Source organism: Sphingobacterium lactis (genome assembly GCF_051951495.1).
Taxonomy (GTDB): Bacteria; Bacteroidota; Bacteroidia; order Sphingobacteriales; family Sphingobacteriaceae; genus Sphingobacterium; species Sphingobacterium lactis_A.
The window spans coordinates 57,672-173,014 of sequence record NZ_JBNHAS010000005.1 but is presented as its reverse complement, the minus strand read 5'-3'; the positions used below and the strand labels follow the sequence as shown (position 1 = coordinate 173,014).

Sequence of the window (115,343 nt, the reverse complement as noted above, 5' to 3'; positions counted from 1 at the left end):
CTATTAAGAACGTACATAAGAACAATCCTGTCAAGCTCATGATTAGTTTCTTCCCTAGTGAAGATGTTAATACTGGCTTTGATTTACTCATTATTACTATGAATTTAATTTAGTTTCGCAAATCTATCTATTTGACGACACATAACACGATTATATGTTCAAAATTGCCCTAATTTAGAATGGTTCTAATTTCAATGTAAAAAATAAGGCCTGATTTTAATAAATCAGGCCAAATACTTTGTCTTTTAAATTTCTTTTATAAGAAGGCATAACCAATACCTATGGACCACATGCTAACTTTCTGTGATTTGTCGCTATTTTGGCTGATATTACTCAATCCGTGCTCATAACGTAAGTCAACAGTGAAGTTTCTGATGTCAGCTCCAATACCACCGATAATACCGGTAGATGATTTCTTATAATTGTCGATATCTGTAGCAGATTTAAAATCTACTTTTCCATCTTGAGCAAAAGAGAATACTGGTCCTGCTTGGATACGAACGCCCAAAGGACCTAATCCAATTTTTGTACCTAATAAAATAGGTAAGTCCATGCTCTTTAAAACTGCTTCTCCATTCTCGCCATCTTCATCTTTAAAGCCAGCTTTTTTCTGAGAATAATATAATTCCGGTTGTACGTGGAAGCCAGCAGCTCCTACACGACCCCAAACACCAATCTGGTAACCAGTCTTCGTGTCTGAGTTCAACCATTTGCCATCTGATTTAAGGCTGGAAAAATTCAAAGCACCTTTGATACCTAATTTTAAGCTCGGTAACAATTGAGCGTGACTGAACTGCACACAAAATAGTATAGCAGCAAATCCAAGTATAATTTTTTTCATCTTAAAAATTTATATATTTACTATTTCCAATTACTAAAGTAATAAGATTTTATCAAATAAGCGTAAATGAGCATGTATAATTTTAAGATTCAAGCCTCAGACTGGGAGATATTAAAAATCAAATTGAAACGTAAGTACAACACCTTATCGGATGCAGATTTGCAATATCAAGAAGGTCAAGAAGAGGAATTATTAACCCGATTAGCAAAGCGCCTTCACCGTAATGTAGATTATGTGATTTTTACATTATCCAAAGAGTTAGTTGACTTAGATTCCAATCGTTTATAATGGATTCAAATTTAATTTCTTGGTCAGATTTTGAACAGGTAGATTTACGAGTGGGAACTATTTTGGAAGTAGAAGATTTCCCAAAAGCAAGAAAACCTGCCTACCAATTGACCGTCGATTTTGGAGCTGAAATTGGAATTCTAAAATCCTCCGCCCAAATCACAGTTCATTATTCCAAAGAAGTCCTTGTCGGTAGACAAGTTGTCGCAGTAGTGAACTTCCCAAAGAAACAAATAGCCAATTTCATGTCGGAATGTTTGGTAACTGGATTTGAAGATGAAAACGGAGATATTATTTTAACATCAGTTGAAAGAAAAGTTCCTAACGGCTCAAAATTAAAATAATGAAGATTTATAATTTCGAAGACGATCCTTTATCTGCCGTACCTAACATTGATGAGCAATATATGCAGGAAGCCCTAAAGCTGGCTAAGCGGGCATTAGCTGAAGATGAGATTCCAATCGGGGCAATAGTTGTAGCCAATGGGAAAATCATAGGTAAGGGCTACAACCTTACTGAGAAATTAAATGATGTAACTGCCCATGCAGAGATGCAGGCTTTTACCGCTGCTGCCAATTTCCTTGGTGGCAAATACCTCAAAGACTGCACGCTATATGTGACTATTGAGCCATGTGTCATGTGTGCTGGTGCTAGTTACTGGACACAGATTTCTAAAATCGTATATGGTGCTAAAGAACCTAAGCGTGGCTATTCAACAATTCACGATAAAATACTTCACCCAAAGACTACCGTCGTTTCTGGCGTTTTGGAAGAACAATGCAAAGAATTGATGACTTCATTTTTCAAAAATAAGAGGTGATATTACCTTAATATGGCAGTTCTTCCAAACTTTAGCCCTCTAAATTTGTTATATTCGTACAATCATTAAAAACAACATAAAATAAAATATTATGGCATTTCAATTAGAAGCGTTACCCTACGCAAACAACGCATTAGAACCACATATTGATGCATTGACCATGGAAATCCACCATGACCGTCACCACCAAGCGTATGTAGATAACTTGAACAAAGCGATCGCAGGTACAGAAGCAGAGAATGCTTCCCTAGAAGATATATTGAAAAACGTAAGCAAATACAGTGCTGCTGTTCGTAATAACGGTGGTGGTCACTTCAACCACAAATTATTCTGGACTATCTTAGGTCCGAATGCAGGTGGTGAACCTACTGGTGAATTAGCACAAGCAATCAATGATACTTTCGGTTCATTTGATGAATTGAAAAAGAAACTTCAAGAAGCAGGAGCTACTCGCTTCGGTTCTGGATGGTCTTGGTTAATCGTAGGTGAAGATGGTAAATTAGCAGTTACTTCAACTCCAAATCAAGATAACCCATTAATGGACGTTGCTGAAGTTAAAGGAACTCCAATCTTAGGTATTGACGTTTGGGAACATGCTTATTACTTAAAATTCCAAAACAAACGCCCAGCATACTTAGAAGAAATCTTCAATGTCATCAATTGGGATGCAGTAGCTGAACGTTATGCACAAGCTAAAAATGCTTAGTTTATTCTAAGTTTTTATAAAAAGAAAGCGGGTTAAGAAATTAACCCGCTTTTTTATTGTTATGAATCCTCGTTTTTCCATAAACAACAGTACAAAATCTTTTTTTTAATTCATACTATCTAACAGCGAAGCGGTCTCAGATCTCATCTCAACCTTTCCTAAACCCTTGTATCTGCTCACCGTTTTCTTTGATTAGATCGACTTGAAGTTGTTTTCCTTGAGCTTTAACCTCAATGTATGTGCGGTTACCTGCTTTGGGACCTCCACCGATGAGAACATAATAGTTGTGCTCATTGTCGGGAGCATGGAAGGAATATTTATGGGTATGGCCAGAGATGACAGCATCGACTTTATTGTTCTGTAGAACTTCATGAAAGCATAATTTATTATGCTGGGTTCCATGCCAATCATCCGAATGATGGAAAGGAATATGTGTCACGACAATGGTATGTTTTGCAGCTTTGCGTTCTTTGGATTTCAATACCTTTTCTAACCAGGCTTTTTGTTCCAATCGATAGTGATCATAGTCTACAGTTCCACCATATACTTCATGCTCATCAGGTTTATCTTCACCACTATCCAACACAATCCAATAGATTGGACCCATTTTGAAGGAATGGTAGAATTTATTCTCTGGGTAATCAAAGTATTGTTTAAAATCTCGTGCAAATTTACCTCTTGTCTCATGGTTTCCTCTAACCATCACAAATGGCGATACACTAGCGAAGCTGGCTGTAACAGGTTGAAGAAGCTTTTCTGTCAAATCCTTTGCCGTAGTAACATAATGGAAAGAATCCCCATTTAAAAAGACCAGGTCTTTCTTCGCCAATTTACTTTGGTTGTAAAGTAAGCCATAGCTTTCTTTAGTTTCGTGAATATCATTTAAGATCAAACAGCTAATCTGATCTTGATTAGATTGCGGTAATTGAGCTGTAAAATCTGCCGATTGAATCTGCTTACCATATTCTATTTTATATGGGTCAAATTTGGTCACTTCTTTAGCCACTACTCGGTACTTTAACTCAGAACCATTTCTGCGAACTTTAAATTTAAAATGTTCTACATTGGCATTGCGCATACCATCTTCAACTTGATAAATGGTCTCCAATACTTTTCCATTAGCATCTAAGCGTTCCACCCATGCAAAACATGGCTTCGTAAATATACTACAGATGGTTACATGGTCAGTTAGTAAATTCTGTAGGTAGGGGGCAGCTGCAAAGGCGAATACCTCCGACTGTTCTGTCGACTCATTTCCTTCAATTTTGTGTTGATCTGTTGTTTTGGCTTGAGCGGGAATACTAGCTCCAAGACCTAATAGACCCATTCCTTTTAGGAAGTTCCTTCTGTTAAAGCTCATGATGATGTGGTTCTTTTAAACGATTGATTTAGGTTAAAATTACTGTTTTTCTTCTGCGTATTAAATAGTTAGCTATAAAAAATATTAGGCAAAAAAAATGGGCAACTGTAATCAGCTGCCCATTGTATGTAAATGTCAAGTTAAACTATTCTTCTTCTTTATTGATCGATTGATCTAAATCTTGACCAGTAACTTCTGCACGGATTTTAGTTTCCAATTCATCCATTAAATCTGGATTATCCAATAACAAGGTTTTAACAGCATCACGGCCTTGACCTAATTTAGTATCACCGTAGCTGAACCAAGAACCTGATTTCTTAATGATGTTATATTCTACTCCTAAGTCAATGATTTCACCAACCTTAGAGATACCTTCACCAAACATAATGTCAAATTCAGCGATACGGAATGGAGGAGCTACTTTGTTTTTTACGATCTTAACTTTCACGCGGTTACCTGCTACCTCATCAGCATCTTTAATCTGCGAAGTTCTACGAATATCCAAACGAACAGAAGCATAGAATTTCAAGGCATTACCACCGGTTGTTGTTTCCGGATTTCCGAACATCACACCAATTTTCTCACGTAATTGGTTGATGAAGATACAACAACAGTTGGTTTTAGCAATTGTACCTGTCAACTTACGTAATGCTTGTGACATCAAACGTGCTTGTAAACCCATTTTAGATTCACCCATCTCACCTTCGATCTCTCCTTTAGGAACTAAAGCGGCTACAGAGTCAATCACAATAACGTCAATCGCTCCAGAACGAATTAAATTATCGGCAATCTCTAATGCCTGCTCTCCATGATCCGGTTGGGAGATCAATAAGTTTTCAATATCAACACCTAATTTCTGTGCGTAATATTTATCAAAGGCGTGCTCTGCATCAATGATAGCTGCAATACCGCCTTTTTTCTGTGCCTCCGCAACAATATGAGTAGCCAAAGTTGTCTTACCGGAAGACTCTGGACCATAGATTTCAATGATACGTCCTTTTGGAACTCCACCAATACCTAAAGCAATATCCAACCCTAATGAACCTGTAGAAATAGACTCAATTGGTTCTACCGCTGAATCTCCAAGCTTCATGATTGTTCCTTTACCGTAGGATTTCTCTAATTTATCTAAAGTAAGCTGTAATGCCTTTAATTTGTCGTTATTGCTCATATTTTTAGTATATTATTATCAAAAGTAAGGTATAGTTTAGTAAGTTGCAAATTTTATGCTAAAAAAATTAGTTTATTTATATAAACAATTTCTCTCATTCTCTTTTTTAGCCTCTGTGGCTGGTAAAACAGCTTTTACCTTATATTTTTGTTCAAAATATTTACAGAAATAAGTTATCGGACAGATCTCACATTTGGGTTTTCTAGCAACACAGATATACCTGCCATGCAAGATTAGCCAGTGATGAGCCATAGCGATGGTATCTTTCGGCAAGTTTTTTACCAATTGTTTTTCTGCAGCTAATGGGGTAGTCGCTCGACTTGTTAATCCTAGGCGATTACTCACACGGAATACATGGGTATCTACAGCCATAGCCGGATTATGATACACTACGGAGGAGATTACATTGGCGGTCTTTCTGCCCACTCCAGGAAGCTTGACTAGGTCTTCTACCTTTTCCGGAACTACCGAGTTGAATTCTTCGACAAGCTTTTTGCCCATTCCGACCAAATGCTTAGCCTTATTGTTTGGATAGCTCACCGAACGAATATAAGTGAACACCTCATCAGATGTACTTGCCGCTAGACTCTCTGGGTCAGGGAAGCGTTCGAATAAAGCAGGGGTAACTTGATTAATGCGCTTATCAGTGCATTGTGCCGATAAAATGACAGCCACCAATAATTCATAGGGATTCCCATAATTTAATTCCGTCTCTGCATCCGGATTATGGGTAGAAAAGTAGTCTACAAATGCCTTGTATCGATCTTTCTTAAGCATATACAAATATAAGGAATTTGCCTATGGGGCGAAGCATGCATCACCCCATTAAAAGGAAATATTCGTTAAACCGAAAAGAAGGTCGTCAATTCTTCCAGAGTTTCTGTCGATGTCATCAGATCTTTTACCACTTCGCCTTTTTGTAAGGCAATAATGCGATCTGATATTTCTACGGTATGAGAAAGATCATGACTGGAGATCAAGATGGTCATTTCACCTTTTTCCATTAATTGACGAATAAGGTTCTTCAAGCGGAATTGTGAACTTGGATCTAAATTCGCAAATGGTTCATCTAATATGATCAATTCAGGATTACCTATCAGTGCTCCAACTATGCCTACTTTCTTCTGGTTACCTTTGGAAAGATCACGGATATATTTGTTCTTTGCCAAGACTTCACCATTGAAGAACTCCGTAAACTGACCTACAAATTGATCCACATCCACTTTGTTTACTCCGGCTAATTCCCCAATAAAATAAAAGTATTCCTCTGGTGTTAAATAGCTAATAAGGAAACTCTCATCTACAAATGATCCTGTAAAATCCTTCCATTTTTCACTCTCATTTACCTTCACACCATTGATGCTAATGTCGCCTGTATTTGCCTGGATTAAATTCAACATCAAACTAAATAAGGTGGTTTTTCCGGCCCCATTGTTACCCACTAACCCTACGCTTTCCCCAGCTTTAATTTCTAAGTCGGCAATACGTAATACCTGAACACCATTATATTCTTTTGTCAGATTTTTTATGCTTATCATGTCTTCTTGTTTTCTAATTGTTAGCCTTTTTGTTTAAATCCCTCGAGCATGACGTAGTGCTTCTCGTTGTATAGTTCCGCCAAACCTTTAATGATAACCTGATGTAATAATAAACCGATTACACCTATTCCAATCAATACCAAATTGGCTGTGCCTTGGTCGAAGATAAATTTCATCGCATACCATATAATCATTGGTAAACCAATTAAGGGAATTCCCACCAACCATTGCGCTATGCCCATTCCTTGGTAGTTCATCATATTTCCTTCTGAAAGATCGATACGCTTGCGGTTGTATGCACCAAATAATAAAATTATAGGAACATTTACGCCCATATTGTAAATGGCACATGCCACATTCACATATAATTTATCCCATCCAAAATAAACATAAAACGTACTTAGGATGGTGAGCACTACGACAGAGAGATACATAAGCAGTGCTTTGGATTGCAGATACCTGACCATACTAATTGGACGGGTTTTAAAAAATGCAAAATAGGAACTATCCCAAGCAGGGATATATTGACCAAAATTGATAATAAAAATTCCTGTAATAAAGATTCCCACTAATACCAACATGCCTGTTCCATTGTATTTTGGCGTGAAATAGAAAAATAGGCCATATGCTAAAAAAGCTAGACATAGTAGAACCGCATTTTTTGTTCTTTTATTTCGCCATATAAGCTTTAAGTCCAATTGTAAGAAGGGAGATAAATCTCCGAAACGACTAGTCCAACTTAAATCCGTTGTTTGCACTTTAGACTCTTTGGTTTCCAAGTAGGCATCTAGATAAAGATTGTCTTTGATACTCTTAAATGTAAGGAGGTAGCTAAAGACCGCGAGCCCAATAGGTATAATAGCCAATACAGGATAAACTAGGATATAGTCGAAGAATTGACCAAAGAGATTGGAAATGGAAAAGACCTTAAAGTATTCCAATGCTACTAAAGCAATACAGACAACAATGAACGGTATGATGGCCTTCAGATTAGAGGAGTATCGCTTCTGTATCCAAATGTTAAGGTAATTGATAGAATAAATCATCGCAATAACAGCAATTAACCAAGCAATTAAGGATGTTGCACTATAATCTGTTTTGCTTAAACACACAATGATGAAAGGAATGGCAGCTGCTGGCGTGAGTACATTGAAAAAAGAATAGCTCGACTTTGCCATTAGGAAATGGACAATGCTGGTTCTGGATATTCTCTTTGTCAATAGTGGTTTAATCTCAGTTACCGGAAGATTCTGCATCAAAAACCGAAGAATAAATTCACCTAAAAACCAAAACAATAGAAAATCATTAACAAGCAATAATGGTTCTCCTTGCGGATTTAATTCCTCCATCAAAAAATAGAGTCCAAAGCCAAGTCCTATAAAACTTAATAAAAAATAGACGGCCATAAAACCCATCAAAATTTTAACTCCCAAGCTTTTGCCAAAACTTGCTGATCGGAAAAATGATTTCCATTCTAAGGATAATAAGCGTCGAAACATAGGTTTTATTAAATTAGATAATAGATTAAAGACAACAGATAATAGACAAAAGATGTAAGGCCACAGATTTTAGACATAGACTTTTGATCATAGATTTTGGGTCTTTGTCAAGTTGTTGGACTTTTTGGTTTTCAATGTTTAAAATACAATTATTTTTTGAACTGCTCTATCATTTTGTTTTGAAAGATGAATTACAAGAAATAATGTCTTTTTTAGGTTAGTTTATGGAAGGAGGATTTTGTTACAATAAAAAATAAAAAAGCCAAGAGAAAATTCCCTTGGCTTTCGTTTTATCTTAAATTATCGCTAATTAATCTTCTAATAAGAATGGATAACGGTAGTTCGTATCTGGATTGAAAGTTTCCTTGATAGTTCTTGGAGAAACCCAACGTAATAAGTTGATCATAGAACCAGCCTTATCGTTTGTACCTGAACCTCTAGCACCACCAAATGGTTGTTGACCTACAACAGCACCTGTACACTTGTCGTTGATGTAGAAGTTACCAGCTGCATTACGTAAGTAATGAGTAGCCTCATCAATAGCATAACGGTCCTGTGCAATGATAGAACCTGTCAATGCGTAGATTGAAGTAGTATCTACTAATTTTAAGGTTTCTTCCCATTTATTGTCATCATAAACATAAACAGTCAATACAGGGCCGAATAACTCTTCGCTTAAGGTTTCGTAATCACCTTTTTTAGCTTCGATAACCGTAGGGTTGATGTAGTAACCTTTTGATTTATCGTATTCACCACCGATCACTACCTCAGCATCTTTAGATTCTTTAGCACGATCAATGTATTTCGTGATTTTGTCGAATGCTTTCTCGTCGATAACTGCATTAATGAAGTTAGAGAAATCTTCTGTACCACCAATTTGGAAAGTCTTGATATCTCTTTCCATCATTCCTTTTAAATCTTTCCATAAAGATTTAGGAACGTATGCGCGAGATGCTGCAGAACATTTTTGTCCTTGGTATTCGAAAGCTCCACGAACTAAAGCTGTATTTAATACCTCTAAGTCTGCAGATGGGTGAGCTAAGATAAAATCTTTACCACCTGTTTCACCTACGATACGAGGGTAAGTTTTATAAACATGGATGTTTTCACCAATTGTTTTCCAGATATCTTGGAATACACCTGTAGATCCTGTAAAGTGGATACCTGCGAAGTCAGGGTGTTTGAAGATTACATCACCAGCGTCAGGACCCGATACATAAACCAAGTTGATAACACCAGCTGGAACACCTGCTTCTCTGAAGATTTCCATCAATACATTTGCTGAGTAAATCTGCGCATTGGAAGGTTTCCAAACCACCACGTTACCCATCATTGCAGCTGATGTAGGTAAGTTACCTGCAATCGCTGTAAAGTTGAATGGCGTTAATGCAAAAACAAAACCCTCTAAAGGACGTTGTTCAACACGGTTCCATACATTCTTAGGGCTGATAGGAGGTTGTTGTTGGTAAATCTCCGTCATGTATTTTACGTTGAAACGTAAGAAGTCAGCGATCTCACATGCCGAGTCAATTTCTGCTTGATAAGCATTTTTCGATTGACCTAACATGGTTGCTGCATTCAATTTATAACGGTATTTGCTAGAAATCAATTCAGCTGCTTTCAAGAAAATAGCTGCACGTTGTTCCCATGGAAGGTTTTCCCAAGCATCTTTAGCCGCTAATGCAGCATTGATAGCTTGTGTAACATGCTCTTTTGTTCCTTGATTGTAATAACCTAAAACATGTTGGTGATCGTGCGGAGGTGCAATTTTTACTTTTTTACCAGTAGTAACCTCTTCCGATCCGATGTACATCGGAATATCGATTTCAGTAGCACGAGCCGCAGCAATTGCTTCTTTCAATAAACTTCTTTCTTTGCTTCCTGGAGCGTATGAATATACTGGCTCGTTAGTAGGCGTTGGTACATTAAAGAATCCTTTTAACATAATTCAATATCGTTTTATTTATTTTTTTACGTTTATTAATTCCCAAAAGCTCATTGGTTAAGCTGTAAACCAAATAACCTTCAAGCTATTGGGTAAAAAATTACTTCTTCGAAGTTACGCAATATTCAGCTTTTTATTGAAACATATAAAGCCATATTATTAACATATTTTGTTGTGATGCTAATCATAATTTGTGAAGAATAGACAGTTTTGGTAGATAGCCCTTCGGGCAGTAGTTAGTATATAGTAGTTAGTAGTTAGACCTAGGAAGGAAAAACAAAAACAATGTTTAGAACTCAGAGCGAAGCGAAGAGTCTCATCTCCCTACCCAAAAAATCGAGTCATCGTGAGGCTAGCCGAACGAACTTCAAACTTTATAGAATTTTTTATCGAAGCATTGGCGGGCGATGCATGCATCGCCCCTACAAACAATCGTGAAAATATTGTTTTTTATTACCCAAAACTGTAGGGTCGAAGCATGCTTCGACCGCTTAAATAAAATCACCCCTACGATCTCATATCTAATATCGAAGCGGTCTAACTACCTTTTTTAAATCGGGCAGACATTCCGCTGCGTTTAGTACTGACCCTACGTATGTGTGCTACTAATCGCTTAATAGTAAGCTGTATAGATAGCACGTTAGGTAGGGGCGGTACTGAGTGAGTTCGAAGGAAGGGGATCTGTCCCCGACGAGAACGAACGGAATGTCCGCCCGTTTTTTGTTTTGATAGACACCAGAATTCAGACAACAGAAAACAGATTTGAGGATATACTAGATGGCGGACGATGCATGCATCGTCCCTACAAACAATCGTAAAAATATTGTTTTTTATTACCCATAACTGTAGGGTCGAAGCATGGTTCGACCGCCCTATAACTAGATCTATCTCAATCTATTTACTTATTCTGATGTGTATAGTTTAAAGTTCGTTCATCTTCGATTCACGATGACGCGATTTTGTGGGGAGAGTGAAAAGACTCTTCGCGTTGCTCTGAGTTGTAAGGAATATAAACTATCCACCTTTCTATCTCACATCTCATATCTAACAGCGAAGCGGTCTCAAATCTCACATCTAAAAGCGAAGCGGTCTCATCAATAACTAACAAAGCCATCCCGCTGTCTGGATGGCTTTGTCCTATAAAGTACGAAGACTCTTGGAGTAGTTGAGTATGTTTGCTATTGTTCTTTCTTCTGGATCTTTCGATAATTGCGAAATGCAACCTCTAATTTTATCTTCGAATGAAACCTCAACTTCATTATTTTGTATAATTCCTGAGAATTGGTCTTCGTAGTTTAATTCATTTGTTTTAGTAGAATTTTCAACCATAAGCATCTGTGTTTTTATTTATCTAAACGCAAGATACTTAGCAATATTGTGAAAGATTTAACATTTTTTTACTTTTTTTTCGAAACCATCTTATTAGCTTCTACAATTGCTTGGTATGCATTCACAATTCCACCGCTTACAGAGATCTCATCTAAGTAAACGCGTTTACTTCCTGATTCTCCTTTAACTTTTACTTTTTGGTCTACTTTCGTTACGCTTTTCATGATGACTTGTTTCACCTGCTCAGCGGTAAGCGTAGGGTAGTAAGCGCGGATTAATCCTGCTAAACCTGCAACCACTGGTGCTGCCATACTCGTTCCTTGTTGGTCTTTGTATTTGTTTTCAGGCATAGTCGAGTAAATCTTAACACCTGGCGCAAATACATCCACACTACGGTAGCCATAATTAGAGAATTCAGCCAATAAGTCAGAATCTAAGTTCCATCCAGTAGCACCAACGGTGATCCAGTTTTTCGCTTCTCCAATTACAGCATCTACACTATCTGTAAAATACTTCATTGGGAAATTCTTAACCACATCATTATCGCTTGCGTCATTACCAGCAGCATGAACTAACAAGACATCTTTAGATTCCGCATATTTAACGGCATCATCTACTGCTTTTTTATTGTAGGCATATCCCTTACCAAAGCTCATGTTGATAACCTTTGCGCCATTGTCAACCGCATAACGGATTCCATTAGCGACGTCTTTATCTCGCTCGTCACCATTAGGAACTAAGCGTACTGCCATGATCTGTACTTTATCAGAAACACCATTGATACCAAGTTTATTGTCGCGTTTTGCACCAATAATACCTGCAACGTGTGTTCCGTGGCCTGCATCTGGACCTTTTACATCAGGATTGCCATAATTGCGGTCATTGACATTTTCATAATCGTCGCCAACTAATGGTCTAGGATTGAAATCTTTGTTCAAGTGAAAATCTACCTGATCGCTGAAATATTTTGCTCCTTCTTTCAAATCTTCATAAACGGATTCGAAACCATTTTTTTCGATCTCACTTTTAGCATTGCGAAGAATATTTTTTTGAACTGATGTCAAATCTTTTGCATTGTCCAAATCAGCCTGTTTAATGTCCTTAGGCTCTTTACCGATCTTCTTAATTAATGCATCCATTTCCATTTTGATACGGCTATAGGTCATTTTACCAGAAGCAGCCTCATCCATTTTCTTGGTGTAGTCGGTAATCATCTTTTGGTAAGCCACAAACTCACGACGCTCCTTTTCTGATAGTGGGGTAGAAGGTAATACCGAAAGGTACTTCGGCTCATAAATGCGGATCAATCGTGTAACTTCTAAGTTATCCTGATCTACATTTTCACCTTTGGCATTCCCGATGAAGTTCCAACCATGAATGTCATCGATATAACCGTTTCCATCATCATCCTTTCCATTTCCAGGAATTTCTTTTGGATTGGTCCACAAGACATCTTTTAAGTCTTCGTGTTTTACATCCACTCCTCCATCTAGAACTGCTACAATTACTGGTTTAGCCTTACGGCCATTCAACAATTCATAAGCACGCTCAGTACTAATGCCCATTACACCATCTTTTTTGTAGTCTAAATTGAACCAATTAGCTGGTGGGGTATCCTTTTGTTGTGCTAAACCTAAACTCGGAATAAGGCCAAAAGCCAAGTAACACAACAATTTATTTGTTTTAAACATATAGATTAGAATTATAATTTTCCAAAAATAAGATTTTACAACGTACGAATCTGTTAATTAATCTAAAATACCAGATAATAAATATTATTTTTAACGCATTATTCAACCATTATTAATTTAAATATATGAGACATAAAATTGTTTTTGGTTTAATATCAGCCTTAGTGCTGTCTTCTTGCTCCCAACAAAATAACGTGAAAAAAGACTCTATAAACTGGCCTGATGCCACTCCGCCAATTGCGGAATTAAAAGCTTATCAGCGAATTATCCATGGTGATACTGTTCAAGATCCCTATTATTGGATGAATGACTACTTTAAAAAAGGACCTGATTCTAGCAAAGTTGTTACATATTTAGAGGCCGAAAACCAATATACATCGGCCATGATGAAAGACACTGAAAAGTTTCAAGATGAATTGTTTAAAGAAATGAAAGCAAGAATCAAAGAAACTGATGAGAGTGTGCCTTATCTGATGAATGGTTATTATTATTACCAACGTACAGAGGAGGGGAAACAATACTATAAAGTCTGCCGCAAAAAAGGTAGTCTAAATGCTCCGGAGGAAATCTTGCTAGATGTGGATAAGATGGCCGAAGGATTTCCTTATTATGCCGTAGGAGGTGTAGCAGTGAGTCCAGACAATAAAATGATAGCTTATGGTGTGGATACCGTATCCCGTCGTGAATATGTAATTCATTTCAAGAACTTAGAAACCGGAGAAATCCTGAAAGATAGGATTACTAGAACAACAGGATCTGCTACCTGGGCAGCGGATAACAAAACTGTTTTCTATACTGCCAAGAATCCTGTAACCTTGCTAACGGAAAAAATCAAACGTCATACATTAGGTACAAATAGTGAATCTGATGCGGTTGTTTATGAAGAAAAAGACAATACTAATTATATTGGAGTCTGGAAATCTAAAAACCAACAATATATTTTTATCCAATCTGGGGGAACATTAAGTTCTGAAACCCTATACCTGAAAGCTGATGATCCAAATGGAACATTTAAAGTTTTTCAAGCTCGTATGAAGGATGTTCTATATAATGTAACTCCATTAGCTGATCGTTTCTTGATTGTTACCAATGACCAAGCGCAGAACTTTAAGGTCATGGAAACCCCTTTGGATAAAACAGGTAAAGAGAACTGGAAAGAATACATCCCACACCGTAAGGATGTTCTAATCGAAGGTTTAGACGAATTTGAGAACTACTTAGTTATTTCAGAACGCAAGAATGGGCTAACTAACCTTGCTGTCCGTAATTTAAAAGACAACAGCCAGCATTATTTGGACTTCGGTGAGGCGGCATATACCGTTTATTCCAGTGCCAATCCAGAATACCATACTGATGTCGTTCGCTATGGTTATACCTCCATGGTTACACCATCCTCGACCTACGATTATAACATGAAGTCCAAAGAGAAAACCTTGTTGAAACAACAGGAAGTTTTGGGAGGCTATAAGCAAGAGGAATATGTGACCGAGCGAGTGATGGCTAAAGTGCGTGATGGGGTGGAAGTACCAATCTCTATCGTCTATAAAAAGGGAACGAAAAAAGATGGACAAGCACCATTGCTGCTCTATGCTTATGGTTCTTATGGGAGCTCTATGGACCCAACTTTCAGTTCAACCCGATTATCCTTATTGGATAGAGGATTTATCTATGCAATAGCACATATACGTGGTGGTGAAGAGATGGGTAGACAATGGTATGAAGATGGTAAAATGATGAAGAAGATCAATACGTTTACTGACTTTATCGACTGTGGTAAGTTCCTGATCGATCAAAAATATACATCTTCCAAGCATTTATATGCACAAGGAGGAAGTGCCGGAGGTCTACTTATGGGGGCAGTCATCAACATGGCTCCAGAACTATGGAACGGTGTAATTGCACAAGTTCCTTTTGTAGATGTTGTCAACACCATGTTAGACGAAAGCATTCCATTGACCACCAATGAATATGACGAATGGGGGAATCCAAATAACAAAGATGCCTACGACTACATGAAGTCATACTCCCCATATGAAAATATTGACGCGAAAGCCTATCCAAATCTATTGGTTACCACTGGACTCCACGATTCACAAGTACAGTACTTTGAACCAGCAAAATGGGTAGCTAAATTGAGAACCAAACAACAAGGTAAAAATGTCATCCTCCTAAAAACAGACATGGACTATGGACATGGCGGTGCATCCGGCAGATTTGACTACCTCAAAGATGTAGCGCTTAATTATGCTTTCTTGTTTAAGCTGGAAGGAATTTTTGAATAGTATTTAGTAGTAAGTATTTAGTATTTAGACCTTTAAAGATTGATATGATGTCTTTAAGGGTCTTTTTTTGATAAGAGATTAAGATGAAAGAACTCATTGGAAAAAATGTCAGAAAGATTGGTAAACAGTCGTCGAAAATTGTATCGAATCTATTTTTAATGACTTAACTTTTAATGAATTATTCCGCCAATAGGTCTAACTACTAACTACTATCGACTAACTACTGCCCGCAGGGCTCAGACTCTTCGCTTCGCTCTGAGTTGTAAATAGCGAATTTGTTATTCCGCCAATAGGTCCTATATCTGGTGTCTTTTGTCTGTTGTCTCCCATCTATTTCACCTGTTTCCTTCGACACTTCTTCGGATCTCCTTCGGAACTTGTTCGGAACTCCTTCGGATCTCGTTCGGTTAGAAGCGAACGAGATCCGAAGGAGTTCCGACTAAAATCCTAACAAATTCCTTAAGAGTATCGAAGCAAAATATAGCTTCACTTTACCTTGTATAGATCCTGTATGTAGCATTGCAATAGCTTAGTCTAATTTTCGGATTCCTTTTCTTATTTTCGCAATATGATCTTACAAGCCAACAATATATTTAAGTCCTACGGGAAATTGGAAATTCTTAAAGGTGTCAGTGTGACGGTTAAGAAAGGCGAGATTGTTTCCATCGTTGGGGCATCGGGTGCTGGAAAAAGTACGCTATTGCACATCATTGGAACATTGGATAAACCAGACCGTGGTACGATATTGATCGAAGGTCAGGATGTGTTTTCCCTCAATGAAAAGCAATTGAGTGAATTCAGAAATAAACATATTGGCTTTGTGTTTCAGTTTCACCACTTGTTGCCGGAATTTACAGCTTTGGAGAATGTCTGTATCCCTGGATATATTGCAGGGCAAGATCGTCAAGCAGTAGAAGCACGTGGGATGGAGTTATTGGATATCTTAGGTGTAAAACACCGCGCAGGACATAAGCCCTCGGCAATGTCGGGAGGAGAGCAGCAACGTGTTTCCGTAGCTCGTGCCTTGATCAACAATCCAACCCTGGTATTGGCAGATGAACCTTCGGGTAATTTAGATTCAGAGAATGCTACGGCATTGCATCAGCTGTTTTTTGACCTTAGGGACAAGATGCAACAAACTTTTATTATTGTAACCCACAACGAGGATTTGGCTCGTATATCCGACCGCACTATTCATATGCGTGACGGATTGATTTATTAATATGCAGAAGATTTTAATTACTTACGGTACACGTCCGCTAGCACAACGTGTAGCCAATTTGTTAAAGAATAAGTTTGAGGTGCTCTTCGCAAGTTCAGAAGAAGTGCCTTCATTTTTGAGAAATACTTATCCGCAGATTCCTTTAGGAGGCAACCCAACCTTTGCTCATGAAATCTTAAAATATTGTTTGGATAATCAAATCGATTATATCCTACCATTAGGTTATTCGGAGCTGGAGAGTCTGGCGGAATCTAAACTTCTTTTTGAAGAATACGATATTCAGCCATTAGTACCAAATTTGGCCGACCTTCCATTATATTTTGTGATTGAGAATCCAGGTTCTGAAGTGCCTATTCAGGTTTATTCCAAAGGGCAATCCTTAACAGACGAGCAAAGCCTTTCTTTACCGGCTACTGGCTTGTTGTTATTATCAGATAATCAAGAAGAATTGGCCATTATAACGGTATAAGCAGATGAAGTGGAATGAGCTGCCTTTGGACAAAAAACTTTACCTTTTCGAATTAGATGATGTCCTCTATCCAAAGCAAGATTTTTTGTTACAGATTTACTATTTATTTGGACAATTTGTAGAATTTAATGAGGGTGAAAGTTTGGCAAGCAGTCTTACTGAATTCATGAAAAATATTTTATTAGAAAAAGGAGAAGATGCCGTTTTTGAAGAAGTAAGAAAGCACTTTTCATTCAAGGAAGATTATGCCGAAAACTTTGAACGGTTGCAAGTAAATGGGCATCTCCCGTTAAAATTACTATTGTATAATGAAATAAAATTGCTTTTCGCCAGCTTGATTGAGCAAGGAAAAACCATTGCTGTATTAACCGCGGGAAATCCTGCTTTGCAATTAAATAAGCTGAAACATATTGACTGGCAAGGACTAGATAAGGGAATCCGAGTGTACTTTTCTGATGAACTCTTGTTTAGAAATATTGATCCTATTCCTTATATTGCTTATGAAAATGGAGTTATTCCAAAGGACATTTTATATCTAAAAGAAAAAATAACCAAATTATGATTAAGAAGAGTATATTATTCGGTGCACTGATTGCCATGTTTTTTGCAAGCAGCTGTGAAAAGGATCCTACAAATGGAGGAGATGGAGATGGTAAAGACCCCGATAAAGAAACTTTATTTAGAGATTCAGCCTATTATTATTCGCTAGCTTTATCCTTATGGGAAGATAAATTGCCTGCCCCTGTAATTAAGGGTGATCAAATTGATTTACAGGCTTATACCGGTAAATTTAAAGATGCGGAGGCCGTATTGAATGATTTGAGAAAGTATGCTACATTAGATCGATTCAGTTTTGTAGATCGCACAGGTGATGTAAGCTCAGAGATTCAACAAGGTGTTTATAAAGAAACAGGAGCTATCCCAATCTTCTTATTGGAAACTGCTGGTGCCACAAAGGCTCAAATGTATATTCGTTTAGTACAAAAAGGATCTCCTGCAGCAGATGCTGGTTTAACTCGGGGAATGAAAGTTGTCAGTGTGAATGGTGATAAGAATGTGTTGTTAGACCCAAATGGTTCAAATGACCAAAAAGCAATTGAATTATATCAGAAATTCTTTACGGGAGATAAGTTGGTGTTGGAGGTTGTTAGCCCAGATGGAAAAGCAAGTACCATTACCGTAACTGGTACATCTTATAAAATGGATCCGATTTTAACCAACAAAGTGCTGGAATTGAATGGCAAGAAGGTTGGTTATTTTGCTTATACATCCTTTATTAACGTATATACCGGTGGCAAGCCTAATGAGCACTATAATAAAATGAAAGCTGCTTTTGATGGGTTTGCTGGAGTAGATGAGTTGGTTGTCGACTTACGCTACAACGGTGGTGGATCTACTTTATCTGCAGAAGAGTTATCTAATTTCTTGGTTCCAACTGCTTATGCAAAAAGCTCAATGTACAAGTATAAGATTAATAAACACTTAATTGATGAAGGTTTAAATAATGAGGGTATGCCGTTTGGTCCGGTTAATTTTGACAAGACAAATACCTTAAATTTAAAACGTGTTTATTTCTTAGTAACCAAATCTACAGCTTCTGCAAGTGAGTTGGTTATTAATAACTTAAAACCATATATGGATGTTCAAATTATCAGTACTGGTAATGCTGGTACATACGGTAAGCCTGTAGGATTTTTTGAGTCTAAAGTTTTAAAAGGATACGCTTCATATTATATTACTTCTTTCCAGTTGTTGAACTCAAAAGGAGATGGTGATTATTTCACAGGGTTAATAGGTTCGAAAAAAGATGCTTATGAAGGGTTTACCAAGCAATTAGGTGATCCATCAGAAGGTATGCTGTCGGAAGCTTTATACCACATTGCGAATGGTAGCTATCGTTCATCTTCTGCTAGCGCAAGCTTACGTAAAACTAGTCGTGCTGGTAAAGCGGAAATGGAGCCAAGTAATAAACAGCCAGTGAATCCTCAGGGAATTGGTATGTATAAATTTGCTGATGAAATAAAATCACTTCCAACAGCATTTTAAGTTAATCCATTCAGTATGTGCTGAGTCTATTACTTTGAATTTGCTTTCTTGGAAGCAATATAAAAAATAACATGAATTAAAGATTGAGCACATGCTGAATAGATTTATTATCGCTGTCATACTTTTTACATTTTTAGCCTGTAAGAAGGATCCCCAAAATGTACCTTCGCCACCAAAACCTGGACCTGAGCCAAGTGCCAGGACCAAAGAGCAGAAGGTAAGGGACAGTATCTATTACTATTATAAATTATACTCCTATTGGGAATCTTCAATCCCAACCTACAATCCCATTTCGGATATCTCAGATAAGTATACCAAGAACAATAGTTTGTTGACTTTTTTGATGAATCAGACTCCGGTGAAAAACGACTATGTATTTCATGGCCCCAATAGTCCCTTGGAGGATTATACAGGCCCTTTGGATCGTTTTTCCTGGATCGAGAATTTGAGCTCTAATTTTGGTGCAAGCAGCCGGGCGGATACCTACGATGGATTTGGTCTATTCGTGGTTTTTGAAAGCAATGCACCGACGGCACCATTATACATCGGAATGGTGGAAGGAGGTTCACCTGCAGCAGTGGCCGGATTTAAACGTGGTGACAAGGTTATTAAAATGAATGAGTTGTCCAATGTTACCTATGCAAACTACAATGCCGTTAATAATGAACTGAATAAGTCCATGCTTACGATGAAAGTGCTTCGTAATGGAGTAGAAATCGAAAAAACGATAGAAAATAAAACTTACGATATTTTTCCAGTAGTGAAAGATTCTGTATACACGGTGGATAACAATAAGGTCGGTTATTTTGCATTTTCTTCATTTGAGGAAATGACAGATGATTCGGGTAATTATACTGCCATGTACAATGCCATGGAAAAGGCTTTTAACAGTTTTGGATCAGCAGGAATTAAGAAAATTGTAGTCGACTTGCGTTATAATACGGGTGGCTATGTGAGTACGGCTATTTACTTAGCTAACAAGATTGTCAATAGTTCTGGAGCTGGCAAGCTGATGTTTCGCTATGACGTCAATAAAAATATGAAAAGTGAAACGAACCCTGGTGGCGACTTCGCTGATGTACTATTTAATAAAAGAAATAATACCGAAATAACAGATGTTTATTTCTTAGTGTCAGACTACACGGCCTCAGCATCAGAAATCGTAATCTCGGTATTAAAGCCTTATGCAAAGGTTTACATCATTGGAGAGCATGGAAGTACATATGGTAAGCCGGTAGGGTTTTTCCGTCAGGATATTATGAATACTGCTGGATTGTGGGCTGCCTCGTTTAAAATTGTTAATAAGGACGGTTATACAGACTATTGGGATGGTATTCCAGCAGATAAGGCTGGGGTATTGGATAATGTGCGTTTTGATTTTGGTGATACCCGAGAGACGATGTTAGCAACGGCATTGGCTCACATCAAGACAGGTTCATACACTTTAACAGGAGCCAGTGCGAAGGCAAGTACCCGTGTTGGAGCATCTCCAAGTAGCCAATCGGTGATGGTTAACAAAATACCGATGAGGAACATGATAAAGGATTAAAAAATCGTTATTTAATTATTAACTTTACTGCATGGCAGGAAATAAACCAACAACGATTAAAGAAATTGCGCGGAAGTTGAAAATATCGCCTTCCACGGTATCACGCGCTTTGAACGATCACCCCAGCATTGGCTTGGTGACTACCATGCGTGTAAAGAAAATGGCTGAAGAGATGGCTTATGAGCCTAATCAGACTGCTATATTTTTTAAACAGCGTAAAACTTTTACCATTGGGGTAATACTTCCCAAATTATCTGAGCCTTTTTTCTCGGAAGCGATCAGTGCCATTGAAACGGTTGCTGAAGATAAAAAATATACGGTACTCCTTGGACAATCCCTAGACAATGAAAACCGTGAAGCTCAAATCATTCAGACTTTTAAAAAACACCGTGTCGATGGAATATTGATTTCCATGGGTAAAAACACCGGTGACACCGACTTTGAAGATATTCTTTCCAAAACAGAAATTCCAGTTGTTTTCTTTGACTGTGTTCCTGATTTAGACAACGTGCATAAGGTGTATTCCGATCTTTCTTCAGGAATGGTGGAGGCTATCGATGCATTTGTGGATCGTGGGCACCGTAAGATTGCTTTAATCAATGGGCCTGAGGCTTTGTTGGCATCTAAGGAACGTTCGGAAGCTTTCTTGAAAGCTTTAGCAAAGCAAGGTATTTCTGCTGAAGAGAGTTACATTGTTCATACAGACTTGACGGAGCACGGAAATGAAGAAGCGATGGAGAAGTTATGCTCCTTAGCCGATAGACCATCTGCAGTCGTCTCTTTTAATGACTTTGTAACCTTAGATTTAATTCGCTATGCGAAGCAGCGTGGTATTATCCTTAATCAGGATATGTTCTTCATTAGCTATGCGAATTATCCGCTTTGGAAATACATGGATAATCCACCTATGGGGAGTATTGAGCAGTATCCGGATGTGCAGGCACAGAAGGCTGCGGAGATACTTTTTGACTGTATCGATAAGAAAGAACATGTTGCTACGCCGCAACATGTTGTATTCCCATCAAAATTAGTATTGAAATAATCCTAATTAATTTATTTGAATACTGTAAGTGATATCTATGCCACCATTGGCTAGCATATCGTGTACAGAACAGTATTTCTTGACAGCTAATTCAGCTGCTTTTTGTGCTTTGGCTTCATCAATATCACCTTTTAATTTAAAAGCGATGTGGATCTTGGTGAAAATATTGGGGATTTCCTCACGACGATCGCCTTGAACTTCCACTTGTATATCTTGTAGGTCTTGACGTTGTTTTTGCAAGATGGTTGTCAAATCGAAGACACTGCAAGAACCTAATGCCATAAGAACCAATTCCATAGGACGAACACCCTTACCTTCACCACCGATAGAGTCTGGACCATCGATATTCACCTTTACGGATGATAATTCACTAGAGGCTTCAAAATGAACGCCTTGATTTAAACGTTTTAATTCTACTTTCATGATCTAGCTATTTTAGATGCCTACAAATTTACGAAAAAATACGGCGCTCTTGGTGTCAAAAGTCACATAAGAGGGCTTTGAATGTACGTGTAAAATCATTTTTTGAGTGGGGGAGTAGGGGAAAAGAAAATATGGGTTTAGCAAAGAAATTAATCCAAATAATAACTTGTCCCTTCGGAATAAATACGCTATTTTTACATCAAATTTTTTTATCAATGAACATTCACGAATATCAAGGAAAAGAAATACTTAAGAGTTTCGGAGTAAGCGTACAAGAAGGTATTGTTGCCGAGACCCCAGAGCAGGCTGTAGAGGCTGCTAAGCGAATGAAGGAAGAATTCAACTCGGATTGGGTTGTGGTAAAAGCACAGATCCATGCGGGTGGCCGTGGTAAAGGTGGTGGTGTGAAGTTGGCAAAAAACCATGATGAAGTATTGCAACGTGCAAACGACATCATCGGTATGCAACTTGTAACTCCGCAGACTGGTCCAGAAGGTAAAAAAGTTAATAAGGTTTTAATCGCTCAGGATGTTTACTACCCTGGAGAAAGTGAAACTAAAGAATTCTACATGTCTGTATTGTTAGACCGTGCAAAAGGTCGTAACATCATTATGTACTCTACAGAAGGTGGTATGGACATCGAAGAGGTAGCTGAAAAAACTCCTCATTTAATCTTCAAAGAAGAGATCGATCCTAAAGTAGGTTTACAAGGATTCCAAGCTCGTAAAATCGCATTCAACTTAGGTCTTACAGGTGCTGCGCACAAAGACATGGTTAAGTTCGTAGCGGCATTATACAAAGCTTACGATTCTATCGATGCTTCTATGTTCGAAATTAACCCTGTATTAAAAACTTCTGATGACAAGATCTTAGCAGTAGATGCGAAAGTAAACTTGGATGAGAATGCTTTATACCGTCATAAAGATATCGCTGCTATGCGTGATATCGCTGAGGAGGATCCTACAGAAGTTGAGGCTGGTGAGTCAAACTTAAACTACGTTAAATTAGATGGTAACGTGGGCTGTATGGTGAATGGTGCTGGTTTAGCGATGGCAACAATGGACATCATTAAATTAGCTGGTGGTGAACCTGCAAACTTCTTAGACGTAGGTGGTACTGCTAATGCTGAAACTGTAAAAGCTGGCTTCAACATTATCCTTAAAGACCCTAATGTAAAAGCTATCTTAATCAACATCTTCGGTGGTATCGTTCGTTGTGACCGAGTTGCTCAAGGTGTAATCGATGCTTACAACGAAATCGGTGATATTCCAGTGCCAATTATCGTTCGTCTTCAAGGTACGAATGCTAAAGAAGCTAAAGAATTGATCGATGAGTCAGGATTAAAAGTTTACTCAGCAATCTTATTGAAAGAAGCTGCTGAATTAGTAACTAAAGTATTGAACGAAGGTAAATAATCTCCTTCTTCATTAGATATAAGAGGCCTCCAGTATTGGGGGCCTTTTTGTTTTGACATAATTTTAACATCAAATGGGCTATTTCCTTTACGCAGCTTCCTATTCCTCAGTACTAAACTGTACCTTTGTGCAAACAAAATGAATTACATCATGACAACATCTACTTCGGATATTTCACGTAAGAAATCAGCGGAATTATTTGAAAAGGCAAAGGCTTATTTTCCTGGTGGAGTAAATTCTCCAGTGCGTGCCTTTAAATCTGTATATGGAACGCCATTATTTATTGAGCGTGGCGATAAAGCTCATTTATGGGATGCGGATGGCAATGAGTTTATTGACTATTGTTGTTCTTGGGGACCTTTAATCTTAGGTCATAATAATGAAGAAATTCGCGAGGCTGTACAAGCTCAACTGGGTAAAGGTTTAAGCTTTGGTGCACCTACTGCATTGGAGAATCAATTGGCAGAATTGATCTTAAATAATAACAAGAAAATTGAGAAAATTCGTTTCGTAAGTTCTGGTACGGAGGCTGTCATGTCTGCTATTCGTTTAGCTAGAGGATATACCAAGCGTGATAAGATCGTTAAATTTGAAGGCTGTTACCATGGTCACTCGGATTCCTTACTGGTAAAAGCTGGATCGGGTTTAGTAACCTTTGGTGAAACTTCTTCTGCTGGAGTTCCTCAGGCTTTTGCTGATGAGACCATCGTTATTGCTTTGAACGACAAGAAAGCTTTAGAGCAAGTATTTGCTGATTTCCCAGGTCAGATTGCTGCGGTTATCATTGAAGGTGTGCCAGCGAATAATGGCTTGTTAATTCAAGATAAAGACTACATTCATTTCCTACGTGATATTACAAAAAACAATGGTTCCTTATTGATTTTTGATGAGGTGATCACAGGATTCCGTTTGGGATTTGAAGGTGCTTCAAAATACTACGATATACAACCGGATATCCTTACTTATGGTAAGATTATCGGTGGCGGGATGCCAGTTGGAGCTTATGGAGCATCTCATGAAATCATGGGAAGTATTTCACCAGATGGAGCTGTTTACCAAGCTGGGACATTGTCTGGAAATCCAGTTGCGATGGCTGCAGGTATTGCTGCATTATCCATTTTGGCTAGACCTGGTTTCTATGAAGGATTGGAGAAAACAACTCAGGCATTCGTAGAAGAACTACGTGCTTATATTGCAGAGAAAAACTATGAATTGAATATTAGTACGATTGGTTCCATTTTCTGGTTTGCCTTCTCTAGTAATGCTAATATTCAGCGAGCGGATGAAATTGATCCTACATCCATGGAGAAATATAAGGTGATGCACCGCGAATTATTAAATCGTGGGATTTACTTTGGCCCGTCAGGATATGAGGTTGGATTTATCTCTGCAGCACATACCGAGGAGGATTTAAAAACTACTTTGACGGCTATAAAAGCAGCATTAGATCTTGTGTTTCAATAAGAGGTAAAACCAAATTGAAGTTTATTTGTTCTACTAAAAACAATTTTGACAAAAAACTTTAACATGAAAACAATTAAATCGGCATTAGCAGTAGCAGCTGCTACACTAGTTTTGGCATCGTGTAATACACCGACCAAGAATAAAGATGGTGAAGTAAAGGACTCTACGGCACTTTCTGATTCGGTTGGAGCCATTGCTGTAAACCCATTGCCGCACGCTAAAGAGTTCCCTGGAGCGACATTAAAGATCGCATCCCTAACTTCGGAAAAGTTAGGAACAGACTCAGCAAAGATTACGGTAAAATACGATGTTTCGAACTTTAAGTTAACAGAGCAAACAGAGCATACTCACCACATGGCAAATTCACATGATGGTCAGCATATCCACTTTATTTTGGATAATACACCTTATGTTGCTTTGTACAAACCTGAGCATACATTTACCGTGCCTTTGAATTCAGAGCATTACTTAATGTCCTTTTTATCGCGCTCATTCCATGAGTCGATCAAGACAGCAGATGCTTCCAAATTGATTAAGTTCAAAGTAGAAGCTGATGGTAAGATTGCTGAACTTCCAAAGCCAACAGAACCTTCTATCTTCTATAGCCGTCCTAAAGGCGATTATAAAGGCGATGAAACAAATGTACTGTTGCTGGATTTCTTTGTGGCAAACACGACCTTAGGGGCTGATGCGAACAAAATAAAAGCAACCATCAATGGTCAAGAGTTTACTTTAGATCAATGGGTTCCTTATGAAATCTTAAACCTTCCAAAAGGCGAAGCAACTGTGAAGTTGGTGTTGGTGGATAAAGATGGAAATGCAGTAACTGGAGATAATGTATCTGTAGAAAGAACAATTAATCTGATGGCGCAATAAGCGGATAGGATTAACTTCAAATAAAAGCCCGATGAATGTCAAAATTCATCGGGCTTTCTTTATGCTGATTATTGTTCAATTAAAACCCTACAGACTTCAAGTTTAAGCCAGCACGTTCATCCAATCCGAATAATAGATTCATGTTTTGTACGGCCTGTCCCGAAGCTCCTTTTAACAAGTTATCCGTAGCATTCAAGATCAACAGTTTATTACCGTGCTTCTCGATGTGGATAATACTCTTATTGGTGTTCACGACCTGTTTAAGATCAATATTTGCTTTGGAAACATGCGTAAAAGGATGTTCTGCATAATAGGTATTATACAAATCGTAAGCTTCCTCTTCCGATAAAACTGAATCTACATAAATAGCAGAGAATATTCCCCTTGGGAAGTCACCTCGCTGCGGTATAAAGTTGATTTTATCCGCTGCACGTTGCATTAAAGAACCGGCTTCAGTATCCGCTAGGAAGCCCGGTTGTAGCTGATTCAAAGACTCGGAAATCTCCTGAAGATGTTGGTGATCGAAAGATTTGTAGGCCGATAAATTATTGTTTCTCCAGGAGAAATGAGTTGTTAATGTTGGTTTTTGACCAGCGCCCGTTGACCCAGTCGTTGCATTGACGTGGATTTGATCTGGCAATAATCTTTTGCTTGCCAATGGTAGTAAAGCCAATTGAATGTTCGTTGCGAAACAACCCGGGTTGGCGATGTATTGCGCAGATTTGATTTCCTCTTTGTTCAATTCCGGTAAACCATATACGAAATCCTTTCCTTGGTATGCTGTATTGGATTTCAATCGGAAGTCTTGAGAAAGATCGATAATCTTAACCTTAGGATCAACTGGATTTGCCTCTAAGAATTTGCGGGCATCACCATGTCCAACACAAAGGAATAAAACATCAATATCGCTGTGAAAATCCGAACTGAAAGTCATTTCGGTATCCCCAAATAAATCGTTGTGAACATCCGATAGTTTATTGCCTGCATTAGATGCTGAATTCGCAAATACGATTTCTACATTCGGATGGTAAATTAAGACCCGTAGCAGCTCCCCTCCGGTGTATCCGGCGGAACCTACGATGCCTACCTTAATCTTTTGCATAGTCATTTATTTACTAAAATGGGCACAATATCCCTATTGCGCCCATCTTATTATGTTAATCGTTTATATAATAAAAACTCCGTATCGGGTTCTTGCAATTGGAACCCTAATTTCTGATACAGGGATTGGGCAGTGGAATTATCAACCTGTGTTTCCAATTGCACAAATACAGCGCCTTCTGATTTTGCAAAGCTCATTGCTGCTTCGATTAATTGTTCCCCATAACCACTCTTCCTGTATTCAGGTTGAACATATAGATCGTTTAAGATCCAATTCTTTACCGCTCTCGCTGAAGAATACTTTGGATAGAGTTGGGTGAAACCCACAGCTTTATCGTCGTCAAAAGCCATAAAAACAATGGATTCTTTATTCTGTAACCGATCTAGAATAAATGCTTTGGAGCGAATTAAATCTGATTCTTGTTTATAAAAAACCCGATAAGCATCAAATAATGTCCCCAAATCATCCAACTGTTCCAATGTGGCTCTGCAGATCATCTTAGCCTTTGCTGTTTACTTTGTGCCAGATAATCGTTTGGTTACCGAAGATTTTAGAGAAGCCTTTTACATCATCACCCGTATAACCTTCGTTCATTTCACCATAGCTACCAAATTTATTAGACATTAAATCGTGGTCTGATTCAATACCTAAGATAATGAAGCGGTGTGGGTGTAATTCAACGAACACACGTCCTGTCACTGTTTCTTGGGCGCTTTGTAAGAAAGCTTCCATATCGCGCATCACTGGATCGTGCATTTGACCTTCGTGCATATAGTTTCCGTAGAAAGCTGATAATTGGTCTTTCCACGATAATTGCCATTTAGTCAAAGTATGTTTTTCTAAGGCATGGTGAGCTTTGATAATGATAAGAGGACCCGCTGCTTCAAATCCTACACGACCTTTAATACCAATGATGGTATCTCCAACATGGATGTCACGTCCAATGCCATAAGGCTGAGCCAAGGCTTGCAGCTCTTGAATCACACGTACAGCACCGATGCGGTTACCGTTAAAAGCTACTGGTTCACCTTTTTCGAAGTCAATTGTCACTTGTTGTGGCTCTGTTGAAGTGATAGGGGTAGGCCATGCCGACTCCGGTAGGTATTGGTTGGACGTTAAGGTTTCAGCACCTCCTACAGAAGTTCCCCAAAGTCCTTTATTGATAGAATATTTTGCTTTTTCTGCAGAATATTCAACACCATGACTGTTTAAATAATCAATTTCAGCCTCACGAGATAATTTCAAATCGCGGATAGGCGTGATGATCTCAATACCAGGAATAAGTGTCTGGAAGATCATATCAAAACGTACCTGGTCATTACCTGCTCCTGTAGAACCGTGTGCCACACATTCAGCACCGATTTTCTTGCAGTAATTCGCAATTGCAGTTGCTTGGCAAACGCGCTCTGCCGATACAGATAGTGGATAGGTAGCATTCTTAAGCACATTACCGAAGATTAAATACTTGATGGTATCCTTGTAATAATCTTCTGTCTCATCGATTGTAGTATGCGACTTTACGCCAAGTTCATAAGCTCGTTTTTCAACAGCTACTAATTCTTCTTCGGAGAACCCGCCTGTATTGACAATTACGGAATGAACTTCTAAACCTAAGTCACGTGATAGATAGATACAACAAAATGAGGTATCTAAACCACCGCTAAATGCTAAAACTACTTTTTTCATCTTATAACGATTAATATGCTGATAATTACAAAAATAACAATTTAAAATCCTTTTACCGGTTTAATGCCCACCGGTAATATGGTCGCTACGAACTTCTTGGTAGACTTCCATAGCTTCGCCTCGATACGTTTCAAAAGAGACTGTTTTTTTGAGATCCTATCCAAACGTTCTTTTGCTTCTGCTCGACGTTGAATCTTCTCTTTCAATTCTTTTTCCTTTTCCTCAGGATCCCACAGCATCGCTGTACACATGCAATTCTTGCGTTCCTTGGACATTAAGATGTCGTAGTTGACACATGACTGGCATCCTTTCCAGAATTCCTCATCTTGCGTTAATTCCGAATAGGTTACAGGCTCATATCCTAAATCTGAATTGATTTTCATCACGGCTAAACCAGTGGTAAGACCAAATATTTTTGATTTTGGATACTTCTCTCTTGATAATTCAAATACACGCTTCTTAATGGCCTTTGCTAAGCCCACCTTACGGAAAGTAGGGTTGACGATCAATCCGGAATTGGCAACATAGTCCCCGTGGCCCCAAGTTTCTATGTAACAGAAACCAGCCCAAGTACCATCCTTGTGTAAAGCGATAACCGCTTTACCCTCCTCCATTTTGCGTGCCACATACTCTGGCTTACGACGTGCAATGCCTGTTCCTCGAGCCTTTGCGGACTCGAACATCTCACTACAAATCACATCAGCATAGTCAACATGAGAAGCTGTTGCGGGAATAATCAAAAAATCTGAAAGTGTCATTAATATTGTCGACCTAAAAATTGAAATACCGAAGTATTTGGATTACCTAATTAACTTAAAAAATCATCCATCGAGCTTGATGGAAAACCAACATGGAAATTTGCCTGCCTCGTAAATCAAGCTCGAGGCAGAATAGGTCGTCGGAATCGAAGTACAGGACAATTAAACGAACGAATACTGTAATAAGCCTTCCTGACAAGCTTCTGTGAAGCTTGTTCGAATGAACTCAAAAACAACTTGTTACAAATCATCTATTATCTCGTTTTATATCCTGTGAACAGACAGCGCAAAAGTAAACAATTATTTTTTTCTTTTATGCAATATCATTGTAGTTTTTTTATACAAAAATCTTTATCTATTCAACTTATTTGCAATCCTTTCAATTAGACCCCCACTTTATTGAAACGTTTAAAATCTTTCATTGTTTTGTAAGTTTTTAGTTCAATTAGCCACTTCTGCTTCTTTACCATAATAAATCCTTAGTTTTGCCTAAATTTTAAATACATCATGGTAGGTCCAAGCATTATTTTTTATATACTTTTTGTTATTCCTTACGTTTATTTCATGTATTGGTTAGTGAAACAAGACAAGAAAAAACACATGTGGGGAATTGTTGTAGTTACGGTTATTGCTCTTGCTGGGGTACTTGTCTCCCAAACCGCTAGTAAATTAGCTATGGAAAACTACAAACAACATCAGATTGATGCCCGCGAACAAGAACAAGAAATGCATTTAGATAGTTTGAAAAACAAACAATAAGTCTAATAATTTTAACATAAAAAAGGCGTTGTGATCTTCTTCACAACGCCTTTTCTTTTTTATTGATTCCGATTATTCACCAGGGAATTTTACGCCCGGATAGTTACTGATATCTACAGTAGGAATCGTTGATTTATATTGTTTGTTGATGGCTTCAATGAATAGGTTTGCTACAATAGCATTACCCATTGGCGTCAAGTGAACACCATCCAATGAAAAGGCATTACCTGTAATGTAGGCTGAACTGATAGCAACCCCATTGTAGATATATCCACCTTTTACTTTGTTCAAGAAAGCATGTACATCAGCAACTGCTAGGTCTTTTGACTTTGCAATTGTTTTGATGATTTCATTGATTTGATTCACACGTTCAACCACCTGAGCAGCTTCATCCTTATCCAATACATATTTGTCTTCAATTGGATTTCCTGGGTGAATACCGTAAGGTCTTCCCAAATTATCAGGAACACCTAATTTTTCAGTAGGGAATGTCAATACGAAACGGTCATCAGCGGTAGCAACTCGAGGAGTTGTTTTGGTCGCTATTACCACGTTCTTAACTTGTCCATTGGTCTTTGCTTCCACACCTGCATTGATACGTGCAGTAGTTACGGTATTCAAGAAAGGGATTGTTGTCACGTCGGGGATAGTCGCAACTACACCTTTTTGGCCAGCTTTAGTCAAAGCATCAATAAAAGTAGAATATGCAAATTGGAAAGTAGTTGTGTTAATCAACGTGTTTGTTGGGCCTGTAGTTACAGCTCCATTTGTTGCATAACCAAGCACATCGTTATTTCCTAACCAAAAGGAGAAGAAACTATGTTCGTGAGCAGCAGCATACTCAATGTATTTAGTCTTTCCTACCGCTGCATCTGGCAATAAACGCTCGAAGTATGGGTTACCTGCTGTACCGCTCATTTCAGCTACTAAAGATAGGTCCAAACGCATGCCTGGAACACCTAAGTTTTGAATAGGGTCTAAATACTTGGTGAACAATGGTTGTGGTGTTGTCGTACGAACTGCCTGAGCTGGTACTTGTTCAGTAACTGGGTTTCCATCTACCAAACCTTTTAATTTGATGTAACCTGTTCCGTTTGCTTGTTCAGCACTGAAGAATGGAGAAGTAAATTCGCCTCCGCCTACAGCTTTCATTTGCTCGGCAATTAGGTTCGGGAATGCTACTTTTTGTCCTTCTAAATAGAGGCCGTTGTTGGCATATCCAGAGGTTAAGGAGTTTCCTACAGCGATAAACTTAGAAAAGTCAGCAGATCCTTTGCTTGGCTCGAATTCATCTAAACTAGGCGCACATGAACTGGCCAATCCTAAAATTGCCAGCCCGATATATAAGTTAAATTTCTTTTTCATGATGTTCATAATTTTAATAGGTCTTACCAAGCGTAGCTAATAGAAATTCCAGGAGCATGAATGTTGGTCTCGTATGCACCTCTCAATTGCGTTTCAGCATTGGTTGTTGTTCTCTTTAAGATTTTTTGGAACACATATGCTGCTGATAATTGCCAGTTAGGGTTGAATTTATAAGTCACACCACCCGCTGCCATTAAACGGTTGTTATCTGGTGTTTCTGGATAAACATAACTTGCTCTTACTGGTGTGTGAACATATCCACCTCCTACACGTAATTCCAATTTATCGGAAGCTTCGTAATTGATACCTGCCTTAGCTGAAAATGCATTTTCATACTTTTTAGCTGATCTAGTGTCTTGTAATGCAGGTGTGTTGTTCTCATAATCAAAAGCTAACTCTTTGTAGATGCTGTAATTGATGAAAGATGCATCAATAGCTGTTTTAACTTTTTCTGATAATGGGAAAGCAATACCTACGTTGAAAGATGATGGTAAAGGTAATTCAGCATCAAATTTACCATTCGGGAAATTCGCTGCTAAAGCCTGAGGAACATCAAAAGTCACATCTCCACCTTCTAATTTTGTAATTACCTTAGAGCGGTAGTTCAAGGAAATGGCAAATTGATCTTCTAGGTTGTAGTGGATACCCACATTATACCCCATACCCGTACCAGTACCTTTTAATTCTGCATGACCTTCTCTACCATCAGAACCATATACAGGAAGGGAGCGACCTAAATCTACAATACCAACATTGTAAACAAAACCACCACCTACACTGAATTTATCATTTAATCGAATACTTAAAGTTGGTTGAATGTAGAAGGAACGCATAGACAGGCTCGTTAAAGAAAAGCGTCCTGGCCATTCTTTTCCCCAGTCCACACCACCACCATAAGGGGTGTAAACACCGATACCTGCTTTCCACCAAGAGTCACGAGGACCAAAGGCTGCAAATACACTGACAGGAGGGGATATTTGAAAGCGCGTATGGTGTACATCCTGGCTTCCCGCTTCTTGGAATGCCGATCGATACATAATCGCAGAAGCTCCAACTGAAATGGCGTTACCTTCCATTTTCGCTAAAGCTCCAGGGTTATAAACAATGGATGTTTCGTCAATGAAAAGGGCCGAACCAGCACCTGCCATTCCAACCGCTTTTTGACTTTGCGTATTCACCTGAGAGCCCTGTGCAAAGGCTAGTACAGGCGATGCCGCTAGTAAACAGAGTAATAATCGTTTCATATAATTATTGATTAGCGTTTCTAATTGTTAAATAGTATGCTAACATAATAAATTTTTGTTAAAAATTTATATGTTTTGTCAAAATTACTAAATCTTCAAGCATTCCATTTTTTATAAAACATATTTTAGGGTATATTGGTTTAGATTTATAGAAACTTAAAAAAATAGTTCATTATGGCTGAAGTATCATTTAAAGGTAATGCGGTGCATACCAGTGGAAATCTCCCAAAAGTTGGTGATGTAGCTCCGGATTTCACATTAACAACCGGTGATTTATCACAGAAATCGCTAAATGATTTTAAAGGAAAACAAGTAATCCTAAATATTTTCCCAAGTATCGATACGGGCGTTTGTGCGACATCGGTAAGACAGTTTAATGAGAAGGCTTCTGGATTAGACAATACCGTTGTATTGTGTATTTCCAAAGATCTTCCTTTTGCTCAAAGTCGCTTCTGTGCTGCAGAAGGATTGGAGAATGTAGTTACTTTGTCCGATTTTAAAGACAATGGTTTTGCAGATGCTTATGGTGTTAAATTTACTGATGGTCCTTTGGAAGGATTGTTGAGCCGTTCGGTTGTTGTAGTAGATGCCGATGGTAAAGTAAAGTATACCGAGCAAGTTGCTGAAACTGTAGAAGAGCCAAATTATGATGCAGCACTTGCTGCTTTATAAGCTCTGAAAACAAAAGAAAAAGCTGCTTTATTTTTTGGATAAAGCAGCTTTTTTTATGTTGTATAATTTGATGGAGCGTCTTGTTATTTACTCGCTTCCAAAGCTTGTAAGATATCTTGAATAATATCTTCTTGGTCTTCGATTCCAATAGACAAACGGATAGTACCAGGACGAATTCCTAATTTTTCGCGTTCTTCTTCTTTTAACTTGGAATGTGTTGTAGTACCTGGGTGAGTAGCAATGGAACGTGAGTCTCCAAGATTAGATGTATACAAAATCATTTTCAGGGCATCTAAGAATTTGAATGCGCGTTCTTTTCCACCTTTGACTTCGATAGTCACAATTCCACCTCCAGCTTTCATTTGTTTCTTTGCCAAGTCATACTGTGGGTGAGAGGGTAGGAATGGATATTTCACATCAGCAATTTCAGCATGCTTTTCCAAAGTCTCAGCTAGAGCTAAAGCATTGGAACAATGTCTATCCATCCGCAATCCTAATGTCTCAATACTTTTTGATAATACCCAAGCATTGAATGGAGACATAGCTGGTCCAGTGTGTCGAATGAAGAACATCAATTTATCCATCAACTCTTTCTTGCCAACTACCACACCACCCAATACACGACCTTGTCCATCCATGTATTTGGTAGCAGAGTGGATCGATAAATCGAATCCATATTTTAATGGCTTTTGCAAGTATGGTGTTGCAAAGCAATTGTCGATGGCGAAGATGATATTTGGATATTTTTGTTTTAGGCTACCTAGCCATTCCAAGTCCACTAGCTCCAATCCAGGATTGGATGGTGATTCTAAATAGATAAATTTCGTATTGGGCTGAATTGCCTGTTCCCATTCCTCAGGATTAATCGCATCCACATAAGTTGTGGTTACTCCCCAACGAGGAAATAATTGAGTGAAGAGTTGATGGGTTGAACCAAAGATGGCACGTGATGATACGATATGATCGCCCTGCTCGATGAAACCAGCAAAGGTTGCAAATACAGCACCCATACCTGAAGCAAAGGCTAGACCTGCTTCTGCACCTTCTAGTAAACAAACCTTATTGATAAATTCCGTCGTATTTGGGTTCGCATAACGAGAGTAGACCATTGCCTCTTCTTCCTCGGCAAACACCGCGCGACCTTGCTCAGCACTGTCAAAAATAAAACTGGAAGTTAAGTATAAAGGAACCGAGTGCTCTCTGGTATTAGAACGTGGAGCTTGTTCTCGGATAATTTTAGATTGTTCGTTGTTCATGATGAACAAATGTATTTACTTTTCCATAAAAATCGGAACAGTAAAGAGAATAATTTTCGAGCAAATCCAAAGTTTTTATTACGCAAACCTTTGCTTAAGTCTCTTGATAGCCAATTGAATAGCGGCTTACTGTTGTCAATCTGCTGTTTAACTACCTATTTAGTAGGCATTAATCTGTTTTTTATCTATAATTAATCGCTTATCAGTAATCTTTGAGAAGCTTATTAAAAAGATAAAACCCAATGCTACCTCTCGGGTAATTATTGGGTTTTATGGGAAGAAAATAATCTCTTAACTTCCTGCTATTGGGCTTCCAAATAGTCCTACCGCAAGTTCAATCCAAAGGATGGCAATAAGTAACAATAGAACCCCAATAAATATCCAAGCTTTTCCTTTGGGCTTTACATGCTTACTTATCAAATCAACCCCTAAGGCTGTTCCGAATAATAAAACTCCCGCCACTAAAAAATCGAATGCACTCCAGTTGACTTCCGATGTAAATTGCATAGCTATTGCTGGAATTAACAATAGGGTACCTGCGATAAAGTAAGCAGGGTTGATGCGTTGGTTTTGTATGGTCATATCTCTTTTCTTTATTAATTGTTAAACGTTTAAAAGTACTTTGAGATACAAAGTAAATAATTATATCTCTTATTTTCCAAAATTATTTTTCATTTATTTTTAATATTAGTTCTGTTTCACTGCGCATTAGAGGTCTAACTGTGCATAAAGCTTAGGCTATTATACCATTTTGACTCTGGTCATTTTCAACGTAATAATTCTGTTGGAAGGGTTTTAAAGCTGTGCAATTTTTCCCTTTAAGCTCAATATTATGTATCTTAATGCCGTTTATTCCATTGTTTATGAGCAGATCAACCCTTTTCTCCTTGTTTCTTTTGAGTCCATTATTGGCTATTTCACAAACTGCACCAGCTCCTTATGGCGCCTTGCCTAGTGAACGACAATTGCGGTGGCATGAAATGGAGATGTATACCTTGATTCATTATACACCGACGACATTTCAGAATAAGGAATGGGGATTTGGCGATGCTGATCCAGCCATATTTAATCCGCAGCATTTTAATGCTAATCAGATTGCTGCTGCAGCTGCTGCCGGTGGATTTAAAGGACTTATCTCTGTGGCTAAACACCATGATGGTTTCTGCCTATGGCCTACAAAAACAACCAAATATTCGATAGCTAGTTCACCTTGGAAAGAAGGGAAGGGCGATATGGTGAAGGAGTTTATGCAAGCCGCTCATGCCAATAGCCTTGAGTTTGGTGTCTATCTTTCTGCTTGGGATCGCAACGATACACGTTATGGCAGTCCGGCATATGCCGAAGCTTATCGTGAGCAACTTACCGAGCTGATGAGCAATTATGGTAATTTATTTACCTCTTGGCACGATGGTGCCAATGGGGGAGATGGCTACTATGGTGGAAAGAATGAGAAACGAACCATTGATAGGACCACCTATTATGAATGGACTGAGAAAACCTGGCCTATAGTACGCAAATTGCAACCTATGGCGATGATCTTTTCCGATGTTGGTCCAGATATGCGCTGGGTAGGAAATGAACATGGCTTTGCTGCTGAAACCTCTTGGGCTACCATCACACCTAAAAGTACTACTGGAAAGACTCCTGTTCCGGGAGAAGTAGATGATTCTAACCTGCCAACAGGAGATAGAAATGGGAAGTTTTGGATTCCTGCTGAATGTGATGTTCCGCAAAGACCAGGCTGGTTTTATCATGCTGACCAAGACAATAAAGTGAAAACCCCTGATCAATTATTCGAAATCTATTTGAAATCAGTGGGTAGAGGTGGAGGAATGAATTTAGGTCTGGCACCTATGCCCGATGGGATCTTACATGAAAACGATGTCCGTTCCTTGAAAGCATTTGGCAACAAAATACAAAAGACATTTGCTAAAAACCTAGCAGAAGGTGCTTCTGCCAAGGCAAGCAATATCCGTCAAAACCATCAGGGATTTGGTATACAAAACTTATTCGATCAAGATCGTTATAGCTATTATGCGTCGGATGACCAAGTGCTTCAGCCATCTTTGGAAATTACACTACCGCAAGAGCAAGAGTTTGACCTGATTCGTTTGCGAGAGAATATTAAATTAGGACAACGATTGGACAGTGTCCTGATTGAAGTTTGGCAGGAATCTAAGTGGAAACCATTAGCCAAAGCAACGAGCATTGGAGCTAATCGACTTATAAAATTAAATCAACCTGTTAAAGCTAAAAAGCTACGTGTAAAATTATTTGCACCTGTCGCACCTACTTTAAGTGATTTTGCTCTATTCCTAGAGGATAAGACTCCTTTTACTTTTGGGACTACAGCAGCCAACAAATTAGACAAGAAAGCTATAACCATCATTCATGCCGATAAACATATCCCTGCAGCTTTAGATAATGATCCACATACCTTTTGGGAAACTACTCTTAGTGCTCCTGGATATGTGGAGATGCGTTTAGATAAAACCTATACACTATCTGGCATGGAATATACCCCAAGACAGGATGGTAAGACTTCCGGTATCCCCACAAAATATTGGGTGGAAGTTAGTATAGATGGTAAGACTTGGCGTCCAGTAGCACAAGGAGAATTTGCCAACATAAAGGCAAATGCCATTACCCAATCCATCAGTTTTGGTTCCCCAAAAGAAGTCCATTACATTCGCTTTAAACCTAGCGAAAATCTAAGTGGAGATAAGCAATTTTCTGTAGCTGAATTCGATTTTTTACTTAAATAAACTTAAACCTAACCCATGAAAAAAATCCTTATCAGCTTATGCCTGATCTACTCTGCTGTGCACGCACAGGAGATGAAGCTTAAGTATGAGCAACCCGCTGAGAAGTGGGAAGAATCCTTGCCCTTAGGCAATGGAACCATCGGACTTATGCCCAATGGAAAAATCCATGACGAGAGTATTGTACTCAATGAAATCTCGCTCTGGTCTGGGGGTCCTCAAGATCCAAATAATTATCAAGCAAAAAATGCCCTGCCAGAAATTCAAGAATTGCTGTTTCAAGGCAAGAACAACCTTGCTGAAGCATTGGTTAACAAAAACTTTGTCTGCGTAGGTGCGGGCTCAGCTTTCGGAAATGGAGCGAAAGCTCCCTATGGATGCTATCAAAATTTTGGATGGATAAATTTCCTGCATTTCGAGCAGCAAGAAGCTACTGAATATAAACGCTGGTTAGATCTCTATGAGGCAAAAGCCGTAACCACTTTTAAAAGTAAAGGTATCCAATACCTTCGTGAATACTGGACTTCTTTTGACAAGAATGTAGGCGTGATTAAATTATCAGCAGATAAAAAGAAATCTATTGGATTTGCACTTCATTTCTATCGGGATGAGAACATCACGGATTATAAGATCAAGGACAATGAAATCGAAATAACTGGTGTTTTACCTGATGGTAAGGGAGGTAATGGCCTTCGCTTTGCAGCAAAGATCAAAGTCGTCCAAAAAGGAGGGAAGATCAGCAATCACGACAATCAAATTATCTTAAAAGATGCAGATGAAGCCTTAGTTCTGATATCTGCCTCGACCAGCTATTATGATCATGATCCTTTGAGCTATGTGCAAAAGGAAATAGCTAAAGTGGAGAAAAGCAGCTTTGCGAAGCTTTACCAAGCACATTTAAAAAAGTATCAGCCATTATTTAATCGGGTGTCTTTAAAGTTGGATGACCTTCAGCCTAAAGATCAGGTGCAAACTACCGATCGTTTAGCAGCATTCTACAAGAACCCTGCACAAGATAATGGCTTGGCAGCACTATATTATCAATTTGGTCGATACTTAAGTATTTCTAGTACGGCTCCAAAATTGAAAAAAGCACTGCCACCAAATCTGCAAGGTTTATGGGCTCATCAAATCCAAACTCCTTGGAATGGGGATTACCATTTGAATATAAATGCGCAAATGAACCACTGGGGAGTCGAGGTGAGCAATCTTTCTGAGTACCATGAGCCCTTCATCAACATGATCAAGAATCTAGCCGTAGAAGGGCGGAAAACAGCTCAAGCTTATTATGGTGCACCTGGATGGGTAGTGTATATGATGACTAATATTTGGGGATACACTGCACCGGGAGAAAATGCCTCTTGGGGAAGCAGTACTGCCTCAGGCTGGTTATGTAATCACCTTTGGGATCACTACCTGTTTACTCAAGACAAGGCTTATTTGAAAGATATTTATCCTGTCTTAAAAGAAGCTGCAGTGTTCTATCGTGCCACTTTAGTGAAGGATCCAAAAACAGGATGGTTAGTAACCTCGCCATCCGTTTCACCCGAAAATGGTTTCAAGATGCCCAATGGAAAACATGCTTCTGTTGTAATGGGGCCAACAATTGATAATCAAATTGTACGAGAACTGTATCTTTCCGTAATCAAAGCAGATAGTATTTTATCCAATAAGGATTCCTTTGCTTCTGATCTTCGTTCAGACTTAAATAAATTACCGCCAGCGGTGGTAGTTAGTAAATCAGGTCGCGTTATGGAATGGTTAGAGGACTATGAGGAAACAGAACCTCGCCATAGACATGTGTCACACCTATACGGATTATATCCTGCGAATTTCATCTCGCCAGTTACCAGTCCAGCTTGGGCTGATGCTGCCAAGAAAACATTAGAGGTTCGGGGTGATGAAGGAACAGGATGGTCCAGAGCTTGGAAAATACTATTCTGGGCAAGACTGCATGATGGAGATCATTCCTTGGAAATCTTACGTCAATTATTGCGGCCTGCCTATACAAAAACAGGAACTACCTATTCAGGAGTTGGTGCAGGGACATACCCTAATCTATTCTGCGCACACCCACCATTCCAAATTGATGGTAATTTTGGTGGTTCAGCAGGTATAGCCGAGATGCTTATTCAAAGCCATGATGGCTTTATTCACCTGCTCCCAGCACTCCCAACCGCTTGGAAAGATGGACAAGTAAAAGGATTGAAAGCCCGCGGAAACTACACCGTTGATATTACTTGGAAGAACGGTCAAGTAATCGATTATAAAATTCGAGGCAAAAAAGGCGATAAAGTGAAAGTCCGTATTCTACAAGAAGAGAAAGAAATAAGAATTTAAGACTTTACTAAAAATAATTTTCAACCCCATTTTAATTACAGAGAAGTAAATTAATATGGGGTTATTTTTGTGTTAAGTCTTCTATATTTAGAAATAAATTTAATTAATAAGATTAAATTTATTTCCATATTTGATAATTAACTATTTTTATTATGAAGCGTTCAATCTTTAGAAATGCCGTTTTCCTCCTTGGCATCGCGATCCTTACCATGTGTATGCAATGTAAAAAATTAATTAAGCCAGAAGATGTAAGCCCCAAAGTCAAACACAGCTTAACCTATGAATTAGAAGGATTTGAAACCAGCATTAAACCGATGTCAGATTTCAAATCCAATAATCCCCAATCTAGACAGTCCAATGCCACTACTTTGTTAACTAGTGGAAATCCAGTATTAAATGACATTATTTATTACTGGAATTACAATAACAGAAGTATAAAAGCTGACATTGCTGTTCATCAAGACAATTATGCTCAATTTAGAAGAGTTGGGGGTGTACTAAGTTATGTGCCGGGGTTCCATACAAATAAAAATCCCCACGATTATGCTCAGCAATTCACTAAACCGGCTATTTTTGAATTAAATTTCAAAACTCCAAAACCTGTTTTAATTAGCGCCATTTCTTTTGATTTTGCCATAGATAAAAATGCGCCTGATTTTTTCACTATTTTTGTCCGGAAATCTATAGGCTCAAGTACCGTGCAAAGGTTTAAGCTCCCGCTAATACCCAATATGAAAAATTTCGACAAGCAAAATGTGTCTTTTGAATTCCCAAATATAATCTTAGATGGTGCTGAAGCTTTTATAACTTTCGATTTTCAACTCGATAAATATGGGATAAAATTAGACCGATATTTTGAACAGAGTACAGCTCGAGCAGATAATGTACGACTCTATGGCCGGGTACTTAAAGAAGAGAAACTCCGTAAAAAGTTCTTGAAATATTATTTCTTTAACACCGAAACTCAACAATTTGAATTGGTTGGGGATTTGGATGAAAATAGCCTACAGAAGTTTTCCGTGTCCTTGACAAAGGGAGAGTATAAGGTGGCTTTAATTTATGCCAATGTGGAAAAGGACCTTATTCTACCTGCTAAGATTAATAATCTCCAAGACCTCCAATTATCCCATGATTTTTCAGATTATAAAGGAGAAATATACGGTTTGGTTGATACGTTTAATCTAGAAAAACCCATGAACCGAAAGGCAAAATTGGAACGTTTATATAACCAGGTTAATTTTGAGTTTACTGATTTGGAGGAATTAAAGGATATTGAAAAAATTCAAATTACCCCAGAGAAAAGTTACCTGTCTTGGCAACCTTTATTTCAACAAGGTTCCTTTATAAATATGGATCTAACCGTAAAACCAATTATTTTTAATCGCAATATGGAGGCGAATAGAAAAATCGCATATAACCATTTCGTAGGGAAACTTAACAAGGAAACCCTGATTCAATATAAAATTGAGGTGTTTAAGAAAAACACTGTTGCACGAACTTTTCATGTCAAGGCAATGGCCAGGAACAACATGCAGATAACCTTCCGTGGACGACTAGACCCTCCAGGTGAAGAAGGCATAAAGTTTGAGACTATCTTGAATGAAAGGTGGGGAGAGTCCCAGCTTATTAATTTTTAGATTAAAAAGTATTTTAGATAAAAAGAAACGCGGTTTCCAATATTGGAGAACCGCGTTTGTTATGTTATAATTGTTTAAAATAACTGTCTAAGTACTGCGCTCTTTTACGCAAATATACTTTCATATTTTTCTTGGTCTCCGCATGATTGTTTGGACCAACTTTCCAGATCTCAAAATCTTTCTTTTGCGATTCACGAATTTTGGCTGCATATTCTTCAATATAGTTCATCAGGTCCTCGAAATGATTAGCCTTATAGTTTTCCCAAGTTTGTTTATACAATTGCCTCACCTCAGGATCCTTTAGGATATGAGTAAAGAAACGATGTCCTAAGCGAGCGTCTGTAGGCTTAAATAATGGCAACGTCTCAAAGTTGAAATATTTTCTTCCCTCTTCTTCCAAACCAAATCCCCAATCAAAATCCCAAAGAGGACCCATGGTGTATTTGCCATCCTTTAATTTATGCATGTAAACACTTTTAGGGTGATTGATCTCATAATTTGCTGTTAAATTGTTCACCAGGATATAGTTCACAAACTGTTGCTTGTCAAATATTTTTCCATAATCGTTATTCGGGAATTTAGCGGAAATGAACATTTGCTCCAAGTTCTCATAACCATTCTTAATGCTGTTAAATTGCTCATCAGAGGTAATATCTGGGAATTTAATCATCACTGGAAGATCCCAACCTGAGGATTTGAACTGAAAGTCCTCATCAAAGTTCGTGTCTAACTCCAAAAGTTGTCCATCAGGACCAACATTGACACGTCCCTCTTTAGCTTCAACCTGTTGGGTCAACATGTAACTTCCTCTATACTTTCCATTGATCGTTACATCTACTGGTATAATAGTATTGGTAAATGGCATGCCTAATTGCTGTCCCATTTTCATCGCGATTGCATTACACATAAAAGTGTAATCTTGATAGTTTGCTAACAATACCCAATCCTTGGCTGCGGTTAATCCCAATACACTGGCAGCTTTGTCCAGCTTTAAACGATAAGGTTTTTTAGGCTTACCCCAAGTACTGTTCCCACGACCTTTGATACGCGTTGTGACCTTTTGCAAGCTTGGGTAGATATCCTGTCCCTTAATTTCTACCTCGCCGGATAAGTACACATCCTTTACAACAACTTCTTCGTCATTCGCTATTTGAATATAGATATGAGGAATGATAGCTTTAACGTTTTCATCAAGTGTTGCTTGTTCTTCTTTTATCGGTTCAACCTCGTCAGGTTCGACTTTATTACAAGAGTTAAAGAGTATGCTTAGTGTCAGCATACCTAGATAAATAGGTAAATGTTTCATGCGTTTTGGTTTGATTATTTCTAATCAGCAAAATTAGAGCTCGAGAAAACAAAAATTGTCTTATTAGTCCTTCCTGAGCATTGAAAATGAAAAATGAGAGTTTAGGAAAATAGAAAAATCCCTTTTTAAGGAGCAGTAAGGCAAAGGGACCGAAATTATTAATAAATAATAAAAAGAATACCCATTTTCCAAAATTCTAAAAGATCTTGTGGATAATCGGAAATTGCTTAGTCTGGAATTTTATGGAAAACCGTAAAAAAAGTACCTCTAAACGACAAATTTCCCAAAAAATGCATATAAATTAACCTCCCGTTTTTATTGACTTAATAGTATAAAGCTATACTTGTTATATGTCAATATTGATTATACTTACCGTAGTCCTACTTTTAATCGGGATATATTATGTTAACATTAGCAGCCTTCGAGAAGAACGTGGTTTTTTCTTAAGGATGATTTTCTCTGCTGCTTTCATTGTATTCTTGAATCAATTTATTTTCTTGTTTTTTATAGGTACAGATCAACAATTCTTAAACAGTGCATTAGCTCTTTCTATAGCCTCTTTGTCCTCCCTGTACCTCAGGAATATTTTGTTTGAACAAAGGACGTCCATTTACTTGCTTCTATTAGCATTTTTCCCTTTTATCCTTTTTTATGTTTACTATTTTCTATTTGTCAGTTTTTCCGAAAAACTGCTTTATGGAGAAGTTTATCATATGCTGGATTTTTTCTATCAGAACTTTCAAAGTATTTTATTGGCAGGAAGTATAGCTTATGATTTCTTCATGCTAAGGATTGCAAGAAAGGATTTACCTGAAATAGTCAAGTCAGTAGATGCCAAACTAGGATTGCTGATGGTGCTTCTCAAAGTCCTTATTTTAGGTTTGGCGATTGCATCAGGACTAACATCTCATTTCGGAATGATGTTTAAATTCCCTTTAGGGATTTTCATCATGTTGAATATCATGATCATCTTTTATTTCCGTTATGGTAAGCGATTAAAGATGCTCTTTATGCAAGTAAAACATGCACAATACATTCGACTTTACCTTGCCGAAAGAGAGGCCTTAGAACAAGAAGAAAAGGAACGTTTCTATTTAGAGAAATTAGAACAGATCATAGAAAAAGATCAAAACTTCCTGCGTACTGATTTTGGTATGAATGACCTGGTTCGAATAACGAAACTGAATAAGAAAGAAATACAACAGATCTTTAAAAGCAATTTTGAATGTAGTTTCAATGATTACCTGAAACGCAGGCGTATTCGTTATTGTCTTGACCATTTAAGGCATTATTTGGAGGAAGGACAATCCATTCATAGCCTAGCTTTAGACTTAGGATTTAAGAACCTCAGTAGTTTTGTTCAAGCCTTTAAGAAGGAAGTAGGTAGGAGCCCATACATACATCTACGTGAAAAACGAGAACAATTTTTAAGTCTAAAGGGTCATTAGTTCAGCTTTAAGATCAACTTGAAACGATAAATATTTCAAACACCTGTTTCACCCCAAATAAAAAAGCACCTGGTTGGTCATTCCAAACAGGTGCTTTTAATATTATAATTAATTGAAGCCTATAATAATTGCTTCAATAGGTTACTCATGCTAACACGTTCTGCAACGATATTTTCAAGATCAGCAATCGCTACACGCTCTTGTTCCATGCTGTCACGGTGACGAATAGTTACGGTATTATCCTCTAAAGTCTGGTGATCCACAGTGATACAGAAAGGTGTACCAATAGCATCTTGACGACGATAGCGTTTACCGATAGAATCCTTTTCATCGTATTGGATGTTGTAATCCAACTTCAATTTCGCCATAATCTCTCTTGCTTTTTCTGGTAAACCATCTTTCTTCGTCAATGGAAGAACAGCAGCTTTCACAGGAGCAATCGCAGGGTGGAATTTCAAGACCACACGTGCATCTTGTTTCTCTTCTGTAGATAAATCTTCTTGAACTAAACAATTTGCAAGTACCGTTAAGAATAAACGATCCAAACCGATAGAGGTCTCTACGACATAAGGGATATAGCTTTGGTTAATCTCCGGATCGAAATACTGTAATTTCTTGCCTGAGAATTCCTGATGTTGTTTTAAGTCAAAATCAGTTCTGGAGTGAATACCTTCTACTTCTTTGAAACCAAAAGGGAAATTGTATTCAATATCCACTGCTGCATTCGCATAATGTGCTAATTTCACGTGGTCATGGTAGCGGTATTTTGCAGCGTCAGAACCTAAGGCTAAATGCCATTTTAAACGGGTTTCTTTCCATTTATTGTACCAATCTATTTCGGTACCCGGGCGAACGAAAAACTGTAATTCCATCTGCTCAAACTCACGCATACGCATGATGAACTGACGCGCAATCACTTCGTTACGGAAGGCTTTACCGATCTGTGCAATACCGAAAGGAATCTTCATGCGTCCTGTCTTCTGCACGTTCAAGAAGTTCACAAAAATACCTTGTGCCGTTTCCGGACGTAGATAAACTTGCTCAGCTCCATCAGCCATTGCACCCATCTGGGTAGCAAACATCAAATTGAACTGACGTACATCAGTCCAGTTTTTAGTTCCTGAAATCGGACACACAATGTTATGCTCCTCAATGATAACTTTTAATCCAGCTAAGTCGTCTGCATTCAAAGCATCATCCAATGCTTTTTGTAATTGTGCAGCCCTATCTGTTTTACCATCTTTTTCATAACGATCGATTTTATCCTCGATCAACTGATCAGCACGATAACGTTTTTTAGAATCCTTATTGTCAATCATCGGATCGTTGAACCCATCCACGTGCCCCGATGCTTTCCAAGTCGTTGGATGCATGAAAATTGCAGCGTCAATGCCCACAATGTTCTCATTCAACTGAACCATGGATTTCCACCAATACGTCTTTAGGTTGTTCTTTAACTCCGAACCCAATTGACCATAATCATACACAGCACTTAGGCCGTCATAGATCTCGCTAGAAGGAAAAACAAAACCATATTCCTTCGCATGCGAAATGATATTCTTGAAAAAATCGTCTGTTTGCTTGCTCATAAGGGGCAAATATAATGTATTCGTATGACTTATTTCGCCATTAAGTCTCTAATTTGTTGGGTAGCGTTTTTGTTGTCTACTTTTTTAATAATATGTTGGATAATGCCCTTTTCATCAATGACAAATGTTGTCCTATGGGTACCCATATACTTCTTTCCGTACATGTTCTTTTCTACCCATACACCGTAGTCATTCACGATCTTCTGATCTTCATCAGCTAATAGGGTAAAGGGCAGTTCAAACTTATTAATGAATTTCTGATGACTCTGTTCACTATCGATACTCACACCGATAACCTCAAACCCATCTTTCAACAAGGCTTGATAATTATCCCTGAAATTGCAGGCTTCCGTAGTACAACCTGGAGTATTGTCCTTTGGGTAAAAATAAAGGATAACTTTCTTGCCTTTAAAGTCAGCTAATTGAACGGTTTCACCATGCTGATTCTTAGCTTTTATTGCTGGGGCTTTTGCGCCTACTTCTAATGTACTCATCTTCTTTTCCTTTCTTTATAGCTCGAACTAAATCGTACTAACGTGTAAAATTCGCTTCATAAACTTTTTCATTGTCCTTCCAATCCTTAACGACCAAACGGAACTTATGATTTCCAGCCGATAAACTAGGATCGAAACGATGCCAGATATGGCGGTTTTTGGAATCGTATTCCATTAATACCCATTTATCATCGATATAGGCATTGAAAGACTGGATTCCCGAGAAATTATCGGAAATAGTAAAATCAATCTTGGATTGACTTCTTACATTTTTTCCAGGACTGAAATTACGTGGGGTAATAATTGGCGCAATGGTATCCACGGCAACATAAAAAGAACCAAAATTCTTGGTGTTCACTGTTACCCAATCCTTCTCAAATTTTCCACCTACAGCTCCATTTTCAACGGAGGCAATCAAAGCCTTGCTTTCTAAATGTATAGGAAGATTAGTAGGCTTAATGCTCAATTTGTAAGTCGAAAATAGGGGAACAAAGGTGCTTCCTACATGATGCGTATGTGAATAGGCTTTTGCAGTGCCTGGACTTTGTTTGTAATTAAAATCCAAATCCGAATATAAGGCACCTTCTGGAATATCTACCTGAATAAAATCTGCTGTAAACTTATTATCCTTGTTGTAAGCAAACAATTCACCTTGCACAGGATTTGCTTTCGGTATGTAGGATGGATTATTCTGAATCTTAAAATTCAACTCACTGCAATTGCCACGTACATCCTTCACCACATATTTTACATCGTGTACTGCATTATCCTTGAGTTCCATAATCCCTGCATTGTCCAAATGCTTGAAAATATTGATAGGATTTCCAGGCTCTTTAAAACTTTTCTGCACTTTGGCTTTGCTACGCTTATATGTTGCAAAGTCCAAGTAACCATGGATAGCGCTTGAAGTGCTGAAATCCAATTCTTCAAACAAGACGATGGATATGGATTTTCCATCCAAGAATAACTCAATAGAATAAACGCCGTTTTGGAATCCTCCGGCACGATGCCTGTCATTGGTGTTGATACCTAGACCAAATTTTCCGTTTACGGAAATTGGGGCTGCAGTAGCTAATGAATAACGTCCAGAACCTAATGCTTTCACGTTTTGTCCTCTTCTTGGTGTATTCTCATTGAATAAATTGTCCTGAAGATCATAAACCATAATGCCATTGATGGTCGGCTTAAAATTATCCGTAAATTTTAAGCCAAACAATTGGGTATTTAATGGACGTTGCGTCTTGGTATCTCGAATTTCAAAGTGCAGGTGCGGACCTGCTGATCCACCAGTATTACCGGCATTCCCAAAAAATTGACCTTTGCTCAGTTTTACTTGACCTTCCTTTAGCTCCATATCGACATCAAAACGTTGCTGCTTATATTGCTCGGCACGAACGATGTTTGTCAAGGCATCGTTGAAACTATCCATATGCAGGTAAACCGTTGTGAAACCATTGGGATGGTTGATATAAACCGAATTACCTCCTCCGCCTATCTGCACGCGAACTCGGGAAACATAGCCTTCTGCAGCAGCATGTAGGGGTAAGCCTATACGTTGTTGCGTACGGTAGTCATCTCCTGCATGAAAGTGGGTGGAACGTAACTCCCCGAATGTACCGGAAGCATCCATTGCAATATTTAATGGATTTCGAAAGTATCCCTGCGGATAATTCCTAGATGTTATAATCTCACTGTTCTGCGCATATAGCGACGAACCTAAAGCTAGTGCAAGTAATAAAATTCCGGCTCTCTTCATCATATTATTTTATCTGACAGGTAAACATGCTCTTTTCCTCCAAAAATCCTTCCAACTTATCGCCAATACTTACTGGTCCAACCCCCGCCGGTGTACCCGTATAAATCAGATCTCCTTTACGAAGCGTGATGTACTGGGATATAAAACTGATTAAGCTGTCATAATCGAAAATCATATCCTTTGTATTACCTCGTTGAACGGTTTCGCCATTCTTAGCCAAGGAGAAATTTAAGTTGGTAGGATCCTCAAATTCACTTTTCGGGATAAGCGGACTGATAACGGCGGAATGGTCAAAAGCTTTCGCCAATTCCCATGGAAGACCCTTTGCCTTTTGGACAGATTGAATATCCCTAGCTGTAAAGTCGATTCCTAAACCGATGGCATCGTAATACTTGTGGGCAAATTTCTTGGAAACATGTTTCCCCTCATTACAAATCCGAAGGACCAATTCCACCTCGTAATGTATGTCTTTTGAAAAATCAGGGAAATAAAAATCTTTATTATCTTTCAGTATGGCTGTATCAGGCTTCATGAAAATTACCGGGCTCTCAGGTACCGGATTGTTAAGCTCCTTCGCATGATCAACATAATTTCTACCAACTGCAATTACTTTCATATAGAATCGTTTAGAATAATCTAATCGGTAAAATCCACAATGGATTCCCGATAAACAAACATACTAAATGTGGACTTTTATGGCAAATCATAACCCTAGGAATTGAGTTTTTGATAGTATTTGACTGGAATTAGATCGCTACGCTATTAGATGTGAGATATGAGACCGCTTCGCTGTAAGATAGAATTCGTGTTAAATTAGAAATGGTGTTTATAAATTTAATTGGCGGTCGATGCATGCATCGACCCTACAAACAATCGTGATTTTAGTATCCCTAACCACCAAAACTGTAGGGTCGAAGCATGCTTCGACCGCTATCCAAAATTCAATAAATTCTATCCCTCCAAAAAGTCTAAAATCTTTCGTCTTTTGTCTGTATTCTCATCGTCTCTCACAGGGGTTGGATTCGAGACTCTTACGGATCTCCTTCGGAACTTGTTCGGAACTCCTTCGGATCTCGTTCGGTTCCGACCGAACGAGATCCGAACAAGATCCCTATCAGATCCTTAGAAATTCCTTAGGGTTCTCGAATTAAACCCAAACTTATATATACCAAAACACGAGGTTGTATACCAGGGTTATTGTTTATTCATGTTAAGTAAATAGTTGAAACTTAACATAAAATCCATGTTAAGTCAGGTTTAATTAACCGTTTGTTAATATTGTTTTGGTTAATTTTGCATCATGAAAAATATTAATGCCGTTTTGTTCGACATGGATGGAACACTGATCGACTCAGAATACTTTTATTTCAGTAACTGGGCGCCAATTTTGTTGTCAGATTATGGTCTGGATATTACGTTTGAAGATTGGATACGAGATTTTGCTGGACATACCTTGCAGGATAATGTGGAGATGTTAAAAGAACGGTATAACCTACAAGTGGATGCGGAGGATTTATGGTTTTCGACTCGTGCAAGTTATGCCCGAGCTAATATGAAAACAATTCGTCTGATGCCTCATGCAAAAGATCTATTGGAGACCGTGAAAGAGCGTGGCATTACCATGGGTTTGGTGACTTCTAGTTACAATACAACAGTTCAAACTGTTCTGGGAGAGCATCAGTTATTGGATTACTTTTCCTTTTTCGTTACACGTGAATTGGTAGAGCAACCGAAGCCAAATCCGGAGCCTTACTTGCTAGCGGTTAACAAGCTCAATATCCCAAAAGAGGAGATTGTAGTGATTGAGGATACCAGTACAGGATGTACGTCGGCGAAGAATGCCGGATTGTATTGTATTGCCGTGACGAAGCAGGAAGTAGAGCGGAAACGTTTATCCCATGCAGATGTTATATTAAACGATTTAGCAGAAGTAAAAAATTCATTGCTTTAAGTTAAAAAGCCTCGAGTTTTTTCATTTTATTTGTACTTTAGGTTTCTAGATTATGAATCTTATGAATAGACGGACAGCGCTAAAACAGTTTGCCCTTTTAGCAGGAGGGATGTGGATAGCATCCTCCTGTGACTTTAGGGCCGAAGCTCCCTCCATACAGCTCAACCAGGTGAAATTAAACAAGTCCGATGAGGACTTGCTTGCTGAACTGGTGGAAGCCTTAATCCCGAAAACCGATAGCCCCGGAGCTAGGGAACTCAATCTTCATCTCTTTGTGATGAAAATGCTGGATGATTGTACCTCCCCTGAGGATCAAGAAGCATTTCTTGCCGGATTGAAACAAGCAGAAAAATATAAAGGAAAATCGGCTGATGAAATCAGTGCTTACCTGAAATCCTTGCCGAAGGATGATGTGTTTTTTAAGATTTTGAAAAGCCGTTGTATACAAGGCTATAAAAATTCGGAATACGTCATGAAGAATAAATTGATTTATGAACTGGTACCTGGACGTTATAACGGGGCATTAAAAATAAAAGCTTAAGCAATGGCAAATATCAATGTAGATTCGGAAAAGAATAGAACTTATGAGGCCATTGTGATTGGTTCAGGTATTTCTGGGGGTTGGGCAGCAAAAGAACTCTGTGAGAAAGGAGTGAAAACATTGTTGTTGGAAAGAGGACGTGATGTTAAGCACATTAAGGATTATCCGACGACCAATTTATACCCTTGGGAATTTGAGCATCGAAACGAGATGCCTTATGCCGTGAAGAAAGAAGCTCCGATTGTGAACCGCTGTTATGCTTTTCATGAAGATGCCGCACACTTTTTTGTGAAGGATAAGGAACACCCTTATGTGCAGGAAAAGCCTTTTGATTGGATTCGTGGTTATCAGGTTGGTGGGAAGTCCTTGCTTTGGGCTAGACAAACCCAACGCTGGTCTGACTTTGATTTTGAAGGTCCTGCCCGAGATGGATTCGCGGTAGATTGGCCGATACGCTACGCTGATTTAAAACCTTGGTACGACCATGTGGAGCGCTTTGCAGGTATTGCGGGCGATAAGGATGGTTTACCGGAATTGCCGGATGGTGAATTCTTGCCAGGCTATCCCCTAAACATTGTTGAGAAGTATTTTAAGGAGCAGGTGGAAGGCAATTTTCCAGGTAGGAAATTGATTTCTGCGCGTTGTGCGCACCTATCTGAACCTAAGCAGATCCATTTAGATCAAGGACGTGTGAAATGTCAGAATCGTACCTTATGCCAACGTGGCTGTCCATTTGGAGGATACTTTAGCTCGAATGCATCAACCATTCCTTGGGCGGCAAAGACGGGTAATCTTACCCTGCGCCCGCATTCAGTCGTTCATTCCATTCTATACGATGAAACGAAAGGAAAGGCGGTCGGTGTTCGCGTGATCGACAATGAAACCAAGGAAGAAATGGACTTTTATGCGAAGGTTATTTTCTTGAATGCTGCTGCCATCAATTCGAATTTGATTTTACTGAATTCCAAGTCGCAACGTTTTCCTAATGGACTGGGAAATGATAGTGGTACCTTGGGTAAATATTTTGCTTTTCATAATTATAGTGCTCGCATCTATGCCGAGTATGAAGGGTTTTTAGATTATACAACAGATGGGCGCAGCCCTGCAGGAGGTGGATATATTCCTCGCTTCCGAAACTTGCATAAGCAAGAGATGGATTTCCTGCGTGGCTATGCTGCAGGTTTTGGAGCATACCGCATGCAAAACGCCAATGAGTCGGGAATGGGAAAGGAACTTAAGGATTCGATCTTAAATCCTATATACGGAAATTGGGCTGTAGGATCCCATATGATGGGGGAGACGATTCCTAAAGAATCAAGTTATTTAACACTAGATTCGACATTGAAGGATCCTTGGGGCATTCCTCAACTTAAGGTTTCGGTGGACTATGATGATAACGATAAGAAAATGGTGAAGGATTATCTAGATGTGATGGAGGAGATGTTTACGAAAGCAGGTTTCCAAAATATACGTCGTGATGATGCCTATCAAGCTCCAGGATTAGATATCCATGAAATGGGCGGTGTGCGTATGGGATTGGATCCAAAAACTTCCATGTTGAACAAATGGCACCAATTGCATGCTTGTCCAAATGTGTTTGTGACCGATGGCGCCTGTATGACGTCTACTTCTACACAGAATCCTTCTTTAACCTATATGGCATTTGCTGCTCGTGCGGTGGATCACGCCATCCAAGAAATTAAAAAAGGCAATTTGTAGGATAGAAAAGTGATTGGATTTTTGGGTTAAATCATGATGAGGAAATCCAAAAAGGAATATATTATACCAACCCTCTGATTTAAGAGAAGAATCGATGGTATATCAAATTAAGAGGGGCTATGCAGAATAGCCCCTTTTTGATTAGAAATTATATTTTACACCGAATGTAATCGATGAACTATCAAAAGTATCGTATGTCTTTAGATCGAATTTTGGTTTGTAGGCTCCGAAAATTCCAAAATTGGTGGTAGGTATTTGGAAACCTAGGCCTAATTGCGGTCTAAAGAGGTAGTAATTATTTACTCCTAAGATAGAATTTTCAGAATGATGTTCCATGCCTACACCAACTCCTGCAAATACAGATAGGTATTCCGATAGGATATTTTTGTTGTAGGTGTAATCTACGCCTAAGGAATAGTTTTCTTGCCAAGAGAATCCTGTATATACTTGTAAACCATGATTTGGTGCTAAAAACCTTTGGTAGGATAGCCCATAAAAAGTGAAATATTCTGCTTCTACATTCATGTCTACATAGAGAGAAATGGCATTTTGTTTGGTTTGAGCATAAGAAGTTAATCCTAGCCCCAAGAAAAATAAAGTAACGTATTTTTTCATATTCGTAATTAGTTCTATTTCTAATAATTGGTAAAGTCTGGAATGCAGCTAAACTACTGATACTGGTCTATAGGTTGGAAAACAAGTAAGTAGCTTTTTTGCTGTTGCGTCTATTTGCAACAATTTGGAATTGTATTTCATTTTTTAGGAAATAATAATTATTAGTGCTTATAATTTAAAGCAAATATATGTTGTTTATTTTTAATAATTGGCTATATTTTTATCTGTTTTGGGAAAATATTATAAACAATACGGCATTTTTTTAATAGCGTCTTTTAAGTTTCAAGGTGCTTTATGATCAGCTTTTTTTTTGTTAATTTCTTTAAACTTTCCTATGTTTTTTTCTTAAAATAATATACAACAGCTTGCTAATCCCTTTTACTTTAAACAGCATTTTAAGGCTCTTTTTTTAGGTTAAATCTTCCTCTAATGAGGTCTGATTTTCTAATTCTTTTGACCGAAATCCATTCTTTAAGGCAATAAATGTCAATTTCCTCACGTTTTAATATTTACTGTAACTAATATGATACACTTCTTGTCTATAAACTAAACCGTTTTAGTAAGAAATCTTATTGCGAATACACCTTTTGAATATATACTAATTAACGTTAATTAACATGCCGAACTATTACAGCAAACAAACAAATCGAGCAGGCTTTGTACGTGGGAGCATATTGTGCTTTGCATTACTAGCCTGCAGTTACGGCGCCGTTCATGCCCAAACACAGCCTCCCCGGGAGCAAGTGCAGCAACAGGAACAGCAAACCGTAACAGGAACTGTTAAGAACAGTTCCACTGGGGAAGCCCTGGCGGGAGTAACCATTAAAGTCAAAGGAAAGGAAGCAGCCGTACAATCGGATGAAGCGGGAAAATTTTCCATCGCAGCTAATAATGGCGATGTCCTTGAAGTCACTTACCTGGGTTACAAAACTCAAAGCATTACCGTTCAATCTAGCCTTGTAAACATCAACTTAGTTTCCAATGAAGAAGAAATTGAAGCTGTGGTGGTGGTGGGCTATGGTACCCAAAAGTTAAAAGAAGTAACCTCTTCCGTTGCGCACGTGGATGCTGAGCAATTTCGTCAAAGTGGTGCCCGGAACCCCTTGGATTTAATTCAAGGTAAAGTTGCCGGATTACAAGTATCCCGAAGTGGTTCTAATCCAAACACAGGCGTGGCGACACAGATTCGTGGTGCAATTTCCGTTACAGGAAGTGCAAGTCCCTTATTTGTTATCGATGGTATCCCTGGTGGTAATCCGGATTTACTGCAGCAGGATGATATTGAGTCCATCGATGTATTGAAAGATGGTTCAGGTGCAGCTATCTATGGTACATCCGCGAATGCAGGGGTAATTTTAATTACCACCAAAAAAGGGAAACCAGGAAAGCCTCAAGTCAATTATTCCAGTTACTTCAGAAAGGATTTTCTGTTCAATAGACCTGATTTTCTGACTGCTGATGAATTCCGTCAAAAGATCGCCGAAGGTGCCATCAAGAGTCCTGATAAAGGATTTTCTACTGATTTCTTCGATGAGTTGGTGAACCACGATAATTTTTCACATAACCATAACCTCTCACTTTCGGGTGGCTCTGAAGGTACCACTTATCGCGGTAGTGTCAATTATAGAAACCTAGAGGGAATAGCTAAGGAAAATGGGCGAAAGGAATATACGGTCAGAATGAACTTAAACCAAAAGGCATTTGATGATCGTTTGAATTTTCAATTGAACATGGCGACCAATACCAATCATGCCAATTTATTGGGCGGTGGAGGATGGGAGAGTGAGGCAACAAAGAATCCGACCTTTTCCAATTATAATGAGGACGGCAGCTATTTTTATGAAGAAACGAGCACCAATGAGTTTGCTCGTTTATTTACAGAAACCTCTTATCGAAAACAACAGACATCCTCTATCGATGGAAAGGTGGATTTCGACATCTATGATGGGTTGAAATTTAGCGCATTTGGTTCCATCCAACGAAACAATTATATCGATGGATCTTACCGACAGCTGAATAGTGAGTCGTCTTTGGAGGATTCGGATTATCCTGGAGGTGGCTATGCCTCAAAGTCCAATTTCTTAAATCAACGTTATGCATTTGAGCCTACATTGACCTATACGAAGCTCATTGCTGAGCGACATAATTTAACAGCTCTAGCAGGTTATAGTTACCGCTATGAGATGGAAGAAGGGCAGAGTGCCGACAACCGAGGATTTATTAACGATAATTTCCATGAAGACAACCTTTCCGAAGGTCAGGCATTACGGGATGGACGCGCCAATTTGGATAGTTGGAAAAACGACAATACCCTAATTGCCTTTTTTGGACGGGTGAACTATACGCTTGATGATAAGTATATGATTCAAGCTATCCTCCGTCATGAGGGGTCTTCAAAATTTGGAGCGAATAATAAATGGGGTAATTTCCCTTCCATCTCTGCTGGTTGGAACATTTCCAATGAGGAGTTTATGCAGGATGTTTCTTGGATTAACTTCTTGAAACTACGTGCTGGTTATGGGGTTACTGGTAATACTGGATTTGCGAACAATGCATCGCGTTTGACCTTAGGTGGAGGAGGGAAATATTTATTTCCTGATGAAGTTTATCGGGAAACTTATGGACCAGACCGAAATCCAAACCCAAACTTGCGTTGGGAAACTAAGAAAGAAACGAATATTGGTTTAGATTTTACCTTGTTCAATAGTAAGCTGACAGGTTCCCTAGATGTATTCCAACGTAAAACAGTGGATTTGTTGGATACTTATATTACTCCTCAGCCACCTTTTATCCGTAATAATATTTACTCCAATGTGGGTACCATGTCTTCAAAAGGTATTGAATTGGCATTAGGTTATCAAGCGATCAATAAGGAGAACTTTAAGTGGAGTATGGACTTTACAGCTTCCACCTTAAGAAACATCATGAATTCTTATTCCAACGATGTGTTCACAGTAAAATATAAAACCTTTGGATCGATCGGTGGTGCTGGAGATTTAGGCGATGCATTTACGACCTATGAAGGACGAGAGGTGGGTGAATTCTTCGGTAAGAAATTCGCTGGTTTTGATGAAGAAGGAAAGTGGTTGTTCTACAATCGTGCTGGAGAGGCTGTTCGTAATGATGTCATCAATAACTCTAGGGATGATATGGAGAACAGCGATATGCAGGTATTGGGACATGCTGTTCCAAGATACTATGTTTCCTGGACCAATGATTTCACATATAAGAATTTCGACCTGAGAATCTTTATGCGCGGGAAATTTGATTACGATATCCTAAATACCACCGCACTTTCTTATGGTAACAAGGTATGGACAGGGAACTTGCTTCGTGATGCCTTTACCAAATACAATGAAATAAACGATACCTACATGTATTCCGATTATTATCTGGAAAGCGGTAGTCATTTCAAAATTGATGAGGTGACTCTGGGTTATCGTTTTGACCTAAAGAACAGTGCTTATTTCAAGAATCTTCGACTTTATGTTACCGGGCAGAATCTAGTGACCATTACAGGATATTCGGGCAATGATCCAGATTTCGTATTGGATACGGGATTGGGAAATGAGATTAATGGACAGCGTTTGGGTATTGATAGTAGAGGACCATACCCGAATACGAGATCCTTTTTATTTGGGGTTAATTTTGGATTTTAAGCGCAGTGAAGATGAAGAATATATTGAAAATAATGTTGGTCAGCTCAGCACTTGCAGCTGGATCATGTACCAACTTGGATGAGAATGCCTATGACATCATCGTAGCTGATGATTTCTATAAAAATAAGAATGAGGTAGTATCGGCGGTTTTACGGCCGTATACACATGCGAATGCTTGGGTCAGCCCATCGGGTCAAGATGGTTGGTGGAGACCTTCGGAATTGTCCGCTGATCAATTGGCTTGGCCAACCAAAGGTCGACATGGTGAAGATGGTGGAAAGTGGAAAAGGTTGCACTACCATACTTGGACAGTAGATGAGGGTGGATTGAATAATGCGTGGGTATTGATGTATTGGGGCGTTGGTCTATGCAATAGTCCAATTGATATCTTAGAGAAGCGTGATGTGGCGAGCATGGGAATTACAGAAACGGAGAAAACGGAGTTTATTGCAGAATTAAAGCTTCTACGTGCTTTTCATTACTTGAAGTTGATGGATTTGTTCGGCAGTATTCCGATTACTACTACGGTTCCAGAGTCGGAGAGTGAGCCACTACCAGAATCCACCGACCAAAAGGAAGTATTTGCTTTTATTGAGAAGGAGATTTTAGAGAATGTGGATAAGGCGCCTAAGTTGAGTCGCAATATGATGGGAAGAATGAGTCAAGCAGGTGGTTATGCCATGTTGGTGGAGCTGTATTTGAATGCGGAGAAATGGTCAGGCCAAGCGCGTTGGGATGATTGTATAGCTGCTGCGGATAAGTTGATCACAGGGTCTACTGGTGGGCAAAATGGAGCATTAGCTCTTGATGTCAACCTTACGGATTCGTATAATCCGACCAATGATAATTCAAAGGAAGTGATTTTATCGGTTGCTTATGATTATCAAACAGCAGACTTTGCTACAGGTTTTCCTGGAGAATTCTATCATTTCGTACAACGTGAGATTTATGGTGGTGGACGAAATGGAAACAATGGTATTGTGATGATTCCTGGTGTTTTCACGACCTATAAGGAGGCTGACCAAAGAAAGAAAGAATGGTTTTGGAGTGGGCCTATGGTGAAGTTTGCAGATGGAACGACACCGGTTTTGGGTTCCGAAGAGTATAAGGATAAGCAATTGACTTTTGTCGATTATATCCGTCGTGAATCGGAAGGTAAAACCAGCTCTACCATGAGTGATGGTGAAGAGAATAGTGGTATTCGATTCAATAAATATAAGCTTGGTAATTCTCTTGCCGGAGTTGTGAATGGTGAAAAGGTAAGTCCGAACGACAATTACAACAATACCGATTGGAATATATACCGCTTAAGCTGGATTTACTTTGCCAAGGCAGAAGCCTTGTTGCGTAAGAATGGTGGTGCAGCGACTGCCGAGGCTGTTGAACTGGTTAATACGGTGAAGAAGCGTGCCTTTACAGCAGCAAATTGGGAAGCAGAGAAATATACTACTGCTAATTTAACCTTGGATGAGTTATTGGCAGAACGTGGCCGAGAGTTTATATTTGAAGGTTTCCGCCGTCGTGATTTGATTCGTTTTGGAAAATTCCATACAGCAAATTGGTGGGATCATAAACCAACAGAAGAATTTCGTTCTTTATTTGCTATTCCACAACAGCAGATCTCTATGAATCCGAACTTAAAACAAAATCCAGGATATCCTGGAAGATAGGTTTATTCTTTGTTATATTACCTTAGTGGGGGATGTCTGATTTGGGCATCCCCTTTTTTACGGCGAAGCAAAAAGAAAAAGCCCGCTAGAAATGTTCACTAGCAGGCTTTTAATTAACAAAGAGTTTTTTATTAAATATCCACTACGGCATCCATATTGAAATCTTCGTTCATTAGATGCACGATTTCAGTTGCCTTTTCATAGTTGGTTGATTTTTTCGAGAAGAAGTCATGTTGCGTAGTTTCTGTATTCAATCCGTTTAATACAATTGGATTGACTTGCTTCACTTCAAAGATCGGTTCAAAGCCTAAGTTCATCAAGGCTTTGTTTCCGTTATAACGCACGTATTCTTTAACCTCAGCCGTTAATCCTACTACGGTGTACAATTCTTCAGTGTATTTGATTTCATTCTCGTACAAGTCATTTAACAGGTTCAAGAAACGTTGCTTCACTTCTTCTTTATTTTTAAGACGAGCAAATACCTCTTGACCAATTAAACCTACGAATACACCGTGAATAGATTCATCGGCGATGATCTTTTTGATGATATCAGCAGATGCAACCATTTGTCCCTGTCCACATAACCATAATGGCAGGAAGAATCCAGAATAGAAAAGGAATGATTCTAACAATACGGAAGCTGCAAGTGCCATGAATAATTCTTCATCAGACACATTTTCCTTATCGATAGCACGGTAATGCGTATCGATTGTTGCGGCCTTATATTGTAAGAATTTGTTTTGTGACACCCATCCGAATACGTCATTAATCTCATTGGTAGTAGATACAGTCGTGAAGATGGTGGAATAAGACTTCGCGTGGATAGCCTCCATCATACACATGTACGACAATACGGCTTTGTTTTGCAAAGAGTCGATATGGTCGATGATCTTAGGCATGCCGGTATGGCTTTGTAGGGTATCCAATAAGGTAAGTCCACCTAAAGCTTTTTTATAGCATTCTTTCATGTCCCAACTAAGGCCTTTCCAGCTGTCAATGTCTTTTGAAGGGATATATTCTGTATCGATCCAGAATTGGCGGATATTTTGTTCCCAGAACATCAGCGCATAATCATTGTCTGGTGTATTCCAGTTTACGGCTGTAAATAATTTACTCATGAGTTTTAAGTGTCTTTTGGTAAAGAGAGCTGAATTGGAAGGTATTCAATCATGCCCCAATTCAGCTCCTTTAATTTTTATATATTTTTTTCTTTAGGTATATCCTGTATTTAGGTTCTTAGGCTTATGCCGAACAGGAGATACATTCTTCAATTGTCGATTTACGCGTACGGGTATAGTACAATGACTTCAATCCTAATTTATGCGCGTAGATATAGTACTTCGCTAGATCACGTGTAGAATCTTTGGAATTGGTGTGAAGAATAGTAGATACCCCTTGGTCAATGTGACGTTGGATAACCGATATCAATTTCAACACTTTCATTTGATCCATGTCGTAAGCCGACTTGAAGTAGAAGTAATTATCGTTTGTCAAGTAAGGCATAGGGTAGTAGGTTGTACTATCTCCATACTCTCTTACTTCGATGATATCCACGATTGGCATCACTGATGCAGTAGCATTCATGATATAAGAAGTGGATTGGTTAGGAGCAATCGCCATACGGTAAGCGTGGTAAATTCCATGTTCTGCTACCTGCGCTTTAAGATTAGCCCAATCTGCACTTGTAGGGATATAAATATCACCGAATAATTCTTTTACTTTATCTGTTTTAGGCGCATACTCACGCTCTAAGTATTTATCGAAATAAGTGCCATCTGCATAAGCTGATTTTTCGAATCCTACGAAAGTACGCTGGCGTTCTTTTGCGATCTCCATAGATGCCTCTAGGGAGTAATAGTTCATCATCATGAAGAAGGTATTGGCGAAATCCAATGCTTCAGTTGATTCATACATGATAAAGCTCTTCGCTAGGTAACCGTGTAAGTTCATAGCACCAAGACCCACCGAGTGTAATTCGCGGTTAGCTTTAGCAATGGAAGGAACCATTTCGATGTCCGTTACGTCAGTAACTACTGTTAATGCACGCATAGCAGTTTTTACAGCTTCTTTGACACGCTTGTTGTCCATCACCGTAGCAATGTTTAAAGATCCCAAGTTACAAGAGATTCCGTAACGGATAGTATCTTCTTTACCGTAGATGTTGATGTCTGATACTTCGGAGATCTGCATGATCTCTGTACATAGGTTCGAGAATTTCACACGACCTAGACCATTTAATGCATGCGCACGGTTGGTGTTCTCCTTGAAGAAGATGTATGGATATCCCGATTCTTTTTGCGTTTGAGCAATTTTCACCAATAGGTGACGGGCATTGATTTTTTTCTTTTTAACGTTCGGGTTGGTGATTAATTCATCATACATCACATCCATATCCATTTCATCCAAGTATTTACCATACTCTTGCATTACGGTATGTGGGTAGATTAAATAGCATGGTTCGTCTTTTTCAGCCAATTCCATGAATTTATCAGGTACGATGATACCAATAGAAAGGGATTTGATACGCACTTTCTCATCCACGTTGATTTTCTTACAGTCTAAGAATTCTTCGATGTCTGAGTGGAAGATGTTTAAATATACAGCACCCGCACCTGGGCGTTGACCCAATTGGTTAGCATAAGAGAAAGTATCTTCCATGATCTTCATGATAGGCAATACCCCACCAGCACGACCATCGACACCTTTGATTGCTTCACCACGAGCACGGATTTTCGAGATGTTGAAAGATACACCACCACCGATAGATGAAAGTTTCATAGCAGAATCAACCGCATAACCAATACCGTTCAGGTTATCACCGATTTCATCTAAGAAACAGGAAACTAATTCTCCAGAGCGTTTTTTACCAGCATTCAAAAACGTAGGAGTAGCAGGTTGGTATTCCTGAGAGATCATGATTTCGGCATATTCGATAGCTTTTTCTACACCTTCTTCACGAGCTAAGAATAGGGATACAGCAACAACGCGGTCCTCATAGCGCTCTAAGAACTTCTCGCCGGAGTCATCACGTAAAGCGTAACTCTGGAAGAATTTAAATGCAGCCATAAACGATTGGAAACGGAATTTTTTAGAGAATACAAAGTTGTATACCTCTTCCATTTGCTCAAAAGTGAACCATTGGTAGAAATCAATGTAATAGTTGTTTTCGATCAAATAATCGATTTTCTCTTTCAATGTGTAGAAGAACACGGTGTTCTTGTTCACATATTCCAAGAAATAGGCGCGCACAGCCTCTTTGTCCTTATGTAGGCTGTACTCGTCATCATGTTTGATCATGATTTCGTTGTTAAGCAATATCCAATTTTTCGCTACCTCGTTTGCTATCATAGTACTGGTTTTTAATGATGTCAATAAATTGATTGATGTCTTCCAAAGTGCCTGAAAGTTCAAATTTCATGGCCGTTGGTATTTCAAATTCTTCCGTGATTTTATCCGCTGCTACCGCGTAGTTTCTTCCCCAATTGCGGTTTCCACTCGAGGTCACTGAATGAATCAGGTGACTTTGCATGGTTAAGAATTGAGCTGTTTTCTCTGGCACTTTACCAAAGTTGGTGGTATAAGTGATGAGATGTCCAGGCTCGGTGATTTCCATGTCTTCTTGAATGCGGATGGCAGTCCATCCGGTAACTTGAGTCACTTTAGTGATAAAGCGGTCAACATTACCTGTTCGAGAATCGTAATATAAATTGATCATGGTCTTCGGTTTTAGTGCAGTTTTACAATGCAATTTGATCTAATTCCTCAGGTTTAAACCCAATGATCCGATTTTTGATTTCATCGTTGTCAACAACGATGACAGTAGGCACGGTACGAACTTTAAACTTAACGGCTAATTCCGGCTCATCAAAAGGATTAATAGTTTCGTAGGCAATACCCTTATTGTCTAGGTAAGCCGATACCTGTGCGCATGGTGCACAGTCATTTTTTTCGAATTTAATGATTCTTGCCATGTTATATTAAGTTGAGAAAGAAGTTGAGCTGTTTTAAGCCTTGGTTCTTTGTTAAATAAAAAAACGATTGAAATGAGTGGGTGTTTCACTCATGTTGAACAAATATCTCACATTTTTCGGTGGAGCAGGTAATGATACTTTTCCACATTGATGTGGATTAGTTGGTTAAAACACGCTTGGTTAGGGTGATTAATTGCTAAGCTATTCGTTTTCAGTAATCTGCCTATGTGGATAACTTTAAATTACGCTTCTGTAGCGCTTTATTGACAAGCAATTTGATCCTCTTTTTATTGTCAAATTAGGCTATAATTTTTGCTAATTTATAACAAATTAGTTATATATAAAGCTATTCATTTTTTCCATGAATAAATTGTTAAATTTGGGATTGCCAAACATAGGCGTTTTGTAAAAACAGCCCAGTTAACAGTAAAAATCCTCCTACTTGAGGATATTCCATACCGAGAGAACAAGCAATTGATTATGAAGTATAAATTTTTAATTCCCTTTTTATTTCTTTGTACGCTTAGGCCAGGCCAAGCTCAAGAAAACCTGACATTTCAAAAACCGCCAGCGGAGATTTTGAAACTTGCCGATTTTCAAAGACCTCCTGTCATCCGTATCAGCCCGGATAAGAAATGGGTTTTGTTTCAATATAGACCTACTTATAAAACCTTATCGGAATTAGGGGTGGAAGAAACCAAACTAGCAGGCTTGCGAATTAATTCCCTAGCAGGTATCTCCAGTACGGAAACCTATTATGATGGGTTAAGCATACAATCCGTTGATGGTAAAGAAACATTTAAGATCAATTTGCCCGTAGAAGCTTTGATCTCCAATATTGAGTTTTCACCAGATTCTAAGAAAATAGCATTTACAAACACCAAAAATTATGGTGTTGAACTGTATGTTTTTGATGTTACAACTAAACAATTGACGAGAGTAATACAAGAGAATTTGAATGCTGTGCTTCATTCACCTTTTACTTGGTATAAAACATCCGATCGTCTATTAGTAAGCTTTAGAGGATCAACCAAGGTTAGAATGGATTCGGAAGATTTACCTAAGGGGCCAATTATTTCAAGTTCTGATGGTCAGATCTCACAGTTACGGACCTATCAGGATTTATTGAAGACTCCTGCTGATGAAGAGCAGTTCCAAGAATTGGTGACTTCCTCCTTAGCTTGGGTAGATTTAAATGGAAAGATTACCAAGTTCAAGGATGAAGATATGTACTTGAATTCTTCCTTTTCTCCGGATGGTCAATATGTGATGATCAGCACCTTGAAAAAGCCATTCTCGTATGTGGTTCCTTTCAATAGTTTCCCGCAAGAGGTGAATGTTTATGACCTTCAAGGAAATCTAGTGAAGAAAGTAAATGAGACTCCACTAATGGAAATTATGCCAAAAGGCTTCTCATCAACTAGACCTGGAAAACGCTCGATGAACTGGCGCTCTGATAAAGCTGCTACACTGACTTTTGTGGAAGCATTAGATGGTGGAGATGCCAATAAACCTGCTGAATACAGAGATGAGTTGTTCGTTTGGGAGGCACCATTCCAAGCAGCACCTAAATCACTTATGAAAATTAAGGATCGCTATGCTGGTGTGAATTGGGGGAATGATGAATATGCATTGGTAAATAGCCAATGGTATGATACCCGTAACAGCAAAACCTATTTGTTAAATCCTACTACTGGTGCAAATAAAGTGATCTATGATCGAAATAACCAGGATATTTATTCTGATCCGGGATCTCCATACCGCGATAAGAATGAATTTGGAACTTACAATATGTATATCAAAAATGGTAAAAGTTATTGGGTAGGATCGGGATTTACTAAGGAAGGTGAGTTTCCATTTATTGAGGAGTACGACTTTAAAACAGGAAAGAAGAAACGTCTATATACGGCAAAGGAATCTGACATGCAAGAGCGTATAAGCTCGATTGTGGATATAGAAAAGGGAGATATTTTAGTTTCTCTTCAGTCAGCTACTCAGTTCCCGAATTACTATACCAAGAACATTAAATCTGGAAAGCAAAAGGCCGTTACGCAGATTGAAAACCCTTTCTCTTCTTTGGATAAAGTCCATAAGGAGGTTTTGAATTATAAACGTAAGGACGGTGTTGAACTATCTGGAACTTTATATTTGCCAGCTGGATACGACAAGACAAAGAAAGAGAAATTACCTTTGTTAATTTGGGCTTATCCACGTGAGTATAAGGATAAATCTACAGCAGGACAGAGTACAGCAAATCCGAAAGAATTTACATTCCCAAGTTATGGTTCATTTATCTATTGGGTAACTCGAGGATACGCGGTTTTGGATAATGCGGCATTCCCAATCGTAGGAGAGGGCACGCAGGAGCCTAATGATACCTTTATTCCACAGCTTGTAGCCAATGCAGAAGCTGCAATTGATGCGGTAGACCAATTGGGTTATATAGATCGTAAGAAAGTTGCAGTAGGAGGACACTCTTATGGTGCATTTATGACGGCTCACTTATTGGCTAATTCCGATTTGTTTGCAGCGGGTATTGCTCGTTCTGGTGCTTATAACAGAACATTAACTCCGTTTGGTTTCCAATCCGAACAACGTAATTTCTGGGATGATCCACAATTGTACATGACAATGTCTCCATTCATGAGTGCGAATCGTGTTAAAACGCCAATCTTATTGATACATGGTGCTGCGGATAACAATCCAGGGACTTTTACCCTACAAACAGAGCGTTATTTCCAAGCATTGAAGAACCTTGGCGGAACAGCTAGGATGGTCATCTTACCTCGTGAATCACACGGTTATGCCGCTAAAGAAAATATTTTCCATGTACTTTGGGAACAAGATCAGTTCTTAGAGAAGTATTTGAAATAAGACCGCTGCGCTGTTAGACATGAGATATGAGACCGCTTCGCTGTTAGATAAGGGTATAGTGGGATATATTGATTGTTTATAATTTGATTTTTAATCTCAGGATAGCGAAGGTCTAATCAGTAAAATCTGAGAAAGCGTTCTTAATCAAATAAAGAAGCGATAGATGTTAACATCTATCGCTTCTTTTATTGGTATTGTCTGTTCTAAATTCTTGTTATTAGATAGAGAAGGGATGTTAGATAGGTTAAAAGTCTAACATCTACCAGCAAAGCGGTCTCAAATCTAATAGCACAGCGGTCTCATCTCTATTTCGCCGCTTTCACCATCATGCTTAAGCCGTAGGTCCCCCAGACGATTTGAATCTTTCCGGATTTATCAGCGGTTATTTTGAGGCGTTCTTGGGAGGTAGTGCGAGTTTCGTTGTCTACGATAAAGCGTAGAGCATCATCTTTTTCTTCATATTTTGTTCCCCACTGTTTCCAGGTTTTATTGAAGATAATGACTGTTTGATTTTCTCCGGGGATGGTATGAAGACCGTATTTTCCAGCCATTAGGTTTTCACCATTGATGGTTACATTTTTATCAAAGGAGATGGTTGTTGTTTCATTAGCACCAGTACGCCATCTTTGGCCTACTTGTGCGACGTCAATACCAATTTGGCGACCTTTTAATGCAGGGCTAGAATATTTGATTTCGATGGTTACCCCATCGGTGGTGGTTACTTTGCTGCTGTCCGGTGGACTTGCCTTTTGGGCTGGTGCTTTTTCTTGTGCGAAGCCTAGTCCGCCAATCAGTAAAAAGCAAATGAGAATCAGTTGTGCTTTCATGTGTTCTTTAATTATGTTTATATTGTTTCGTACTAAAAATAAGAAATAGCCAATAAAAAAATTAATGAAGGCCAGGCATTTCAAGATTCTCCATGGCAGATCTCTCTGATATGAACAATGTTCTTCTTAAAAAGTTAGCTTATTGACGATTATAGTTAAATCCAATGGAAATAATGGTGGATGTACTTAGATGTGCAAGCATTTAATCGTGTAACAAAAGGGAGGTTTTTTATTGAAATGTAACAAAGAATGCCTTGAATTGTTGCAGATAAAAAGCAACGGCCGACCATTTGGTCAGCCATTGCATCTACTTTATTGTGGAGGGTTAGTTGCGTTTTTAAACCAAATATTCAAATAATGTTTGGTCTTTGTTGACTTCAATGAAGTCAAATTTGTAAGCTTTTAAGCGTTCTATTAATGAAATATAATCATTTGGATTGTTTAATTCAATACCTATTAACGCTGGACCTCTTTCTCTTTCTGTTTTTTTGATGTATTCAAAACGCGTGATATCATCTTTTGGACCAAGTACTTCGGTTACTAAAAGACGTAATGCACCTGGTCTTTGAGGAAAGCGTACGATGAAATAATGTTTGAATCCTTCATATAGTAAAGACATCTCCTTAATCTCACTCATTCTGTCAATATCGTTGTTTCCACCGGAAACAATACATACGACTTTCTTTCCCTTAATCTCCTCTTTATGGAATTCCAGAGCGGCAATGGAAAGTGCTCCTGCAGGTTCTGCAACAACAGCATCTTTGTTGTAAAGCTCTAAGATCGTGGTACAGATCTTTCCTTCAGGAATGGATTTTACGCTGTCCAATAACTGCGAACTAATATCATAATTCAATTTGCCCACTTTCTTTACGGCAGCACCATCAACAAATTTATTGATATGAGCCAATTCTATTGGTCCTCCGGCTTCTAGTGCAGCTTGCATAGAAGGTGCACCTTCAGGTTCAACACCAATGCATTTCACATTGGGAGCATGTTTCTTTAGGTAATAGCTCACTCCAGAGGATAATCCTCCTCCACCAATTGGAATGAAAACCACATCAACCTCTGGTAGGTCCTCTAGGATTTCAACAGCGACAGTTCCTTGTCCTTCGATGACCTTCAAGTCGTCAAATGGTGGAATAAAGGTCATGTTGTTCTGTGAGGCATATTCCAATGCGGCACGTTGGCAATCATCAAAAGTATCGCCGGTTAAGACGATTTCAATGTTGCCATTTCCCCACATTTCTGTCTGTGTGATTTTTTGTCTTGGAGTAGGACCAGGCATAAAGATGACACCTTTAATGTTTAATCTTTTGCAAGATAAAGCTACTCCTTGAGCGTGATTCCCAGCACTCGCACAGACAACGCCTCTAGAAAGGTCTTCCTCCGATAGACTGCTAATCTTATTGAATGCTCCACGCAATTTGTAAGAACGCACGACTTGAAGATCTTCTCTTTTAAGATAAATCTCCGCAGCATACTTCTCAGAGAGATGGATGTTATATTGTAAAGGCGTTCTTGTGATAACGTCCTTTATGCGCTCTTTCGCTTGTACAGAGTCTATGGTTAAGGTAGATAGGTCCAAACTCATCTGTTGTTTTTCAAGTATTTTAGAGATTAAAAAGGCTGGATACCCAGCCTTTCAATTTAATTATTTTCAACTAGGGTCAAAAGGTCATCGTCACAGATGTCTTTTTTAGCATCTGCAAGGACTAAAAAGCGTTGGTAGGTGTCAGCCAAGCTGTCCTTATCCAAATGATAACCTAGGCGCTCTAAGTGGTGTTTTAAGGCATGACGGCCAGAGCGTGCTGTTAGGATAATATCTGCTTCTTCCAAGCCTACATCTTCCGGACGAATGATCTCGTAGTTTTCGCGGTGTTTAAGGAAACCGTCTTGGTGGATTCCTGAACTATGTGCAAAAGCATTTCGACCAACAATAGCCTTGTTTGGCTGTACAGGCATGTTCATCATTTCACTTACCTTACGGGAAATGTAGGTGAACATTTTGCTGTCGATATTGGAGCTTACATTTCCAAAGGCTTGGTTATGGACTTTTAAAATCATTGCTACTTCTTCTAAGGAAGTGTTTCCAGCACGTTCGCCAATACCATTGATGGTACATTCTACTTGGCGAGCACCATTCTGAATGGCTGCAATAGAATTTGCTGTTGCTAATCCCAAGTCATTATGACAATGTGCAGAAATAATCGCCTGATCAATATTCTTTACATTTTCTTTCAAGTATTTGATTTTAGCACCGTATTGATCGGGAAGACAGTATCCATTGGTATCAGGAATATTAACTACTGTAGCACCAGCACCAATTACCGCTTCGATCATCTTAGCTAAGAATTGTAGGTCAGCACGGCCAGCATCTTCAGCATAGAACTCTACATCCTCTACATAAGATTTAGCATGTTTTACAGCTGCAACAGCACGTTCTAGAATCTCTTCACGTGTACTGTTGAACTTGTATTGAATGTGCATATCTGAGGAGCCAATTCCAGTGTGGATACGTGGTCTTTTCGCATATTTAAGGGCTTCAGCAGCTACATCAATATCGTTTTTGTTTGCACGGGTTAATGCACAAATCATGACATCGTTTACAGCTTTAGAAAGCTCCACAACCGATTGGAAATCGCCTGGGCTAGATACAGGAAAGCCAGCCTCAATAATATCTACGCCTAGACGTTCTAAGTCCTTAGCAATTTCTACCTTCTCAGAAGTCGTTAATTGACATCCGGGAACTTGTTCACCATCGCGTAGGGTGGTATCGAATATGTATAAATGATTAGGATCGTGTAACATGGCAATCTATTTTATGTTTATACCTTGGTTAATTTACTTTAAGAATTCTAATACTTTGGCACCCATTTCTTCGGTTCCAAGTATTTTATCACTAGCTGTGTCCGCATTGACAATATCGCCTGTTCTCCAGCCCGCTTTCAGGGTTTCTGCGACAGCGTTGGTAACTTCCTTAGCTTCATCCTGTAAGCCAAAGGCTATATCCAACATTAATGCTGCAGAAAGAATTGATGCTAATGGATTTGCTTTGTTTTGTCCTGCAATATCATGAGCAGAACCGTGAATAGGTTCAAAGAAACCTGTGCCATCACCAATGGAAGCAGATGCTAACATGCCCATAGATCCTGCAATTTGAGAAGCCTCATCTGTTAGGATATCACCAAATAGATTAGCGGTTAAAACCACATCAAATTTCTTTGGATTCTTCACTAATTGCATCGCGGCATTGTCGATGAACATGTGTTCTGTTTCTACATCTGGGTATTCTTTAGCAATCTCTTGCACCACTTCACGCCACAGTCTTGAGGTTTCTAACACATTGGCTTTATCTACAGAACATAATTTCTTATTACGGGTTCTAGCAGCATCATATGCTTTACGAGTGATACGCTCTACCTCGTAACGGTGGTAGTTCATTAAATCGGAAGCAAATGTGTTGTCTTCATTGCGGTTTTTCTCACCGAAATAAACATCCCCAGTTAGCTCGCGGAAGAAAAGAATATCTGTTCCTCTTAATACTTCAGGTTTTAGACTGGAAGCATCTAATAGTTCATCAAATAGAAGAATTGGGCGTAAATTAGCATATAAGCCCAGTTTTTTACGTATTTTCAACAAACCTTGTTCCGGGCGTACCTTTGCAGAAGGGTCGTTGTCATATTTAGCATGGCCGATAGCACCAAATAGGATTGCATCGGATGCTTTTGCTTTTTCTAATGTTTCATCAGGAAGAGGGTTTCCAGTTGCCTCAATGGCAGTATGCCCCATAATAGCCTCGTCAAATACAAACTCATGATTGTATTTCTCAGCAATACGGCTTAATACCTGCTTACCCCAGGTGGTCACTTCTTGTCCAATTCCATCTCCAGGAATTATAAGAATGTTCTTCTTCATATATTATAAAACGTTTTCTACTTTATATTCAATGGCTTTTATTTCACCATGCGATAATTCAATTCTGTGGTCAATGCAACTTGGCAATTGACTTTCATAATGACCTACATAAATGAGGGTTTTGCCATGTTGGCAAAGCTCATCCACCACATCATTAAAGTAACCTGCCTGTTGGCTATCTAAGCCCTGGCAAGGTTCATCCAACACCAATAGGGGAGGATTTTTGATAATGCTTCTAGCTAACATAGCCAAGCGTTGTTTTCCCAAAGGAAGGGTATAAAGAAGTTGATCTTTATCCTCTGTTAGATCAAAGAATGCCATAAGCTCTTCAATCTGTTTCTTTTCATGGAATTTTACGTCGATAAACCAACCGATACTATCGTAAAATCCAGATGCTAAAGTATGCCACACCGTCGCTTGTTGGTCAAAGTACCAATGCATCTCTGGGGATACCATACCTATCTTTTCTTTAATGTCCCAAATGCTCTCACCAGAACCTCTTTTACTGCCAAAAAGCGTAATGTCCAATCCATAGGATTGGGGATGATCTCCATTGATCAAACTCAATAGGGTCGACTTACCAGAACCATTTGGCCCTTGCAATAACCATTTCTCGCCCACTTTTACTTCCCAGTCAATTCCTTTTAATACCTCTTTCTCACCATAACGAATACGAACCTGATTCATCTTCACCATAGTATCATAGTCGGTTGCAGGTATGGCTTTAAGGAATTCTGGTAGATTCTTTTTTGCGCGAACAGCATCTTTGCTCAAGTCATCTTGGTTGCTTTCCTGCACTAACTTACCATCTACAATATGTGCGTAGCGGTTAATGCAATTAGGCAAATGCTTATTATTACTGATTAACAATAATTGAACACCATCATTTGCTAATTCGTCCAACCATTGGTTTAATACAAGTCTAGATTGCTTATCTAAGCCAGTATAAGGCTCATCAATGATTAAGAATTGTGGTTTCAACCACAGTCCCTTGACCAATTGTAATTTCTTATGCTCACCACTGGAAAGCTCTATCAATTGCGCGTCCAATACCCCCTCATAACCAAAGTCTACTAACTTCTGATGAATATTACCTAAGTCAAGGTTTTCCTGTTTTGCAAAGTGTTCTAACTCTGCACGGACAGTGAGGGTGTCTTGACCTTGATGGCGATTATAACGTTGTTGGTAATAGAAATTACGATCTCCTTCTAGGTTGGTGAATTGATACCAATTCGAGATGTATGTGGTTTTTGCTGGAAGACTACTGGATGGGTCATATTGAATATGTACCTGTCCAGCAGTTTTCAAATGTCCAGCAATAATTTTTGCCAAAGATGTTTTGCCTGATCCACTTTTTCCTGCCAATAGGTAGTTTTCACCCGGTAGGATAGTCCATGAAAGATCTTGCAAGATGCTTTTTCCAGCAAATGCTAAGTTCAATTGATCGATATGGACTCGAATCGACATATTATTTTAGTTGGCTCTATTTTGTTCAAAAGTTTCAATCTCTGCTTTGTGGCTTAGGATGAAGTCGATATCATCATAACCATTTATTAAGCAAGATTTCTTGTAAGGATTGATCTCAAATTCATAAGAATCTCCAGTCTTAGCAATCGTAACAGTCTGCTTTTCTAGATCTACTAGAATTTCTGCATTGGGATCTTCATAAACCTGTTCAAAGATTTTTTCTAAGAATTCCTCAGGAACTGTAATTGGCAATACCCCATTGTTTAATGCATTTCCTTTAAAGATGTCCGCGAAGAATGAACTGATCACCACATCAAAACCATAATCTTGAATCGCCCAAGCAGCGTGTTCACGTGATGAGCCACAGCCAAAGTTCTTTCCAGCTACCAAGATTCTTCCATGGAATGTTGGGTTATTCATTACGAAGTCAGACTTTGGCTGATTGTCACTGTCAAAGCGCCAATCGCGAAATAAGTTATCACCAAATCCTTCACGCGTCGTTGCCTTCAAGAAACGTGCTGGAATGATTTGATCGGTATCTATGTTCTCTATAGGTAATGGTACTACCGTAGAGCTTATTTTTTCAAATTTTTTCATGCTACTTTTTATTGTTAACAGTAGGAGTTAAAGATTATTGATAATGCTCAACAACTGGAAATGGATCATAAAAATGATGTAGAAGAGTCTTCCAATCTTGATAAGCTAAAGAAGTTCTAAATCCAATAGTATGGTCTTCGATGGTTTTCCAATTGACCAAAAGGATATATTTGTCTTCTGCTTCAATACACTTTTTCAGTTGAAGATCGATAAAACCTTTTTGTGCTTGAATAATAGATTTTGCTTGGTCGAAAGCCTTTTCAAATTCAAGAGATAATCCCGATTTGATATGTAAGATAGCGACTTCTAAAATCATATTGATATCAGCAACAAGAATGGTAATTTATCTTTTATACAAGTTCTCTTACATCCACTATTTTACCAGTTACTGCTGCTGCAGCGGCGGTCAAAGGACTTACCAACATGGTGCGGGCATTTGGTCCTTGTCTACCTTCAAAGTTTCTATTGGAGGTGGATACACAGTATTTACCAGCAGGAATCTTATCTTCGTTCATACCAAGACAAGCTGAACATCCCGGTTCACGCAACATAAAGCCCGCCTCTTCAAATACTTTATCAATACCTTCCGATTTAGCTTGTGCTTCTACTTGTTTAGAACCTGGTACAATCCATACTTCTACATTATCTGCCTTGTGTTTTCCTTTTACAAACTCAGCAACCTGACGAAGGTCTTCAATACGTGAATTGGTACAACTTCCGATGAACACATAATCTACTGGTTTACCAATTACTTGGTCTCCATCATGGAAGCCCATGTAGTCCAAAGCTTTTTGGTAAGATGGTTTTTCGTTCTCCGGTTGTGATGCTGTAGTTGGAATTGCCTCAGTAATTCCAATACCCATACCCGGGTTGGTACCATAGGTAATCATTGGCTGAATGTCAGCTGCATCATATGTCAATACTGCATCAAATTGCGCATCATCATCTGAATACAACGTTTTCCAATAGCTTAATGCCTTATCCCATTCTTCACCTTTAGGTGCAAATTCGCGTCCTTTAACATATTCAAATGTAGTCTCATCAGGAGCAATTAAGCCACCACGAGCACCCATTTCAATACTCATATTACAGATGGTCATACGACCTTCCATACTTAAAGAACGAATAGCAGAACCAGCATACTCTACAAAATAACCCGTACCTCCAGCTGCAGAAATCTTGGAAATGATGTAAAGGATGATATCCTTTGCACCAACGCCTTTACCTAATTCACCATTGACTTCAATCTTCATGGTTTTAGGTTTCTGCAACAATAAACATTGGGTAGCAAATACCTGCTCCACTTGGGAAGTACCAATACCGAAGGCAATGGCTCCAAATGCTCCATGAGTCGAGGTATGGCTATCTCCACATACCATGGTTTTACCAGGTTGGGTAATACCCAATTCAGGACCGATGACATGTACAATCCCTTGGTATGGGTGTCCCAAACCATAGAGCTCAATGCCAAATTCTTTACAGTTTTTTGTTAGCATATCCACTTGATAGCGTGATAGCTCTTCTTTGATTGGTAAATGCTGATTCAATGTTGGGACATTGTGGTCAGCAGTGGCTACGGTTTGTTGTGGGCGGAATACCGGTAATCCACGCTTGCGTAATCCATCAAAGGCTTGTGGGGAAGTCACTTCGTGAATCAAATGGGTGTCGATATATAACATATCTGGAAACCCTTCTTGACTCTTGACGACATGTGCGTCCCAAATTTTTTCTACTAATGTTTTTCCCATTTCTCTCTCTTACGATACTTGGTTTGTTATTTCAAAAGGGTAAAATTACGAGAATCATAATTTTACCCTAGAAATCATCTTCTAATTTACGAAAAATTAAACAGTTTTGATAGCCTTCATAGCAGTCATTGCTTTACGCAACTTTCTACCTACTACCTCAACTTCGTGATTACGTAGTTTTTCATTAATCTGAACCAATTTTACGTTGTCCACCGCAGCATCTTTTCCTTCATTGTAATTTTTTCCTACCACATCAGTATCGATCTTTTTCATGAAATCCGCTAATAATGGCTTACATGCCTGGTCGAATAAGTAACATCCGTACTCAGCTGTATCCGAAATAACACGGTTCATTTCAAATAATTTTTTACGAGCAATTGTATTAGCGATCAATGGTGTTTCGTGTAGTGATTCGTAGTATGCTGATTCTGGTTTAATACCTGCCTCAACCATAGTCTCGAATGCTAATTCAACACCTGCACGAATAAATGCAGACATCAAAACATAGTTGTCGAAATACTCTTGTTCTGAGATTTTAACATCACCTGCTGGTGTTTTCTCAAAAGCAGTTTCACCAGTTTCTGCACGCCATTTCAATAAGTTTGAGTCACCATTTGCCCAGTCTTCCATCATTGTCTTGGAGAAATGTCCTGACATGATATCATCTTGGTGCTTTTGGAACAATGGACGCATGATATCTTTCAATTCTTCAGATAATTCAAAAGCTTTCACTTTAGCTGGATTGCTTAAACGATCCATCATACCGCTTACACCACCATGCTTTAAAGCTTCGGTGATTACTTCTACACCATATTGAACTAATTTTGAAGCATATCCTGCATCAATACCTTTTTCTACCATCTTGTCAAAAGATAAGATAGAACCCGTTTGCAATAAACCACAAAGGATAGTTTGCTCACCCATTAAGTCAGATTTTACCTCTGCTACAAAAGATGATTTCAATACCCCAGCACGGTGACCACCAGTTCCAACACAATAAGCTTTAGCTTCTGGCCATCCTTTACCTTGAGGATCATTCTCCGGGTGAACTGCAATAAGGGTCGGAACACCAAATCCTCTTAAGTATTCAGCACGTACTTCTGAACCTGGACATTTTGGAGCTACCATGATAACTGTAATATCCGGACGGATTTGCATACCTTCCTCTACAATGTTGAAACCATGTGAGTAGGATAGAGTAGCACCTTCTTTCATCAATGGCATAACCGCATTGATTACTGAAGTATGTTGTTTATCAGGTGTCAAGTTGATCACCAAGTCTGCAGTTGGAATTAACTCCTCGTAAGTGCCTACGTTGAAGTTGTTGTCCGTTGCATTTTTCCAAGAATCTCTTTTTTGTTCAATAGCTTCTTTACGTAAAGCGTAAGATACATTCAGCCCGCTGTCTCTTAAGTTCAAACCTTGGTTTAAGCCTTGTGCACCACAACCTACGATTACGATTTTTTTACCTTTTAAAGCATCTACGCCATCAGCAAATTCTGCGGAGTTCATAAATTCTGCTACACCTAATTGGTCTAATTGCTCTCTAAGAGGTAATGTGTTGAAATAATTTGCCATTGTTATACTTTCTTTTTAATATTTTCTTTTCAGAATTGTGTTATTTATTGATTGTTGATTATACGTTTTTGTGCTACTGCATAGCCGAAGTGCATATTGTCATGCCCACTTGTGGTCACCAATACGTCTTCTATGGAATTTAAAGTCGCGAAGTATGTGCCAGTCTCATAAGGGGTAATGATATCAAAAACACCCTCTTTATAGTCTGCTTGGATAGCTTCGATACTTTCTATAGCGATCTTTTTTAACTCGTCAACTTCTTCTTGTTTTACGAAGTAAGCTGGTTTAGTCCCTTTAGCATAAGAGTCCACATATTTCACCCAGTTCACCCCTTCGCGAATCCCAGTACGCGTGTAAATAAGGGTCTGTGTACTGACAACGATATGTCCGAAGTTCCAGATGATGTTGTTGTTGAAACCAACTGGTATCTCATTAAGTTGATCTAAGGTCAATGTATCCAAAAGTTTGATGAATGCCTGACGACTGTCTATAATGAATTTGAAAACTTGATCCATATTAATCCTCCTTTTGTTCAATAGGCTCGTTAAAAGTAATGTGGTTTCCAAAGGGATCAGTTACTTGAACTGCATAGGTCCCATAGAATGTCTTTTCGTAGCCCGGTCTATTGTATTTATAGTTTTTTCTACTAAGTTCTTCGTGATAAGCTTTTAGATCTGTGCAAATAATATAGGTTCTTGCTCCTGGTGTCGCATCTCCATGATGCTCACTTAAATGCAAAGTCATGCCATCTTTGGATACTTGCATATAAATAGGCGAATGATCCTCAAAACGGTGTTCCCAATCGATCTTGAAACCTAGCCAATCAATATAAAACTCGATGGCTTTGGCATAATCAAAAATGCGGAAAATAGGAGTGACTTGTGTTATTTGCATGGAATTCTATTGTTTAAAGCTTACATGGTGAAAACCTTGTCTTGCTGATCGAGGTATTCATTGCCTACCACTTCTTCCGAAGGCTCCTCCTGCTCGAACTGTTTCAGTTTCGAGTGGAAACCTGCGCTATCTTTAATGATAGCGATACGAGCCCCGCGGACAAATTCAATAAGCTGGTATTTGCCTAACTCTTCTGTTAAACGATCAATCTCCTCTCTGTGACCAGCCGTTTCGAATACAATATAGTCATTTCTAATCACGACTACATTCGCACCGTATTGACGCAACAATCGCTCTACATATGCTTTTTCAGCAATGATATCAGCAGGCACTTTATATAGCGCTTGCTCTTGCCAGATCAATTCATCATTGGTGTTGTAATAAGCTTTCAACACTTCAACTTGTTTCTCGATCTGACGACATAATTTACGAACCACTTCCTCAGACTCGGTAATTAAGATCGTGAAGCGGTGAATACCTTCCACCTCTGAAGGTGATGTATTCAAACTCTCGATGTTGATCTTACGTCTGGAGAATATTCCTGAGATGCGTCCAATCATCCCGATGGAGTTTTCAGTATATAGGGTTACGGTATATTCTTGCTTTTCCATTTCTTATTTCAATCTTATTTCTGAAACACTTGTTCCTTGAGCAACCATTGGGAAAACATTGTTTTCCTTGCCTACCATAACTTCTAATAAATAGGATTTGTCATGATCTAACATGGTTTTTAAGGCGTCTCTTAATTCCTCACGTGCAGAGATTTTATTTCCTTCAATGTAGTATCCTTTAGCTACCGCTACGAAGTCAGGACTGGTGATATTGACAAAGGAATAACGCTTGTCGTTGAACAATTGCTGCCATTGTCTCACCATACCTAAGAACTCATTGTTCAGGATTAAAATCTTCACCTTCGCTCCAAACTGCATGATGGTTCCCAACTCTTGGATGGTCATTTGTATACCACCATCTCCGATAATAGCGACTACATCACGATCTGGTGCACCATACCAAGCTCCAATTGCAGCTGGTAATCCAAATCCCATAGTTCCTAATCCACCAGATGTTACGTTGGATTTAGATTGGTTGAACTTCGCGTATCTACAAGTGATCATTTGGTGCTGACCAACATCCGTAACGATGACTGCATCCCCTCCAGTTAGCTCATTTAAGACCTTGATAACCTCACCCATGGTCATGATGTCAGAAGTAGGGTTTAACTCATCGTGGATGACTTCCTTAATCTCTTCTTTTTCCAATTCACGGAATTGTTGCAACCATGCCGAATGATCTTTAACTTCTAAAAGGTCTGTTAATAAAGGAAGAGTCTCTTTACAATCCCCCCAAACAGGAACGGTCGTTTTAACGTTTTTATCGATTTCTGCAGGGTCAATATCCAAATGGATAACTTTCGCCTGTTTCGCATATTTATCCAAACGGCCCGTTACACGGTCATCGAAACGCATACCAATAGCGATCAATACATCACATTCATTGGTCATAACGTTTGGCGCATAATTACCATGCATACCCAACATTCCAACATGTTGTGGGTGGTCTGTTTCCAATGCACTTAAGCCCATTACGGTAGTAGCTGCTGGGAATCCACTCTTTTCAAGGAATGCTCTAAATTCTTCCTCAGCTTTTCCTAGTATGATACCTTGGCCAAATAAAACGAAAGGTTTCTTCGCTTCATTAATCACCTTAGCTGCCTCTTCCACATATTCTTTACGAACTATTGGAGCAGGACGGTAACTGCGGATATGGTTACAAGGTTCATAACCTTCGTAATCGAAGAGTTGAATCTGTGCATTTTTAGTGATATCGATCAATACAGGTCCTGGACGTCCAGTACGTGCAATATAGAATGCTTTAGCCAATACACTTGGAATCTCGGTTGCATCAGTTACCTGATAGTTCCATTTGGTGACAGGAGTAGTGATATTGACGACATCAGTTTCCTGGAAAGCATCAGTTCCCAATAGAGAAGCAAATACCTGACCTGTAATGCAGACAATAGGATTACTGTCAATCATGGCATCTGCTAATCCGGTAACTAGATTAGTAGCACCAGGTCCACTGGTTGCAAATGCTACACCAACACGTCCAGATGTACGCGCATAACCTTGTGCAGCATGAATTCCTCCCTGCTCATGTCGTACCAAAATATGCTTCAATTGATCATTGTAATCATACAATGCATCATAGATCGGCATAATAGCACCGCCTGGATACCCGAATACGGTATCCACTCCCTCGTGGATTAAGGCCTCTAAGACTGCTTTAGAACCACTAATTTGGGTCGTCGCAGCTGTTGTCTTAGCGTCCTTTGTCTCCGTTGTTTCAAGTGTATTCATTTTATAGTATTTAGTATTGAGTATTTAGTATTAAGACCTTTAGTTCGAAAATGAGTAGTAAATATTTAGTGTTTATGATTTTTTAGTTAGACAATATCTATAACTACCCACTATCATTTCCTATAGTAGTTTAGAAGTTTAATAGCACGCCAATAGGTCTAACTACTAAATACTAACTACTATATACTTCCTAAAGATCTGTCACACAACCTTTCGATGCGTTAGCTACGGATTTAGCGTATTTATATAATACTCCTTTGCTAACTTTTAAAGCTGGTTGTTGCCAAGCTGCTCTGCGGGCAGCGATCTCTTCGTCGGAGACTTTCAGATTGATCGTGTTATTTACAGCATCAATTTCAATGATATCATCATCCTGAACTAAGCCGATTAATCCGCCTTCATAGGATTCTGGTGTAATGTGTCCCACTACAAATCCATGAGTACCTCCAGAGAAACGACCATCGGTAATTAAAGCTACTGAGCTACCTAAGCCTGCTCCTATAATTAAGGATGTAGGTTTTAACATTTCCGGCATTCCTGGTGCTCCTTTTGGACCTTCATTCTTGATCACCACCACATCTCCCGATTTAATTCTTCCTGTTTCCAATCCTTTTACCAAATCATGCTCGCCATCAAATACACGGGCAGGACCTGTAAAACGCTCTCCTTCTTTACCAGAAATCTTTGCTACTGAACCTTCTTCAGCTAAATTGCCGTATAAGATCTGCAAGTGACCTGTGGCTTTGATTGGATCATTCAACTTATGGATGATTGGTTGATTATAATCGATGATGGATTTCACAGAAGCTAAATTCTCTGCTACTGTTTTTCCTGTAACCGTTATACAGTCACCATGCAATAAGCCTTCGTCCAATAAGTACTTCATTACTGCTGGGATACCACCGTATTGGTGTAAATCTTGCATCAAGAATTTACCCGATGGTTTGAAGTCTGCAAGTACTGGCGTTTCATCAGACATACGTTGGAAATCATCAGGACTAATATCCACACCAACAGCATGACCCATAGCGATAAAGTGTAAAACTGCATTGGTAGAACCTCCTAGGATTACGATAATACGCATCGCATTTTCAAATGCCTTGCGTGTCATGATATCAGAAGGTTTAATATCGTTTTCTAATAGGATGCGGATGTATTTTCCAACCTCTAAACATTCCTTTTGTTTATCTTCAGAAACAGCAGGATTAGAAGAGGAGTAAGGTAAGCTCATTCCCATTGCTTCGATTGCAGAAGCCATGGTATTTGCTGTATACATACCTCCACAAGCACCAGCTCCCGGACAAGTATGACGGATAACCCCATCATAATCCTCATCGGAAATAGTGCCAGCGATTTTCTTTCCTAAGGCTTCAAAGGCTGATACAATGTTCAGTTCTTCACCTTTATAATGTCCAGGCGCGATTGTACCACCATATACCATGATAGCAGGTCTGTTTAAACGACCCATTGCTATAATAGCACCCGGCATGTTCTTATCACATCCTGGGATGGCAACAACGCCATCATAGTATTGACCACCACAAATTGTTTCTATGCTGTCAGCAATAACATCACGAGAAACTAGAGAATAACGCATACCGTCCGTACCGTTACTCATTCCATCACTCACCCCAATAGTACCGAAGGTTAATCCGACTAGATCCGAGTTCCAAATACCCTTTTTGACCACTGCTGCCAAATCATTCAGGTGCATGTTACAGGTGTTTCCATCATAACCCATGCTAGCGATTCCTACCTGAGCTTTCTCCATATCGGCATCAGTAAGACCAATACCATAAAGCATGGCTTTGGCTGCTGGCTGTGTCTCATCCTGTGTGAAGATGCGACTGTATTTGTTGATTCCCTTTTGGTTATCAGATGATGACTTCATAATTCTCTTGCTCTAATACTAAGTTTTTATATTTTCGTTGGATAGATGATCCGATGCTGTCTTCCCAGTCTTCTCGGAAATGTACATCGTCTATTTGTTTAATTCCGATGATGCCTGCCGCAGTACCGCTTAAAAATGCACTATCAGCTTCATAGATATCCTTTATGGTTAAGCGTTTTTCGATGATATCGAAATTTAAACTTTTACAGATATCGATGACAGTTTCCCTTGTAATTCCTGGGAAGATGTTTCCCAATGGTGGGGTGTAGATTTTAAAGTCTTTCTCAATGAATAAGTTCTCACTAGATGCCTGTGCGACAAACCCTTCTTGATCCACCAATAAGGCTTCATCAAAACCTTTTTGAATAGCATCACTAGATGCCAAAATCGAATTGATGTACTGACCAGAAACTTTTGCGTCAATAGGAAAGGACTTCGGATTAGGGCGTTCAATACGTGAAATATTTACGCGTAATAAATTCTGTCCTAAATAAGGTCCCCATTCCCATGCTGCTATCATCACGTTGGCAGAGCTGGATGCGGTCAAGTGCATATTGGATCCAGAATATACCAAGGGTCTGATATATGCTGCACGAAGGTTATTTACTTCCAAAAGCTCATAAGTCTTTTCGATCAACTCGCGGTTGTCCCAAGAATAGGGAAGACCAATTGCCTTGCAAGAAAGCTTTAATCGATCAAAATGTTCTTCCGCTTTAAAGATGCGTGTACCATTGTGGGTACTATAAGCGCGTAGGCCTTCAAATGCACCATATCCATAATGTAAGGATTGTCCGAATAGATCTGCACCAGCGTTATTTGCTTTCACAAATTCGCCGTTTAAATAGATCATCGTGTCTTGATTGTAATACTGCATAAAACCTACCTTTTGTTTTGATAATTACACCTTAGCAAAATCCCATAAAAACCATTGGAATTTATTACTTCGTTAAGTTAGCTTGAATAAAAATTCTTTACAATAGCCGAACAAAGTATTTTGATAAAGTTTATTATTTCGAATATTCAATTAATGTAAAATTTTATTTTGTTTATAATAGCAAATTGTCAATTTTAGTTTTGTGGTTAGTAGACTAAAATTAAAATTGGTATAGTAGCGTCATTTTCAAGATTTTTCAAAAATCTCGAAAATTCTTCCTGAAATGAGAAAAAGTGTGATAAAAGTGCAAAAAAATAGCCCTTAGAACTTTGAAGTTTTAAGGGCTATTTATCTTTTATTTTAGCTATCTAATTCTCTACGATTCCTTCCGCTAAAATGATGATATTGTTGTCCTTTACTTCGACCACACCACCTTTAATAATAATGACTAGCTCATCATTAATATTCTTAATAATGACTTTGCCATCTTCTAGCGTAGACACAATAGCCGCGTGGTCCTTCAGAATCTGAAAGGAACCCGCCGATCCCGGAACTGTAACTGCTGTTACATCACCTTCGTAAGCTAATTTGTCTGGAGTAATTACTGTTAATTTCATTTTTTATTAGTATTTAGTAGTTAGTATAAAGTATTTAGACCCTAAACCAGGTATTTAGTAGTTAGGTCTAATTACTAACTACTAAATACTATCTACTAATTTACACTGCTTCTGCTAATAGTTTCTTACCTTTTTCGATAGCGTCTTCAATAGTACCTACTAAGTTGAAAGATGCTTCTGGGTATTCATCAACTTCACCGTCGATGATCATGTTGAATCCTTTGATGGTGTCTTGGATGTCTACTAAACAACCTTTCAAACCTGTAAACTGCTCAGCTACGTGGAATGGTTGTGATAAGAAACGTTGTACACGACGTGCGCGGTGTACTGTTAATTTATCTTCTTCAGATAACTCGTCCATACCTAAGATGGCGATGATATCTTGAAGTTCTTTATAACGTTGAAGAATTTCTTTTACGCGTTGTGCTGTGTTGTAGTGCTCATCACCTAAAACTGCTGGAGAAAGGATACGTGAAGTAGAATCCAATGGATCCACCGCAGGGTAGATACCTAACTCAGAGATTTTACGAGACAATACAGTAGTTGCATCTAAGTGGGCGAATGTAGTAGCTGGCGCAGGGTCAGTTAAGTCATCCGCAGGTACATATACTGCTTGTACTGAAGTGATGGAACCGTTTTTAGTGGAAGTAATACGCTCTTGCATTAAACCCATCTCGGTTGCTAATGTAGGTTGGTAACCTACTGCTGAAGGCATACGACCTAATAAAGCCGATACCTCAGAACCTGCTTGAGTGAAACGGAAGATATTATCGATAAAGAATAATACGTCACGTCCTTGTCCTTCGCCATCACCGTCACGGAAGTATTCCGCTACAGTAAGACCAGATAAAGCTACTCGAGCACGAGCACCAGGAGGCTCATTCATCTGTCCGAATACGAAAGTACATTTTGAATCTTTCATCAATTCCAAGTCAACAGTGTCCAAAGGCCATTCGCCTTTTTCCATGCCTTCCATGAAATGTTCACCATATTTAATAATGCCTGATTCCAACATCTCACGCAATAAGTCATTACCCTCACGAGTACGCTCGCCTACTCCGGCAAATACCGAAAGACCACCGTGACCTTTTGCAATGTTGTTAATCAACTCCTGAATTAATACGGTCTTACCTACACCGGCACCACCGAATAATCCAATCTTACCACCTTTTGCATAAGGCTCTAATAAATCGATAACCTTGATACCTGTGAAAAGTACTTCAGATTCTGTCGATAAATCCTCAAACTTAGGAGGTACGTTGTGAATAGCACGACCGTTCTCTTTGTTCAATGCTTGAATACCGTCAATTGGATCTCCAACAACGTTAAATACTCGACCTTTGATCTCTTCGCCAACAGGCATCTTGATAGGTGCTCCGGTGTCTACTACTTGCATACCACGAACTAATCCTTCGGTAGCATCCATCGCAATCGTACGAACACGTTCTTCACCTAAGTGCTGTTGAACCTCTAATACAATACGTTGTCCATTTTCTTTTTCAATGTACAATGCATCGTAAATCTTAGGAAGATTTTCATTGTCGGCAAAGTTGACGTCAACCACTGGGCCGATAATCTGCGCTATTTTACCAATATTGGGCATATTATAGGGACTAAAATTTATTAATCAATTTAAATACAGCTTGTTTTACATCCTGTATTTCGGAATGCAAAAATAAGTTTTATCTCCTTAAAACCAAAAGGGATATGCATAATAAATTATTATTTTTTTTATAAGCCCATTTATACTGCTCTGACAGCCCTATAAACGATGCTTTCTGTAATAATTTTTCCTGCTCTTAATTCTTTAAAGTAACCTTATATAATCCAGATACAGAGCCTCCTGCCGTTACATTAAACAAGGATTTTGCTGTTGTCCCTGTCAATTCATAATAACCGTTTTGACTGCCATCTTTCGTGTTTACTCGCAATAATATTTTTCCATCAATTTCTATCGCACAAAATGCCGCTCCGGGATTTGTAACTGAAGGGACACCAGAAATCTTGGTTTTTACCTTATCCGAAATATTAATGCTGTAAAAATCCCATACATCTTCAAAATTGATATTCCCTGTTGCTCCACCGGTCAAAGCAGTATTGGGAATCACGGTGATGATCTTTCCATCTTTGGCAAATACCGATACAAATTTACCACCTGGCTGAATTTCATCCATATTCAAACTCCAGCTCTTATCGATGTCAGTTTCTGTTGCTTTAATCCTAACAATTTTGGATTTTCCACCAGTAGCCGTACGACCTTGGGTCACGATGTATAGGTCTCCATTGGTATCAAAATCATACATATTGTTATCATTGATGTAAGCGATGGATCCAGTATCTTCAATTTTAATGGTTTTTTCGTGTTTCTTGGTTGCTAAATCAATGACTGCGATATATACATCTGGAAAATAATCATCAAAAAATCCTTTTTGCGCAGCATTTGTCTTGGCATAGGTCACATTGGCATAAAGCTTACCACCTTTAATGGCCAAGAACTTCTGTCCAATGGAACGGAATAAGATCTCTGGCACATCTTTTCCTCGCTCATTGACAACTGCTGTTAAATCCATTTCACCGGTTCTAGCCATTGTCGCAGGATTGAATGTCTGTATTGCCAATGGTTTTGCACCATCCCAATAATAACCTGAATTGGCATTTTCAATTACAAAATTTCCTGTGCCATTACTCTTATTATCGCCGGCGATAAATTTAGTGGAACTAATTTTTCCCTGTGCGTCTACTGTTAATTCCTCAATACCTAATGCGTTGGTCTGTGAACTAAACATTTTAAATAAGCGATTTTCTTGTGGTCTCCATCCGCCGAATCCTAAACCTTGAAAGCTGTTGCTGCCATTATTGACAATGTTTCCACTTGGCAACTGATCAAATGCTGTTGCAAAACCTGGCTTATCTAGCTTGTTTTCACTCATTGTAATTAATACATATTTATCTTTTCCTGTCTCAACAGGAGGAGTAGGTGAGTCTTCTGAGCAACTAACGAATAAACTAACAGCCATTGCTATAAGTAAACCGGCTTTTGTTTTTGTGAACATATTCATATTATAACGTTTTATATTTTATTGATATTAGAATTGATAGCTTAATTTGAGATGAAAGCTTCTTCCAGGTCTTTGTACCCGGTAATAGTCATATAAATCTTGATTCAATAGATTTCTGATTTCTGCTCCCAAATGAAATTTTAAAGGAGCGAATTTATAGAGTGCACCAACATTCAATAATTGTTGATTAGGGATGATTAAGTTGGAGCTGAGATTGGCACTTCCTTGCAGTCCCAAAAAGCCTCCGGGTTCTAAATCTTTAGAAATAGTTTCTAAATAGAACTCACGCATGAAATTATAGTGTAAGAAAAGCTTAAGCTCATCCTGTTGGGAAATCAGGTTGTCGTATTTTGCCTGTGCTGCCAGGTTCGCAAAGAAATAAGGTGTATTCCGCAGTCTCGCCTCGTTTTTCCAACTATCTACAGGTTTGCTAATGCCAAATAAGCGTAAGTCCTGCCAAGTGGCATTTCCACTTATCCTATAGTTCTTGTTAAGCTGGTAGGCTAAATCCACATCAAACCCGAATCCTTTGACCTGATCTTGGTTTTGATATTGCGCATTTGGTGCTTGAATGGGGACCAAAAGTATTAAATCCTTCGTGCGACGGTAAAATCCATTAAACTCAAATTGAAGTTTGTCGAAAAATCGACTTTGATAACCTAAGCTAGCATTAATACTTCGCTCCGGTTTCATTTCAAAATTAGGAACGATAAAGATGTTGTTTCCAAAGAGTTCCTCGCGCTCTGGAAGGCGATAGCTGTATTCTATAGATCCCCGGACTAAAGACCTGGAGTTGATCTGATATTTTAGAGCTTCTGTTACTCCCCAATAATTGCCGTTGACCTCCCTGAAATTATCCGAATTAATATCCGAAGAGAACCAAGTGTTGTTAATTCCAGATGCGAGATATCGATAATGTTTGGCAATGATTTGATTTTGAAGTTTCTCTCCAAAGAAGTAGTTTTCCAATCCCAGGTTGAAAACATGCTTTTGATATTTAGCAGGTAGACTAAGGATATCCTCTCCAGTACCCTGAAGTTTTGGTCCTAATGGATCCTCTCCCGAACGGGAAACATTCGAAAACACATAATTGAATTCCAATTTACTGAATGGATTCAATTGATAGGATAAATTACTTCTGCTTAACCATTGTTTTTCATGGATTTCTGAATTTGATGCTAACCGACTTTCTCCAGGTTCTGTTCTAGGGCTAAAGTTGCCATACCAATCGTAACGACCATGTAAGGTGTCAATACGTTGCGATATGAGGTCATTAAACGAACCGTATTGATCAATTTTTAATTTTCCGTCAAAGAAGGCTTTTTGATAACGAACAGATGGGGCAACAGTACGTTGTTTTCCCAAAACAGCACCATAGGCATCAGTCATTAAGGCAGGATGTTGTTGCTCTTTTTCTAGGTCAAAGCCTAATATGGAAAACTTTAATTCATCAACCCAAGATCGTTCTCGAATACTGAAATAGGCCTCAGCAAATGCGTTTCTATAAGCGTTGTGGTATAAAGACAACCGTCGCTTTTCCAAGTTCATGGTCTCCGGATTTGGAACCTCCAGCAAGGCTTTATAGTTGTTCGCTGAATAATTATAGTTTAAATCTAGACCATAGCCCAAACGCTTATCCTTCGAGAAAAAATGACTGGTGATACCTGCACGATGAGTCTGAAAAGATCCAACCTCATAATAAGCCCTTAATTGATTTTCAGATGATTGATTGCTTACCAAATTGACAGCACCACCTAAGGCATCTGCACCCAAATTCACTGGCAATATCCCCTTATAGATTTGAATATGATCCAATAATTCTAGGGGAATAACACTCATATTATAACCTTCACCTAAATAATCGATGGGAATTCCATCCTTGAAATATTTAATCGCTTTTCCTTGAAATCCATTGATGGACAATTCTGGTTTACTTCCTAAGCTACCATTTTGCCGAACTCGAATACCCGGACTTTGATTCATGATATCCGTTAATGAGCTTGCTTGTGCAGATATCGCACGGGTATCAATAATAACCGAACGAATAGGCTCTTGCTTGGCTTTTTCCAAACGTCCTCTTCCTACAACCTCTATGCCTTCTATTGTTTCAGTTTCCCGGTGAAGTTTTACCTCTAGGTTTAAATTTTCACCCGCATTTTTATTGATGGTATCCCGGAATAAGTGAAAACCGATTGCTTGAACCTCCAAAATATAAGCACCCGGCTTTACTTTTTCGAAATGTGCCAAACCTAGACTATTGCTACTAGATTCATAAGATTCTAAACGAACTGTAGCTGATGAAACAAGGTCCTGAGATGTAGCATCTAAAACTTTAATAGCCACTTGGCCAATTTCTTGTGCTAATGCGGTTGACAAAAATAAGTAGCTAAAAAATAAGAAAATAAAAACTCCACGAACTGTCATTTACGGCCCTTTTCTCTAAATATATTCCTGCAAATATATAGCTATTTATATTTAATCTAAATAATTATTGCAATTTGTTTAGAATCTCTCTAAATTAGCTGCGTCAATTAAGTTGAAATAATTATTGCACTAAGGTTAATATCTTGTATCAAGTTCAAATAAATATTCTAAACAATAGCGATCGCTACATAGGCGAGCCACTTTACTTAGCGGGTACTTTTAATAATTGGGATCCGGAGCATTTGCATGTAGGTCATATTCCGGCTCAAGGGGAATGGATTAGTTATACCTTGTTTGGAATCCCTGAAGGCGAATTGGATTTAAAACTATCCAGAGGCTCCTTTTCCACTTTGCGTGCTAGTAAAGAAGGAAGTTTATTGGATGCGGCTTCATTTGAAGTTACTCAAGATTTGATCATCGACTTGGAGATCGATGCTTGGCGTGATGATTTTCCAGCCTCGACTGCAAGTCCACAAGTTCAGGTTTTGGACAAGCACTTTTATTTTCCAGAATTAGCAGTTTACCGTCGTGTATGGGTTTATTTGCCTAAAGGATACGCCGAATCAGAAGCAGAATATCCGGTGCTGTATATGCATGACGGGCAACATTTGTTTGATGAGGCAACTTCGGTCGGACGTGCAGGACCTGTGGAATGGCGGGTTGATGAAACTATAGATAAAGCAGATCTAGCAAGTATAGTTGTAGCTATTGACCATGCACAAGATTATGATCGCCGGGAACAGGAATACATGATTCATCCCACGGCAGAGATAATTGATCCACGTGGTCAAGCCTACCTGGAAGATATCGTTAATACCTTGAAGCCATATGTAGATAAGCATTATCGGACGAGTAAAGACCCGCAATTAACAGCCATGGTAGGTAGTTCACTTGGAGGATTAATGGCCTCTTACGCTGGCTTACTTTATCCCGAAACATTCGGTACGATTGCTTCCTTTTCTCCATCTATCTGGTTGGATCATGAACCGCTTTATGCCTTGACAGATTTGCAGTACACTACCAGACAAGACGATTATAAAAATCAAGAAATCTATTTCTATATCGGTGAAAAGGAAAACCGAGTAACTTCTCCATTGCAGATGTTTCAAGATTTAAAGGATTACATACAACACATAACAAGCATCTACCCGGGGAAAATTGAATTCCATACCCATCCATCTGGTAAACATAGTGCTCATTATTGGCAATATGCTTTTAAAGAGTTTTATGGGTATTGGCAAGAACGACATTTTTCTAAACAATAATATAATTTATATGAATACAATTGAAACCAACCAACACAAGTTCGTAAATGGCAAAATGCTATTTACGCTAGCTGGATTATTCGTTTTTACTTTCCAAGCTCAAGCTCAAAAGTTAGAAAAATCGGCTCCAGCTGGTACTGGAATATATGAAGCTGTGATCAGTGCTAAGGATGGACATATTTATGTAACTTCTGCCGGTTCTAGAACCAATCCAGGAGGAGCATTGTACAAAATTAATCCAAAGGATTTAGCGATTGTCGATAGCATCTTGTTGAAAGAGAATCCACCATTTGGAATTGGCATCAACAATAAAACACATGTTGCTTACACTAGCAATACCAGAACAAATTCGGTAAGCGCAGTAGACTTACAAACTGGTAAGTTGATTGCTACCATCAGTAATGGTGCTAAAGAATCACATACCAGAGAGGTTTTAGTCGACGAGACAAATAACCTAATCTATGTATCAGATGTGGGTGATCCAAGTAACATTTGGGTAATTGATGGAAAGACCAATAAATTTTCACATCAGATTGATAACCTCGGAAAGACAGCAACCGGCATGACTTTCTTAAAAGGAACAGATAAGATTTATTTGACAGTAATTGGAGAAAATGCCATTTATGTTGTCAATACCAAGACAAAAGCAGTAGAAAAGAAATTCCCTTCTGGAGGCGAAGCGCCGGTAAACATCACGACTGACGGAAAAAACCTGATAGTTGCCAATCAAAAGTCTGGAACAGTTACCGTACTATCAGAGGATGGTGCGTTGTTGAAAAGCATTCCTACAGGTAATGGTGCCATTGGAATTGCTTATGACCCCATCAAAAAACGCATTTATTCTGCAAATAGACAGACTGGAACAACGAGTGTAATCGATGCACAATCCTATGAGGTATTACAAGAATTGCCTACAGGTTCGCTTCCTAACCACGTTAAAATCGATCCTAATACAGGAACGGCATACGTGATCAATAAAGCTAAGGGTGGTAGACCCGTTGAAGGTCAACCGGTAGTAGTCGATAAAAACGGAGATACCATTAGTAAGATTAACTAAATCTGTTTTGAAATTTCCATGAAGACATAGTTCATTGGCAATTTATTAACAAAGATTTATTTTTTAAGTATGAAACAATTCTTGGGTTCTAAAGGATCCAAGAATTGCTTTTAAATAAGAACTCACAATTTGATTCAAATAAACAAGCATTTTTTTCTTTGGTCTATCGCCATTGTTGCTCTGTTGATATTATGCTGGCTGTCCTTGATTACTGGAGTCAAGGATATCCGCATTTCAGAAGTACTTTCCGACGCGGATCAGCTTTTATTTCTTTTAATCAGTAGGATTCCTAGAACATTGGCCTTAGTGCTGGTAGGAGCAGGGATGAGTATTGCAGGTTTTATCCTACAGCAGCTTTCGCAAAACCGGTTCGTATCGCCAACCACCTCTGGTTCTCTTGAAGCCGCAAAAATGGGCGTGCTAGTCGCATTGATATTCTTTCCTACAGCCTCTTTATTTCTAAGGATGCTGTTCTCGATGGTTTTTTGTTTTGGAATTTCCTTACTCTTTATCCTGTTTATTTCAAAAGTTAAACTTAGATCTACCGTTTTTATACCCTTAATAGGTTTGATGTTCGGAAGTATACTGAGTGCTGCAGCCACATTTTTTGCCTATAAGCATGGTATTGTTCAAAACACACAAGAATGGCTGTTAGGTGACTTCTCTGCAGTTCTTGCAGGGCAGTATGAAGCGATATACCTCATCTTGCCTGCAGTAGTACTTATTTATTTTTATGCCGAAAAAATTACCATTGTCGGAATGGGCGAGTCCTTTGCCAAAAACTTAGGACTGTCTTATCAACAAGTACTTTATATAGGTTTATTTACCGTGTCCTTAGTGGTTAGTGCTTCTATGGTAACAGTCGGAGCCATTCCCTTTATTGGACTGATTATTCCCAATTTTATAAGTATTTATTTTGGGGATAATCTAAAAAGAACTCTTCCTATTACTGCCTTTGTAGGTGCAATTTTTCTTTTGATATGTGATATAATAGGAAGACTGCTCGTGTTTCCTTTTGAAATCCCTATTGGGATGATCGTTGGTATTATTGGAGGGATTCTATTCCTAGTACTGATTGTAAGGAGGGATTCATGAAGGCATCATTAAAACTTTCTGCACTTATTCTCTTACTGTTGGGTTTAATTGTTTTATTCATGAGCTACCAAGTCGGTTGGAACAATGAATATGTTTTAAGCAGGCGTGCCATACGCGTAGGGACTATGCTGGTCGTAGGAATTAGTGTGGCCTTTTCCTCCTTGATTTTCCAAACCATCAGTAATAATAGGATTCTAACACCCTCGATCATGGGCTATGAATCTATTTTTATTCTTTTTCAAACCGTCATTGTTTTCCATTATGGCGATAAAGCATTTAAGGTTATTAGTCAGGAGGAAAACTTCTTTTACGCCATTATCCTGATGTTGCTTTTCTCGGTGCTGATGTACATGATCATGTTTGGGAAAAACAAAAAGGGAATGTATCAATTACTATTGTTGGGAATGGTGATGGGAACATTATTCCAGACCATGAGTCAATTTCTACATGTTATGATTGACCCTAATGAGTTCTCCATTATACAGAACTTTATGTTTGTTTCATTCTCAAAAATGAATACCAGTTTATTGGGGATAGCCGCTATAACCCTCATTGGAACTATAGTTTACAGCAGTTTTTATTTTCAGTATTTGGACGTTATTGCCTTAGGTAAGGAGCATGCGATTAATCTAGGTGTGAACTATGACCAAATGATCAAACGGTTTATGCTGATCATTTCCTTGTTGGTGTCTGTTTCTACTGCTTTGGTTGGGCCGATTACCTTTTTGGGTATTCTGGTTAGTAACCTGACTTATGAGCTCTTTAAAACGCGTAAGCACCTTCTTATGCTATGGATTTGTGCCCTCATCTCCTGTAGTTGCTTGCTGCTAGGGCAATTTTTAGTAGAACACGTACTCCAATTTTCCACTACTGTGAGCATCGTGATTAATTTTATTGGTGGAGCTTATTTTATGTATTTATTATGGATAACAAGGAAAAAAATCAGTTAAGTTTTAAGGCAATTTCCAAACATTATGGAAAGAAGGAAGTGCTGAAAGATTTAAGTGGCAGCATTCCCAATCAGCAGATTACTTCCCTTATAGGGCCAAATGGTGCTGGAAAGAGCACGCTCCTTGCCATATTGAGCCGACTGATAAAACAAGATGGGGGACAAGTATCCTTTATTGAAAAAGATCTCCTAAGCTATAAATCTTCTGATTTAGCAAAGAAATTATCCATCCTTAAGCAATCGAATCATTTAGATATTAAACTTACCGTAAAAGATTTGGTATCCTTTGGTCGCTTCCCTTACAGTCAGGGTAAATTAAAGGAAGATGATTGGGAAAAAATCAATGCGGCATTGGCATTCTCCGACTTAGGTGATTTACAAGATGCTTACTTAGATGAATTGAGTGGCGGACAAAGACAAAGAGCATTTATCGCCATGATTATTGCGCAGGATACTGACTACATTTTATTGGATGAGCCTTTGAACAATTTAGACATGAAGCACTCCGTGCAAGTCATGAAGACCTTGCGGCGTTTGGTGGATGAACTTGGAAAGACGGTTATCCTGGTTATCCATGAAATCAATTTTGCCGCCCAATATTCCGATCATATTATCGCCTTGAAAAATGGTGAAATATGTTATAATGATCATGTTGATAAGGTTATTTCGCCTGAGGTGTTGAAAGATATCTTCGATATCGAGTTTGATATCCTCGAAAGAAACAATAGAAAAATCTGCAACTATTTTAATTTATAAAATGATGAATACGAATTCGAAATTATTAATCCGCTATACCGGAATGTTGTTCAGTTTCCTGTTCCTACTGAACGCCTGTCAATCCGGCAATAAATCCAATGAGGCAGCAGGTAGCCAGGATACCATACAGGTAAGTCATAAATTAGGGCAAACAACCCTGCAATTAAATCCCGACCGTGTAGTAGCCATGGACATTGGAGCTTTAGAAACCATGCATGAACTTGGTGTTAAAGCTGTCGGAACTCCACGTAAATTTATTCCTGCTTATCTATCCACGTTAAAGGATAATCCAGACATTGCCGATGTAGGCTCTGTGGTTGAGCCAGATTTTGAAGCAATAGCTGCATTAAATCCAAACTTGATCTTAATCTCCACCAGACAAGAACGGTTCTATGATGAACTCAAGGATATTGCACCAACTGTTTTTGTTGGTACGGATAATAAAAATTACTTCGAATCCTTTGAGAATAATGTGAAACTCATCGGTCGTATTTTTCAGAAAGAAGATCTTGCTTTAGAGAAATTAAAAACCATTGAACAGAAAGTAAAAACGGCACAAGACCGTTATTCTCAAGATCCAAACAAGGGCTTGTTCCTAATTTATAATAATGGGAAATTCTCAGCTTTTGGTAAAGGTTCACGTTTTGGTTTTATCCATGATGTGTTGCAGATAAAACCATTGATGGATCTGGACGATGAATCGGTACATGGACAACGTGTGTCAAATGAGCTAGTAGCCGAGAGAAATCCTGATTACTTATTCATTGTGGACCGTAATGCTGCGGTGGTAGGAAAAAAGGCCAATAAGCAAGATGTGGAGAATCGTTTGATTCAACAAACCAATGCCTTTAAGAATAAAAAAATCTTTTACCTGGACCCCGAAGTTTGGTTCATTTCAGGTGGTGGATTGACCTCTGTAAATCTGATGTTAGACGATATTTTAAAATTAATCCCTTAGTTTCATGGAAAACCCTATAATAGCAAAACATATATTTAAAGTAACGGAGAAGACCTATATCACACCTCATTATATTCGTATAAAGCTGAAATCCGAGGATGATATTGCTTTCGATCAATGTACTCCAGGTGCTAACAATAAAATATTTATTCCACCGGCAGGACAAACTGAGGTGCAATTTGCAAGTTTCGATAGCGAAAAGGGAGAGTGGGTAATGCCGGATGAGTCAGTCAAACCATTAGTGCGTACCTATACACACCGAGCTATTGACCCACAAAGCAAAGAAATCAGCATCGACTTTGTTAATCATGGAGACAATGGACCTGCCTCTGCTTGGGCAAGAAATGCCGAGCTACAGGATCAACTGGGCGTGGCTATGAAAATCCGTCCCACTAAGTTATACACGGAAGCGGACTGGTATTTTTTAATTGCGGATGCGACCGCCATTCCAGTGCTATGCTGTATCCTGGAAAGTTTGCCTTCTGATGCAAAAGGACATATGGTAGTGGAAGTGCCTAGTGAAGCAGATATTCATCCAGAGGTGACACACCCTGGTTTTGAAGTGCATTGGGTCATAAACTCTCTGCCTGAAATGGGAAGCCAACTTGCAGCCATAGCAAAACAAATCCCAATACCTTCAAACAAGTCAAAATTTGCATACATCGCCTGCGAATACAGCTCCGTAAAGGAACTGCGAAGCTATTTTAAAGATGAATTGCAATGGACAAAAGAAGAATTCTATGCCTTTTCCTATTGGAAGGCCGGAATAGCTGAAGATCATTCCGCCAAAGAAAGAAGAGAAGAGAAAAATGCTTAAGGTGTAAAGGTAGTGAGACCGCTGCGCTGGGAGAGAGACAACAGACGTCAGATAAAAGATATAAGCGTATCTCACGAATTCCTTTTCAAGTGCTTTAACTATTATAAAGTATTAAACTATTTCCCTAACCCTTCATTTACGGACTATCTTTTCATTTTTGCAAACTCATAAAAATATTATCGTATATTTAATTCAACTAACTATTTAAAAAAAACCTTCATATTATAAACAAGAAGAATTTTATTTTCTCTGCTGTTGCATTCCTGTATTTATTTTTAGGATGTAGTAGACAACCTTTAATCGAAGACCAAATCGATAATTTTAGTAAGTCAAATAGTAGAAATCTTTCAAAAAACACTCTTGTATATGGTAGTGAATTAATTAAAAAAGTAAAATGAAAAGATTTTTTTTATATACCATAATTTTACTCTTCATGTCATGTGGTAAGAATCATATGGATGAATTTGCGACAGGCAATAGTCAAAAGGGGATTGTAGGTAAATGGAAGCTGGTTCGGTCAGAAAGCGGAAGCGGAAACGGTGACATTTATGTTGAAGATAGAAGAAGTGAAAATTTTATCATAACTTTTGATTCTATAGGCAACACAACTAATCCCAATTTTGAGTGTAAAGGTAAATATAATTTTACTTGGGATGAAGAAGGTAAAAATCACGGTCCCAACATGACCATAAATTTTGATTGTCCTGATTCAGGTACTAATATTGATTTTGGGCCAGCAAAATATTATGCTGGATTTGAGGATAATAATCAGTTATACTTGAGTAATGCCCATTGTGACGAACTGTGTAAGAATATTTATAGAAGATTAAAAGATTAACCCCAATAAATCTTCTTACTGATCGGTAATAAAAAGTCAAAGCTTATTACGATGTGTGAAAAATCGTTTTGGAAAAATTTTGTCCAAAAACAAGACCTGTACATCGTAATAAGCTTTTTCCATACCCTTCCTTTACGGCATGTCTCCTAGGGGTATGGTGATAATAAATCTTAAAATCACGATTGTTTGTAGGGGTTATGCATGCATCGACCGTCATCTAATATATCTTCAAATCCGTAATCTGAATTATGTTGTCTAAAAAAAAACGGACGGACATTCCGTTCGTTTTCATCGGGGATGAATCGCTCTTACTCAAACTCACTCAGTGCCGCCCCTACCTAACGTGCTATCTAGTCAGTTTGCTATTAGGCGAATATTAGCACCCACGCGTAGGGGCAGCACTAAGCGCAGCGGAATGTCTGCCCGATTAAGAAATTGGAGGAGACCGCTTTGCTGTTAGATAGGTGATGTGAGATTTTTAAGCGGTCGAAGCATGCTTCGACCCTACAGTTATTGTGTTTAGGAATTATAAAATCACGATTGTTTGTAGAGTAGATGCATGCATCAACCGCAAATGGATAATATCTCTAAATCTCAAATCTAGTGTTTGTCGTCGGTGACAAATCTTCTATCTCGCCATAGGTCTAGATACTAACTACTCCATGCTAGCTATTATTAAACAGGGGTTTGCTAGGGGTTTCCTAAGGGTTTTCTAGTAGTTGGATTCGAGACACTTTCGGATCTCCTTCGGAACTTGTTCGGATCTCCTTCGGATCTCGTTCGGTTCCGACCGAACGAGATCCGAACAAGATCCATATCAGATCCGAGAAAATTCCCTAAGTGTATCGAACTTAACTAGACCCAATACCTACCTTATCCAGAGTTAAACCCTAAGGGTATAAAATCTTTGTATTTCCTGACCATTTTTTAGGGTAGAGGAGTAGTTATTTGGTTATAAAATTTAGTTCGGGATAACATGATTTTCGTTTATAATACCTATTAGCAAATTAATGAGAATTATAACAAATAAATTACCTGCTGAATATGTTACTTATTACTCATTTAATCCTTATGTTTATAATCTAACTAACACCTATTTTTATGAAATATTGGTTCTTGAGGATTTGCCTAGCATGCATTCCTTTTACAGTCCATGCGCAGTGGGATTACCCAACCTACGATGCGCTGAAAAGCCAAATCGGAAAAATAAGCTCCCATGCGCTGGTTCAACAGCAGTCCATTGGGAAGAGTTTTGGCGGTGAGGATATTCCATTAATAAAAATCCAACAAGGAAAAACGGCTAAGCCCACCTTATTGATTGTTGCCGGCGTAGATGGTAAACATGTTTCCGGTACGATTCAAGCACTTTCAGTTGCACAAAATCTATTAGCTCTTCCGGGGAATGAGTTGGATGAACTTTTGGCAAAAAAAGCTATTTGGATTGTTCCAGTACTAAATGTTGATGCCTATAAACGAAACATCAAAGGATTAGATTGGGCCTCGGGCAATGCTCGTCAGGTAGATAATGATCGTGATGGTCGTGTGGATGAAAATCCGAATAAAGACTTGAATGGGGATGGTATCATCTCACAAATGCGCGTAAAGGTGCCGACTGGTCCCTTCAAGAATCATCCGAGTTTAATGGATTTCATGGTTTTGGCGGATCGCACGAAGTCAGAATCAGGTACTTATGAAATCTTTAAGGAAGGGGTGGATACGGATTTAGATGGTCAGTATGGTGAAGATGGATTAGGAGGCGTGAATTTAGACCGAAACTTTGCTTATGATTATCCGTTTTTTGAGCCCGAGACAGGAGATTATGCAGCATCGGAATCGGAGACCAGAGCCATTATCGATCTTATATTTGACAATCCACAGATAGCATCGGTCTTGCATTTCGGATTACAGAACAACTTATCAGTTCCTGAGCAGTTTGATCAACGTAAGGCGATGGAAAGAATCAGTAAATCTTGGACAAATGAGGATGTCAAAATTTCGGCATTGGTGAGTCAACTTTATAATCAAAGCACCAAAGCCTTAGGCGATGCACCAAAAATGCCTGCTGGAAAGGGCAATTTCTCTAGCACTGTTTATTATCATACCGGTAAATTTAGCTTTGTAAGTCCGGGATGGTGGGTTCCTGCAGCTTCGGATACCAGTAAAAATAATAATAGAGGTACCGCAAATAAAGATAACAAGGATGATGATCGTTTTGTAAATTGGATTAATCAGCAACAGATAAAAGGAGCGGTATTACCTTGGACTAAAGTTAATCACCCTGACTTTCCAGGACAAGAGGTGGAAGTTGGTGGACTAGTGGAGCGTTTCAGACATAACCCTCCTGTACAGCATTTGGATCAACCAGCTAAATTACATACAGACTTTATCGTAAAACTAACCAAAGCCATGGCCGTTTTGGAATTCTCCGAACCTAAGATTACGCACGTAGGGGATAATATCTATCGTGTTGAAATCCGTTTATTCAATACAGGAATGATGCCTACCTATCCGGAGTTTGCGGATAAAATCAAACATGTTTCGAAGATGAAGTCTATTTTAGATTTAGACAAATCGCAGAAATTTTTGAGCGGTAAACGCTTGCAGTTGTACCCTACCTTAAAGGCGGGTGAGTCGAATACCTTTTCTTGGTTGATTCAAGGAAAAGGGAAAGCGCAACTGACTGTTGGATGTCCAACAGCAGGCGAGAAAACCATTTCCATTAACCTATAAGTAGACGCTAATTATGAGATTTTCACATAAGATACTTACCCTAGCTTTAGCTTTTAGTGTAGGGACTGCGATGGCACAGCAGAAAAATGATGATGCCCCAAAAGAAATTGCTGGATTGCGGGCAGTAGGCTCTCCTTCCAATCCGAAAGTTCAAATGAACTGGTCCAGGTACCACGATTTAAAACAAATGGAGCAGTTCTATAAGGACTTGCAAAAGGCTTATCCTAATCTGGTTAAATATGAATCCATCGGAAAAAGCTATGAGGGCAGGGATATATTTGTATTGACAGTTACCGATTTTAAAGAAGGTGATGCAAAGCGAAAACCAGCGATGTGGATTGATGGTAACATACATGCCAATGAGCTGCAAGGGTCTGAGATTTCCATGTACACCGCTTGGTATTTGGCGGAAAACTATCATGCTGTACCATTCATAAAGGAATTGTTGAAGGATAAAGTGTTCTATATTGCGCCGACGATTAATCCTGACTCAAGGGAATATTTCATCTATGAGCCGAATACCATGCACTCTTCCAGAACTGGTCGTCGACCATTTGACAATGATGGAGATGGATTGGTTGCTGAGGATTTGTACGATGATTTAGATAAGGATGGACAGATTGTGATGATGCGTCGCAAGTCGAAAACAGGGCGCTATAAAATTGATCCGGATAATCCGAATCGGATGATTATGGCCAAGGCAGGTGAGGTTGGAGAATACGAGCTATTGGGCTATGAGGGCATTGATAACGATGGGGATGGTTTAGTCAATGAGGATATCACCGGTACTTATGATCCGAATCGTGATTGGGGTTGGAATTGGCAGCCAAATTATGTGCAAGGAGGCGCTTTATACTATCCAGGGACTTTACCAGAGACACAAGCGGTCAAGAAATTCATTTATGATCATCCAAATATTGCAGGTGCGCAATCATACCATAACTATGGCGGTATGATATTAAGAGGCCCTGGAGCTGCAGAAGATGAACGATTCTACTCCCGTAAGGATGTAGGTGTGTATGATGCCATCGGAAATGTAGGTTCAAAGATGCTTCCGGGATATAATTATATCGTGATTAACTCGGGCTTGTATACGGTATTTGGTGGCGAAATTGATTTCTTGGCTCTAACAAGAGGTATTTTTACATTCTCCAATGAATTGATGACGAACTATAAATTGTTCAACAATAAAGGCGAAGAAGGATTAAGGCAGAGTGATGAGTATTATGAGTTTGATAAATTGCTGATGTTCGGGGATGCTTATGTTCCTTGGAAAGAATACGACCATCCGCAGTTTGGAAAGATTGAAATCGGCGGGGCTAAAAAGAACTATACAAGGAATCACCCAGGCTTTTTATTGATGGAAGATGCGCATAGAAATGCTGCATTCACGATCTACCATGCTTACCATATGCCTAAGTTGGAGGTGTTGGATACCGAGGTGAAATCATTAGGGGGAAATTTATATGAGGTAACTGCCAGCATTTGGAATAGCCGAATCATTCCTACGCATTCAGATCATGATGTACGCCATAAGATTGAGCGGCCAAATCATATTCGTTTAGAAGGGGCACAGGTCATCGCTGGTATGCGCGTCATGAACGCCGATTTCAATGAAACTAGGGAGCAACGATTCAAACCCGAACAGATTGAAGTGCCAACCATTGAAGGTACGACAGCAGTAAAAGTAAAATGGATTGTCAAAGGAAACCCTAGCTCCGCAAAAATTATTGTAGATAGTCCTAAAGGTGGTTATTTGGAACATAGTTTAAAATCGAATAACAAGTCTTAACATCTCGCCGTAGAAACGGTTTGATACAATTAGCCGACAACAGCAAGTATATTATTGCAAATAGGTAATAATTGCTTGAATGTTGTCGGTTTTCTTTTTTAGTAATCCAAATTCTTATTTCAATTGCATTTAAACAATGGAAATAGCTTTTTGGCTTTACTTTCCTAGATAGTTAAGTGCTTGATACCGTATCCTTTCTGAGACAAAATATTGCACTGCTTTTTTGTCAGAATTCCTATGTAAATATTGTTTTACGATGAAAAACCGAAATTTGAACAATCTTTAATTATTTATTACAAAATTATCATGTTTTTAGTTTAAATATTACTGTATACACTGTGCCTATTATTAAAATACTTGATAAAGAAAATAATTTCTTATAAAATATTAATATTAATTATGTTTGATTTATATTTGCCAATAATTAGAGAAAAACCAATAATTAAACTTAATTCTAAAAATGTCTAAAAAAGTAAGGACAAAAAAGAAACCTTATGACCAACCCAAGGTCGAGGTTATAGTCATCGAATATGAAAATTCAATTGCCGTAGGGTCAGCCAATGTAACTCCCCCAAAGACAGCTACGAAGTTTACCCATGAATGGGAACAGACGGAAGAAATTACTAGAGATATTACTTGGTAGCTTGCGGTACGAATAAATGAACACATCAAGAATCTCGTTTTTGTGTCTAATATTAGGCATAATAAACATTTTTATCGCTTGTGATAAGGAAAAATTAAAAGGAGGGATTTCTGGGGATGCCATACAGGTGAAGGTTGGTGTAGGGGATATAAATCTGGAATATCCCATAGCAGATTTCAATTCTTCAGGTTCTAATAAGGGGCTTAAAAGTTCAATTAGAGATTATCAAGGATTAAAGACACAACGAATTGTTGTCAAGGATTCAGCAGGTTTTAGCTACGAGGCGGAGATCATTCCAATGGGGATAGAAGAGTCTGGAACAAATGGTTCAACAGTTGGGAAGGATGGTGAATTAGAAGCGGCTGGACCTTTGATTCAGGAAGTACCCAATGGAACTTTTTATCGGGTGGCGGTTTATTCGATGGCCGGTAATTATATTTCGCATAAGGATTTCAAGCGAGGCGACCCAAATAGTCTATTATATGGTGAGGATCGCTACTTTGTTCTGGATGGCAATACGGACTATATATTTATGTGTTATAGTCAGTTGAGTTCAGGTTCTGCACCGGAATTGCCCGATAATCCAACGGCTCCTTTGAGTCAGGTAAAGATTAGTCCATTAGCGAAAGTGTTAGGGCTCAATGGCTATACTGAACCTCCAGGAAACTTGGATATTGGAATTGATGGTGGATCGGACTTTATGTATTGGAAAAGTGTGGTCCGTGTTTACCATAGTATGGATTTAGATATTAAGTTAAAGCATATGTTTGTGGGTGTTGACTTGGCAATAAATGCTCCTGTAGGTGGTGGATTGTATATTTCAACGGTTAATCCACTTACAGCAGTTGATTCCCTAAATCGTATAAGACCTTTTTGTAATCGAATGACAACGAATCTCAGTAATGGTACATTTACAGATGCGTACTGTTTGGGGGTAAACTTAAAAGGAAAAACTTTGTTTTTTGATCCACAAAAGAATGTCACGTCCCTTGTTTTTAGGCCTTGTGTTTTTTATACCGGTTTTGACCAAACACAGGCTGGAATAATTGATTTGCATAATATTACTTTAAGGCGAGTGGATGGCTCGGTTTCTAAGCGTGATTTGGAATTAACAGGGTTTACCCTGAATGCAGGGACACGATATAAGATCAATGTGAATATTTTAGATTAAAATGAATCTGAGGTTTTGTGTTAGTTTATAATAAGAGGACAGCTCTTATGAAGCACAATCCATGAAAATTAAGCAACAATTTTAATGTCGTTTTTTGACTAGAAGTCTAGATAGAATGTATTAGATACGAAAAAAGCTGCCCATGGGCAGCTTTTATATTTAGGAGTTTCTTTTTAATTGTTCGTCGAGTAATTGTCGCTTCAGCTGTTGTTCTCTTTCCATAGCTTTCTTACGCAAGGTTTGTAATTCTTCTTGTAATTCATCTACGGTATTTTTAGATTCTACCGTATCTACTTTGGCTTTACGGAAGGCAACCAAAGTACCAAAAAAGGCAGCCCCTAAAACGAGGATAATAGCCCAAACCATGCTATGGTATGATCCTTTAGAAAAAGGAATGCCTAAAAAAGAGATGCTATCTGTTTTTTCTTGCTCCGCAGCAAGACTTGTTGATAAGGTCTGTACAGAATCTTGAAGGGATTTAATACTTCCTGCTGAGTTATTTGCCGTACCATTCAATTCATTGATTTGCTTTTTGTACTTGCTTAAAGAATCTTTTACGTTTTGACGGATAATATCAAGATTACTTTTTCGGATGATCTTAAAATCGGCATCTTGATTTCTAGATTGCAAATTTAGAACAACAAACTGGCTGTCTAGCGAAGTAGTGCGTAGTTTTTGTTGCAAGGTCTGACCATGTACCGTTGGGCTAAGTAGCACAACCAATAATAGAATTGATAATAATCGCATAAGTTTAAGGTGTTTTTCTTACTTAATAGATCAAGTTTAGCAATTTAATTAGATAATGTAAAAAAAATTATAGAAATAGATAAGATTAAATCGCTAAGGTCGTAAACCTCAATTTATAAGATGTTGCTATTTTTTGTCTTAAAAATGACAAGTAACAAAAAGTCAACATTGATATTCTTATCAATAAATTCCCATTTTGCTATCATCCTTAATAAAAAGAGTTGGTTTTTTCTGCTAGCTCTCAAATTAATTTGACATTCTATTTGAGGAATGGAAAAACCTCAGCAGCTTCTGAAATTTAATTTTTAATCCTTACATTTATATAAATTATAAACTAAGAAATTACAGCGGGTAATTCAGCGTAAATTATAAGTTATTTACGTGTATATTGAAATAATATTTGGTTCGAAGATGCTGTTGCAAGAATAGCAGAATTGAGCATATTATCGGAATTTTCAGCTGCTAATCTTAAAAACTACACAATACATGATAGATAAAACAGTTTCCAATGCGCTGGAGGCCGTCAAAGACATTCAAGATGGAATGATTGTTTCCGTCGGTGGATTTGGTCTTTGTGGTATTCCAGAGAATCTAATTGCTGCCTTGATTGAAAAAGGCGTTATGGATCTGACCTGTATTAGTAATAATGCGGGAGTAGATGATTTTGGATTGGGCTTATTGCTGCAAAAGAAGCAGATCAAGAAGATGATAGCTTCCTATGTCGGAGAGAATGCAGAGTTTGAACGTCAAATGCTAAGTGGCGAATTGGAAGTCGAGTTGATTCCACAGGGAACCTTGGCGACACGTTTAATGGCTGGAGGCTATGGGCTTCCTGTCATCTACACCCCTGCGGGAGTAGGTACCGAAGTGGCAGAAGGAAAGGAAGTTCGACGTTTTACTTTCCATGGCGTAGAGAAGGATTATTTGATGGAATATGCCTTTGAGCCTGACTATGCTTTGGTGAAAGCGTGGAAGGGTGATCGCGAAGGTAATTTGGTGTACCGTGGTACGGCACAGAATTTTAATCATGCTGTAGCGATGTGTGGAAAGATTACCATAGCTGAGGTAGAGGAATTAGTAGAACCGGGAGAGTTGGATCCCAATCATATTCATACCCCTGGGGTATTCGTACAACATATTTTTCAAGGCGAGCGCTATGAGAAGCGTATCGAACAAAGAACCGTAAGACAAAGAGAAAACCATGAATAAAAGCGTATATATCGTAGCTGCCAAGCGAACTCCTATGGGGAGTTTTGGGGCAGGATTAGCCAGCGTTTCAGCCACAGAATTAGGTGCTAAAGCCATCAAAGCTGTTTTAGAGGAGGCAGGCCTTAAAGGAGATCAAGTGGATGAGGTTTATATGGGATCTGTATTGCAAGCGAATTTGGGACAAGCACCTGCTCGTCAAGCAGCAAAATTTGCTGGATTGCCAGACCATATTCCTGCAACAACCATCAACAAGGTTTGTGCAAGTGGAATGAAAGCTATTTCTATTGGCGTTCAACAGATTTTATTGGGTGATGCGCATGTTGTTGTTGCTGGTGGTATGGAAAGTATGAGCCAAGTGCCTTACTACGATACATCAGCTCGATGGGGTGCTAAATTTGGCGATCAAAAACTAATCGATGGTTTGATGAAAGATGGCTTAACAGATGTGTATTCCAATCAGGCAATGGGTAATTGTGGGGAGTCATGTGCTGAAAAATATGCTATCTCCAGAGCCGATCAAGATGAATATGCTGTTCAATCCTATACAAGAAGCAAAATAGCCTGGGAATCGGGCAAGTTCAATACGGAAGTAGTACCAGTAGAAGTAGCTGGTCGTAAAGGTTCCGTAACGATAGCGGAGGATGAGGAATACAAACAGGTTAATTTCGAGAAGATTGGTCAATTGAGACCTTCTTTTAAGAGCGATGGGACTATCACAGCTGCCAATGCTTCCACATTAAGCGATGGAGCTGCTGCGGTGGTATTAATGAGTGCGCAAAAAGTACAAGAATTGGGGGTTACTCCATTAGCAGAGGTGATTGCCTATGCGGACGCTGAGCAAGCTCCAGAGTGGTTTACTACCACACCGGCCATTGCCACACAGAAAGTGCTTCAGAAGGCAGGAATGACCGTTGATGAGATTGATTATTTTGAATTTAATGAGGCTTTTTCAGTAGTTGCCTTAGCCAATGCGCAAATATTGGATCTGTCGCAGGATAAAATGAATGTTTATGGTGGTGCTGTGGCTTTAGGACACCCTCTAGGTTGTTCTGGAGCAAGAATAATCGTGACCTTAAACTCAGTTTTACATCAGGAGAATGGAACTTATGGTTTAGCTGCTATCTGTAATGGTGGCGGTGGTGCCAGTGCCATGATCCTCAAAAAATGCTAATTATGTTGGATAAATTTGGAATCGCTAAACGTATAGCGAAGGAAATAAAAGATGGCTACTATGTGAACTTAGGGATTGGTATCCCCACATTGGTTGCCAATTATATTCCCGAAGATATCAATGTGGTGCTTCAGAGTGAGAATGGACTGTTGGGAATGGGACCTTTTCCTTATGAAGGGGAGGAGGATGCGGATTATATCAATGCCGGTAAACAGACCATCACGACCTTGCCTGGCTCTGCTTTCTTTGACTCCGCGATGAGCTTTGGGATGATTCGTTCCAGAAAGATCGATCTTACCATCCTTGGTGCAATGGAGGTTTCTGAGAATGGCGATATCGCTAATTGGAAGATCCCTGGTAAGATGGTTAAAGGTATGGGGGGTGCTATGGATCTGGTGGCAAGTGCCGAGAATATAATCGTGGCCATGCAACATGTGAATAAGCATGGTGAATCGAAGTTATTGCCTTCATGTACTTTGCCATTGACTGGTGTCCGCTGTGTCAAGAAAATAGTGACGGAATTAGGGGTGTTTGATGTATTGCCAGAGGGCGGGTTCAAGATCGTGGAACTGCATGAAGGGGTGTCATTGGATATGGTTCGTCAAAGCACTGCCGGGAAGTTGTTATATTAATCGAACTCATAAGTCGACCAAACATTTCTCTATATAGATTTTAATAAAAAAAGCACTTAGATTATCTATTCTAAGTGCTTTTCTTTTGTGTTTCGTAATGGTATGATTTTATCTTAAATCAACTTCTTCGTAGTTCGGATAGTTCTTTTTCTGGTATTGAAAAGTACTTCCCGGGATATTTTGGTTAACATATAGCGCATTGATGCTATAAGTATACTTCATTCCCGATTTATCCAAAATTGTTACATCTTGGATATGATCATTTCCATTGATGCGTAAGGTGATCTTCGAATAATTGGATGTTTTATTCTGAGGAGTCAACTCAATGGATTGTATTTTGTTTTTTCCTGATCCCTTAGATCCTAATGATTTGTAATTAAAGCCAAATTTGTAGAAAGTAAATAAGTTACTTGGACCGATGGCTTGATTATCATCATCCGCTGGGGATATTTGAATTTCCTTCACCTCTTTATTGACATTCCAGATACTTTGGTTATCTCCGAAAATATCTTGTTGTTGCATATCAATACGGAATTTGTTTTCCGGTTTATTTAAATAGATTTTACCGGTTTCAGTACCTGAGTTACCAGATTTTGGTTGAATCAATACCTTAAAGTTGGCTTCCATCGTCTTATAGGAGTCATACTTCTTAGATACCTTTTCAAGGGTGTTTTTAGCTGTCGGGTCTTGGGCAAATGCCAATTGAACCATGAAAACAGCAAATACGGCATACACTAATTTCTTCATGTTTTCCATCTTATCTTAACGTTTCCAAATACTGTTCCAAAGAATATTCATCTGGATAAAGTACTTCACGTGCTTTACTACCTTCAAAAGGACCTACAATACCTGCAGCTTCCAGTTGATCGATGATTCTTCCAGCACGGTTATAACCTAATTTTAACTTACGCTGGATTAAAGATGTTGAGCCTTGTTGATGCATAACAATCAGGCGAGCAGCTTCTTCGAACATGGAATCACGGGAATCCATATCAAAGTCTGAGGAAGCACCACCTTCACCGCTTTCACCTACATATTCCGGTAGGAGATGTGCTGAAGGATATCCACGTTGACCACCGATAAAGTCAGATATCTGATCGACCTCTGGTGTGTCTACAAAAGCACATTGAATACGAATCAGGTCACTTCCTGTCGATAAGAGCATATCCCCACGACCAATTAATTGGTCAGCACCCCCGCTGTCTAAGATGGTCCTTGAATCGGTCTTAGATAGTACGCGGAATGCTAAACGTGCCGGGAAGTTAGCTTTAATGGTACCAGTAATGATATTCACGGATGGACGCTGTGTTGCAATCACTAAGTGAATACCAATAGCACGGGCTAACTGCGCTAATCGAGCAATCGGTGTTTCTACTTCCTTGCCTGCCGTCATAATCAAATCGGCAAACTCATCAATAATAAGAACTATAAACGGTAAGAATCGATGACCCTCCTCAGGGTTTAATCGACGGTTGATAAATTTTGCATTATATTCCTTTAAATTACGAACCTGCGCATTTTTTAATAGATCATAACGTTGATCCATTTCAATACAAAGGGAATTTAAAGTGTTTACTACATTTTTAGTGTCGGTAATAATAGCTTCATCTTCATTTGGAAGTTTCGCCAAGAAATGACGCTCAATCTTCTTGAAGAGTGAAAGTTCTACTTTCTTAGGGTCAACCAAAACAAATTTCAGTTCTGCTGGGTGTTTTTTGTATAAAAGGGAAGTCAGAATAGCATTAATACCTACCGATTTACCCTGTCCTGTAGCACCCGCTACCAATAAGTGAGGCATCTTCGCTAAGTCTGCAATATAAACCTCATTGGAAATCGTCTTACCTAAAGCTATTGGCAAGTCCATGTCGGTCTTTTGGTACTTCTCAGTTGCCAATATAGAGCGCATAGAGACCATCTCTGGTGTACTGCTTGGTACTTCAATACCAATTGTCCCTTTACCTGGCATTGGAGCGATAATACGTATACCTAATGCAGCTAAACTTAAGGCGATGTCATCCTCTAGATTCTTGATTTTAGAAATACGAACTCCTGGTTTAGGGATGATCTCATATAAGGTCACCGTAGGACCAATAGTCGCTTTAATATGCTCAATCTCGATGCTGTAGTTACGTAGGGTTTCTACAATTCGATTTTTATTGCCTTCTAATTCTTGTTGGTTAATGGTGATTTTACCTGATCCATATTCCTTCAACAAGTCCAAGGTCGGATATTGGTATCCCGAAAGATCCAATTTAGGGTCATATTCACCGAATTTCTCTACCAAATCGTTTGCTGAAATAGGTTTCTCAACGATTGGTTGTTCTACAATCAATGAAGGTTCTTCAGCAACTTCACTTGCTTTAGGTTGAGGTGTAGGCGGTTCTATGCTAAATTCGATTTCCTGACCTGCCTGATGTTGAACATTATTGTTGGTAGGTTTTGGAGTATTGACCTGTAAAGGCATACTCATACTAAGTTCCTTTTCTTCCTCCGTCAATTCCTCTTCTTCTTCAATTTCTTCAGTAGGCTCTGGGTAAGAATAAGTATGGCTAGCCACCTCATTCTGTTTATTACTACGAATTTTGTTGGTGGTATTTCCTTCTAAAGATGGCTCATCTTCTTCTAGAAGCTCATCATCTTCCAGGTCTTCATTCTTATTCGATCGGAAAGATAATCTTAAATCGTAATTGTATATCAATACCAATGCGGTTAACACCACAAAGATTAATAGACCAGCTGTTCCGACTTGACCAATTTGAGATTTCAAGATCTGATTTGTCCAGAAACCAAATTTACCCTCTAAGATATGTGGTGTGTCTGCAATGAAATCTTGAATAAATCCAAAGGTAATGGACAATAGGATAATAGCAATCAGTGAATATACCCAAGTCTTCCACATGGGAAGAATGGAACGTTTATAAAGAAATTTATAGCCTGTAACAAAAAGGATCAGAATAAACAGAAAAGACGCCACACCGAACCACTCATAGATAAATTGATTGGCCAATAGGGCACCAAATTTACCAAGCTTATTCTCTACAATAGGAAGGTCTACTTGTTCATCATGAATTTCCTCGGTTGTCTTAAATAGGGTAGACCAGCCACCATTGGTGCTGGAAATATAACTTTGATCAGCTTTCCAAGTAAATAGATAGGAAACAAAAGCTACTGTAAACAATCCTGCTAGGAGTAATAAAAATAACCCTAGGATCTTAAGTGCTTTACGTTGCCCTTCGGAGAAGTTAATCTGGTCAAAGGATTTAGTTGTTTTGGCTCGTTTTTGATAGGATAGTGTGGTGTTTTTAGTCTTCTTTCCCGCAGCCGTGCCAGCACTATTCTTAAATGTATTTAGTTTTGCCATTCAAATGACGCTATTTTTCGTATTACAAACTTAAAAAAAAACCTTCATGCATCCAATTGTAACTATGGGTTGAAGGCATGGTAAGTTAAGGATATTTTTGGAATTCAAATGCTATACTTAACTTCATATTGATTGATTTGATGAATCAGTTGTAGCAATAAGTCGACCAAGCTCGTTGTACTAACAATAAAAAATAATGCCAATGAAATTTACACAACTCAGGGTTGTCATCATAAGTATCTTAAGCTTGACTTTTCTAATCAGTTCATGTGCGAAATCGGATATGGAGAATTTTGATAATCCAACTGGAGGGTTTGCTGCAGTATCTGCTTTTAACGGAATGGGCCACGGTGCTCCATTAGAGATGATGATAGATCAAAAAATGGTGAATTCTGGAGATGAGCGTTTTAGCTCCGGAGGGTATATTGGATTTAAAACTGTATTTCCTGGGTCTAGGAAAGTAGAAATACGCTTTGCAGGTGGTTCATCTTACCTTGTTCAAGAGCAAGTAGACTTTAAATCAAAAAACTTTTATTCCTATTTCTTTTACGGATTAAAGGAGTTTAAATACTTGGTTTCAGTGGATGATTTGTCCGTTCCGAGACCAGGTATGGCCAAGGTACGAATAGTTAATTTGGTCGAGAATCAATCTGTTGTTGTTAATTCAGTCCAAGGAAATAGCCAATCCAGCTATACGCCAAAAGTGGAAGTGACCAACTTCATGGACATCCCTTTAGGAAAGGTAAAGTATGAGGTAAAAATAGCTGACACTCGAACAGGGAGTTTTTCCTTCGAACTTGATCCATTAGATCAAAAGCTATATACTATTTGTTTGTATGCAGTAACAGATGAAGCTTCTAAAACCAGCACTTGGAAACATAAGATCATTCAATTTTAATTTATTTTTTTTCCATTAAATAATAAAGCCCTTCAAATCTTGAAGGGCTTTATTTTTATGTCTGCTTTTTTGAGCAATTAAGCAACTGTAATCAAGTAGTAATTCTTCTTGCCACGTTGAGCAATAAGGTACTTGCCGTTGATCAATTGATCAGCATTGATGTTTGCTTCGATATCCGTAAGCTTTTCACGGTTTAAAGAAACCCCACCACCTTGCAACATCTTACGAGCTTCGCCTTTGGATGGGAACACTTGAGTTTCCACAGCCAATAAATCAAGGATATTGATTCCAGAAGCTAATTTTTCCTTAGCAAGGTTGAATTGAGGGACACCATCAAATACTTCCAATACTGCCTCATGGTCAAGATTAGATAAGAAGCTTAGTTCACCATTTCCAAAAAGGAATTCGGATGTTTTAACTGCAGTTTCATAATCTTGTTCCGAGTGCGTACGGATGGTGATGTCTTTTGCTAAAGCTTTCTGTACAATACGTAAATGTGGTGCTGCATCATGTTCAGCAATGATGGCATCAATTTCTTCTTTTGTTTTTAACGTGAAGATCTTGATCCAGCTCTTACTGTCATCATCGGTAGCATTTAACCAGAATTGATAATACTTATATGGTGAAGTTTTCTTTGGATCTAACCATACAGCGCCGGATTCGGTTTTACCGAATTTCTGACCATCCGATTTCTTGATCAATTGCGTAGTGACAGCGAAGGCAGAGCCCTGGTCAATACGACGGATCAATTCACTACCAGTAACGATGTTACCCCATTGATCGGAGCCACCCATTTGTACTTTGCAGTTGTGGTTCTTCCAAAGATAATAGAAATCATAACCTTGAATTAGTTGATAGGAGAATTCAGTGAAGGAAAGTCCACTTTCACCTTCCAAGCGTTTCTTTACAGAATCTTTGGCCATCATGTAATTCACGGTAATCAGCTTACCTATATCACGGATGAAATCTAAGAACTTGAAGTCCTTGAACCAGTCGTAGTTGTTGACCATTTTGGCATCGGTAGCACCGTCGCCAAAGCTCAAGAATTTTGCAAGTTGACTCTTCAATGCATTCACATTGCGTTGAAGCGTTTCTTCATCCAAGAGGTTTCTCTCAGCTGATTTAAATGAAGGGTCCCCAATCATTCCTGTAGCACCACCTACTAAAGCAACAGGCTTGTGACCAGCGTGTTGAAAGTGGATTAATGTCATGATTTGGGTTAAATGACCAACATGTAGCGAATCGCCTGTAGGATCAAAGCCGATATAGCCCGCCACCTTTTCTTTGTTTAACAATTCTTCTGTTCCTGGCATGATGTCTTGAAGCATGCCTCTCCAGCGTAGTTCTTCTACAAAGTTCATAGTATACCCTTTAAGATTTTTATTTAAAGAATTGCAAAGATACGAGATTATAATGTATCTTAAAGATAATTTGTATGGTTATTGGTTTATGAACTTCCTATCACATTTTTATTTTGAACGTTATGCAACCCAACCTGAACGTGTGCTCGGCGCGCTGTTGCCTGACCTACTCAAAAATGTCGATAAGAGCTATGTCTTTCATCCGCAAAAGTTCGAAGACCAACTATTCATACATCCCTTAAGCATGGCAATTTCTGAAGGATGGTATCGACATGTTGAAGTCGATAAACTATTCCATAGCTCAGAATTCTTTCTGCAACATTGCCATGTACTCCGTAAGAAGTTAGAACCTGTTCTCAAAGATTTGCCTATTCGCCCTTCTTTTATGGCGCATATTGCTGTCGAGTTAATGCTTGATCATTTACTCATTGAGTATGATCTGGTCAATGTTGCCAGATTGTATGAGCACCTAGAGCAAGTTAATCGCCCAATATTGGTCAACTACCTTAAGACTTTAGGTGTTGAGGATACAGCTGGTTTTCTAGCTTTTTATGATCAATTCTTACAGTGGAGGTATATATTTGATTACAAGGACATCGACCGTATGGCCAAGCCACTATTTAATATTTCCAAGCGTATTTGGGAATTCCAAACTAATCAAGAACAACATGAAGCACTTACAGAAGTGTTGATTCAATATCGTGATAATCAATTAAGGGATTTCAAGGAGATTTATACATATATTCAGGATAATATGACATAATTGTCATAATTTTTTCCACTTTTGTAGCCTTGACCCAATAATTTAACTTAATATGGCAAATAGACTTTTTCGAAAGAAAAGCGTCGATCAGATTCTATCCGACGCCGAGAAAGGCGGATCAGGATTAGCTAAAATCTTAGGAGTACGGGATTTAATATCCCTTGGTATAGCAGCAATTGTAGGAGCAGGGATCTTCAGTACCATCGGCTTGGCAAGTTATAACGGTGGACCTGCAGTATCCTTACTTTTTGTATTTGTTGCCTTCGCCTGTGTGTTCACTGCATTGTCCTATGCGCAGTTCGCAAGTACAGTTCCTGTTTCTGGTTCGGCCTATACCTATGCTTATGTCACCTTTGGCGAGCTCTTCGCTTGGATAATTGGTTGGGCATTGGTCTTGGAATATGCTGTTTCTAATATGGTAGTAGCCATCTCTTGGTCTCAGTATTTCGTATCCATGCTCGACGGTTTTGGTATATCTGTCCCCCGATGGATGACCATGGCTCCTGGATATGCTATAGAGGCGCATCAGAAGTTTTTAGAAGTGGGATTGGATAAACTAGAAGGCATAGATAAAATTGCGCTCCAAGCGTATGAAACAGCCCCTCGAATTGCAGGCATTCCTATTATCCTTGATATTCCAGCAGGATTGATTACTGTGTTGGTAACATGGTTGGTTTATATCGGTATTAAAGAATCCCGCAAAGCCTCTAATATCATGGTTATCATCAAGATCGGAATTATATTAGCTGTTATCCTTGGTGGTATTTTCTTTGTGAAACCTGAGAATTGGACACCTTTTGCACCTAATGGTATGGCAGGAGTAATGAGTGGTGTGGCCGCCGTATTCTTTGCATTCATTGGCTTTGACTCCATTTCCACCACGGCAGAAGAATGTAAGAATCCGCAACGCGATTTACCAAAGGCCATGATCTATTGTTTGTTGATCTGTGCCGTGCTTTATGTAGCCATAACCTTAGTTTTAACAGGTATGGTGAATTACAAAGAGCTTAATGTAAAAGATCCTCTGGCCTATGTGTTTTCTTATGTCGGCTTTGACCATATGGCAGGTATTATCTCGGTGACTTCTGTTATTGCAATTACTTCGGCTTTATTGGTGTTCCAATTAGCACAACCAAGAATTTGGATGACCATGAGTCGTGATGGTCTTCTTTGGAAAAACTTCTCTAAGATTCACCCGAAATACAAAACACCATCCTTTGCTACGATCGTTACAGGGATTGTAGTAGCTATTCCAGCCTTGTTCTTCAAGATGGATTTCTTTGTAGACCTGACTTCCGTAGGTACTTTCTTTGCTTTCATCTTGGTGTGCTGCGGTGTGCTTTACATGGATCATACCGGTATCTCCAAGAAATCTAAATTTAAAGTTCCCTACATCAATGGAAAGTACATTGTAGGATTAGGCTTTTTCATAGGGTTATTCCTTACGTATAAGTATGGTGGTGAATCCTTAGACGAGTGGATGAGTATGGGCTCTACAGCCATCTTATTGCATAAATCCTTACTGATCATATTCTGGTTAGTATGGGCAGTTATGAGTGTGTTAAGCTTTAAATACAACTTCTCTTTATTGCCGGTTACAGGGGTTCTGATCAATCTTTATTTGATGTCCGAGTTGGGCGCAAGTAACTGGATTATCTTTATTGCTTGGTTATTGATTGGACTGGTAATCTACTTTGCTTATGGCTATAAGCATTCGAAATTAAGAAATGTAGAAGCAGGCGAGTAAGCCTCTTCGTTCCATAAAAAGAAAAAAGCTTGCTGAATAAATTTTATTCAGCAAGCTTTTTTTATAGCCGTTTTAATTATTCTAATCCAGGCGTTTTAATTTAACTTCTTCGGTATTCGGGATAGTTAATGGAACTCGTTCTAATGTCACGAAACTACTATCCAATCCAAATCCTTTTTCTTCAGAAAGACTGAATTTCTTCAAGATCTTATAGATTTCTAGAATAATCTTCTCATTCATTTTCAAGAAGTGCGTCTTAGAAATCACCTTCTCTAATACAACGAAGTTGAAGTCACCCGGAATATTATATTTCTTTAAGGTATCATAATTACTGGTAATGTCAATTTCACCATTCTTTACCATATCCTCTACAACTTTACGGAAGAGTAAGCTGATTTTCTGTTCCTCACGGAAACCTAAGTGAAAATCAATCCGGATTACCTTACCGGGTACTAGCTGTGTAACTTTGTATTCGCGTGTATGCGGATTATCCATTACATCTACGTGTGCCAACCAATAAACATCAGCTCGTTTTGGCTTTTTATTGAGGATGGAATAGGTAATCTTAGATTCCACCTCATGGACATTATTTGCACTTGTTAAGTACACCAAATGCGATGAGAAAAAGGGTACCGATTTATCCTCACTCAGTTCGGAAAGGATGGGGTAGTAATCACGAACATCAACGAATTTAACGAATCTGTTTTTGATCTTTCTGGCTCCAAACCAACTGTACATCACAATGAATAATGCAATAGCCAATAACAAGGTTAACCAACCACCGTGCGCAATCTTACTGATATTACCAATCAAGAAGGTAACCTCGATAATGGTATACACGACTGCAAACAAACCCACAAGAATGACATTGATACGCTTTCTCAGCATAAATACAGTCATCAAAATGGTAGTTGTTAGGAAGGTTAAGTTAATGGCCAAACCATATGCTGCCTCCATATTACTGGATTCACGGAAGATCAAAATGATCAACATACAGCCTAAATAGAGGATTAAGTTCACTGAAGGTACATAAATCTGCCCTTTATGATCACTCGGATAACGAATAGCCACCTTAGGCCAGATGTTCAAACGAACAGCTTCAGCAATTAATGTAAAGGAACCCGAAATCATTGCCTGACTGGCAATAACTGCTGCCATTGTCGCTATGGTAACTCCCCAGATTACAAACCAATCTGGCATAATCGCATAGAATGGATTGACTTCACCAAGGATAGTGCCTTGATGTTCCAATAACCAAGCTCCTTGACCAAAATAATTGAAGATCAACATTAACTTAACAAAGATCCAACTGATGCGGATATTTGATTTGCCACAGTGCCCCATATCAGAGTATAATGCCTCAGCACCCGTAGTACACAGGAAGATCGCACCAACGATAAACCAAGCATTAGGATAGTTAGCTAACAGCTGAGCTGCGTAATATGGGTTTAAAGCTTTCCAAATTTCTGGTGAATGTCCCAAATACGACATCCCCAATATTCCAATTGTCGAGAACCAGATAAACATCAATGGACCGAATACACGGCCTACGATATTGGTTCCGAAACGTTGAATGATAAAGAGGAGGGAGATAATGAGAACAACTACTGGGATGGTTGGGAAGTTTGGTGTTTTAATGGCGAGACCCTCAACGGCTGAAGAGATGGTAATGGCTGGTGTAATCATACCATCTGCCAACAAGGTGCTAGCACCTATAATGGCTGGGATGATTAACCATTTTGCCCGTTTTCGCACAAGGGAAAAGAGTGATAAAATACCCCCTTCACCTTTGTTATCTGCATTTAAGGTGATTAAAACATACTTTACGGTGGTCTGTAAAGTCAGTGTCCAAAAAATACAGGATAGACCACCGAAGATGACCATCTCTGTAATTTCGCCTTTATTGAAAATGGCTTTGAAAACATAAAGTGGAGAAGTCCCGATGTCACCAAAAATGATTCCCAAACTAATTAATAACCCCGCGG

Annotated in this window: 96 protein-coding genes (2 of these 96 cut by a window edge); 44 read left to right on the top strand and 52 right to left on the bottom strand. The window is 38.8% G+C overall.

All coding sequences use genetic code 11. The features are described 5' to 3' along the window. Both ACP6L2_RS16230 and ACP6L2_RS16225 read right to left on the bottom strand, forming a co-directional pair. Nucleotides 1–91, bottom strand: partial view of a succinate dehydrogenase cytochrome b subunit gene (locus ACP6L2_RS16230; RefSeq protein WP_344675022.1) — the start only. The gene continues 689 nt to the left of window position 1, outside the view; 91 of the gene's 780 nt are visible here — the first part of the coding sequence; the start codon lies at nucleotides 89–91; its stop codon lies off the left edge, out of view. A 165-nt stretch (nucleotides 92–256) separates the two neighbouring features. Next, entirely contained in the window at nucleotides 257–841 is a 585-nt protein-coding gene (locus ACP6L2_RS16225; protein WP_440510335.1) for a porin family protein, read from the bottom strand. A 72-nt stretch (nucleotides 842–913) separates the two neighbouring features. Here ACP6L2_RS16225 and ACP6L2_RS16220 point away from each other — a divergent pair, with 72 nt between their 5' ends. From ACP6L2_RS16220 to ACP6L2_RS16205, 4 genes are all read left to right on the top strand, one after another. Further along, entirely contained in the window at nucleotides 914–1,129 is a 216-nt protein-coding gene (locus ACP6L2_RS16220) for a hypothetical protein (protein ID WP_440510334.1), read from the top strand. Beyond that, entirely contained in the window at nucleotides 1,129–1,473 is a 345-nt protein-coding gene (locus tag ACP6L2_RS16215) for a tRNA-binding protein (protein ID WP_440510333.1), read from the top strand. Before ACP6L2_RS16220 ends, ACP6L2_RS16215 begins: the two co-directional genes overlap by 1 nt. Continuing rightward, a complete protein-coding gene (locus ACP6L2_RS16210) occupies nucleotides 1,473–1,949 on the top strand; it encodes a nucleoside deaminase (protein WP_440510332.1) in 477 nt (158 codons plus the stop codon). The genes ACP6L2_RS16215 and ACP6L2_RS16210 overlap by 1 nt, the downstream gene beginning before the upstream one ends. A gap of 91 nt (nucleotides 1,950–2,040) precedes the next feature. Continuing rightward, nucleotides 2,041–2,655, top strand: a complete 615-nt coding sequence (locus ACP6L2_RS16205) for a superoxide dismutase (protein WP_440510331.1) — start codon at nucleotides 2,041–2,043, stop codon at nucleotides 2,653–2,655. A gap of 148 nt (nucleotides 2,656–2,803) precedes the next feature. Here the strand turns inward: ACP6L2_RS16205 and ACP6L2_RS16200 are convergent, their stop codons facing one another. The 7 genes from ACP6L2_RS16200 to ACP6L2_RS16170 form a co-directional block, all read right to left on the bottom strand. Then, on the bottom strand, nucleotides 2,804–4,015 hold the full coding sequence (locus tag ACP6L2_RS16200; protein WP_440510330.1) for a metallophosphoesterase family protein: 1,212 nt from the start codon (nucleotides 4,013–4,015) through the stop codon (nucleotides 2,804–2,806). Between the two features lie 145 nt (nucleotides 4,016–4,160). Beyond that, entirely contained in the window at nucleotides 4,161–5,186 is a 1,026-nt protein-coding gene (gene recA / locus ACP6L2_RS16195) for a recombinase RecA (protein ID WP_344675015.1), read from the bottom strand. Nucleotides 5,187–5,258: 72 nt separating this feature from the next. Then, nucleotides 5,259–5,963 carry an endonuclease III gene (nth, locus tag ACP6L2_RS16190; RefSeq protein WP_440510329.1) on the bottom strand — a complete coding sequence of 235 codons (705 nt, stop codon included), beginning with the start codon at nucleotides 5,961–5,963 and terminating at the stop codon, nucleotides 5,259–5,261. 65 nt (nucleotides 5,964–6,028) lie between these two features. Continuing rightward, entirely contained in the window at nucleotides 6,029–6,724 is a 696-nt protein-coding gene (locus ACP6L2_RS16185; RefSeq protein WP_440510328.1) for an ABC transporter ATP-binding protein, read from the bottom strand. A gap of 20 nt (nucleotides 6,725–6,744) precedes the next feature. Next, the gene (locus ACP6L2_RS16180) at nucleotides 6,745–8,223 is read right to left on the bottom strand and encodes a DUF5687 family protein (RefSeq protein ID WP_440510327.1); all 1,479 of its coding nucleotides are present in this window, start codon (nucleotides 8,221–8,223) and stop codon (nucleotides 6,745–6,747) included. A gap of 310 nt (nucleotides 8,224–8,533) precedes the next feature. Continuing rightward, nucleotides 8,534–10,168, bottom strand: coding sequence for an L-glutamate gamma-semialdehyde dehydrogenase (gene pruA / locus ACP6L2_RS16175; RefSeq protein ID WP_440510326.1), 1,635 nt, complete (start codon nucleotides 10,166–10,168; stop codon nucleotides 8,534–8,536). A 1,397-nt stretch (nucleotides 10,169–11,565) separates the two neighbouring features. Next, the gene (locus tag ACP6L2_RS16170; RefSeq protein WP_440510325.1) at nucleotides 11,566–13,188 is read right to left on the bottom strand and encodes a S8 family peptidase; all 1,623 of its coding nucleotides are present in this window, start codon (nucleotides 13,186–13,188) and stop codon (nucleotides 11,566–11,568) included. Nucleotides 13,189–13,313: 125 nt separating this feature from the next. Between ACP6L2_RS16170 and ACP6L2_RS16165 the strand changes: the two genes are divergently transcribed. From ACP6L2_RS16165 to ACP6L2_RS16135, 7 genes are all read left to right on the top strand, one after another. Then, nucleotides 13,314–15,470 (top strand): S9 family peptidase, encoded by a 2,157-nt coding sequence (locus ACP6L2_RS16165; protein ID WP_440510324.1) that lies wholly within the window; start codon nucleotides 13,314–13,316, stop codon nucleotides 15,468–15,470. A 568-nt stretch (nucleotides 15,471–16,038) separates the two neighbouring features. Continuing rightward, complete coding sequence (locus tag ACP6L2_RS16160; protein WP_344675007.1) at nucleotides 16,039–16,692, top strand: ABC transporter ATP-binding protein; 654 nt, start codon at nucleotides 16,039–16,041, stop codon at nucleotides 16,690–16,692. Between the two features lies 1 nt (nucleotide 16,693). After that, on the top strand, nucleotides 16,694–17,161 hold the full coding sequence (locus ACP6L2_RS16155; protein ID WP_440510323.1) for a hypothetical protein: 468 nt from the start codon (nucleotides 16,694–16,696) through the stop codon (nucleotides 17,159–17,161). Between the two features lie 4 nt (nucleotides 17,162–17,165). Beyond that, a complete protein-coding gene (locus ACP6L2_RS16150) occupies nucleotides 17,166–17,723 on the top strand; it encodes an HAD family hydrolase (RefSeq protein WP_440510322.1) in 558 nt (185 codons plus the stop codon). Further along, nucleotides 17,720–19,207, top strand: coding sequence for a S41 family peptidase (locus ACP6L2_RS16145; RefSeq protein ID WP_440510321.1), 1,488 nt, complete (start codon nucleotides 17,720–17,722; stop codon nucleotides 19,205–19,207). Before ACP6L2_RS16150 ends, ACP6L2_RS16145 begins: the two co-directional genes overlap by 4 nt. 91 nt (nucleotides 19,208–19,298) lie before the next feature. Then, complete coding sequence (locus ACP6L2_RS16140; RefSeq protein ID WP_440510320.1) at nucleotides 19,299–20,756, top strand: S41 family peptidase; 1,458 nt, start codon at nucleotides 19,299–19,301, stop codon at nucleotides 20,754–20,756. A gap of 31 nt (nucleotides 20,757–20,787) precedes the next feature. Beyond that, a complete protein-coding gene (locus tag ACP6L2_RS16135; RefSeq protein ID WP_440510319.1) occupies nucleotides 20,788–21,798 on the top strand; it encodes a LacI family DNA-binding transcriptional regulator in 1,011 nt (336 codons plus the stop codon). A 6-nt stretch (nucleotides 21,799–21,804) separates the two neighbouring features. Here the strand turns inward: ACP6L2_RS16135 and ACP6L2_RS16130 are convergent, their stop codons facing one another. Further along, nucleotides 21,805–22,221 carry an OsmC family protein gene (locus ACP6L2_RS16130; protein WP_344675001.1) on the bottom strand — a complete coding sequence of 139 codons (417 nt, stop codon included), beginning with the start codon at nucleotides 22,219–22,221 and terminating at the stop codon, nucleotides 21,805–21,807. 215 nt (nucleotides 22,222–22,436) lie between these two features. Here ACP6L2_RS16130 and sucC point away from each other — a divergent pair, with 215 nt between their 5' ends. The 3 genes from sucC (at nucleotide 22,437) to ACP6L2_RS16115 (ending at nucleotide 25,976) form a co-directional block, all read left to right on the top strand. Continuing rightward, nucleotides 22,437–23,636 (top strand): ADP-forming succinate--CoA ligase subunit beta, encoded by a 1,200-nt coding sequence (gene sucC, locus ACP6L2_RS16125; RefSeq protein ID WP_440510318.1) that lies wholly within the window; start codon nucleotides 22,437–22,439, stop codon nucleotides 23,634–23,636. Nucleotides 23,637–23,774: 138 nt separating this feature from the next. Then, nucleotides 23,775–25,100, top strand: a complete 1,326-nt coding sequence (gene hemL, locus ACP6L2_RS16120) for a glutamate-1-semialdehyde 2,1-aminomutase (RefSeq protein WP_440510317.1) — start codon at nucleotides 23,775–23,777, stop codon at nucleotides 25,098–25,100. A gap of 63 nt (nucleotides 25,101–25,163) precedes the next feature. Continuing rightward, nucleotides 25,164–25,976, top strand: coding sequence for a hypothetical protein (locus ACP6L2_RS16115; protein WP_440510316.1), 813 nt, complete (start codon nucleotides 25,164–25,166; stop codon nucleotides 25,974–25,976). 79 nt (nucleotides 25,977–26,055) lie between these two features. On the opposite strand, the gene argC is transcribed toward ACP6L2_RS16115, so the two are convergent. The 4 genes from argC to ACP6L2_RS16095 are packed head-to-tail and all read right to left on the bottom strand — an operon-like array spanning nucleotide 26,056 to nucleotide 29,522. Further along, nucleotides 26,056–27,078 carry an N-acetyl-gamma-glutamyl-phosphate reductase gene (argC, locus tag ACP6L2_RS16110; protein ID WP_440510315.1) on the bottom strand — a complete coding sequence of 341 codons (1,023 nt, stop codon included), beginning with the start codon at nucleotides 27,076–27,078 and terminating at the stop codon, nucleotides 26,056–26,058. 50 nt (nucleotides 27,079–27,128) lie between these two features. Next, nucleotides 27,129–27,575, bottom strand: coding sequence for a GNAT family N-acetyltransferase (locus ACP6L2_RS16105; protein ID WP_440510314.1), 447 nt, complete (start codon nucleotides 27,573–27,575; stop codon nucleotides 27,129–27,131). Nucleotide 27,576: 1 nt separating this feature from the next. Further along, nucleotides 27,577–28,764: an argininosuccinate synthase gene (argG, locus tag ACP6L2_RS16100; RefSeq protein ID WP_440510313.1), complete on the bottom strand. Its 1,188-nt coding sequence runs from the start codon at nucleotides 28,762–28,764 to the stop codon at nucleotides 27,577–27,579. 41 nt (nucleotides 28,765–28,805) lie between these two features. Then, entirely contained in the window at nucleotides 28,806–29,522 is a 717-nt protein-coding gene (locus ACP6L2_RS16095; RefSeq protein WP_344674994.1) for a GNAT family N-acetyltransferase, read from the bottom strand. Nucleotides 29,523–30,086: 564 nt separating this feature from the next. On the opposite strand from ACP6L2_RS16095, the gene ACP6L2_RS16090 reads away from it, so the two are divergent. Continuing rightward, complete coding sequence (locus ACP6L2_RS16090) at nucleotides 30,087–30,281, top strand: hypothetical protein (RefSeq protein WP_440510312.1); 195 nt, start codon at nucleotides 30,087–30,089, stop codon at nucleotides 30,279–30,281. 72 nt (nucleotides 30,282–30,353) lie between these two features. On the opposite strand, the gene ACP6L2_RS16085 is transcribed toward ACP6L2_RS16090, so the two are convergent. Further along, nucleotides 30,354–31,646, bottom strand: a complete 1,293-nt coding sequence (locus ACP6L2_RS16085; protein ID WP_440510311.1) for an SGNH/GDSL hydrolase family protein — start codon at nucleotides 31,644–31,646, stop codon at nucleotides 30,354–30,356. 23 nt (nucleotides 31,647–31,669) lie between these two features. Further along, a complete protein-coding gene (locus ACP6L2_RS16080; RefSeq protein WP_440510310.1) occupies nucleotides 31,670–32,890 on the bottom strand; it encodes an OmpP1/FadL family transporter in 1,221 nt (406 codons plus the stop codon). 174 nt (nucleotides 32,891–33,064) lie between these two features. On the opposite strand from ACP6L2_RS16080, the gene tpx reads away from it, so the two are divergent. Next, entirely contained in the window at nucleotides 33,065–33,562 is a 498-nt protein-coding gene (gene tpx, locus ACP6L2_RS16075; RefSeq protein WP_440510309.1) for a thiol peroxidase, read from the top strand. Nucleotides 33,563–33,645: 83 nt separating this feature from the next. Here tpx and ACP6L2_RS16070 read toward each other — a convergent pair whose 3' ends face one another. Both ACP6L2_RS16070 and ACP6L2_RS16065 read right to left on the bottom strand, forming a co-directional pair. After that, on the bottom strand, nucleotides 33,646–34,818 hold the full coding sequence (locus ACP6L2_RS16070; protein WP_440510308.1) for a trans-sulfuration enzyme family protein: 1,173 nt from the start codon (nucleotides 34,816–34,818) through the stop codon (nucleotides 33,646–33,648). 291 nt (nucleotides 34,819–35,109) lie between these two features. After that, complete coding sequence (locus ACP6L2_RS16065) at nucleotides 35,110–35,400, bottom strand: hypothetical protein (protein ID WP_344674988.1); 291 nt, start codon at nucleotides 35,398–35,400, stop codon at nucleotides 35,110–35,112. Nucleotides 35,401–35,681: 281 nt separating this feature from the next. Between ACP6L2_RS16065 and ACP6L2_RS16060 the strand changes: the two genes are divergently transcribed. From ACP6L2_RS16060 to ACP6L2_RS16050, 3 genes are all read left to right on the top strand, one after another. Beyond that, a complete protein-coding gene (locus ACP6L2_RS16060) occupies nucleotides 35,682–37,583 on the top strand; it encodes an alpha-L-fucosidase (protein ID WP_440510307.1) in 1,902 nt (633 codons plus the stop codon). Nucleotides 37,584–37,598: 15 nt separating this feature from the next. Beyond that, complete coding sequence (locus ACP6L2_RS16055; protein ID WP_440510306.1) at nucleotides 37,599–39,920, top strand: glycoside hydrolase family 95 protein; 2,322 nt, start codon at nucleotides 37,599–37,601, stop codon at nucleotides 39,918–39,920. Between the two features lie 152 nt (nucleotides 39,921–40,072). Continuing rightward, the gene (locus ACP6L2_RS16050) at nucleotides 40,073–41,557 is read left to right on the top strand and encodes a hypothetical protein (RefSeq protein ID WP_440510305.1); all 1,485 of its coding nucleotides are present in this window, start codon (nucleotides 40,073–40,075) and stop codon (nucleotides 41,555–41,557) included. 64 nt (nucleotides 41,558–41,621) lie between these two features. Here ACP6L2_RS16050 and ACP6L2_RS16045 read toward each other — a convergent pair whose 3' ends face one another. Further along, nucleotides 41,622–42,863, bottom strand: a complete 1,242-nt coding sequence (locus ACP6L2_RS16045; protein ID WP_440510304.1) for a CotH kinase family protein — start codon at nucleotides 42,861–42,863, stop codon at nucleotides 41,622–41,624. Between the two features lie 350 nt (nucleotides 42,864–43,213). Here ACP6L2_RS16045 and ACP6L2_RS16040 point away from each other — a divergent pair, with 350 nt between their 5' ends. After that, complete coding sequence (locus ACP6L2_RS16040; protein ID WP_440510303.1) at nucleotides 43,214–44,311, top strand: helix-turn-helix domain-containing protein; 1,098 nt, start codon at nucleotides 43,214–43,216, stop codon at nucleotides 44,309–44,311. Nucleotides 44,312–44,430: 119 nt separating this feature from the next. Here the strand turns inward: ACP6L2_RS16040 and ACP6L2_RS16035 are convergent, their stop codons facing one another. The 4 genes from ACP6L2_RS16035 to ACP6L2_RS16020 are packed head-to-tail and all read right to left on the bottom strand — an operon-like array spanning nucleotide 44,431 to nucleotide 48,766. Beyond that, nucleotides 44,431–45,900 (bottom strand): glycine--tRNA ligase, encoded by a 1,470-nt coding sequence (locus tag ACP6L2_RS16035; RefSeq protein ID WP_440510302.1) that lies wholly within the window; start codon nucleotides 45,898–45,900, stop codon nucleotides 44,431–44,433. A gap of 29 nt (nucleotides 45,901–45,929) precedes the next feature. Then, nucleotides 45,930–46,394 carry a thioredoxin-dependent thiol peroxidase gene (gene bcp, locus ACP6L2_RS16030; RefSeq protein ID WP_344674981.1) on the bottom strand — a complete coding sequence of 155 codons (465 nt, stop codon included), beginning with the start codon at nucleotides 46,392–46,394 and terminating at the stop codon, nucleotides 45,930–45,932. Nucleotides 46,395–46,431: 37 nt separating this feature from the next. Next, the gene (locus ACP6L2_RS16025; protein ID WP_440510301.1) at nucleotides 46,432–48,153 is read right to left on the bottom strand and encodes a M23 family metallopeptidase; all 1,722 of its coding nucleotides are present in this window, start codon (nucleotides 48,151–48,153) and stop codon (nucleotides 46,432–46,434) included. A 1-nt stretch (nucleotide 48,154) separates the two neighbouring features. After that, on the bottom strand, nucleotides 48,155–48,766 hold the full coding sequence (locus ACP6L2_RS16020; protein WP_440510300.1) for a fumarylacetoacetate hydrolase family protein: 612 nt from the start codon (nucleotides 48,764–48,766) through the stop codon (nucleotides 48,155–48,157). A gap of 684 nt (nucleotides 48,767–49,450) precedes the next feature. Here ACP6L2_RS16020 and ACP6L2_RS16015 point away from each other — a divergent pair. The 3 genes from ACP6L2_RS16015 to ACP6L2_RS16005 all read left to right on the top strand — a co-directional run bounded on the left by ACP6L2_RS16015 (nucleotide 49,451) and on the right by ACP6L2_RS16005 (nucleotide 52,361). Next, the gene (locus tag ACP6L2_RS16015; protein ID WP_440510299.1) at nucleotides 49,451–50,101 is read left to right on the top strand and encodes an HAD family hydrolase; all 651 of its coding nucleotides are present in this window, start codon (nucleotides 49,451–49,453) and stop codon (nucleotides 50,099–50,101) included. A gap of 61 nt (nucleotides 50,102–50,162) precedes the next feature. After that, nucleotides 50,163–50,642: a gluconate 2-dehydrogenase subunit 3 family protein gene (locus ACP6L2_RS16010; protein WP_440510298.1), complete on the top strand. Its 480-nt coding sequence runs from the start codon at nucleotides 50,163–50,165 to the stop codon at nucleotides 50,640–50,642. 3 nt (nucleotides 50,643–50,645) lie between these two features. Further along, nucleotides 50,646–52,361: a GMC oxidoreductase gene (locus ACP6L2_RS16005; RefSeq protein WP_440510297.1), complete on the top strand. Its 1,716-nt coding sequence runs from the start codon at nucleotides 50,646–50,648 to the stop codon at nucleotides 52,359–52,361. Between the two features lie 141 nt (nucleotides 52,362–52,502). Here ACP6L2_RS16005 and ACP6L2_RS16000 read toward each other — a convergent pair whose 3' ends face one another. Beyond that, nucleotides 52,503–52,976 (bottom strand): hypothetical protein, encoded by a 474-nt coding sequence (locus ACP6L2_RS16000; RefSeq protein WP_440510296.1) that lies wholly within the window; start codon nucleotides 52,974–52,976, stop codon nucleotides 52,503–52,505. A 617-nt stretch (nucleotides 52,977–53,593) separates the two neighbouring features. Between ACP6L2_RS16000 and ACP6L2_RS15995 the strand changes: the two genes are divergently transcribed. Next, a complete protein-coding gene (locus tag ACP6L2_RS15995) occupies nucleotides 53,594–56,635 on the top strand; it encodes a SusC/RagA family TonB-linked outer membrane protein (RefSeq protein ID WP_440510295.1) in 3,042 nt (1,013 codons plus the stop codon). Between the two features lie 11 nt (nucleotides 56,636–56,646). Beyond that, nucleotides 56,647–58,305 carry a RagB/SusD family nutrient uptake outer membrane protein gene (locus ACP6L2_RS15990; protein WP_440510294.1) on the top strand — a complete coding sequence of 553 codons (1,659 nt, stop codon included), beginning with the start codon at nucleotides 56,647–56,649 and terminating at the stop codon, nucleotides 58,303–58,305. Nucleotides 58,306–58,436: 131 nt separating this feature from the next. Here ACP6L2_RS15990 and nrdF read toward each other — a convergent pair whose 3' ends face one another. The 4 genes from nrdF to ACP6L2_RS15970 form a co-directional block, all read right to left on the bottom strand. Next, a complete protein-coding gene (gene nrdF, locus ACP6L2_RS15985) occupies nucleotides 58,437–59,423 on the bottom strand; it encodes a class 1b ribonucleoside-diphosphate reductase subunit beta (RefSeq protein WP_344674964.1) in 987 nt (328 codons plus the stop codon). 124 nt (nucleotides 59,424–59,547) lie between these two features. Then, a complete protein-coding gene (gene nrdE / locus ACP6L2_RS15980) occupies nucleotides 59,548–61,653 on the bottom strand; it encodes a class 1b ribonucleoside-diphosphate reductase subunit alpha (RefSeq protein ID WP_344674963.1) in 2,106 nt (701 codons plus the stop codon). Next, complete coding sequence (gene nrdI / locus ACP6L2_RS15975; RefSeq protein ID WP_344674962.1) at nucleotides 61,613–62,020, bottom strand: class Ib ribonucleoside-diphosphate reductase assembly flavoprotein NrdI; 408 nt, start codon at nucleotides 62,018–62,020, stop codon at nucleotides 61,613–61,615. Before nrdI ends, nrdE begins: the two co-directional genes overlap by 41 nt. Before the next feature lie 22 nt (nucleotides 62,021–62,042). Next, nucleotides 62,043–62,276: a glutaredoxin family protein gene (locus ACP6L2_RS15970; protein WP_344674961.1), complete on the bottom strand. Its 234-nt coding sequence runs from the start codon at nucleotides 62,274–62,276 to the stop codon at nucleotides 62,043–62,045. Nucleotides 62,277–62,756: 480 nt separating this feature from the next. On the opposite strand from ACP6L2_RS15970, the gene ACP6L2_RS15965 reads away from it, so the two are divergent. Continuing rightward, the gene (locus tag ACP6L2_RS15965; RefSeq protein WP_440510293.1) at nucleotides 62,757–65,150 is read left to right on the top strand and encodes a prolyl oligopeptidase family serine peptidase; all 2,394 of its coding nucleotides are present in this window, start codon (nucleotides 62,757–62,759) and stop codon (nucleotides 65,148–65,150) included. A gap of 305 nt (nucleotides 65,151–65,455) precedes the next feature. Here ACP6L2_RS15965 and ACP6L2_RS15960 read toward each other — a convergent pair whose 3' ends face one another. The 19 genes from ACP6L2_RS15960 to ACP6L2_RS15870 form a co-directional block, all read right to left on the bottom strand. After that, nucleotides 65,456–65,977 (bottom strand): DUF2911 domain-containing protein, encoded by a 522-nt coding sequence (locus tag ACP6L2_RS15960; protein ID WP_440510292.1) that lies wholly within the window; start codon nucleotides 65,975–65,977, stop codon nucleotides 65,456–65,458. Nucleotides 65,978–66,314: 337 nt separating this feature from the next. Then, nucleotides 66,315–67,568, bottom strand: a complete 1,254-nt coding sequence (ilvA, locus tag ACP6L2_RS15955) for a threonine ammonia-lyase IlvA (RefSeq protein ID WP_440510291.1) — start codon at nucleotides 67,566–67,568, stop codon at nucleotides 66,315–66,317. Nucleotides 67,569–67,624: 56 nt separating this feature from the next. Further along, nucleotides 67,625–68,785: a 2-isopropylmalate synthase gene (locus tag ACP6L2_RS15950; RefSeq protein WP_344674957.1), complete on the bottom strand. Its 1,161-nt coding sequence runs from the start codon at nucleotides 68,783–68,785 to the stop codon at nucleotides 67,625–67,627. A gap of 33 nt (nucleotides 68,786–68,818) precedes the next feature. Further along, on the bottom strand, nucleotides 68,819–69,892 hold the full coding sequence (gene leuB / locus ACP6L2_RS15945) for a 3-isopropylmalate dehydrogenase (RefSeq protein ID WP_440510290.1): 1,074 nt from the start codon (nucleotides 69,890–69,892) through the stop codon (nucleotides 68,819–68,821). Between the two features lie 3 nt (nucleotides 69,893–69,895). Then, on the bottom strand, nucleotides 69,896–71,359 hold the full coding sequence (locus tag ACP6L2_RS15940; protein ID WP_440510289.1) for an ATP-binding cassette domain-containing protein: 1,464 nt from the start codon (nucleotides 71,357–71,359) through the stop codon (nucleotides 69,896–69,898). A 6-nt stretch (nucleotides 71,360–71,365) separates the two neighbouring features. After that, nucleotides 71,366–71,956: a 3-isopropylmalate dehydratase small subunit gene (gene leuD, locus ACP6L2_RS15935; protein ID WP_440510288.1), complete on the bottom strand. Its 591-nt coding sequence runs from the start codon at nucleotides 71,954–71,956 to the stop codon at nucleotides 71,366–71,368. A 34-nt stretch (nucleotides 71,957–71,990) separates the two neighbouring features. Further along, nucleotides 71,991–72,272 carry an antibiotic biosynthesis monooxygenase family protein gene (locus ACP6L2_RS15930; protein WP_440510287.1) on the bottom strand — a complete coding sequence of 94 codons (282 nt, stop codon included), beginning with the start codon at nucleotides 72,270–72,272 and terminating at the stop codon, nucleotides 71,991–71,993. Between the two features lie 34 nt (nucleotides 72,273–72,306). Next, nucleotides 72,307–73,704: a 3-isopropylmalate dehydratase large subunit gene (gene leuC, locus ACP6L2_RS15925; RefSeq protein WP_440510286.1), complete on the bottom strand. Its 1,398-nt coding sequence runs from the start codon at nucleotides 73,702–73,704 to the stop codon at nucleotides 72,307–72,309. Between the two features lie 96 nt (nucleotides 73,705–73,800). Then, a complete protein-coding gene (gene ilvC, locus ACP6L2_RS15920; RefSeq protein ID WP_440510285.1) occupies nucleotides 73,801–75,282 on the bottom strand; it encodes a ketol-acid reductoisomerase in 1,482 nt (493 codons plus the stop codon). Between the two features lie 44 nt (nucleotides 75,283–75,326). After that, on the bottom strand, nucleotides 75,327–75,797 hold the full coding sequence (locus ACP6L2_RS15915; RefSeq protein ID WP_440510284.1) for a DinB family protein: 471 nt from the start codon (nucleotides 75,795–75,797) through the stop codon (nucleotides 75,327–75,329). Nucleotide 75,798: 1 nt separating this feature from the next. Further along, nucleotides 75,799–76,176: a glyoxalase superfamily protein gene (locus tag ACP6L2_RS15910; protein ID WP_440510283.1), complete on the bottom strand. Its 378-nt coding sequence runs from the start codon at nucleotides 76,174–76,176 to the stop codon at nucleotides 75,799–75,801. 20 nt (nucleotides 76,177–76,196) lie between these two features. Beyond that, on the bottom strand, nucleotides 76,197–76,787 hold the full coding sequence (ilvN, locus tag ACP6L2_RS15905; protein WP_440510282.1) for an acetolactate synthase small subunit: 591 nt from the start codon (nucleotides 76,785–76,787) through the stop codon (nucleotides 76,197–76,199). A 3-nt stretch (nucleotides 76,788–76,790) separates the two neighbouring features. After that, nucleotides 76,791–78,533: a biosynthetic-type acetolactate synthase large subunit gene (gene ilvB, locus ACP6L2_RS15900; protein ID WP_440510281.1), complete on the bottom strand. Its 1,743-nt coding sequence runs from the start codon at nucleotides 78,531–78,533 to the stop codon at nucleotides 76,791–76,793. A 190-nt stretch (nucleotides 78,534–78,723) separates the two neighbouring features. Then, nucleotides 78,724–80,424 carry a dihydroxy-acid dehydratase gene (gene ilvD / locus ACP6L2_RS15895; protein ID WP_440510280.1) on the bottom strand — a complete coding sequence of 567 codons (1,701 nt, stop codon included), beginning with the start codon at nucleotides 80,422–80,424 and terminating at the stop codon, nucleotides 78,724–78,726. Continuing rightward, nucleotides 80,408–81,298, bottom strand: a complete 891-nt coding sequence (locus ACP6L2_RS15890) for a branched-chain amino acid transaminase (RefSeq protein WP_440510279.1) — start codon at nucleotides 81,296–81,298, stop codon at nucleotides 80,408–80,410. The genes ilvD and ACP6L2_RS15890 overlap by 17 nt, the downstream gene beginning before the upstream one ends. Before the next feature lie 368 nt (nucleotides 81,299–81,666). Further along, entirely contained in the window at nucleotides 81,667–81,915 is a 249-nt protein-coding gene (gene atpC, locus ACP6L2_RS15885) for an ATP synthase F1 subunit epsilon (protein WP_344674943.1), read from the bottom strand. A gap of 100 nt (nucleotides 81,916–82,015) precedes the next feature. Then, entirely contained in the window at nucleotides 82,016–83,518 is a 1,503-nt protein-coding gene (gene atpD, locus ACP6L2_RS15880; protein WP_440510278.1) for a F0F1 ATP synthase subunit beta, read from the bottom strand. A gap of 196 nt (nucleotides 83,519–83,714) precedes the next feature. Beyond that, nucleotides 83,715–84,968, bottom strand: coding sequence for a hypothetical protein (locus ACP6L2_RS15875; RefSeq protein ID WP_440510277.1), 1,254 nt, complete (start codon nucleotides 84,966–84,968; stop codon nucleotides 83,715–83,717). A 33-nt stretch (nucleotides 84,969–85,001) separates the two neighbouring features. Next, complete coding sequence (locus ACP6L2_RS15870; protein ID WP_440510276.1) at nucleotides 85,002–87,350, bottom strand: TonB-dependent receptor; 2,349 nt, start codon at nucleotides 87,348–87,350, stop codon at nucleotides 85,002–85,004. A gap of 191 nt (nucleotides 87,351–87,541) precedes the next feature. On the opposite strand from ACP6L2_RS15870, the gene ACP6L2_RS15865 reads away from it, so the two are divergent. The 12 genes from ACP6L2_RS15865 to ACP6L2_RS15810 all read left to right on the top strand — a co-directional run bounded on the left by ACP6L2_RS15865 (nucleotide 87,542) and on the right by ACP6L2_RS15810 (nucleotide 101,469). Further along, nucleotides 87,542–88,663, top strand: a complete 1,122-nt coding sequence (locus tag ACP6L2_RS15865) for an alpha/beta hydrolase (RefSeq protein WP_440510275.1) — start codon at nucleotides 87,542–87,544, stop codon at nucleotides 88,661–88,663. Between the two features lie 10 nt (nucleotides 88,664–88,673). Next, the gene (locus tag ACP6L2_RS15860) at nucleotides 88,674–89,720 is read left to right on the top strand and encodes a YncE family protein (protein ID WP_440510274.1); all 1,047 of its coding nucleotides are present in this window, start codon (nucleotides 88,674–88,676) and stop codon (nucleotides 89,718–89,720) included. A 129-nt stretch (nucleotides 89,721–89,849) separates the two neighbouring features. Further along, nucleotides 89,850–90,815, top strand: coding sequence for an ABC transporter permease (locus tag ACP6L2_RS15855; RefSeq protein ID WP_440510273.1), 966 nt, complete (start codon nucleotides 89,850–89,852; stop codon nucleotides 90,813–90,815). Beyond that, the gene (locus ACP6L2_RS15850) at nucleotides 90,812–91,765 is read left to right on the top strand and encodes an iron chelate uptake ABC transporter family permease subunit (protein WP_440510272.1); all 954 of its coding nucleotides are present in this window, start codon (nucleotides 90,812–90,814) and stop codon (nucleotides 91,763–91,765) included. The genes ACP6L2_RS15855 and ACP6L2_RS15850 overlap by 4 nt, the downstream gene beginning before the upstream one ends. Then, a complete protein-coding gene (locus tag ACP6L2_RS15845; protein ID WP_440510271.1) occupies nucleotides 91,738–92,520 on the top strand; it encodes an iron ABC transporter ATP-binding protein in 783 nt (260 codons plus the stop codon). Before ACP6L2_RS15850 ends, ACP6L2_RS15845 begins: the two co-directional genes overlap by 28 nt. A gap of 1 nt (nucleotide 92,521) precedes the next feature. Beyond that, on the top strand, nucleotides 92,522–93,478 hold the full coding sequence (locus ACP6L2_RS15840; protein ID WP_440510270.1) for a siderophore ABC transporter substrate-binding protein: 957 nt from the start codon (nucleotides 92,522–92,524) through the stop codon (nucleotides 93,476–93,478). Nucleotides 93,479–93,482: 4 nt separating this feature from the next. After that, nucleotides 93,483–94,295: a siderophore-interacting protein gene (locus ACP6L2_RS15835; protein WP_440510269.1), complete on the top strand. Its 813-nt coding sequence runs from the start codon at nucleotides 93,483–93,485 to the stop codon at nucleotides 94,293–94,295. Nucleotides 94,296–94,749: 454 nt separating this feature from the next. Further along, the gene (locus ACP6L2_RS15830) at nucleotides 94,750–95,133 is read left to right on the top strand and encodes a hypothetical protein (RefSeq protein WP_440510268.1); all 384 of its coding nucleotides are present in this window, start codon (nucleotides 94,750–94,752) and stop codon (nucleotides 95,131–95,133) included. Between the two features lie 1,101 nt (nucleotides 95,134–96,234). Then, entirely contained in the window at nucleotides 96,235–97,863 is a 1,629-nt protein-coding gene (locus ACP6L2_RS15825; RefSeq protein ID WP_440510267.1) for a M14 family zinc carboxypeptidase, read from the top strand. A 13-nt stretch (nucleotides 97,864–97,876) separates the two neighbouring features. Continuing rightward, nucleotides 97,877–99,655 (top strand): M14 family metallopeptidase, encoded by a 1,779-nt coding sequence (locus tag ACP6L2_RS15820; RefSeq protein ID WP_440510266.1) that lies wholly within the window; start codon nucleotides 97,877–97,879, stop codon nucleotides 99,653–99,655. Between the two features lie 460 nt (nucleotides 99,656–100,115). Beyond that, on the top strand, nucleotides 100,116–100,298 hold the full coding sequence (locus ACP6L2_RS15815) for a hypothetical protein (RefSeq protein WP_440510265.1): 183 nt from the start codon (nucleotides 100,116–100,118) through the stop codon (nucleotides 100,296–100,298). A gap of 16 nt (nucleotides 100,299–100,314) precedes the next feature. Further along, nucleotides 100,315–101,469, top strand: a complete 1,155-nt coding sequence (locus ACP6L2_RS15810) for a hypothetical protein (protein WP_440510264.1) — start codon at nucleotides 100,315–100,317, stop codon at nucleotides 101,467–101,469. Between the two features lie 159 nt (nucleotides 101,470–101,628). Here the strand turns inward: ACP6L2_RS15810 and ACP6L2_RS15805 are convergent, their stop codons facing one another. Then, nucleotides 101,629–102,216 carry a hypothetical protein gene (locus tag ACP6L2_RS15805; RefSeq protein ID WP_440510263.1) on the bottom strand — a complete coding sequence of 196 codons (588 nt, stop codon included), beginning with the start codon at nucleotides 102,214–102,216 and terminating at the stop codon, nucleotides 101,629–101,631. Between the two features lie 486 nt (nucleotides 102,217–102,702). Between ACP6L2_RS15805 and ACP6L2_RS15800 the strand changes: the two genes are divergently transcribed. From ACP6L2_RS15800 to ACP6L2_RS15790, 3 genes are read left to right on the top strand one after another with little or no spacing between them, the layout of a single operon-like run. Further along, on the top strand, nucleotides 102,703–103,425 hold the full coding sequence (locus tag ACP6L2_RS15800; protein ID WP_344674928.1) for a CoA transferase subunit A: 723 nt from the start codon (nucleotides 102,703–102,705) through the stop codon (nucleotides 103,423–103,425). Next, entirely contained in the window at nucleotides 103,418–104,596 is a 1,179-nt protein-coding gene (locus ACP6L2_RS15795) for an acetyl-CoA C-acyltransferase (RefSeq protein ID WP_440510262.1), read from the top strand. The genes ACP6L2_RS15800 and ACP6L2_RS15795 overlap by 8 nt, the downstream gene beginning before the upstream one ends. A gap of 2 nt (nucleotides 104,597–104,598) precedes the next feature. After that, the gene (locus tag ACP6L2_RS15790; RefSeq protein ID WP_344674926.1) at nucleotides 104,599–105,228 is read left to right on the top strand and encodes a CoA transferase subunit B; all 630 of its coding nucleotides are present in this window, start codon (nucleotides 104,599–104,601) and stop codon (nucleotides 105,226–105,228) included. Between the two features lie 108 nt (nucleotides 105,229–105,336). On the opposite strand, the gene ACP6L2_RS15785 is transcribed toward ACP6L2_RS15790, so the two are convergent. Together ACP6L2_RS15785 and ACP6L2_RS15780 are read right to left on the bottom strand one after the other, a co-directional pair. Then, entirely contained in the window at nucleotides 105,337–105,975 is a 639-nt protein-coding gene (locus ACP6L2_RS15785; protein ID WP_440510261.1) for a LolA family protein, read from the bottom strand. 10 nt (nucleotides 105,976–105,985) lie between these two features. Further along, nucleotides 105,986–108,589 (bottom strand): DNA translocase FtsK 4TM domain-containing protein, encoded by a 2,604-nt coding sequence (locus ACP6L2_RS15780; RefSeq protein ID WP_440510260.1) that lies wholly within the window; start codon nucleotides 108,587–108,589, stop codon nucleotides 105,986–105,988. A gap of 202 nt (nucleotides 108,590–108,791) precedes the next feature. On the opposite strand from ACP6L2_RS15780, the gene ACP6L2_RS15775 reads away from it, so the two are divergent. Beyond that, the gene (locus tag ACP6L2_RS15775; RefSeq protein WP_440510259.1) at nucleotides 108,792–109,487 is read left to right on the top strand and encodes a DUF4397 domain-containing protein; all 696 of its coding nucleotides are present in this window, start codon (nucleotides 108,792–108,794) and stop codon (nucleotides 109,485–109,487) included. Between the two features lie 77 nt (nucleotides 109,488–109,564). On the opposite strand, the gene tyrS is transcribed toward ACP6L2_RS15775, so the two are convergent. Beyond that, on the bottom strand, nucleotides 109,565–110,848 hold the full coding sequence (gene tyrS / locus ACP6L2_RS15770) for a tyrosine--tRNA ligase (RefSeq protein ID WP_440510258.1): 1,284 nt from the start codon (nucleotides 110,846–110,848) through the stop codon (nucleotides 109,565–109,567). A gap of 88 nt (nucleotides 110,849–110,936) precedes the next feature. On the opposite strand from tyrS, the gene ACP6L2_RS15765 reads away from it, so the two are divergent. Together ACP6L2_RS15765 and ACP6L2_RS15760 are read left to right on the top strand one after the other, a co-directional pair. Next, entirely contained in the window at nucleotides 110,937–111,611 is a 675-nt protein-coding gene (locus tag ACP6L2_RS15765) for a hypothetical protein (protein WP_440510257.1), read from the top strand. A gap of 52 nt (nucleotides 111,612–111,663) precedes the next feature. Further along, nucleotides 111,664–113,358: an amino acid permease gene (locus tag ACP6L2_RS15760; protein ID WP_440510256.1), complete on the top strand. Its 1,695-nt coding sequence runs from the start codon at nucleotides 111,664–111,666 to the stop codon at nucleotides 113,356–113,358. Between the two features lie 81 nt (nucleotides 113,359–113,439). Here ACP6L2_RS15760 and ACP6L2_RS15755 read toward each other — a convergent pair whose 3' ends face one another. After that, nucleotides 113,440–115,343: the 3' portion of a KUP/HAK/KT family potassium transporter gene (locus tag ACP6L2_RS15755; protein ID WP_440510255.1), read on the bottom strand. Its footprint extends 40 nt past the window's final position; 1,904 of the gene's 1,944 nt are visible here — the last part of the coding sequence; its start codon lies off the right edge, out of view; its stop codon occupies nucleotides 113,440–113,442.

Excerpts from the sequence above, each read along its gene's own strand:
- ACP6L2_RS16225 (WP_440510335.1), bottom strand. The coding sequence starts at position 841 with ATGAAAAAAATTATACTTGGATTTGCTGCTATACTATTTTGTGTGCAG.
- ACP6L2_RS16220 (WP_440510334.1), top strand. The coding sequence starts at position 914 with ATGTATAATTTTAAGATTCAAGCCTCAGACTGGGAGATATTAAAAATC.
- ACP6L2_RS16215 (WP_440510333.1), top strand. The coding sequence starts at position 1,129 with ATGGATTCAAATTTAATTTCTTGGTCAGATTTTGAACAGGTAGATTTA.
- ACP6L2_RS16210 (WP_440510332.1), top strand. The coding sequence starts at position 1,473 with ATGAAGATTTATAATTTCGAAGACGATCCTTTATCTGCCGTACCTAAC.
- ACP6L2_RS16205 (WP_440510331.1), top strand. The coding sequence starts at position 2,041 with ATGGCATTTCAATTAGAAGCGTTACCCTACGCAAACAACGCATTAGAA.
- ACP6L2_RS16200 (WP_440510330.1), bottom strand. The coding sequence starts at position 4,015 with ATGAGCTTTAACAGAAGGAACTTCCTAAAAGGAATGGGTCTATTAGGT.
- recA (WP_344675015.1), bottom strand. The coding sequence starts at position 5,186 with ATGAGCAATAACGACAAATTAAAGGCATTACAGCTTACTTTAGATAAA.
- nth (WP_440510329.1), bottom strand. The coding sequence starts at position 5,963 with ATGCTTAAGAAAGATCGATACAAGGCATTTGTAGACTACTTTTCTACC.
- ACP6L2_RS16185 (WP_440510328.1), bottom strand. The coding sequence starts at position 6,724 with ATGATAAGCATAAAAAATCTGACAAAAGAATATAATGGTGTTCAGGTA.
- ACP6L2_RS16180 (WP_440510327.1), bottom strand. The coding sequence starts at position 8,223 with ATGTTTCGACGCTTATTATCCTTAGAATGGAAATCATTTTTCCGATCA.
- pruA (WP_440510326.1), bottom strand. The coding sequence starts at position 10,168 with ATGTTAAAAGGATTCTTTAATGTACCAACGCCTACTAACGAGCCAGTA.
- ACP6L2_RS16170 (WP_440510325.1), bottom strand. The coding sequence starts at position 13,188 with ATGTTTAAAACAAATAAATTGTTGTGTTACTTGGCTTTTGGCCTTATT.
- ACP6L2_RS16165 (WP_440510324.1), top strand. The coding sequence starts at position 13,314 with ATGAGACATAAAATTGTTTTTGGTTTAATATCAGCCTTAGTGCTGTCT.
- ACP6L2_RS16160 (WP_344675007.1), top strand. The coding sequence starts at position 16,039 with ATGATCTTACAAGCCAACAATATATTTAAGTCCTACGGGAAATTGGAA.
- ACP6L2_RS16155 (WP_440510323.1), top strand. The coding sequence starts at position 16,694 with ATGCAGAAGATTTTAATTACTTACGGTACACGTCCGCTAGCACAACGT.
- ACP6L2_RS16150 (WP_440510322.1), top strand. The coding sequence starts at position 17,166 with ATGAAGTGGAATGAGCTGCCTTTGGACAAAAAACTTTACCTTTTCGAA.
- ACP6L2_RS16145 (WP_440510321.1), top strand. The coding sequence starts at position 17,720 with ATGATTAAGAAGAGTATATTATTCGGTGCACTGATTGCCATGTTTTTT.
- ACP6L2_RS16140 (WP_440510320.1), top strand. The coding sequence starts at position 19,299 with ATGCTGAATAGATTTATTATCGCTGTCATACTTTTTACATTTTTAGCC.
- ACP6L2_RS16135 (WP_440510319.1), top strand. The coding sequence starts at position 20,788 with ATGGCAGGAAATAAACCAACAACGATTAAAGAAATTGCGCGGAAGTTG.
- ACP6L2_RS16130 (WP_344675001.1), bottom strand. The coding sequence starts at position 22,221 with ATGAAAGTAGAATTAAAACGTTTAAATCAAGGCGTTCATTTTGAAGCC.
- sucC (WP_440510318.1), top strand. The coding sequence starts at position 22,437 with ATGAACATTCACGAATATCAAGGAAAAGAAATACTTAAGAGTTTCGGA.
- hemL (WP_440510317.1), top strand. The coding sequence starts at position 23,775 with ATGAATTACATCATGACAACATCTACTTCGGATATTTCACGTAAGAAA.
- ACP6L2_RS16115 (WP_440510316.1), top strand. The coding sequence starts at position 25,164 with ATGAAAACAATTAAATCGGCATTAGCAGTAGCAGCTGCTACACTAGTT.
- argC (WP_440510315.1), bottom strand. The coding sequence starts at position 27,078 with ATGCAAAAGATTAAGGTAGGCATCGTAGGTTCCGCCGGATACACCGGA.
- ACP6L2_RS16105 (WP_440510314.1), bottom strand. The coding sequence starts at position 27,575 with ATGATCTGCAGAGCCACATTGGAACAGTTGGATGATTTGGGGACATTA.
- argG (WP_440510313.1), bottom strand. The coding sequence starts at position 28,764 with ATGAAAAAAGTAGTTTTAGCATTTAGCGGTGGTTTAGATACCTCATTT.
- ACP6L2_RS16095 (WP_344674994.1), bottom strand. The coding sequence starts at position 29,522 with ATGACACTTTCAGATTTTTTGATTATTCCCGCAACAGCTTCTCATGTT.
- ACP6L2_RS16090 (WP_440510312.1), top strand. The coding sequence starts at position 30,087 with ATGTATTGGTTAGTGAAACAAGACAAGAAAAAACACATGTGGGGAATT.
- ACP6L2_RS16085 (WP_440510311.1), bottom strand. The coding sequence starts at position 31,646 with ATGAAAAAGAAATTTAACTTATATATCGGGCTGGCAATTTTAGGATTG.
- ACP6L2_RS16080 (WP_440510310.1), bottom strand. The coding sequence starts at position 32,890 with ATGAAACGATTATTACTCTGTTTACTAGCGGCATCGCCTGTACTAGCC.
- tpx (WP_440510309.1), top strand. The coding sequence starts at position 33,065 with ATGGCTGAAGTATCATTTAAAGGTAATGCGGTGCATACCAGTGGAAAT.
- ACP6L2_RS16070 (WP_440510308.1), bottom strand. The coding sequence starts at position 34,818 with ATGAACAACGAACAATCTAAAATTATCCGAGAACAAGCTCCACGTTCT.
- ACP6L2_RS16065 (WP_344674988.1), bottom strand. The coding sequence starts at position 35,400 with ATGACCATACAAAACCAACGCATCAACCCTGCTTACTTTATCGCAGGT.
- ACP6L2_RS16060 (WP_440510307.1), top strand. The coding sequence starts at position 35,682 with ATGAGCAGATCAACCCTTTTCTCCTTGTTTCTTTTGAGTCCATTATTG.
- ACP6L2_RS16055 (WP_440510306.1), top strand. The coding sequence starts at position 37,599 with ATGAAAAAAATCCTTATCAGCTTATGCCTGATCTACTCTGCTGTGCAC.
- ACP6L2_RS16050 (WP_440510305.1), top strand. The coding sequence starts at position 40,073 with ATGAAGCGTTCAATCTTTAGAAATGCCGTTTTCCTCCTTGGCATCGCG.
- ACP6L2_RS16045 (WP_440510304.1), bottom strand. The coding sequence starts at position 42,863 with ATGAAACATTTACCTATTTATCTAGGTATGCTGACACTAAGCATACTC.
- ACP6L2_RS16040 (WP_440510303.1), top strand. The coding sequence starts at position 43,214 with ATGTCAATATTGATTATACTTACCGTAGTCCTACTTTTAATCGGGATA.
- ACP6L2_RS16035 (WP_440510302.1), bottom strand. The coding sequence starts at position 45,900 with ATGAGCAAGCAAACAGACGATTTTTTCAAGAATATCATTTCGCATGCG.
- bcp (WP_344674981.1), bottom strand. The coding sequence starts at position 46,394 with ATGAGTACATTAGAAGTAGGCGCAAAAGCCCCAGCAATAAAAGCTAAG.
- ACP6L2_RS16025 (WP_440510301.1), bottom strand. The coding sequence starts at position 48,153 with ATGATGAAGAGAGCCGGAATTTTATTACTTGCACTAGCTTTAGGTTCG.
- ACP6L2_RS16020 (WP_440510300.1), bottom strand. The coding sequence starts at position 48,766 with ATGAAAGTAATTGCAGTTGGTAGAAATTATGTTGATCATGCGAAGGAG.
- ACP6L2_RS16015 (WP_440510299.1), top strand. The coding sequence starts at position 49,451 with ATGAAAAATATTAATGCCGTTTTGTTCGACATGGATGGAACACTGATC.
- ACP6L2_RS16010 (WP_440510298.1), top strand. The coding sequence starts at position 50,163 with ATGAATAGACGGACAGCGCTAAAACAGTTTGCCCTTTTAGCAGGAGGG.
- ACP6L2_RS16005 (WP_440510297.1), top strand. The coding sequence starts at position 50,646 with ATGGCAAATATCAATGTAGATTCGGAAAAGAATAGAACTTATGAGGCC.
- ACP6L2_RS16000 (WP_440510296.1), bottom strand. The coding sequence starts at position 52,976 with ATGAAAAAATACGTTACTTTATTTTTCTTGGGGCTAGGATTAACTTCT.
- ACP6L2_RS15995 (WP_440510295.1), top strand. The coding sequence starts at position 53,594 with ATGCCGAACTATTACAGCAAACAAACAAATCGAGCAGGCTTTGTACGT.
- ACP6L2_RS15990 (WP_440510294.1), top strand. The coding sequence starts at position 56,647 with ATGAAGAATATATTGAAAATAATGTTGGTCAGCTCAGCACTTGCAGCT.
- nrdF (WP_344674964.1), bottom strand. The coding sequence starts at position 59,423 with ATGAGTAAATTATTTACAGCCGTAAACTGGAATACACCAGACAATGAT.
- nrdE (WP_344674963.1), bottom strand. The coding sequence starts at position 61,653 with ATGATAGCAAACGAGGTAGCGAAAAATTGGATATTGCTTAACAACGAA.
- nrdI (WP_344674962.1), bottom strand. The coding sequence starts at position 62,020 with ATGATCAATTTATATTACGATTCTCGAACAGGTAATGTTGACCGCTTT.
- ACP6L2_RS15970 (WP_344674961.1), bottom strand. The coding sequence starts at position 62,276 with ATGGCAAGAATCATTAAATTCGAAAAAAATGACTGTGCACCATGCGCA.
- ACP6L2_RS15965 (WP_440510293.1), top strand. The coding sequence starts at position 62,757 with ATGAAGTATAAATTTTTAATTCCCTTTTTATTTCTTTGTACGCTTAGG.
- ACP6L2_RS15960 (WP_440510292.1), bottom strand. The coding sequence starts at position 65,977 with ATGAAAGCACAACTGATTCTCATTTGCTTTTTACTGATTGGCGGACTA.
- ilvA (WP_440510291.1), bottom strand. The coding sequence starts at position 67,568 with ATGAGTTTGGACCTATCTACCTTAACCATAGACTCTGTACAAGCGAAA.
- ACP6L2_RS15950 (WP_344674957.1), bottom strand. The coding sequence starts at position 68,785 with ATGTTACACGATCCTAATCATTTATACATATTCGATACCACCCTACGC.
- leuB (WP_440510290.1), bottom strand. The coding sequence starts at position 69,892 with ATGAAGAAGAACATTCTTATAATTCCTGGAGATGGAATTGGACAAGAA.
- ACP6L2_RS15940 (WP_440510289.1), bottom strand. The coding sequence starts at position 71,359 with ATGTCGATTCGAGTCCATATCGATCAATTGAACTTAGCATTTGCTGGA.
- leuD (WP_440510288.1), bottom strand. The coding sequence starts at position 71,956 with ATGAAAAAATTTGAAAAAATAAGCTCTACGGTAGTACCATTACCTATA.
- ACP6L2_RS15930 (WP_440510287.1), bottom strand. The coding sequence starts at position 72,272 with ATGATTTTAGAAGTCGCTATCTTACATATCAAATCGGGATTATCTCTT.
- leuC (WP_440510286.1), bottom strand. The coding sequence starts at position 73,704 with ATGGGAAAAACATTAGTAGAAAAAATTTGGGACGCACATGTCGTCAAG.
- ilvC (WP_440510285.1), bottom strand. The coding sequence starts at position 75,282 with ATGGCAAATTATTTCAACACATTACCTCTTAGAGAGCAATTAGACCAA.
- ACP6L2_RS15915 (WP_440510284.1), bottom strand. The coding sequence starts at position 75,797 with ATGGATCAAGTTTTCAAATTCATTATAGACAGTCGTCAGGCATTCATC.
- ACP6L2_RS15910 (WP_440510283.1), bottom strand. The coding sequence starts at position 76,176 with ATGCAAATAACACAAGTCACTCCTATTTTCCGCATTTTTGATTATGCC.
- ilvN (WP_440510282.1), bottom strand. The coding sequence starts at position 76,787 with ATGGAAAAGCAAGAATATACCGTAACCCTATATACTGAAAACTCCATC.
- ilvB (WP_440510281.1), bottom strand. The coding sequence starts at position 78,533 with ATGAATACACTTGAAACAACGGAGACAAAGGACGCTAAGACAACAGCT.
- ilvD (WP_440510280.1), bottom strand. The coding sequence starts at position 80,424 with ATGAAGTCATCATCTGATAACCAAAAGGGAATCAACAAATACAGTCGC.
- ACP6L2_RS15890 (WP_440510279.1), bottom strand. The coding sequence starts at position 81,298 with ATGCAGTATTACAATCAAGACACGATGATCTATTTAAACGGCGAATTT.
- atpC (WP_344674943.1), bottom strand. The coding sequence starts at position 81,915 with ATGAAATTAACAGTAATTACTCCAGACAAATTAGCTTACGAAGGTGAT.
- atpD (WP_440510278.1), bottom strand. The coding sequence starts at position 83,518 with ATGCCCAATATTGGTAAAATAGCGCAGATTATCGGCCCAGTGGTTGAC.
- ACP6L2_RS15875 (WP_440510277.1), bottom strand. The coding sequence starts at position 84,968 with ATGTTCACAAAAACAAAAGCCGGTTTACTTATAGCAATGGCTGTTAGT.
- ACP6L2_RS15860 (WP_440510274.1), top strand. The coding sequence starts at position 88,674 with ATGAATACAATTGAAACCAACCAACACAAGTTCGTAAATGGCAAAATG.
- ACP6L2_RS15850 (WP_440510272.1), top strand. The coding sequence starts at position 90,812 with ATGAAGGCATCATTAAAACTTTCTGCACTTATTCTCTTACTGTTGGGT.
- ACP6L2_RS15845 (WP_440510271.1), top strand. The coding sequence starts at position 91,738 with ATGGATAACAAGGAAAAAAATCAGTTAAGTTTTAAGGCAATTTCCAAA.
- ACP6L2_RS15840 (WP_440510270.1), top strand. The coding sequence starts at position 92,522 with ATGATGAATACGAATTCGAAATTATTAATCCGCTATACCGGAATGTTG.
- ACP6L2_RS15835 (WP_440510269.1), top strand. The coding sequence starts at position 93,483 with ATGGAAAACCCTATAATAGCAAAACATATATTTAAAGTAACGGAGAAG.
- ACP6L2_RS15830 (WP_440510268.1), top strand. The coding sequence starts at position 94,750 with ATGGATGAATTTGCGACAGGCAATAGTCAAAAGGGGATTGTAGGTAAA.
- ACP6L2_RS15825 (WP_440510267.1), top strand. The coding sequence starts at position 96,235 with ATGAAATATTGGTTCTTGAGGATTTGCCTAGCATGCATTCCTTTTACA.
- ACP6L2_RS15820 (WP_440510266.1), top strand. The coding sequence starts at position 97,877 with ATGAGATTTTCACATAAGATACTTACCCTAGCTTTAGCTTTTAGTGTA.
- ACP6L2_RS15815 (WP_440510265.1), top strand. The coding sequence starts at position 100,116 with ATGTCTAAAAAAGTAAGGACAAAAAAGAAACCTTATGACCAACCCAAG.
- ACP6L2_RS15810 (WP_440510264.1), top strand. The coding sequence starts at position 100,315 with ATGAACACATCAAGAATCTCGTTTTTGTGTCTAATATTAGGCATAATA.
- ACP6L2_RS15805 (WP_440510263.1), bottom strand. The coding sequence starts at position 102,216 with ATGCGATTATTATCAATTCTATTATTGGTTGTGCTACTTAGCCCAACG.
- ACP6L2_RS15800 (WP_344674928.1), top strand. The coding sequence starts at position 102,703 with ATGATAGATAAAACAGTTTCCAATGCGCTGGAGGCCGTCAAAGACATT.
- ACP6L2_RS15795 (WP_440510262.1), top strand. The coding sequence starts at position 103,418 with ATGAATAAAAGCGTATATATCGTAGCTGCCAAGCGAACTCCTATGGGG.
- ACP6L2_RS15790 (WP_344674926.1), top strand. The coding sequence starts at position 104,599 with ATGTTGGATAAATTTGGAATCGCTAAACGTATAGCGAAGGAAATAAAA.
- ACP6L2_RS15785 (WP_440510261.1), bottom strand. The coding sequence starts at position 105,975 with ATGAAGAAATTAGTGTATGCCGTATTTGCTGTTTTCATGGTTCAATTG.
- ACP6L2_RS15780 (WP_440510260.1), bottom strand. The coding sequence starts at position 108,589 with ATGGCAAAACTAAATACATTTAAGAATAGTGCTGGCACGGCTGCGGGA.
- ACP6L2_RS15775 (WP_440510259.1), top strand. The coding sequence starts at position 108,792 with ATGAAATTTACACAACTCAGGGTTGTCATCATAAGTATCTTAAGCTTG.
- tyrS (WP_440510258.1), bottom strand. The coding sequence starts at position 110,848 with ATGAACTTTGTAGAAGAACTACGCTGGAGAGGCATGCTTCAAGACATC.
- ACP6L2_RS15765 (WP_440510257.1), top strand. The coding sequence starts at position 110,937 with ATGAACTTCCTATCACATTTTTATTTTGAACGTTATGCAACCCAACCT.
- ACP6L2_RS15760 (WP_440510256.1), top strand. The coding sequence starts at position 111,664 with ATGGCAAATAGACTTTTTCGAAAGAAAAGCGTCGATCAGATTCTATCC.